Origin of the sequence: Streptomyces sp. NPDC093261, from assembly GCF_044753645.1 — a bacterium.
GTDB lineage: Bacteria > Actinomycetota > Actinomycetes > Streptomycetales > Streptomycetaceae > Streptomyces.
Genome location: NZ_JBIVNO010000004.1, coordinates 1 through 115343, shown reverse-complemented (window position 1 = coordinate 115343; position 115343 = coordinate 1). Strand labels below are relative to the sequence as shown.

95 protein-coding genes and 5 pseudogenes (1 of these 100 running past the window's edge) are annotated in these 115343 nt (G+C 71.3%); 65 read left to right on the top strand and 35 right to left on the bottom strand.

From position 1 onward, the window contains the following. Positions 1 to 1201, top strand: the 3' portion of a protein-coding gene (locus ACIP94_RS12160; protein ID WP_402423324.1) for an 8-oxoguanine deaminase. Its footprint begins 176 nt before the window's first position; 1201 of the gene's 1377 nt are visible here — the last part of the coding sequence; the start codon falls outside the window, past its left edge; it ends in the stop codon at positions 1199 to 1201. A gap of 248 nt (positions 1202 to 1449) precedes the next feature. Beyond that, positions 1450 to 2832: a nucleobase:cation symporter-2 family protein gene (locus tag ACIP94_RS12155; protein WP_402423321.1), complete on the top strand. Its 1383-nt coding sequence runs from the start codon at positions 1450 to 1452 to the stop codon at positions 2830 to 2832. Positions 2833 to 3022: 190 nt separating this feature from the next. Here the strand turns inward: ACIP94_RS12155 and ACIP94_RS12150 are convergent, their stop codons facing one another. From ACIP94_RS12150 to ACIP94_RS12135, 4 genes are all read right to left on the bottom strand, one after another. Beyond that, positions 3023 to 3652 carry a hypothetical protein gene (locus tag ACIP94_RS12150; protein WP_402423318.1) on the bottom strand — a complete coding sequence of 210 codons (630 nt, stop codon included), beginning with the start codon at positions 3650 to 3652 and terminating at the stop codon, positions 3023 to 3025. A 70-nt stretch (positions 3653 to 3722) separates the two neighbouring features. Then, on the bottom strand, positions 3723 to 4376 hold the full coding sequence (locus ACIP94_RS12145; protein ID WP_402423315.1) for a histidine phosphatase family protein: 654 nt from the start codon (positions 4374 to 4376) through the stop codon (positions 3723 to 3725). Between the two features lie 35 nt (positions 4377 to 4411). After that, complete coding sequence (locus ACIP94_RS12140; RefSeq protein ID WP_402423312.1) at positions 4412 to 5566, bottom strand: serine hydrolase domain-containing protein; 1155 nt, start codon at positions 5564 to 5566, stop codon at positions 4412 to 4414. 63 nt (positions 5567 to 5629) lie between these two features. Then, positions 5630 to 6838, bottom strand: coding sequence for a pyridoxal phosphate-dependent aminotransferase (locus ACIP94_RS12135; RefSeq protein WP_402423309.1), 1209 nt, complete (start codon positions 6836 to 6838; stop codon positions 5630 to 5632). An 87-nt stretch (positions 6839 to 6925) separates the two neighbouring features. Between ACIP94_RS12135 and ACIP94_RS12130 the strand changes: the two genes are divergently transcribed. Continuing rightward, positions 6926 to 7552 (top strand): winged helix-turn-helix transcriptional regulator, encoded by a 627-nt coding sequence (locus tag ACIP94_RS12130; protein WP_402423306.1) that lies wholly within the window; start codon positions 6926 to 6928, stop codon positions 7550 to 7552. 144 nt (positions 7553 to 7696) lie between these two features. Here the strand turns inward: ACIP94_RS12130 and ACIP94_RS12125 are convergent, their stop codons facing one another. The 3 genes from ACIP94_RS12125 to ACIP94_RS12115 are packed head-to-tail and all read right to left on the bottom strand — an operon-like array spanning position 7697 to position 11344. Beyond that, positions 7697 to 8488, bottom strand: coding sequence for a hypothetical protein (locus ACIP94_RS12125; protein WP_402423303.1), 792 nt, complete (start codon positions 8486 to 8488; stop codon positions 7697 to 7699). After that, positions 8488 to 9753 (bottom strand): VWA domain-containing protein, encoded by a 1266-nt coding sequence (locus ACIP94_RS12120; RefSeq protein WP_402423300.1) that lies wholly within the window; start codon positions 9751 to 9753, stop codon positions 8488 to 8490. Before ACIP94_RS12120 ends, ACIP94_RS12125 begins: the two co-directional genes overlap by 1 nt. A gap of 43 nt (positions 9754 to 9796) precedes the next feature. Beyond that, entirely contained in the window at positions 9797 to 11344 is a 1548-nt protein-coding gene (locus ACIP94_RS12115) for an IucA/IucC family protein (protein ID WP_402424247.1), read from the bottom strand. Positions 11345 to 11417: 73 nt separating this feature from the next. Here ACIP94_RS12115 and ACIP94_RS12110 point away from each other — a divergent pair, with 73 nt between their 5' ends. The 3 genes from ACIP94_RS12110 (at position 11418) to ACIP94_RS12100 (ending at position 14604) form a co-directional block, all read left to right on the top strand. Beyond that, positions 11418 to 12902 (top strand): IucA/IucC family protein, encoded by a 1485-nt coding sequence (locus tag ACIP94_RS12110; RefSeq protein ID WP_402423297.1) that lies wholly within the window; start codon positions 11418 to 11420, stop codon positions 12900 to 12902. 491 nt (positions 12903 to 13393) lie between these two features. Beyond that, positions 13394 to 14308: a HipA family kinase gene (locus ACIP94_RS12105; protein WP_402424244.1), complete on the top strand. Its 915-nt coding sequence runs from the start codon at positions 13394 to 13396 to the stop codon at positions 14306 to 14308. After that, positions 14305 to 14604 (top strand): SelT/SelW/SelH family protein, encoded by a 300-nt coding sequence (locus tag ACIP94_RS12100; protein WP_402423295.1) that lies wholly within the window; start codon positions 14305 to 14307, stop codon positions 14602 to 14604. The genes ACIP94_RS12105 and ACIP94_RS12100 overlap by 4 nt, the downstream gene beginning before the upstream one ends. A 28-nt stretch (positions 14605 to 14632) precedes the next feature. On the opposite strand, the gene aceB is transcribed toward ACIP94_RS12100, so the two are convergent. Further along, on the bottom strand, positions 14633 to 16252 hold the full coding sequence (gene aceB, locus ACIP94_RS12095; RefSeq protein ID WP_402423292.1) for a malate synthase A: 1620 nt from the start codon (positions 16250 to 16252) through the stop codon (positions 14633 to 14635). Positions 16253 to 16490: 238 nt separating this feature from the next. Next, on the bottom strand, positions 16491 to 17099 hold the full coding sequence (locus tag ACIP94_RS12090) for an NTP transferase domain-containing protein (protein ID WP_402423289.1): 609 nt from the start codon (positions 17097 to 17099) through the stop codon (positions 16491 to 16493). Between the two features lie 184 nt (positions 17100 to 17283). Between ACIP94_RS12090 and ACIP94_RS12085 the strand changes: the two genes are divergently transcribed. From ACIP94_RS12085 to ACIP94_RS12070, 4 genes are all read left to right on the top strand, one after another. Continuing rightward, the gene (locus ACIP94_RS12085; RefSeq protein ID WP_402423286.1) at positions 17284 to 17598 is read left to right on the top strand and encodes a DUF5955 family protein; all 315 of its coding nucleotides are present in this window, start codon (positions 17284 to 17286) and stop codon (positions 17596 to 17598) included. 386 nt (positions 17599 to 17984) lie between these two features. Beyond that, positions 17985 to 18515 carry a (2Fe-2S)-binding protein gene (locus ACIP94_RS12080; RefSeq protein ID WP_402423283.1) on the top strand — a complete coding sequence of 177 codons (531 nt, stop codon included), beginning with the start codon at positions 17985 to 17987 and terminating at the stop codon, positions 18513 to 18515. Continuing rightward, positions 18502 to 19491 (top strand): FAD binding domain-containing protein, encoded by a 990-nt coding sequence (locus tag ACIP94_RS12075; protein WP_402423280.1) that lies wholly within the window; start codon positions 18502 to 18504, stop codon positions 19489 to 19491. The genes ACIP94_RS12080 and ACIP94_RS12075 overlap by 14 nt, the downstream gene beginning before the upstream one ends. Beyond that, positions 19488 to 21692, top strand: a complete 2205-nt coding sequence (locus ACIP94_RS12070) for a xanthine dehydrogenase family protein molybdopterin-binding subunit (protein ID WP_402423277.1) — start codon at positions 19488 to 19490, stop codon at positions 21690 to 21692. Before ACIP94_RS12075 ends, ACIP94_RS12070 begins: the two co-directional genes overlap by 4 nt. A 183-nt stretch (positions 21693 to 21875) precedes the next feature. Here ACIP94_RS12070 and ACIP94_RS12065 read toward each other — a convergent pair whose 3' ends face one another. Next, complete coding sequence (locus ACIP94_RS12065) at positions 21876 to 22670, bottom strand: IclR family transcriptional regulator (protein ID WP_402423274.1); 795 nt, start codon at positions 22668 to 22670, stop codon at positions 21876 to 21878. A gap of 323 nt (positions 22671 to 22993) precedes the next feature. On the opposite strand from ACIP94_RS12065, the gene allB reads away from it, so the two are divergent. The 3 genes from allB (at position 22994) to ACIP94_RS12050 (ending at position 26412) form a co-directional block, all read left to right on the top strand. Beyond that, complete coding sequence (gene allB / locus ACIP94_RS12060) at positions 22994 to 24334, top strand: allantoinase AllB (protein WP_402423271.1); 1341 nt, start codon at positions 22994 to 22996, stop codon at positions 24332 to 24334. A 45-nt stretch (positions 24335 to 24379) separates the two neighbouring features. Beyond that, the gene (gene alc, locus ACIP94_RS12055; protein ID WP_402423269.1) at positions 24380 to 25528 is read left to right on the top strand and encodes an allantoicase; all 1149 of its coding nucleotides are present in this window, start codon (positions 24380 to 24382) and stop codon (positions 25526 to 25528) included. A gap of 71 nt (positions 25529 to 25599) precedes the next feature. After that, complete coding sequence (locus tag ACIP94_RS12050) at positions 25600 to 26412, top strand: AIM24 family protein (protein ID WP_402423266.1); 813 nt, start codon at positions 25600 to 25602, stop codon at positions 26410 to 26412. 233 nt (positions 26413 to 26645) lie between these two features. Here ACIP94_RS12050 and ACIP94_RS12045 read toward each other — a convergent pair whose 3' ends face one another. Continuing rightward, positions 26646 to 27212, bottom strand: a complete 567-nt coding sequence (locus ACIP94_RS12045) for a TetR/AcrR family transcriptional regulator (protein ID WP_402423263.1) — start codon at positions 27210 to 27212, stop codon at positions 26646 to 26648. A gap of 161 nt (positions 27213 to 27373) precedes the next feature. Then, positions 27374 to 28342: a hypothetical protein gene (locus ACIP94_RS12040; RefSeq protein ID WP_402424241.1), complete on the bottom strand. Its 969-nt coding sequence runs from the start codon at positions 28340 to 28342 to the stop codon at positions 27374 to 27376. Positions 28343 to 28777: 435 nt separating this feature from the next. On the opposite strand from ACIP94_RS12040, the gene ACIP94_RS12035 reads away from it, so the two are divergent. The 3 genes from ACIP94_RS12035 (at position 28778) to ACIP94_RS12025 (ending at position 30508) form a co-directional block, all read left to right on the top strand. Further along, positions 28778 to 29668 (top strand): MBL fold metallo-hydrolase, encoded by an 891-nt coding sequence (locus tag ACIP94_RS12035; RefSeq protein WP_402424238.1) that lies wholly within the window; start codon positions 28778 to 28780, stop codon positions 29666 to 29668. 83 nt (positions 29669 to 29751) lie between these two features. Continuing rightward, positions 29752 to 30015: a ribonuclease domain-containing protein gene (locus ACIP94_RS12030; RefSeq protein ID WP_402424235.1), complete on the top strand. Its 264-nt coding sequence runs from the start codon at positions 29752 to 29754 to the stop codon at positions 30013 to 30015. A 268-nt stretch (positions 30016 to 30283) separates the two neighbouring features. Beyond that, complete coding sequence (locus tag ACIP94_RS12025; RefSeq protein WP_402423260.1) at positions 30284 to 30508, top strand: DUF397 domain-containing protein; 225 nt, start codon at positions 30284 to 30286, stop codon at positions 30506 to 30508. Positions 30509 to 30889: 381 nt separating this feature from the next. Here the strand turns inward: ACIP94_RS12025 and ACIP94_RS12020 are convergent, their stop codons facing one another. Then, positions 30890 to 31900: a Gfo/Idh/MocA family oxidoreductase gene (locus ACIP94_RS12020; protein ID WP_402423258.1), complete on the bottom strand. Its 1011-nt coding sequence runs from the start codon at positions 31898 to 31900 to the stop codon at positions 30890 to 30892. Between the two features lie 116 nt (positions 31901 to 32016). Here ACIP94_RS12020 and ACIP94_RS12015 point away from each other — a divergent pair, with 116 nt between their 5' ends. The 8 genes from ACIP94_RS12015 (at position 32017) to ACIP94_RS11980 (ending at position 42919) form a co-directional block, all read left to right on the top strand. After that, a complete protein-coding gene (locus ACIP94_RS12015) occupies positions 32017 to 32766 on the top strand; it encodes a GntR family transcriptional regulator (RefSeq protein ID WP_402424232.1) in 750 nt (249 codons plus the stop codon). 151 nt (positions 32767 to 32917) lie between these two features. Beyond that, positions 32918 to 33919, top strand: a complete 1002-nt coding sequence (locus tag ACIP94_RS12010; RefSeq protein WP_402423255.1) for a sugar ABC transporter substrate-binding protein — start codon at positions 32918 to 32920, stop codon at positions 33917 to 33919. Further along, the gene (locus ACIP94_RS12005) at positions 33916 to 34980 is read left to right on the top strand and encodes an ABC transporter permease (RefSeq protein WP_402423252.1); all 1065 of its coding nucleotides are present in this window, start codon (positions 33916 to 33918) and stop codon (positions 34978 to 34980) included. Before ACIP94_RS12010 ends, ACIP94_RS12005 begins: the two co-directional genes overlap by 4 nt. Positions 34981 to 35102: 122 nt before the next feature. Then, complete coding sequence (locus ACIP94_RS12000) at positions 35103 to 35909, top strand: ATP-binding cassette domain-containing protein (protein WP_402424231.1); 807 nt, start codon at positions 35103 to 35105, stop codon at positions 35907 to 35909. Between the two features lie 156 nt (positions 35910 to 36065). Then, positions 36066 to 37211, top strand: coding sequence for an ROK family glucokinase (locus tag ACIP94_RS11995; RefSeq protein WP_402423249.1), 1146 nt, complete (start codon positions 36066 to 36068; stop codon positions 37209 to 37211). Next, positions 37208 to 37795, top strand: a complete 588-nt coding sequence (locus ACIP94_RS11990) for a sugar kinase (protein WP_402423246.1) — start codon at positions 37208 to 37210, stop codon at positions 37793 to 37795. Before ACIP94_RS11995 ends, ACIP94_RS11990 begins: the two co-directional genes overlap by 4 nt. A 118-nt stretch (positions 37796 to 37913) precedes the next feature. Then, a complete protein-coding gene (locus ACIP94_RS11985; protein ID WP_402423244.1) occupies positions 37914 to 40712 on the top strand; it encodes a DEAD/DEAH box helicase in 2799 nt (932 codons plus the stop codon). Then, positions 40709 to 42919 (top strand): SWIM zinc finger family protein, encoded by a 2211-nt coding sequence (locus tag ACIP94_RS11980; RefSeq protein ID WP_402423242.1) that lies wholly within the window; start codon positions 40709 to 40711, stop codon positions 42917 to 42919. The genes ACIP94_RS11985 and ACIP94_RS11980 overlap by 4 nt, the downstream gene beginning before the upstream one ends. Before the next feature lie 79 nt (positions 42920 to 42998). Here the strand turns inward: ACIP94_RS11980 and ACIP94_RS11975 are convergent, their stop codons facing one another. Together ACIP94_RS11975 and ACIP94_RS11970 are read right to left on the bottom strand one after the other, a co-directional pair. Further along, positions 42999 to 43418 carry a carboxymuconolactone decarboxylase family protein gene (locus ACIP94_RS11975; protein ID WP_402423241.1) on the bottom strand — a complete coding sequence of 140 codons (420 nt, stop codon included), beginning with the start codon at positions 43416 to 43418 and terminating at the stop codon, positions 42999 to 43001. After that, a complete protein-coding gene (locus ACIP94_RS11970) occupies positions 43415 to 43831 on the bottom strand; it encodes a MerR family transcriptional regulator (RefSeq protein WP_402423238.1) in 417 nt (138 codons plus the stop codon). Before ACIP94_RS11970 ends, ACIP94_RS11975 begins: the two co-directional genes overlap by 4 nt. A 246-nt stretch (positions 43832 to 44077) precedes the next feature. On the opposite strand from ACIP94_RS11970, the gene ACIP94_RS11965 reads away from it, so the two are divergent. Continuing rightward, positions 44078 to 44374: a hypothetical protein gene (locus ACIP94_RS11965; RefSeq protein ID WP_402423235.1), complete on the top strand. Its 297-nt coding sequence runs from the start codon at positions 44078 to 44080 to the stop codon at positions 44372 to 44374. A 19-nt stretch (positions 44375 to 44393) separates the two neighbouring features. Here the strand turns inward: ACIP94_RS11965 and ACIP94_RS11960 are convergent, their stop codons facing one another. Then, the gene (locus ACIP94_RS11960; protein WP_402423232.1) at positions 44394 to 44870 is read right to left on the bottom strand and encodes a hypothetical protein; all 477 of its coding nucleotides are present in this window, start codon (positions 44868 to 44870) and stop codon (positions 44394 to 44396) included. Positions 44871 to 45715: 845 nt separating this feature from the next. On the opposite strand from ACIP94_RS11960, the gene ACIP94_RS11955 reads away from it, so the two are divergent. Next, entirely contained in the window at positions 45716 to 46915 is a 1200-nt protein-coding gene (locus tag ACIP94_RS11955) for a hypothetical protein (protein WP_402423230.1), read from the top strand. Positions 46916 to 47058: 143 nt separating this feature from the next. Here the strand turns inward: ACIP94_RS11955 and ACIP94_RS11950 are convergent, their stop codons facing one another. Beyond that, the gene (locus ACIP94_RS11950) at positions 47059 to 48630 is read right to left on the bottom strand and encodes a Na+/H+ antiporter (protein WP_402424228.1); all 1572 of its coding nucleotides are present in this window, start codon (positions 48628 to 48630) and stop codon (positions 47059 to 47061) included. A gap of 231 nt (positions 48631 to 48861) precedes the next feature. Between ACIP94_RS11950 and ACIP94_RS11945 the strand changes: the two genes are divergently transcribed. Continuing rightward, positions 48862 to 51360, top strand: coding sequence for an ATP-binding protein (locus tag ACIP94_RS11945; protein ID WP_402423227.1), 2499 nt, complete (start codon positions 48862 to 48864; stop codon positions 51358 to 51360). A gap of 385 nt (positions 51361 to 51745) precedes the next feature. Here the strand turns inward: ACIP94_RS11945 and ACIP94_RS11940 are convergent, their stop codons facing one another. Further along, positions 51746 to 51952, bottom strand: coding sequence for a hypothetical protein (locus ACIP94_RS11940; RefSeq protein WP_402423224.1), 207 nt, complete (start codon positions 51950 to 51952; stop codon positions 51746 to 51748). A 231-nt stretch (positions 51953 to 52183) separates the two neighbouring features. Between ACIP94_RS11940 and ACIP94_RS11935 the strand changes: the two genes are divergently transcribed. From ACIP94_RS11935 to ACIP94_RS11915, 5 genes are all read left to right on the top strand, one after another. Continuing rightward, entirely contained in the window at positions 52184 to 54025 is a 1842-nt protein-coding gene (locus tag ACIP94_RS11935; RefSeq protein WP_402423222.1) for an APC family permease, read from the top strand. A 256-nt stretch (positions 54026 to 54281) separates the two neighbouring features. Further along, positions 54282 to 54371, top strand: a complete 90-nt coding sequence (gene kdpF, locus ACIP94_RS11930; protein ID WP_037770757.1) for a K(+)-transporting ATPase subunit F — start codon at positions 54282 to 54284, stop codon at positions 54369 to 54371. 8 nt (positions 54372 to 54379) lie between these two features. Continuing rightward, a complete protein-coding gene (gene kdpA, locus ACIP94_RS11925) occupies positions 54380 to 56044 on the top strand; it encodes a potassium-transporting ATPase subunit KdpA (protein ID WP_402423220.1) in 1665 nt (554 codons plus the stop codon). Further along, positions 56041 to 58176 (top strand): potassium-transporting ATPase subunit KdpB, encoded by a 2136-nt coding sequence (kdpB, locus tag ACIP94_RS11920; RefSeq protein WP_402423217.1) that lies wholly within the window; start codon positions 56041 to 56043, stop codon positions 58174 to 58176. Before kdpA ends, kdpB begins: the two co-directional genes overlap by 4 nt. Positions 58177 to 58181: 5 nt before the next feature. Beyond that, positions 58182 to 58889 carry a potassium-transporting ATPase subunit C gene (locus ACIP94_RS11915; protein ID WP_402423214.1) on the top strand — a complete coding sequence of 236 codons (708 nt, stop codon included), beginning with the start codon at positions 58182 to 58184 and terminating at the stop codon, positions 58887 to 58889. A gap of 235 nt (positions 58890 to 59124) precedes the next feature. Here ACIP94_RS11915 and ACIP94_RS11910 read toward each other — a convergent pair whose 3' ends face one another. Both ACIP94_RS11910 and ACIP94_RS11905 read right to left on the bottom strand, forming a co-directional pair. Continuing rightward, entirely contained in the window at positions 59125 to 61095 is a 1971-nt protein-coding gene (locus tag ACIP94_RS11910; RefSeq protein WP_402423211.1) for a potassium transporter Kup, read from the bottom strand. A 372-nt stretch (positions 61096 to 61467) separates the two neighbouring features. Then, on the bottom strand, positions 61468 to 61662 hold the full coding sequence (locus ACIP94_RS11905; RefSeq protein WP_402423208.1) for a hypothetical protein: 195 nt from the start codon (positions 61660 to 61662) through the stop codon (positions 61468 to 61470). Between ACIP94_RS11905 and ACIP94_RS11900 the strand changes: the two are divergent. Both ACIP94_RS11900 and ACIP94_RS11895 read left to right on the top strand, forming a co-directional pair. Further along, positions 61598 to 61765: pseudogene (locus tag ACIP94_RS11900) on the top strand (sensor histidine kinase); the annotation flags it as partial. The gene ACIP94_RS11905 and the pseudogene ACIP94_RS11900 overlap by 65 nt on opposite strands. A gap of 102 nt (positions 61766 to 61867) precedes the next feature. After that, positions 61868 to 62215, top strand: a pseudogene (locus tag ACIP94_RS11895) (GNAT family N-acetyltransferase); the annotation flags it as partial. A 3-nt stretch (positions 62216 to 62218) separates the two neighbouring features. On the opposite strand, the gene ACIP94_RS11890 reads toward ACIP94_RS11895, so the two are convergent. Both ACIP94_RS11890 and ACIP94_RS11885 read right to left on the bottom strand, forming a co-directional pair. Then, entirely contained in the window at positions 62219 to 62386 is a 168-nt protein-coding gene (locus ACIP94_RS11890) for a multicopper oxidase domain-containing protein (protein ID WP_402424226.1), read from the bottom strand. Positions 62387 to 62435: 49 nt separating this feature from the next. Beyond that, positions 62436 to 63215, bottom strand: a pseudogene (locus ACIP94_RS11885) (multicopper oxidase domain-containing protein); the annotation flags it as partial. Between the two features lie 446 nt (positions 63216 to 63661). Between ACIP94_RS11885 and ACIP94_RS11880 the strand changes: the two are divergent. Both ACIP94_RS11880 and ACIP94_RS11875 read left to right on the top strand, forming a co-directional pair. Further along, positions 63662 to 63964: a PadR family transcriptional regulator gene (locus ACIP94_RS11880; protein ID WP_402423206.1), complete on the top strand. Its 303-nt coding sequence runs from the start codon at positions 63662 to 63664 to the stop codon at positions 63962 to 63964. 280 nt (positions 63965 to 64244) lie between these two features. Beyond that, positions 64245 to 64748, top strand: coding sequence for a DoxX family protein (locus ACIP94_RS11875; RefSeq protein ID WP_402423203.1), 504 nt, complete (start codon positions 64245 to 64247; stop codon positions 64746 to 64748). Between the two features lie 115 nt (positions 64749 to 64863). Here the strand turns inward: ACIP94_RS11875 and ACIP94_RS11870 are convergent, their stop codons facing one another. Next, positions 64864 to 65541: a copper resistance protein CopC gene (locus ACIP94_RS11870; RefSeq protein ID WP_402423200.1), complete on the bottom strand. Its 678-nt coding sequence runs from the start codon at positions 65539 to 65541 to the stop codon at positions 64864 to 64866. Positions 65542 to 65924: 383 nt separating this feature from the next. On the opposite strand from ACIP94_RS11870, the gene ACIP94_RS11865 reads away from it, so the two are divergent. Beyond that, the gene (locus ACIP94_RS11865) at positions 65925 to 67199 is read left to right on the top strand and encodes an APC family permease (RefSeq protein ID WP_402423197.1); all 1275 of its coding nucleotides are present in this window, start codon (positions 65925 to 65927) and stop codon (positions 67197 to 67199) included. A gap of 75 nt (positions 67200 to 67274) precedes the next feature. Here ACIP94_RS11865 and ACIP94_RS11860 read toward each other — a convergent pair whose 3' ends face one another. Beyond that, positions 67275 to 68555 carry an FAD-dependent oxidoreductase gene (locus ACIP94_RS11860; RefSeq protein WP_402423195.1) on the bottom strand — a complete coding sequence of 427 codons (1281 nt, stop codon included), beginning with the start codon at positions 68553 to 68555 and terminating at the stop codon, positions 67275 to 67277. A gap of 421 nt (positions 68556 to 68976) precedes the next feature. Here ACIP94_RS11860 and ACIP94_RS11855 point away from each other — a divergent pair, with 421 nt between their 5' ends. The 7 genes from ACIP94_RS11855 (at position 68977) to ACIP94_RS11825 (ending at position 75444) form a co-directional block, all read left to right on the top strand. Continuing rightward, on the top strand, positions 68977 to 70410 hold the full coding sequence (locus tag ACIP94_RS11855; RefSeq protein WP_402423193.1) for an alkaline phosphatase family protein: 1434 nt from the start codon (positions 68977 to 68979) through the stop codon (positions 70408 to 70410). Between the two features lie 37 nt (positions 70411 to 70447). Next, the gene (locus ACIP94_RS11850) at positions 70448 to 71074 is read left to right on the top strand and encodes a hypothetical protein (RefSeq protein ID WP_402423190.1); all 627 of its coding nucleotides are present in this window, start codon (positions 70448 to 70450) and stop codon (positions 71072 to 71074) included. A 170-nt stretch (positions 71075 to 71244) separates the two neighbouring features. After that, positions 71245 to 72027 (top strand): transposase, encoded by a 783-nt coding sequence (locus ACIP94_RS11845; protein WP_402423188.1) that lies wholly within the window; start codon positions 71245 to 71247, stop codon positions 72025 to 72027. A gap of 32 nt (positions 72028 to 72059) precedes the next feature. Next, positions 72060 to 73358: a 4-carboxymuconolactone decarboxylase gene (gene pcaC, locus ACIP94_RS11840; protein WP_402423185.1), complete on the top strand. Its 1299-nt coding sequence runs from the start codon at positions 72060 to 72062 to the stop codon at positions 73356 to 73358. Positions 73359 to 73430: 72 nt separating this feature from the next. Beyond that, entirely contained in the window at positions 73431 to 74066 is a 636-nt protein-coding gene (locus ACIP94_RS11835; protein ID WP_402423182.1) for an MBL fold metallo-hydrolase, read from the top strand. A gap of 77 nt (positions 74067 to 74143) precedes the next feature. Next, complete coding sequence (locus tag ACIP94_RS11830) at positions 74144 to 74923, top strand: exodeoxyribonuclease III (RefSeq protein WP_402423179.1); 780 nt, start codon at positions 74144 to 74146, stop codon at positions 74921 to 74923. A gap of 80 nt (positions 74924 to 75003) precedes the next feature. Further along, the gene (locus tag ACIP94_RS11825; RefSeq protein ID WP_402423177.1) at positions 75004 to 75444 is read left to right on the top strand and encodes a DUF6278 family protein; all 441 of its coding nucleotides are present in this window, start codon (positions 75004 to 75006) and stop codon (positions 75442 to 75444) included. A 151-nt stretch (positions 75445 to 75595) separates the two neighbouring features. Here ACIP94_RS11825 and ACIP94_RS11820 read toward each other — a convergent pair whose 3' ends face one another. Together ACIP94_RS11820 and ACIP94_RS11815 are read right to left on the bottom strand one after the other, a co-directional pair. After that, a complete protein-coding gene (locus ACIP94_RS11820; protein ID WP_402423175.1) occupies positions 75596 to 77164 on the bottom strand; it encodes an alpha/beta fold hydrolase in 1569 nt (522 codons plus the stop codon). Between the two features lie 114 nt (positions 77165 to 77278). Next, positions 77279 to 78034 (bottom strand): hypothetical protein, encoded by a 756-nt coding sequence (locus ACIP94_RS11815; RefSeq protein ID WP_402423172.1) that lies wholly within the window; start codon positions 78032 to 78034, stop codon positions 77279 to 77281. Positions 78035 to 78138: 104 nt separating this feature from the next. On the opposite strand from ACIP94_RS11815, the gene ggt reads away from it, so the two are divergent. Then, positions 78139 to 79935: a gamma-glutamyltransferase gene (gene ggt, locus ACIP94_RS11810; protein WP_402423170.1), complete on the top strand. Its 1797-nt coding sequence runs from the start codon at positions 78139 to 78141 to the stop codon at positions 79933 to 79935. A 15-nt stretch (positions 79936 to 79950) separates the two neighbouring features. On the opposite strand, the gene ACIP94_RS11805 is transcribed toward ggt, so the two are convergent. Continuing rightward, on the bottom strand, positions 79951 to 82620 hold the full coding sequence (locus ACIP94_RS11805) for an ATP-dependent Clp protease ATP-binding subunit (protein WP_402424223.1): 2670 nt from the start codon (positions 82618 to 82620) through the stop codon (positions 79951 to 79953). Between the two features lie 491 nt (positions 82621 to 83111). Between ACIP94_RS11805 and ACIP94_RS11800 the strand changes: the two genes are divergently transcribed. The 8 genes from ACIP94_RS11800 (at position 83112) to ACIP94_RS11765 (ending at position 93726) form a co-directional block, all read left to right on the top strand. Beyond that, a complete protein-coding gene (locus ACIP94_RS11800) occupies positions 83112 to 84548 on the top strand; it encodes a hypothetical protein (RefSeq protein WP_402423167.1) in 1437 nt (478 codons plus the stop codon). 185 nt (positions 84549 to 84733) lie between these two features. Next, positions 84734 to 85576 (top strand): nitrilase-related carbon-nitrogen hydrolase, encoded by an 843-nt coding sequence (locus ACIP94_RS11795; RefSeq protein ID WP_402423164.1) that lies wholly within the window; start codon positions 84734 to 84736, stop codon positions 85574 to 85576. Continuing rightward, positions 85573 to 86856: an aspartate aminotransferase family protein gene (locus tag ACIP94_RS11790; RefSeq protein WP_402423161.1), complete on the top strand. Its 1284-nt coding sequence runs from the start codon at positions 85573 to 85575 to the stop codon at positions 86854 to 86856. The genes ACIP94_RS11795 and ACIP94_RS11790 overlap by 4 nt, the downstream gene beginning before the upstream one ends. A 79-nt stretch (positions 86857 to 86935) precedes the next feature. After that, a complete protein-coding gene (locus ACIP94_RS11785; protein ID WP_402423158.1) occupies positions 86936 to 88495 on the top strand; it encodes a PucR family transcriptional regulator in 1560 nt (519 codons plus the stop codon). Positions 88496 to 88643: 148 nt separating this feature from the next. Beyond that, positions 88644 to 89486: a nitrilase-related carbon-nitrogen hydrolase gene (locus ACIP94_RS11780; protein ID WP_402423155.1), complete on the top strand. Its 843-nt coding sequence runs from the start codon at positions 88644 to 88646 to the stop codon at positions 89484 to 89486. A 115-nt stretch (positions 89487 to 89601) separates the two neighbouring features. Next, the gene (gene hydA / locus ACIP94_RS11775; RefSeq protein ID WP_402423153.1) at positions 89602 to 91005 is read left to right on the top strand and encodes a dihydropyrimidinase; all 1404 of its coding nucleotides are present in this window, start codon (positions 89602 to 89604) and stop codon (positions 91003 to 91005) included. Between the two features lie 11 nt (positions 91006 to 91016). Continuing rightward, the gene (locus tag ACIP94_RS11770; protein WP_402423150.1) at positions 91017 to 92039 is read left to right on the top strand and encodes a TIGR03842 family LLM class F420-dependent oxidoreductase; all 1023 of its coding nucleotides are present in this window, start codon (positions 91017 to 91019) and stop codon (positions 92037 to 92039) included. 157 nt (positions 92040 to 92196) lie between these two features. Next, positions 92197 to 93726 (top strand): NCS1 family nucleobase:cation symporter-1, encoded by a 1530-nt coding sequence (locus tag ACIP94_RS11765; RefSeq protein WP_402423147.1) that lies wholly within the window; start codon positions 92197 to 92199, stop codon positions 93724 to 93726. Positions 93727 to 93751: 25 nt separating this feature from the next. Here ACIP94_RS11765 and ACIP94_RS11760 read toward each other — a convergent pair whose 3' ends face one another. Further along, positions 93752 to 94447: a hypothetical protein gene (locus ACIP94_RS11760; protein WP_402423145.1), complete on the bottom strand. Its 696-nt coding sequence runs from the start codon at positions 94445 to 94447 to the stop codon at positions 93752 to 93754. Between the two features lie 391 nt (positions 94448 to 94838). Continuing rightward, positions 94839 to 95081 (bottom strand): DUF6480 family protein, encoded by a 243-nt coding sequence (locus ACIP94_RS11755; protein WP_402423142.1) that lies wholly within the window; start codon positions 95079 to 95081, stop codon positions 94839 to 94841. A 166-nt stretch (positions 95082 to 95247) separates the two neighbouring features. Here ACIP94_RS11755 and ACIP94_RS11750 point away from each other — a divergent pair, with 166 nt between their 5' ends. From ACIP94_RS11750 to ACIP94_RS11735, 4 genes are all read left to right on the top strand, one after another. After that, the gene (locus ACIP94_RS11750; protein WP_402423139.1) at positions 95248 to 97071 is read left to right on the top strand and encodes a gamma-glutamyltransferase family protein; all 1824 of its coding nucleotides are present in this window, start codon (positions 95248 to 95250) and stop codon (positions 97069 to 97071) included. Positions 97072 to 97243: 172 nt separating this feature from the next. Then, the gene (locus ACIP94_RS11745) at positions 97244 to 98089 is read left to right on the top strand and encodes an inositol monophosphatase family protein (protein ID WP_402424220.1); all 846 of its coding nucleotides are present in this window, start codon (positions 97244 to 97246) and stop codon (positions 98087 to 98089) included. A 301-nt stretch (positions 98090 to 98390) separates the two neighbouring features. Continuing rightward, a complete protein-coding gene (locus ACIP94_RS11740; protein WP_402423137.1) occupies positions 98391 to 99800 on the top strand; it encodes a phytoene desaturase family protein in 1410 nt (469 codons plus the stop codon). Then, on the top strand, positions 99797 to 100306 hold the full coding sequence (locus tag ACIP94_RS11735) for an O-acetyl-ADP-ribose deacetylase (RefSeq protein ID WP_402423134.1): 510 nt from the start codon (positions 99797 to 99799) through the stop codon (positions 100304 to 100306). Before ACIP94_RS11740 ends, ACIP94_RS11735 begins: the two co-directional genes overlap by 4 nt. A gap of 184 nt (positions 100307 to 100490) precedes the next feature. Here ACIP94_RS11735 and ACIP94_RS11730 read toward each other — a convergent pair whose 3' ends face one another. Beyond that, on the bottom strand, positions 100491 to 101423 hold the full coding sequence (locus ACIP94_RS11730; protein ID WP_402423132.1) for a ferritin family protein: 933 nt from the start codon (positions 101421 to 101423) through the stop codon (positions 100491 to 100493). Positions 101424 to 101881: 458 nt separating this feature from the next. On the opposite strand from ACIP94_RS11730, the gene ACIP94_RS11725 reads away from it, so the two are divergent. Together ACIP94_RS11725 and ACIP94_RS11720 are read left to right on the top strand one after the other, a co-directional pair. Next, complete coding sequence (locus ACIP94_RS11725; protein WP_402424218.1) at positions 101882 to 103360, top strand: AlkA N-terminal domain-containing protein; 1479 nt, start codon at positions 101882 to 101884, stop codon at positions 103358 to 103360. Between the two features lie 9 nt (positions 103361 to 103369). Continuing rightward, positions 103370 to 103852 carry a methylated-DNA--[protein]-cysteine S-methyltransferase gene (locus ACIP94_RS11720; RefSeq protein ID WP_402423129.1) on the top strand — a complete coding sequence of 161 codons (483 nt, stop codon included), beginning with the start codon at positions 103370 to 103372 and terminating at the stop codon, positions 103850 to 103852. 153 nt (positions 103853 to 104005) lie between these two features. Here ACIP94_RS11720 and ACIP94_RS11715 read toward each other — a convergent pair whose 3' ends face one another. Both ACIP94_RS11715 and ACIP94_RS11710 read right to left on the bottom strand, forming a co-directional pair. After that, positions 104006 to 104731, bottom strand: a complete 726-nt coding sequence (locus ACIP94_RS11715; protein ID WP_402423126.1) for an SIR2 family NAD-dependent protein deacylase — start codon at positions 104729 to 104731, stop codon at positions 104006 to 104008. A gap of 106 nt (positions 104732 to 104837) precedes the next feature. Next, positions 104838 to 105322: pseudogene (locus ACIP94_RS11710) on the bottom strand (coagulation factor 5/8 type domain-containing protein); the annotation flags it as partial. A gap of 316 nt (positions 105323 to 105638) precedes the next feature. On the opposite strand from ACIP94_RS11710, the gene ACIP94_RS11705 reads away from it, so the two are divergent. From ACIP94_RS11705 to ACIP94_RS11690, 4 genes and pseudogenes are all read left to right on the top strand, one after another. Beyond that, positions 105639 to 106733: a DUF1996 domain-containing protein gene (locus ACIP94_RS11705; RefSeq protein WP_402423123.1), complete on the top strand. Its 1095-nt coding sequence runs from the start codon at positions 105639 to 105641 to the stop codon at positions 106731 to 106733. Between the two features lie 104 nt (positions 106734 to 106837). After that, positions 106838 to 108595, top strand: a complete 1758-nt coding sequence (locus ACIP94_RS11700) for a discoidin domain-containing protein (protein ID WP_402423120.1) — start codon at positions 106838 to 106840, stop codon at positions 108593 to 108595. Positions 108596 to 108642: 47 nt separating this feature from the next. Then, positions 108643 to 109598 (top strand): annotated as a pseudogene (locus tag ACIP94_RS11695) (glycoside hydrolase family 3 protein); the annotation flags it as partial. A 63-nt stretch (positions 109599 to 109661) separates the two neighbouring features. Next, on the top strand, positions 109662 to 110702 hold the full coding sequence (locus tag ACIP94_RS11690; RefSeq protein WP_402423117.1) for a LacI family DNA-binding transcriptional regulator: 1041 nt from the start codon (positions 109662 to 109664) through the stop codon (positions 110700 to 110702). 197 nt (positions 110703 to 110899) lie between these two features. Here the strand turns inward: ACIP94_RS11690 and ACIP94_RS11685 are convergent, their stop codons facing one another. Further along, complete coding sequence (locus ACIP94_RS11685) at positions 110900 to 111091, bottom strand: hypothetical protein (RefSeq protein ID WP_402423114.1); 192 nt, start codon at positions 111089 to 111091, stop codon at positions 110900 to 110902. 373 nt (positions 111092 to 111464) lie between these two features. On the opposite strand from ACIP94_RS11685, the gene ACIP94_RS11680 reads away from it, so the two are divergent. Beyond that, the gene (locus tag ACIP94_RS11680) at positions 111465 to 111803 is read left to right on the top strand and encodes a hypothetical protein (protein ID WP_402423112.1); all 339 of its coding nucleotides are present in this window, start codon (positions 111465 to 111467) and stop codon (positions 111801 to 111803) included. A gap of 104 nt (positions 111804 to 111907) precedes the next feature. Continuing rightward, entirely contained in the window at positions 111908 to 112639 is a 732-nt protein-coding gene (locus ACIP94_RS11675; RefSeq protein ID WP_402424216.1) for an alpha/beta fold hydrolase, read from the top strand. Positions 112640 to 113535: 896 nt separating this feature from the next. On the opposite strand, the gene ACIP94_RS11670 is transcribed toward ACIP94_RS11675, so the two are convergent. Both ACIP94_RS11670 and ACIP94_RS11665 read right to left on the bottom strand, forming a co-directional pair. Next, positions 113536 to 114027 (bottom strand): NUDIX domain-containing protein, encoded by a 492-nt coding sequence (locus ACIP94_RS11670; protein WP_402423109.1) that lies wholly within the window; start codon positions 114025 to 114027, stop codon positions 113536 to 113538. Positions 114028 to 114096: 69 nt separating this feature from the next. Then, on the bottom strand, positions 114097 to 115167 hold the full coding sequence (locus ACIP94_RS11665) for an ADP-ribosylglycohydrolase family protein (RefSeq protein ID WP_402423105.1): 1071 nt from the start codon (positions 115165 to 115167) through the stop codon (positions 114097 to 114099). Positions 115168 to 115343: the final 176 nt, after the last annotated feature.

The following is a 115343-nucleotide window of genomic DNA, read 5'->3' as shown; positions in this document are numbered from 1 at the left end:
CCTCGTCACACCGGGCCTGGTCAACACCCACCACCACTTCTACCAGTGGATCACCCGGGGCCTGGCCACCGACCACAACCTGTTCGACTGGCTGGTCGCGCTGTACCCGACGTGGGCGCGCATCGACGAGCCGATGGTGTACGCGGCGGCCCAGGGGTCGCTCGCGATGATGGCCCGCGGCGGCGTCACCACGGCCATGGACCACCACTACGTCTATCCGAGGGACTGCGGCGACCTGTCCGGCGCCATCATCCGCGCCGCCCGCGAGATGGGCGTCCGATTCACCCTGGCCCGCGGCTCGATGGACCGCAGCGAGAAGGACGGCGGGCTGCCGCCGGACTTCGCCGTCGAGACCCTCGAACGCGCGCTGGCCGCCACCGAGGCGACCATCGACGAGCATCACGACCCCTCCTCCGACGCCATGACCCAGGTGGCGGTGGCGCCCTGCTCCCCCTTCTCCGTCTCGACCGAACTCCTGCGGCAGGGCGGCGAGCTGGCACGGCGCAAGGGCGTACGGCTGCACACCCACGGCTCGGAGACCGTGGAGGAGGAGAAGTTCTGCCACGAGCTGTTCGGCATGGGCCCCACCGACTACTTCGAGTCGACGGGCTGGCTCGGCGAGGACGTGTGGATGGCGCACTGCGTCCATATGAACGACTCCGACATCGCCGCCTTCGCCCGTACGAGGACGGGGGTCGCCCACTGCCCGTCCTCCAACGCCCGCCTGGCAGCCGGTATCGCGCGCGTACCCGACATGCTCGCGGCGGGCGTCCCGGTCGGCCTCGGCGTGGACGGCACCGCGTCCAACGAGTCCGGCGAACTCCACACCGAACTGCGCAACGCGCTGCTCATCAACCGCCTGGGCGCCCACAGGGAGGCCGCCCTGAACGCCCGCCGGGCGCTGCGCCTCGGCACCTACGGGGGCGCCCAGGTGCTGGGGCGCGCACGCGAGATCGGCTCCCTGGAGCCGGGCAAGCTGGCCGACCTGGTGCTGTGGAAGCTCGACACCCTGGCCCACTCCTCCATCGCCGACCCGGTGACGGCGCTGGTCTTCGGGGCGGCGGCACCGGTCACCGCCTCATTCGTGAATGGCCGTCAGATCGTGGCGGACGGCAGGCTGCTGACCGCCGACGAGGACGCCATCGCCCGCTCCACCCGGGACGAGGCCCGGCGCCTCGCGCGCATCGCGGGACAGGGCTGACCGGTCGCGAGGACTCCGGCCGGGGGGGACGGCTCCCGGCCGGTTGCCATGGACCCGAGCGGGGGCCCATGGCAACCGTCTCCGGGGCACGCGCGAGGACGCGCGTGCCCCGGAACGGTCCCCGTGCCCCGGGGCCCTGCCCCGGCGCGGTCCCGCCCGGGCGGAAGGCGCCCCTATGACGTATGACGCAGCACCACCTCCTTGACACCCACGTCAGAGCCGACGTGCCACCGACCGGAGGAGCCGCCGTGGCCGCCCATCCCGTTGACGAGAAACTCCCCGCCCTCAAGATGGTGACCAGCGGTCTGCAACACGTGGCCGCCATGTACGCGGGAGTCGTCGCCCCGCCCCTGATCGTCGGCGCGGCCATCGGCCTGTCCGGTGCCGGCCTCACCTTCCTCACCGGCGCCTGCCTGTTCACCGCGGGCCTCGCCACCTTCCTGCAGACCCTCGGCATCTGGAAGATCGGTGCCCGGCTGCCGTTCGTCAACGGCGTCACCTTCGCCGGCGTGGCGCCCATGACCGCCATCGTGGCCTCGGCCGAGAACCGGTCCGACGCCCTGCCGGTGATCTTCGGCGCAGTGATCGTCGCCGGGTTCCTCGGCTTCCTGGCGGCCCCCGTCTTCTGCAAGGCGATCCGCTTCTTCCCGCCGGTCGTCACCGGCACCGTGATCACCCTCATCGGCGTGTCGCTGCTTCCGGTGGCCTTCGGCTGGGCACAGGGCCCCGACCCCACGGCATCCGACTACGGTTCGGCGACCCACCTCACCGTGGCGGGCATCACCCTCGCCCTCGTCGTCCTCCTGCGCCGGTTCACCCGGGGCTTCGTCAAGCAGATCGCCGTCCTGCTCGGCCTGGTCGCCGGTACGGTCGTCGCGATCCCCTTCGGCGCCACGGACTTCGGTCCGGTCGCGGACGCGGCCGTGATCGGCTTCCCGACGCCGTTCCACTTCGGCGCCCCCCGGTTCCACCTGGCCGCGATCCTGTCCATGTGCGTGGTGATGGTGGTCTCGATGACCGAGTCGACCGCGGACATGCTGGCGCTGGGCGAGATCGTCGAACGCCCCGCGGACGAGAGGACCATCGCGGCGGGCCTGCGCGCCGACACCCTCGGCTCGGCCCTCAGTCCCCTCTTCAGCGGTTTCATGTGCAGCGCCTTCGCCCAGAACATCGGCCTGGTCGCCATGACCCGCGTCCGCAGCCGGTACGTCGTCGCCACGGGCGGTGGCTTCCTCGTCCTGATGGGCCTGTGCCCGATGGCTGCCTCCCTCATCGCCGTCGTACCGCGCCCGGTGCTCGGCGGCGCGGGCGTGGTCCTGTTCGGCTCGGTGGCCGTGAGCGGCATCCAGACCCTGGTCCGGGCCGGCCTGGACCAGGACGGCAACGCCCTGATCGTGGCCGTCTCGCTGGCCGTCGGCATCATTCCGATCGCAGCGCCGCACTTCTACCACGCGTTCCCGCAGACGGCCCGGATCGTCCTGGACTCGGGCATCTCGACGGGCTGTGTGGCGGCGGTCCTGCTGAACCTCGTCTTCAACCACCTGGGCAGGGGCCGGGACACGCGGGACCTGAGCGGTCCGAGGGAGACGGGCGAGGAGATCGCCGGGGCTCGGACGGCGACCGCGCACTGAACGGCTGCGGGGGTACGGCGACCGCGACCGCCATGCCCCACGGCGGCCCTCGACGCGGACGCGGGTGCGATGACCGGTCCCGCGCGAGGCCGGGCCACGCCATCAGGTCCGGGGCCGGCCGGCTGTGTGCGTTCCTTGAGTGGTGGCAGTCAACGCGACCCGGCCACCGAGCGGTTCATGCGCCCGGCGTTCATCCGCGCCGAGGCGACGCCAGCACGTACCGCTGCCGGACTCGAGGCTCCATATGCTCGCTGACCTGCCAGCCCGCCTCCTCCAGCGTGGCCGCGCAGGCGCGCAGTGCCGGGAGGTGCGGCTCGTGCACGGCGACCGCCTCCGGCTGCGGGGTCGCCCGTACCCGGTAGCCCTCCGCCTGTTCCCCGGTCGCCGGCCGGTGCCCGGCCGCCTCCAGCGCGAGCGCGGCGGCCCGCACCAGATGGGTCCGCTCCCAGCCGCAGGGGCGGTCCATGGCACCGCCCGGGTTGGTCATCCGGCGCAGCTCCAGCAGCCCCTGCCAGGCGCCGCGCACCTCCCGCAGCCGGGCCGGCCCGCCGTCCGCGGACTCCTCACCGCCGACGCGTGCGGCGAACACGCCGGAGTCGGCGGGTGCCGGGGCGGCGGCCGGCTTCTGCTCGGCGGGCGTCTCGCGTATGCGGTGACCCGCCGGGGTCAGGAAGTGGTCGTGCGGCGGACGCGGATGCCGGAAGGCCAGCCCCCTCTTCACCAGTGCGGCGAGCTGGGCGTCCGTCCCCTTCAACCGCCCGGTGACGGGGTCGGCGGCTTCGATCAGACGCTGCTGCACGGCGGTCGGCGGTCGGGTCACGGGTGCTCCTTCCCGCGGGGGAGGGCGCGGGCGCTCGCGTCCCCAGGGGGTACGGGCGCTCGCGGTCCCGTCAGTGCTCCTCGGCGGGCCCCGCTTCCCCCGCGGAGAGGGCCCCATGGGAACAGTACGCGTCGGGTCTGACATTCCAGCCGGCCACCACATGCCGGCGGTGCTCCATGCTCAGCCTGCTCAGCGTCCCCGTGGAGAGCTGGAACAGGGCACCCCCCGAGGCCGCCAGGCCGAGCCGCCGCGCGGTCAACACCCGCAGGAAGTGGCCGTGGGAGACCACGACCACGCTGCCCTCCGCCTCGGCGAGCGCCGCGTCGATCTTGGCGATCATCCGGTCCGCGCGCGCCCCGACCTCCTCCGGGCTCTCTCCGGGATGCTCCGGGGGACCGGGCGCGACGCCGTCCGTGAACAGGAACCAGTCCGGCTGCGTCCGGTGGATCTCGACGGTCGTGATCCCCTCGTACCCGCCGTAGTCCCACTCGGACAGGTCCGCGTCGACGCGCGCGCCCCCGATCCCGGCCAGCCGGGCCGTCTCCCGGGCCCGCTGCATCGGGCTGACGAACGCCGACGCGATGTGATGCCGGGCGATCAGCGGCGCCAGCCGGCGCGCCTGCTCCCGGCCGTGCTCGGTCAGCGGGACATCCGTCCACCCGGTGTGCCGCCCGGAGAGCGACCACTCGGTCTCACCGTGCCGGACGAGAATGAGGTCGCCCACGCCCTGCCCTTCCTGTTCCGCCTCCGCGTACCGTGTCACACGCGTGCGGCGGCGCGCAGGACCGATTGGGCCAGACGGCCGTTCTCGGGGGAGGCCCCCTGCCCCGAGGGGAAGGCGAACCGGCGCCGGGTGTACGCGTACGCCACCCCGCTCGCGGGATCGGCGAAGCCGAGTGAGCCGGTCGCGCCGCTGTGCCCGAACGCGTCGGAGCCCAGGAACGGGTAACGCCCGGCGAGGTACTCGAAGCCGAGGCCGAAGTGGTCGGCCTGCCCGGTGACCAGGTCCGTGCCCGGAGTGCGCAGCCCGCTGAACGCGGCGACGGTCCCGGGCGCGAGCAGGGGCGGCCTGCCGTCCACCGTGCTGATCGCGGCGGCGTACATGCCGGCCACGCCCCGGGCGTTGCCCACGCCGCCGGAGGAGGCGGGGCCGAGCGCGCGCACGCGGCCGTCGTTGCCGAAGGCGACGAGGTCGAGGGGCTCGGACCCGTTCTGGCCGAGGGCGATGCCCCGGATGCTGTCGGGTGCCGCCGCGCGCGCGGCGAGCGCCTCGGCCTGCTCGGGGGTGGGCAGCAGCGACTGCACCTCCACCCGGCGGGGCTCCAGCTCCCGGGGGAGACCGAGATGGAAGTCCAGCCCGTACGGGGCGCGGACACGCTCCTCGTACAGCTCCTGGAGGGACCTGCCGGTCACCCGGCGCACCACCTCGCCGGTGAGCGCGCCGATGACGAGGGCGTGGTAGCCGTACGCCGTTCCCGGCTCCCACAGGGGCTTGCTCCCGGCCAGCCGGGCCGCGACGAGCCGGTCGTCGGCCAGCTCCGCGAGGGTGAATCCGCCTTCCGCGCCCACGACTCCCGCCTTGTGCGCGAGCAGCTCACGCAGGGTCAGCCGGCCCTTGCCCTCCGCCCCGAACTCCGGCCAGTACGCGGCGACCTCACGGTCGAGGTCGAGCACGCCGTCCTGCACCAGCAGGGCCACGACCAGGTGCGCCGCGCCCTTGGTGATGGAGTACAGGGTGGTCAGGGAGGATCCGTCGAGCCCCTCTCCTGCCCACAGGTCCACCACCCGCCGCCCATGGTGGTGGGCGACGAGCTGGGCACCGGGTTCGTGCGTCTCCCCGGCGAGAAACGCGGCGAACTCCTCCCGTACGTCCTCGAAGCCCTCGGCCACCGTTCCGTGCACGTCCCGCGCCATCCCGGCCCCCTGTTGGTGATCGTCTTCGAAGACCACCAACAGGGGGCCGGTGCCCCGCATTCCCTACTGGCGGTAGCCGCTCAGGAATCGGCCGATCCGTCCGATCGCCGCCTCCAGATCGTCCGCGTGGGGCAGGGTGAGGATGCGGAAGTGGTCGGGAGCCGGCCAGTTGAAGCCCGTGCCCTGGACCACCTGGATCTTCTCCCGCAGCAACAGGTCCAGGACGAACTTCTCGTCGTCGTGGATCTTGTGCACCTTGGGGTCCAGGCGCGGGAACGCGTACAGCGCGCCCTTCGGCTTCACACAGGTCACGCCGGGGATCTCGTTGAGTTTCCGCCAGACCACCTCGCGCTGTTCGTACAGGCGGCCGCCGGGCGCGGTCAGCTCGTCGATGGACTGCCGGCCGCCGAGCGCGGCCTGGATGGCGTACTGGGCGGGGGCGTTGGCGCACAGCCGCATGGAGGCCAGCATCGTCAGGCCCTCCAGGTAGTTGCGGGCGTGCTGCCTCGGGCCGGTCACGACCAGCCAGCCGGAGCGGAAGCCCGCCACCCGGTAGGTCTTCGACAGTCCGCAGAAGGTGAGGACCACCAGGTCCGGGGCGAGGGCGGCGACCGAGTGGTGCACGGCGTCGTCGTACAGGATCCGGTCGTAGATCTCGTCCGCGAAGACCATCAGTCCATGACGGCGGGCCAGGTCGAGGATGCCCTCGATGACCTCCTTCGGGTAGACCGCGCCCGTCGGGTTGTTGGGGTTGATGATCACGACGGCCTTCGTACGGTCCGTGATCTTCGCGGCCATGTCCTGGAGGTCGGGGTACCAGTCGGCCTGTTCGTCGCACAGGTAGTGCACCGCCTTGCCGCCTGCGAGGGTGGTCACGGCCGTCCAGAGGGGGAAGTCCGGTGCGGGGATGAGGATTTCGTCGCCGTCCTCGACCAGGGCCTGCACGGCCATCGAGACCAGCTCCGAGACGCCGTTGCCGAGGAAGACGTCGTCCACGCCGACCTCCAGGCCCTTCGCCTGGTAGCGCTGCGCCACGGCGCGGCGGGCGGAGAGGACGCCCCGGGAGTCCGTGTAGCCGTGCGCCTGCGGCAGCATCCGGATCATGTCCTGGAGGATCTCCTCCGGCGCCTCGAAGCCGAAGAGCGCGGGGTTGCCGGTGTTCAGGCGCAGCACGCTGTGGCCCGCCTCCTCCAGCGCGTTGGCGTGCTCGATCACCGGGCCCCGGATCTCGTAACAGACCTCGCTGAGCTTGCTCGACTGCCGGAACTCCATGCGCCGTTTCCCCTCCGCCATCCGTCGTTGCTTGGTTTTACCAAGTAGCGGCTTGGAAAGTCCAACGACATGTCTAGACTGCGTCGCATGTCACCTCGCCGAAGCTACGACCAGTACTGCTCCACGGCCCGGGCCCTCGACGCCGTCGGCGACCGCTGGACCCTCCTGATCGTCCGCGAGCTGCTCGCCGGTCCGCGTCGCTACACCGACCTGCACGCCGACCTGCCGGGCGTGAGCACGGACGTCCTGGCGTCCCGGCTCAAGGACATGGAGCGCGACGGGCTGACGACACGCCGCAGGCTGCCACCGCCCGGAGTCGCCTACGTGTACGAACTCACCTCCCGGGGGCGGGAGTTGCTTCCCGTGATCCAGGCGCTCGGGGTCTGGGGTGCGCCCGCGCTGGCGGAGCGCCGGCCTACGGACGCGGTGCGCGCGCACTGGTTCGCGCTGCCGCTGCTGCGCGCGCTGCCGGGCGAGGGTCTGGTCGAAGTCCGGCTCGACGAGGGCGAGTTCCACCTTCGGCTCGGCGCCCAGGACGGTGCGGTGTACGGCGAGGGGGCCGCTACCGAGGAGCCCGACGCCCGGCTGGTGCTCGACGCGCAGACCTGTACGGCCCTGGGGCACGGAACGGTGACACTTCATCAGGCGGTGGCGGACGGGCGCGTCACGGTGTCGGGTGACAGCACGCTCGCCAAGGTGTTGCGCGGGGACTGACGAACCCCCGGCCGAGGCATCGCGCGGGGCCGACCAACCCACCGGCCACGGCACCGTGCGGGGACCGGTGAAGAGCCCCCGCACAGCCGAGGCCCGCCGCGTCCCTCGGACGCGGCGGGCCTCATGCCCTCGGGTGACAGAATGTCAGACGCCCGGCGGCACCCGGGACGGGCGCCCCGAACCGCGCGTCAGCGCATAGCCGCCGATGCCGGCGAGCGCCGCGAGCACACCGCCGATCCCCGTCCACACCCAGCGGTCGGACCACCAGCCGGAGGTGTCGGGCTTCAGGGACGAGAGACTGGGCGCGTCCGTCTGCGAGTCGGAGGACTTCTGCGCGATCCCCGGCACCAGCGGCTCGGCCAGCGAACCGTCCACCGCCGCCGCGCCGCCCATGTCCTTGGAGTCCACCCGGATCTCGGCGTTCACCGGCACCCCGAGGTCGGCCGCGCCGAGCCCCACGGCGGTCAGACGGACGTAGTACGTGCCCGGCAGCGGGTCGTTGGCCCAGGCCTCCGACCAGGCGCGGACCGTGCGCAGCGTGCACGCGAGGTCGACGGAGGCCGCCCCCTGCGCGGCCGTGCGCGTCTGCGCCCCGTACTGGCACGCCTGGCGGCGCCGCAGGCCGTCGTACACATCCAGCTGCCAGGTCTGCGTCCCGCTCCGGGACGACGAGGGCAGTTTCACCGTCGCCTTCACGGTGGGCCGCTGCTCGGCCTCCGCGGGGAACTGCCAGTACAGATAGTCGCCCGTGGAGGCGCTCGCCGTGGCCTGCTGCCCCTGCTGGATCTCCGTCGCCGTACGGAACGACGTGCCGGCCGAGGTGGGCGCGGCACTGTCACCCGACGGGCTCGCCGAGGGCGAGGCGTCGGCGAGGGCCGGGGCGGCGGCGATGCCCAGCAGCAGGGCCGCCGTGCTCAACACTCGTACGGTACGCATCAGTTGGTCCTCCAGATCGCGACCCGCCAGCGCGACAGCCAGCCCCACAGCACACCCGCGAGGAAGCCGGCCAGAACGAGGGCGCCGAGCAGCCACCAGCCGCGCCCCAGACCGAAGGAGGCCACGTCGCCGGCCGGGTCGGGACCGTGGACGACATCGACCGTCAGCTCCAGCGGGAGGCCGGGCGTGGTCTTCACACCGGACGCCGGGGAGAAGGAGTTGGCGACCTGGAGGCACACCGTCTCGGCGGGCGCGTTCTCGTCGTCGCTCTCGGCCTTCGGGTAGCGCAGGCCCGTCGACAGGACGTCCGTACGGCCCGAGCCGGTCGCCTCCCCGCGTACGATCTCCCGCCCGTGCACGGTGATCGCCCGCAGCGTCACCCCGTAGTCGGGGTTCACCTGCCGGTCGGCGGAGACGCTCACCGAGGCGCGCAGCTCCTGGCCCGGCTTCACGTCCACCCGGTAGAAGCGGTGCTGTCCGAACTCCTCGCGGTCGGTGTACAGGCCCGACTTCAGCGTGGGCGCCGTGGCGCACTGCGCGGTGCCGTCCACGGCGACCGGAGTGACCACCTTGTCGGCCGTCCGGTCCACCAACTGGTTGACCTTGCCGGAGAGTTCGGTCTTGTGCTGCACCGAGGTGTACGTGCCACCGGTGGCCTCGGCGATACAGCTCAGCTGCTTGCTCAGCTTGGTGTCCGGGACGAGCCCCAGTGTGTCGATGGTCAGCCCGACGCCCTTGGCCGCGATCTCCCGGGCCACCTCGCACGGGTCGAGTGGGGCGCAGGTGTCCTCGCCGTCGGTGATGAGGACGATCCGGCGGGTGCCGCTGCCCCCGTTGAGGTCGTCCGCCGCCTTCAGCAGGGCCGGCCCGATCGGCGTCCACCCGGTGGGCTGGAGCGTCGCCACGGCCGTCTTGGCATCGGTCCGGTTCAGCGGCCCCACCGGGTACAGCTGTGCGGTGTCCTTGCAGCCCGTCTTGCGGTCGTTGCCCGGGTAGTTGGCGCCCAGGGTCCGTATGCCGAGCTGCACCTCCTCCGGCGTCGCGTCGAGGACCTCGTTGAAGGCCTGCTTCGCCGCGGCCATCCGCGAGCCGCCGTCGATGTCACGGGCCCGCATCGAGCCGCTGACGTCGAGGACGAGATCGACCTTGGGTGCGTTCCGGGCTGTCGTCTCGTCGGCGACGGCGCCGGCCGGGACGGCGATCCCGGCCGCCAGGGCGGCGAGCAGAGCGCAGACGCCCGCCGCCAGCCGTTGTCTTGTGATCATCGGCGGATCTTATTGATCAATGGGTGCGCGCTTCAAAACGATCTCATTGATCCCAGGGGGCTGGCGTGCGAACGAGCGGGTTGGGGAGCTGCGTCCACAGATCCCCGGGGCGCCCGGGGGACAGCCGCATCAGCGTCAACGCCTTGGTGGGCAGCGGCTCCTCGCGGAGCGCCGTCAGATCGGACGTGGCCGGCAGGCCCCCTACGACGGCCTCCAGCGCCGCCCCCAGCGCGGGTGCCGAACCCGCCGTGGAGGCCAGTGAGCCCCCGACGAGCGCGCCGAACAGCTTGCGGCGCAGGGCCGTTTCGTCGTCGGTGACCATCCGGTCGGCCACGTCGGGGGCCTTGATGCCGTGCCGGGCCAGCCGGGCCGGGCTCACCCGGATGTCCGCGAGATCGCGGTAGACGAGCCGCAGTGGCTCGTTCGCGGGCGAGAGCACCACCAGCAGGTTCTGGCCGTGCGCCTCGAGGGCCACACCCAGATCGAGCAGGCGCAGCCCCACGGTGAGCGCGAGACGGGCGAAGGCGGCGAGCCAGGCCGGGGACGCCGCAAGGCCGGTGGCCGGCAGGGCGGCCACCGGGACCACCCGCTCGCCCGGCGCCGGATCCGCGCAGGTCTCGGGCGACTCGCGCACCACCGCGGCGAGATCGGGCGAGTGGGCGCTGAACGCCCCCAGGGTGCGGGTGACGCGCAGCAGGCCGTCGGTGCGCGCGGCGACCGACTCCACGAACGCGGAGACGGCGAGCGAGGTCTCGACGGACGAGACCGAGATGTCCCGTACGGACGACGTCAGCCGGGCGCTGACCGCGGTCTTCACATGCGGGCCGTCGTCGGAAAGGGCCAGGGTGCGCAGGGACATCAGCGGATGCGCGACGGGACCGTCCTGCGCCGGGCCGCCAAGCACGTGCGCCGTCTGCCAGGGGTGCACCGGCACCAGCGGGTGCCCCTCGTCCCACAGCCACTCCGGCCACTCGCCCCGCAGCACGCCGTCCTCCACCGGGACCAGGCCGAGGCGCACCACAGGCCGGTGCTCGGGTCCGTAGGCGAGCTGCTCGGCGACCGAGAAACCAGGCCGGGAACGGCAGTTGGGGTGGTACGGGTGCCCGTCCACCACCCGCTGCTCCCACTCCCAGCCGGTCACGGGTTCGGGCGCCTTGTGCGGCTGGTCGGCGCGCGACAGCGCCAACGAGGCGGTGCTGTGGTCGAGCTCGGCCGCGAACGCGGCCGCGCCCGGGACACCGAGGGCCGTGACGAGCTCCGCCGCACGGTCGTACCCGCGCCCGTCCAGCAGCACCTCGGTGACATACGCGGCGGTCGCATACGGGTCGGCGGGCGGCCCGTGCAGCCGGCGCCCGTCCGCCAGATGAACGACCATGCCCTCGCGCGTCGGCTCCCGGCGGACGGTCCACGGCAGCGGCTCATGGACCAGTGCCCGCCACAGGCGCGACAGCACGGCCGCCCGGGCACCGGGGAGCGCCGCCGCGTACGCCCCCGACAGTTCGGGCCGTACGCCCTGCAGCTCGTGGGCGAGCCGGGTCTCGGCGGAAGGGGAAGGGGACACGTTCGAACTCCTCGGGGACGGGCGGCGCATTTCGTCGTGCCGGACCACGACAGACATACTGATCGTCAGTGCACCGTACGGAACGAATGGACGCGTGGACCGCATGCACCCCAGGGACCGGGTCCCCGAGCGCGCCGACGCCTACGCGGCTGCGCCGCTGCTCAACTGTCTGCTCCGGGAAGCGGCGGAGCCCGCGGGCGAGCAGGGCGTCCACCGGCTGCGGGCGGGCGGGCGGCTGCTGCGCGTGCGCGGCGCCCGGCGCCCGCGCGACCCCGAGGTGCACACCGACGGGAGCTGGCATCCGCTCACCCACGCCGACCTGGTCAAACTCGCTGCCGAGGAACTGCGCCATGCCACCGGTCTGTCCAACCCCGAACTGCCCGGGGAGATGCTCGACAGCCGGGACGCGGTGGCCGCGATCCTGGCCGCACGCGACCGCGCGACCCCGCCTGGCGACCCGTATGTGCGCTCCGAGCAGTCCTTGATCACCGGGCACCCCCACCATCCGGCACCCAAGGCGCGCGGCGGAGGTCCCGTCGCGAGCTGGCTGCCGTACGCGCCCGAGGCGCACGCCCGCTTCCCGCTCACCCTTCTGGGGGTACGCGAGGACACCGTCGTCGAGGAGGGCGACACCGCGGCGCTCGACGCGCTGGGCACCGCCCCGCCCGGCTACCGGCTGCTGCCCGCGCACCCCTGGCAGCTCGACCTGGTCGGCGGGCGCCCGGAGATCCGCGAGGCGTTCGAGGACGGGCGTCTCGTGCGGCTCGACGGCACCCCCACGACCGTGTGGCCCACGGCCGCGATCCGCACGGTGTACGCGCCGGGCGGCGACCACTTCCTGAAGTTCAGCCTGGATGTGCGGATCACCAACGACATCCGCCGGCTGTGGCGCCACGACCTGCTCAAGCTGCGCCGCACCGACGCCGCGGCGACGGCCGCGTTCGCCGCGCACCGGGGCCCGGCGGCCTGGCTGAGCGACCGCGGCTACCGCACGGCCGGCTTCGCCTTCGAGGAACTGGCCGTCCTGGTCCGCGACGGTCTGCGTGCCCATGTGCTGCCCGGCGCCACCCCGCTGCTCGCCGCCGCCCTCGTGGAGGAGGGCTTCGACGACAGCCCGCTCGAACGGCTCACCGACCCGGCGGCCTGGTGGACGGCGTATCTGCGCCAGGTCGTGCCCCCGGCCCTGGAGGCGTTCGAGCGTCATGGGGTCGTCCTGGAGGCGCATCTGCAGAACACGCTGATCGCGGTGGACGCAGCGGGCCTGCCCGTCCAGGCGCTGTTCCGGGACGCGGAGGGCGTGAAGCTCCTCACGGACGTGTCCCGGGAGGCGGGCTGGCAGCGGCTGGTCTACTGCCTGGTCGTCAACAACCTCACCGAGGTGGCCGCGCTGCTGTCGGAGCGCCACCCCGGCTGGAACCCCTGGCCCACCGCCCGCGCGGAACTGGCCCGCCACCCCGTCCCCGAGATCCCCGCCCTGCTGGCCTCACCCACGCTTCCCGGCAAGACGAACCTGCTGCTGCGCTGGACGGGCGCGGACGGCGCGGACGCACGCTATCTGCCCCTGCCGAATCCGCTGGCCTGCCGCTGACCGCTGACCGCTGACCGCTGACCGCTGGCCGCTGACCGCTGAGATGGGAACACCGGACCTGGGTCTCGCACGACTCGGCCGGCACTCGTGGTTGCGCCCGTGCCGGGCATACGGGCCTTGCATCTCGCGGGCTGGGGCAAGCCGCCCGGGCCGCGACCCGTCGGCCGGCGGAGCATGCGGGGGCGGGACCGCTCGCACGCCAGGGCCATGCGAGCCGCCTCGGATGCCGGCCGGCCGGAGCGGAGTGCCGCGGGGCCATGCACCCGAGACGGCTGCGGGCGGCTCCCCTGAGGCTGCGGGCGGCTCCCCTGAGGCTGCGGGCGGCTCCCCTGAGGCCGTCGCCGGAGGCCACGCAACGTCCTGAGCGGCGCGTCGTTTTCACGCTCGGTTACTATGCTCACTTCATGCCGGAAGCCGGAAACAAGGGGCGCCCCGCCACCGTTGTGGGGGGTGGCCGTGACACGTAAGGCAGAAGAGTGGAGCCTGGGACAGTGCTGAGGGAGGTCGTCGCAACCCGCTACCTCACGCCCCTGCGTTCCGGCGGCTCCGTGCCCGGCGTCGTAGAGGCCGACGACCTGGGCACCTACGTCGTCAAGTTCACGGGCTCGGCGCAGGGCGTGAAGGCGCTGATCGCCGAGGTGATCGTGGGGGAGCTGGCGCGCAGGCTCGGGCTGCGCGTCCCCGAGCTGGTGCTCACCTACTTCGACCCAGCGATCGGTGCGCACGAACCCCACCAGGAGGTGCGCGACCTGCTGAACGCGAGCCCCGGTCTCAATCTCGGCATGGACTATCTCCCGGGTGCCCGGGACTTCACCCCCGAGGTCGCGCGGGCCTGCACGGTCGACCCGGTGGAGGCGGGCCGGATCATCTGGCTCGACGCCCTGACCGTGAACGTCGACCGCACGGTCCACAGCTCCAACCTCATGGTCTGGCCCACCTTCGGCACGGCACCCCCGCGGCTGTGGCTGATCGACCATGGAGCCGCCCTGGTCTTCCACCACCGCTGGGACGCCTCCGCGCCGGAGAAGGCGTACGACTTCCGTCACCACGCCCTGGGTCACTTCGCCCCGGACATGGCGACCGCCGAGGCCGATCTCGCGCCCCGGGTGACCGGGGAACTGCTGCGCGAGATCACCGAGGAGGTGCCGGACGCGTGGCTGAGTGGCGAACCGGGCTTCTCCACGCCCGGCGAGGTCCGCAAGGCCTACGTGGACTACCTCTCCGCGCGGGTGAGGGCGTCCGAGTCATGGCTGCCGACCGACTTCCCCACCCGGGAGGAACTCGCCGCCGAGGAGTCCCTGCGCGCGGCACGGACACAGCAAGGCCGACCGGACTGGCTCAAGCGGGTCCCCGATCTGCACGGCGAACCGGCGGCGGAACAGGATTGGTCGGTGCACCTGGGATGACGGACACCCCCGCGGACGGCACACACCGCGTCCAGATCGAGTACTGCACCCAGTGCCGCTGGCTGCCCCGTGCGGCCTGGCTGGCGCAGGAGCTGCTGACGACGTTCGAGACCGAGCTGACGGAACTCTCGCTCAAGCCGGGCAAGGGCGGGGTCTTCGTCGTACGGGTGAACGACGAGGTGGTCTGGGACCGCCGCGAGCAGGGCTTCCCCGAGCCCACGGCGGTCAAGCGCCTCGTACGGGACCGAGTGGCCCCGGGAAAGTTGCTGGGCCACTCGGAGAAGACCGCGGAGTGAGCCGGCCGGCGAGCGGCGGGGCAGTAGGTCAGCCGGCGAGCTGCTCGTATGCGGGCAGGGTGAGGAAGTCCGCGTAGTCCTCGTCCAGCGCCACCTTCAGCAGCAGGTCATGGGCCTGCTGCCAGTGGCCCGCCGCGAAGGCCTCCGCGCCGATCTCGGCCCGGATGTGCCCGAGTTCCTCGGCGGCGACCTTGCGGGCCAGGTCGGCGGTCGCCTTCTCGCCGTTCTCGAACTCGACGCCCGCGTTGATCCACTGCCAGATCTGGGAGCGGGAGATCTCGGCGGTCGCCGCGTCCTCCATCAGGTTGAAGATGGCGACCGCGCCCAGGCCGCGCAGCCAGGCCTCGATATAGCGGATGCCGACCTGGACCGCGTTGACCAGGCCCGCGTACGTCGGCTTGGCGTCCAGGGAGTCGACGGCGATCAGATCGGCCGCCTTGACGTCGACGTCCTCACGCAGCCGGTCCTTCTGGTTCGGCCGGTCGCCGAGGACCCGGTCGAAGGACGCCATGGCGATCGGGACCAGGTCGGGGTGGGCGACCCAGGAGCCGTCGAAGCCGTCGCTCGCCTCACGGTCCTTGTCCGCCTTGACCTTCTCGAAGGCGACCCGGTTGACCTCTTCGTCGCGCCGGGAGGGGATGAACGCCGCCATGCCGCCGATCGCATGGGCGCCGCGCTTGTGGCAGGTGCGGACGAGGAGTTCGGTGTACGCGCGCATGAACGGCGCCGTCATCGTGACCGCGTTGCGGTCCGGCAGGACGAACCTCGCCCCTCCGTCACGGAAGTTCTTGACGATGGAGAAGAGGTAGTCCCAGCGGCCCGCGTTCAACCCGGAGGCGTGGTCGCGGAGTTCGTAGAGGATCTCCTCCATCTCGTACGCGGCCGTGATCGTCTCGATCAGGACGGTGGCGCGGATGGTGCCCTGCGGGATGCCGGCGTAGTCCTGGGCGAAGACGAAGACGTCGTTCCAGAGACGGGCCTCCAGGTGCGACTCCGTCTTCGGCAGATAGAAGTACGGGCCCTTGCCGAGGTCGAGCAGCCGTCGGGCGTTGTGGAAGAAGTACAGGCCGAAGTCGACGAAGGCGCCCGGGACCTGCTCTCCGTCCACCAGGAGGTGACGCTCATTCAGGTGCCAGCCGCGCGGACGCATGACGACCGTCGCCAGTTCAGCGTCGGGGCGCAGGGCGTACGACTTGCCCGTCGCCGGGTCGGTGAAGTCGATGGCCCGGGTGTAGGCGTCGATCAGGTTGAGCTGGCCGAGGACCACGTTCTCCCAGGTGGGCGCGGAGGCGTCCTCGAAGTCCGCGAGCCAGACCTTCGCCCCGGAGTTGAGGGCGTTGATGGTCATCTTGCGGTCGGTGGGGCCGGTGATCTCGACCCGGCGGTCGTTCAGGGCCTCGGGCGCGGGGGCCACCCGCCAGGTGCCGTCCGCGCGGATTGCGGCGGTCTCCGGGAGGAAGTCGAGGGTCGAGGTACGGGCGATCTCGGCGCGGCGTTCGGCCCGGCGGGCGAGCAACTCCTCACGCCGGGGCGTGAATCGGCGGTGCAGCTCGGCCACGAAGGCGAGGGCCGCCTCGGTGAGGACCTCGTCCTGCCGCGGCAGGGGCTCGGCGTCGATGACGACCGGCGAGGACGCTGGTGCGGACATGAGCTGTCACTTCCTATCGGCGAGCTGACGTGAGGACGCCGTGGCACCGGGTACGGCACCGGGTGCCAGGGCGGTCCGGATGCGGCTGACCGCGCCTGTGAGCAGTCAGATGCTTCTGATCAGTGGATACTAGTTTTCTCATGGTGGAAGTTCAATGGATTGTTGACGTCAAGACTCTCTGCTTCGAGGCAAGGCGGCGCTCCGTGCCACCGTGCTCACCCGAAGCGGACCGACCCATTCACTTCAGGTGGCCCAAGTCGTCCTCGGTGTCGATGTCGTAGGGCCGCGCCACGTCCCCGCACTCGACGAGCCGGATCGCGTCCTCGTGTTCCTTCAGATAGGCGCGGGCTCCCCGGTCCCCGGTGGCGGACGCGGCGATCCCGGCCCAGTGGGCGCTCCCGAAGAGGACCGGATGGCCCCGGACGCCCCCGTACGCGGCCGAGACGAGTGAGGTCTCGTCCTCGTACGCGGCCAGGACCCGTGCCGCCGCCTCCGGGCCGATGCCGGGCTGGTCGACGAGCGAGACCAGGGCGGCCCGCGCATCCGTCCCGGCGAGCGAGCCGAGTCCGGCGCGCAGCGAGGAGCCCATGCCCTTTTCCCAGTCCGGGTTGTCCACCAGGGCACAGCCGGAAAGATCCGCGCGCTTTCGCACGTCCCCGGCCGCCGCCCCCAGGACCACATGGACGCGGCCGCACCCGGCCGCCCGCAGCACCCCCACCGCGTACTCCACCAGCGGCCGTCCCCGGTACACGAGCAGCGCCTTCGGACGTCCGCCCAGCCGCCGTCCCCCGCCGGCGGCGAGGAGCAGCCCGGCGATCTCGTCCCGGCCGTCTTCCCTTCGCGTCATACGTCCTGCATACCTGACCCCGCGGCGGTCGTGCGGCGCCCCAGGGCTGAATTTCGGTCCGCGTGGTGGCGCCCGGCGCGCCCGGTGGCGTTTACTGACCCGCGTCCCCGGCCCCCGGCCTGTGCCCTGGGGCGCCGGGTGGCGGTGCGAAGCCGTGCGCACGAACAGGTGCGAGGGGGGAGCTGTGTTGCGGAGCTTGGGGCAGAGGCCGGTGACCGGCAGCGACGAGGATCCCAGAGTGGCGGAACTGCGGACCGCCGTGTCCCGGCTGCGCCGTGAACTCGCCCTGCTACCCGCCGAGTTCCCCGACCGGGGCATCGCCGAGGACGAACTCGCCGTGCTGGCCGCGATGGCCGCCGGCGGCCTCCCGGAGATTCCCCGCCTGCGCCGCTCCCTGCTGCTGATCGCCGGCGCGATCGGCTCGGTGAGCGCCCTTGCCAGGGGGCTCGCGGAGGTCCGTGACGCGGTGGAACTGTTCGGTGGGCCGGCGCGCGGCTGAGCCGGTGGTCCTTTCCCGGTGTGACGCCCTTTCTCGACAGAGCGTCACGGCCCGTCGCCGTGTGCCGGCAGGCAGTGATGCCGAGCTCGAGATCAAGATGATCGGCGCAGGCCGGCGGATGACCGCCCATACCGCCTGGCCCGACGTCTTCCGTGCTTCGCCCCCGTGTCAACTCCCCACGGGCGCTGCCGGGTTGGCGGCCGTCTGACAACCCGCAGGAAAATGTCCGCTACGCGTATATCATTAGGAAATACGCCATATAGGGGACTGGGTGGACATGCTGACAACAGTCGAATCCCGCCTTTCGTGGTGCCTGAGCAATCAACTCACCGGACCCGCCCCAGGAGGGGCTCGAGTCGTATCCGACCCGTCCGGAGGAGGACGCGATGAGGGACCTGGCGAACAAACGGGACGTGGACGAGCGTCCCTCGAGCATCGAGCGGGTCGTGACACTCGACGTGAACGGCCGGTCGTACACCCTGCGCCTTGACACCCGGATCACCCTGCTGGACGCCCTGCGGGACCGGCTGGGCCTGGTGGGCACGAAAAAGGGCTGCGACCAGGGCGCCTGCGGCGCGTGCACGGTTCACCTGGACGGCAGGCGAGTACTCTCCTGCCTGACCCTGGCAGCCCAGGCCGAGGGCCAGGCGATCACCACCATCGAGGGCGTCTCCGGCGCCGACGGGCCGCACCCCGTGCAGCGGGCGTTCATGCAGCACGACGGCTTCCAGTGCGGCTTCTGCACACCGGGACAGATCATGTCCGCCCTGGCGCTGATGGCCGAGGGCCGGGCCGGCTCCGACGAGGAGATCCGGGAGTTCATGAGCGGGAACCTGTGCCGCTGCGGTGCCTATCCCAACATCGTGGCCGCGGTACGCGAGGCGGCATCCGGGGGAGGCCGCGATGCGCACCTTTGACTACGTCCGGGCCACCGACACCCAGGAGGCGGTGCGGCTGCTGGCGGACGACCCGGCCGCCTCCTGCCTGGCGGGCGGCACGACACAGCTCGACCTGATGAAGGACGGCGTCCTGGAACCGCCGCGGCTGATCGACATCACCCGCCTCCCACTGCACGGCATCGAGCGCCGTGGCGAGTCCCTCCACGTGGGGGCGCTGGCCACCATGGAGGAGCTGGCCACCGATCCCACGGTGACCGAGCGGCTGCCCATGGTGCGCGAGTCCCTGCTGCTGGGCGCGTCGGTGCAGCTGAGGAACATGGCCACCATCGGCGGCAACCTGCTGCAGCGCACGCGCTGCCGCTACTTCCGCGATCCCACGGTCGTCGCATGCAACAAGCGCGCGCCGGGCTCCGGGTGCGCGGCGGTCGAGGGCGTCGCGCGCATGCACGCCGTGCTCGGCGCGAGCGAGCGGTGCATCGCACTGCACGCCTCCGACCTCGCCGTCGCCCTGGTCGCGCTCGACGCCCTCGTGCACATCCAGGGGGTCTCGGAACGTCGCACCGTGCCGCTGACGGCGTTCTACGTGACCGCCGACGAGAGCCCCGAGCGCGAGAACGTCCTGGAGCACGCCGAGCTGATCACCGAGGTCGAGATCCCGCTGCCGCCACCTGCCGCCCGCTCGGGGTACCTCAAGGTCCGCGACCGCACGTCGTACGAGTTCGCCCTCACCTCGGCCGCGGTCCTGCTCGTCGTGGAGGCCGACACCATCCATCAGGCCCGGGTGGGCCTGGGCGGGGTGGGGACCAAGCCCTGGCGGGCCTACGAGGCCGAGCACGTGCTCACCGGCGCGCCGGCCACCACGGCCACGTTCGTGGACGCGGCCGAGGCGACGATGCGCGACGCGTGGACCGTCCCGGGGACGGCGTTCAAGGTGCCGCTCGCCCGGCGCACCCTGGTGCGCGAGCTGCAGACAGTTTCAGGAGTGACCGCATGAGCACCGTCGAGAGCAGGCCGCTGGTCGGCGCGGGCGTCAGCCGGGTCGACGGCCCGCGCAAGGTCACCGGCACCGCCCCGTACCCCATGGACTTCAGTGTCCCGGGCCAGGCCTACGGTGCCCTGGTGCAGAGCACCGTCGCCGCGGGCCGGATCCTGCGCATGCACACCGAGGACGCCGAGAACTCCCCTGGTGTGATCCACGTACTCACCCACGAGAACGCCCCGGAGGTCAAGGCGGGACCGACGACGGTGCTCGGAGAGTCGCTCGCACCCCTGCGGAGCGACCGGATCATCCACCACGGGCAGCACATCGCCTTCGTGGTGGCCGAGACCCCGGAGCAGGCCACCGCCGCGGCGCGCCTGGTGGGGGCCGACTACGAGGTCTCGGAGCCGCTGCTGGACCTTCAGGATCCGCGGGCCGAGCAACTCGTCGACCCCTGGGAGATGGACCACTCGCGGGGCGACGCCGCGGCGGCGCTGGAGGCCGCCGACGTGACCCTCCGGACCGCCTACACCACTTCGGACAACACCAACAACCCGCTCGGGCTGTTCGCCACCCTGGCCGTGTGGGAGGGCGACACCCTCACCCTCCACGACACCAGCCAGTGGCCGTCGATGGTGCGCACCACCCTCGCCATGATCTTCGGCATCCCCGAGAGTTCGGTGCGGGTCCTGGTGCCCTACGTCGGCGGGGGTTTCGGCGCCGGGCTGCGCGTGTGGCCGCACGTGGTCCTCACCGCCATGGCCGCCCGGATCATCAAGCGCCCGGTCAAGCTGGTCCTGACCCGGCCGCAGATGTTCACCTCCATCGGGCACCGGCCCAGCAGCGTGCAGCAGCTCAGCGTCGGTGCGACGCGCGACGGCGAACTGGTCGCCCTCGACCACCGCAGCCTCACCTCCCTGGGCATGGAGGACACCGACTTCGAGCCGGTCACCGCGGCGACCGCCTTCGCCTACGGCTGTCCCAACGTGATCACCCGGGACCGGCAGGCCCGGATCAACATCGCTCTTCCGACGTCCATGCGCGCCCCGGCCGAGGCGCAGGGCAACTTCGCGCTGGAGTCGGCGCTCGACGAACTGTCCTACACCCTGGGCATGGACCCCGTTGAGCTGCGGATGCACAACCACACCGACGTCGATCCGCGCAACGGGCTCCCCTGGTCCGGCAAGGCGCTCCTGGAGTGCTACGAGGTCGGCGCACGGCACTTCGGCTGGTCCGACCGGAACCCCGAGCCACGCTCCATGCGCGACGGGAACTGGCTCGTCGGCTACGGCATGGCGGGCGCGCTGTTTCCGTATTTCGCGCAGCCCTGCGCGGCGCAGGCCACCGTCAACAGCGACGGCAGCGCGCTCATGCGCAGTGCGGCGACGGACATCGGCACCGGCACGTACACCGTGATGACCCAGTTGGCCGCCGAGGAGCTGGGCCTGCCCCTGGACCGGGTCCGCTTCGACCTGGGCGACTCCGACATGCCCCACTCGATGATGGAGGGCGGCTCCGGCCTGACCGGTGCCCTGGGCAACGCGGTGCACGACGCCTGCCGGCGGCTGGTGCGCTCGTTCGCGGAGCTCGCCCGCGGTGACGCCGACTCTCCGCTGCGGGGCGTCTTGCCCGACGACGTGGAGTGCACCGGCGGGCGGGTCCACCTCGCGGGGCGCCCCGACCGCGGGGAGTCGTACGTCGACATCCTCGCCCGGCACGGGCTTCCCGAGCTCACGGCGAACGGGAACAGCACCCCCCCGGTTCCCACCGAGCTGGGCATGTCTCCCGCCGGTGCGTACGGCGCGAAGTTCGTCGAGGTCCGGGTCGACGCCGACCTCGGTCTCATCCGGGTGGCCCGGGTGGTCTCCGCGATCGACGGCGGCCGCATCCTCAACGAGAAGACGGCCCGGAGCCAGATCATCGGAGGGACGGTCGGCGGGATCGGACTGGCCCTGTTCGAGGACACGGCCACGGACCCGCACACCGGGCGCATCGCGAACGGCACCTTCGCCGACTACCTCGTTGCCGTGAACGCCGACGTACCGGATCTGGACGTGATCTTCGTCGGCGAGCCGGACCGCGGCACCGCGACCGGCACCAAGGGCGTGGGAGAGGTCGGCCTGGTCGGCATCGCCCCCGCGATCTCCAACGCCGTCTACCACGCGACCGGGAAGCGTCTCCGCGACCTGCCGATCACCCTCGACGCCCTCCTGTGAGCGGCCGTCGCCGGCCGTCGTACGCCCTGGTGGTGAGGCCGCGGGTCCTCGCCCTGGGACGTGCCCCCGGTCCCGTCGCCGTCGGGCCCCGGCCCCGCCGCCGGACGATCCCCGCTCGCCGCGGTACGGGAGATGAGGGACGGACGGCTGACGGCGCCGGCCGGACGATGGCCGGCCCGGCGGTCAGTTGCCCGTGCCGTCCAGGGCCTCGGACAGTTCCGTGGCCACCTGCTGGAGCACGGGGACGATCCGCTCCGTCGCCTCGTCGGTGACCCGGCCCGCCGGCCCGGAGATGGAGATCGCCGCGGCCGTGGGGGAGTCGGGCACGGACACCGCGAGGCACCTGACCCCTATCTCCTGCTCGTTGTCGTCGACCGCGTACCCGAGCCGGCGTACCTCCTCCAGGGCCGCGAGGAAGGCCTCCGGCGTGGTGATGGTCTTCTCGGTCGCGGCGGGCATGCCGGTGCGGGCCAGCAGGGCACGCACCTCGTCGTCCGGCGTGGTGGCGAGCAGCGCCTTGCCCACACCGGTGGAGTGCGGCAGCACCCGGCGGCCCACCTCGGTGAACATCCGCATCGAGTGCTTGGACGGCACCTGCGCCACGTACACGATCTCGTCGCCGTCGAGCAGCGCCATGTTCGCGGTCTCGCCGGTCTCGTCCACCAGCCGCGCGAGATAGGGACGCGCCCAGGAGCCGAGCAGCCGGGACGCCGACTCGCCGAGCCGGATCAGCCGGGGGCCCAGCGCATAGCGGCGGTTGGGCTGCTGGCGTACGTACCCGCAGGCCACAAGGGTGCGCATCAGACGGTGAATCGTGGGCAGCGGCAGCCCGCTGCTCGCGGACAGCTCGCTGAGGCCGACCTCGCCGCCCGCGTCCGCCATCCGCTCCAGCAGGTCGAAGGCCCGCTCGAGGGACTGCACCCCGCCCGTGGCGGACTTGGCGGGGGCGTCGCTGGCGCTGGACGTCGACGTCGGCACGGCGCGTTCCTTTCGGGACTGGCGGGAAGGGCAGCAGCCTACCGGGCAGCCGGGTGACTCCCCGCTGGTAGGGAGCTACGGGGCTACGTTCTGCACTCTGGAATCCTAATTCCGCGTTGCGGACATATCCAGAGGGTGTGCGCCGGGCGGCGGATGAGACCCGCCCTTGACGGCGCGGGGAAGCGGGGGAAGACTCCTTCAACAGAACGTTGAATTCCGTTGGATGGGTAGTGTCCGGATGGGCGTGTATCCCGTTTCATATGTCCCGATGGGCATGTATCCCGTTTCCCGGAAGTGGTGACGGCGCGGAGAGAGGGGTCCGGGTGTCCGACGCTGAACTGGTGCTGCGGTCGAGGCGCGTCATCACCCCAGAGGGGACGCGGGCCGCATCCGTCGCGGTCGCCGGGGGGACGATCACGGCCGTTCTGCCCTACGACGCGGGCGTGCCGGACGGAGCGCGGCTGGAGGACTTCGGCGACGATGTCCTGCTGCCCGGCCTGGTCGACACCCACGTCCACGTCAACGACCCGGGCCGCACGGAGTGGGAGGGCTTCCGGACGGCCACCCGGGCCGCGGCGGCCGGCGGCATCACGACCCTCGTCGACATGCCGCTCAACTCCCTGCCGCCGACCACGACGGTCGACCACCTCCGCACCAAGAGGGAGACCGCGGCGGACAAGGCCCATATCGACGTGGGCTTCTGGGGCGGAGCGCTGCCCGACAACGTCAAGGATCTGCGGCCGCTGCACGACGCGGGCGTCTTCGGCTTCAAGGCGTTCCTGTCCCCCTCGGGCGTGGACGAGTTCCCGCACCTGGACCAGGAGCAACTGGCCCGGTCCCTGGCGGAGATCGCCGGCTTCGGCGGCCTCCTCGTCGTACACGCCGAGGATCCGCACCACCTCGCCGCCGCCCCGCAGCAGGGCGGCCCGAAGTACGCCGACTTCCTCGCCTCCCGGCCACGGGACGCCGAGGACACCGCCATCGCCCATCTGATCGCACAGGCCAGGCGGCTCGACGCGCGTGTGCATGTGCTGCACCTGTCCTCCGGCGACGCGCTGCCCCTGATCGCCGCCGCACGGGCGGAGGGTGTACGGCTCACGGTGGAGACCTGCCCGCACTACCTGACCCTGACGGCCGAGGAAGTACCGGACGGGGCCAGCGAGTTCAAGTGCTGCCCGCCCATTCGCGAGGCCGCCAACCGGGACCTGCTGTGGCAGGCGCTCGCCGACGGCACGATCGACTGCGTGGTCACCGACCACTCCCCGTCGACCCCCGATCTGAAGACGGGCGATTTCGCCACGGCCTGGGGCGGCATAGCGGGCCTGCAACTGAGCCTTTCCGCCGTGTGGACCGAGGCACGCCGGCGCGGCCACGACCTGGAGGACGTGGTCCGCTGGATGTCCGCGAGCACGGCGCGGCTCGTGGGCCTCGAGTCCCGCAAGGGCGCCATCGCGGCGGGCCATGACGCGGACTTCGCGGTCCTCGCTCCCGACGCGACGTTCACCGTCGACCCCGCCGCCCTCCACCACCGCAACCCCGTCACCGCGTACGCCGGCCGGACCCTGTCCGGGGTGGTGCGGTCGACCTGGCTGCGGGGCGAACGCATCGTGGCGGACGGCGAGTTCACCGAGCCGAAGGGCAGGCTGCTCATCCGGGACCACTGACGTGACCTCGCACCGGCCGACTCCCGAAAGGACGATCTGATCACCGTGACGGCGCAGCAGCACACCGGCCCGGCCCGCTTCACCGGCGACGCGAACCCCTACGCGGGCGGTGACCCGTACGCGGACTACCGCACCGCCGACTTCCCTTTCACCCGCCACGCCAACCTCGCCGACCGCCGCCTCGGCGCGGCGGTCCTCGCCGCCAACGACGAGTTCTTCGCCCCGCGCGAGAACCTGCTGATGCCGGAGCGCGCCGAGTTCGACCCCGAGCACTTCGGGCACAAGGGCAAGGTCATGGACGGCTGGGAGACCCGGCGCCGCCGCGGCGCCCGTGCCACTCACCCGTGGCCCACCGCGGACGACCACGACTGGGCCCTCATCCGTCTGGGCGCGCCGGGGGTCGTCCACGGCATCGTCGTCGACACCGCGCACTTCCGGGGCAACTACCCGCAGGCGGTGTCCGTCGAGGGCACGTCCGTGCCGGGTTCCCCCTCGCCGGAGGACCTCCTCGCCGACGACGTGAAGTGGACGACGCTCGTCCCCCGCACACCGGTCGGCGGCCACGCGGCCAACGGCTTCGTCGTGGCGGCGGAGCAGCGCGTCACGCATCTGCGCGTCAACCAGCACCCCGACGGCGGCATCGCGCGGCTGCGGGTGTACGGCGATGTGGTGCCCGACCCGGAGTGGCTCCAGGCGCTGGGCACCTTCGACGTCGTCGCCCTGGAGAACGGCGGCCGGGTCGAGGACGCCTCCGACCTCTTCTACTCGCCCGCCACCCACACCATCCAGCCGGGCCGCTCCCGCAAGATGGACGACGGCTGGGAGACACGGCGCCGTCGTGACCGGGGCCATGACTGGATCCGCTACCGGCTGGCGGCCGAGGCGCGGATCCGGGCGATCGAGATCGACACCGCGTATCTCAAGGGGAACGCGGCGGGCTGGGCGTCGGTGTCGGTCGGGAGCGCCGGGGACGCCGGGGACGCCGCGGACACCGAGTGGCGCGAGATCCTCCCGCGCACCCGCCTCCAGCCCGACACCAACCACCGCTTCGTCCTTCCGGCAGCGGCCGTCGGCACACACGCGCGCGTGGACATCTATCCGGACGGCGGCATCTCCCGTCTGCGCCTGTACGGCGCCCTGACCGAGGAGGGTGCGGCGGCCCTCAGGGCGCGACGGCGGGAACTGGGCGGCTGACGCCGGACACCGCCGGCGACCGGGTTCGAGGGACCCGGAACCAATCGGGCCGGCTCCCGCGTTCTCCCCTCGTGACTCTTCAGCAAGAAATCGTCGGCAACGCCATGCAGATGGCGGTCGTCAGTCTCGGCCCCGGCCAGACCGTGTACTGCGAGGCGGGCAAGTTCCTCTTCAAGACCACGAACGTGACGATGGAGACGCGCCTTTCCGGCCCGTCCAACGGCGGCGGCCAGGCCCAGGGCGCGGGCGGCGGCATGGGCGGCTTCCTGCGCCAGGCCATGGGCACCGCCATGCAGGTCGGCCAGCGCGCACTGGCGGGCGAGTCGCTGGCCTTCCAGTACTTCACGGCGCAGAGCGGCGAGGGCACGGTCGGCTTCGCGGGCGTGCTCCCCGGCGAGATGCGCGCGCTGGAGCTCGACGGCAGGCGCGCGTGGTTCGCCGAGAAGGACGCCTTCGTGGCCGCCGAATCGACCGTCGACTTCGGCATCGCGTTCCAGGGCGGCCGCACCGGCATGAGCGGCGGCGAGGGCTTCATCCTGGAGAAGTTCACCGGGTACGGCACGGTGATCATCGCCGGCGCCGGCAACTTCATCGACCTCAACCCCGCGGACTTCGGTGGCCGCATCGAGGTCGACACCGGCTGTGTCGTCGCCTTCGAGGAGGGCATCCAGTACGGCGTCCAGCGCGTCGGAGGCCTCAACCGCCAGGGGATCATGAACATGGTCTTCGGCGGCGAGGGCCTGTCCCTGGCCACCCTGGAGGGCAACGGCCGCGTCATCCTCCAGTCCCTCACGATCGAGAGCCTCGCCAACGCCCTGAAGAAGGCCCAGGGCGGTGACAAGCAGGGGCCGACGGGCGGACTGTTCTCCACGAACGTGGGCTGACCCGATGCGTCCCTGGTTGCCGTAGGGTCCGAGCCGATCGGCCTGCCCTGCGGCCGGCGCTCCGCTGTGTTCTTCGGGCGTGCTGCCCTGCTCGCCTCGGGCGTCCCGCCCTGCCCTGCGGCCCGCGCTCCGCTGTGCCCTTCGGGTGTACTGCCCTGCTCGCCTCGGGCATCCTGTCCTGCCCTGCGGCCGGCGCTCCGCTGTGCTCCTCGGGCTTTCTGCCCCTGCCCCCCTCAGGCGTCCTGCGACCGAAGCAGGGCGGAGACCAGGTCACGGGCGTACGCGCTGTCCAGGTTCTCGGGGCGGAACAGGATCCGGTACATCATCGGGGCGACGACGTGGTCGACGACCGTCTCGACATCGGGCGCCCGCTGTCCTCGTGCGGCTGCCCGCTCGAGGATGACGTCGACCTGTTCGGCGGCGTAGGCCGAGCACCGGCCGGCGTTGGTGCCCTCGGGGTTCCCGAGCAGGGCGTCGCGGACAGAGGCGCGGCCCGGGGACGAGGACATCTCCTCCAGGAACTCCTCGGCCCATGCCATCAGGTCAGCGGTGAGATCGCCCCGGTCCTCCGGGACCGTTTCCGGACGCAGCCGTTCCACCGCCACGTCCGAGAGGAGCTCCTGAAGGTCGCCCCAGCGCCGGTAGATGGTCGACGGGGTGACCCCGGCGCGTGCGGCGACGAGCGGCACGGTCAGGGCATCGCGCCCCACCTCGCCGGTGAGTTCGCGCACGGCGCTGTGCACCGACTGCTGGACCCGGGCACTGCGCCCGCCCGGGCGCACCATCGGCTTGCGACTCATAGGCCCACCTTAAAGCAAAGACATTGCGTCAAGCGGTGCGCGGGCCGCCCCGAGAAAACGGGGGCGCACGCCTGAAGGCCGAGCCGAGCGCTGCGCCGTCTGTGCGCCGCGAGCGCCCGGGACCGCCGGGCCGGGTGCGCTCAGGCCACCGGTGCCATTCCTCAGGAAACGCGGCGGAGCGTGCCGGCCGGGCCGATCACGCCGGGCCCGAACTTGTCGCGGATGCGGTCGCTCACCTCTTCGGCGGCCAGTCGGGCCTCACGGGCCCCGTCCAGGCTGATCTGCTCGGCGACCCGGTCGGCGTCCACAAGGTCCTCACCCTTCAGCACGAGCCCGGTCAGCCGGCCGCGCTGCAGGCCCGCGGCATCCATCACCTGATACGCCACGGTGCGCAGATCGTCGTCGTGCGCGGAAGGCGCCGGCAGGCGGCGTGTCTTGTCCCAGCGGGTGCCGCCGGCGAACCGCAGCGTCAAGGTCAGGCCGCGCGCCGCCTGGCCCCGGCGGCGCAACAGATGTCCGAGCTGCACCACCAGGTCGAGCAGGGCCGCACGCACTTCGGCGCCGTCCAGAGTGTGCCGGGGGAAGGCGCAGCTCACCGTGGCGGAGACCGGAAGAGCGCGGGGGACCACCGGGCGGGGATCGATACCGCGGGCTCGTTCGGCGGCCACGCGGCCTGCCGTGCCGCCCAGCAGACGTTGCAGGGTGGCAGGGGGGACGGCGGCGAGCAGGCCGACGCTGTGGATGCCGTAGTCGCGCAGCGCCGTGGCCTGGCGGGGGCCGATGCCGTGCAAGGCTTCCACGGGCAGGGGCCCGAGCCATTCGTCGACATGGTCCGGCTCGATGGCCAGGACCCCGCCCGGTGCCGGGACCTGCGCGGAGGCCGTGGCGGCGACCGTGATGGAGGGCCCGATACCGACGCGTACATCCACGCCCAGGCGGGAGACCGTACGAATCCGCAGCACCTCGCCCAGTCGGCGGGCATCGGCTCCGTGATACCGAAGAACTCCCCTGAGCTCCACCAGGGCAGCGGACGGCGGCAGAGCCTGCACTACCGGGGACAGGTCGGCCAACTGCTCCAGGACCTGCCGGTAGACCTCTTCCGGCAGATGACCAGGGCAGCGCACATGCATCACCGTCGACTCCGCGCGTGCCGTCGCGTCGGCGTTCACCACGTCCACCTCCCGTGCCCACGTTATCGAACGTAAAATCGAACACGCGAGTGGGGGTCTACGCCGGCAGCTCCCGGAAGGGCACAAGAGGTTTCGGGTGTCTGCCGGGTCGAGTGGTCCGTCGCGCCTGGTCCGAGGGGCTCGGATGCCGTGTCGACGCGGGGACCGTCACGGCGACCTACCCTTAAGGCTAATTATTTGCGTTAGTTGCCGCGTGGAGCCTACTGTTCCTCAAGGCGAGCGGATCGCCATAGCCTCCGGAGGGGTGAACCGACCGTGACGACGCACAACTCGGACTCACACGCGTACCCGAGCTCGAACCCGGCCATTTCCCACGCGAACCCGGCCCCGACCCCCGCCGCGCCGGCAGCCCCCGCGGCCCCTCTCTCCCCGGCCATCCCCACCTGGACGGTCGGCGACATCACGGTTCACCGGATCGACGAGATCCCGCTGCCGCCTCCCACCGGCTCCTGGCTGCTGCCCGAAGCGACCCCGGACGTCGTCACCCGGGTGGACTGGCTCCGCCCCGACTTCGCGGACCCCGAGGGCGTCCTGCGCCTGGACAGCCAGAGCTTCGCCCTCGAAACCGGCGGCCTGAGGGTCCTGGTCGACACCGGCATCGGCAACGGCAAGCCCCGCGCCGGCTCCGCCTGGAACGACCTGCGCACCGACTACCTGGACCGTCTCACCGCCGCAGGCTTCGCCCCCGACACCGTCGACCTGGTGGTCCTCACCCATCTGCACACCGACCACGTCGGCTGGAACACCCGTGGACAGGACGGCGCTTGGGTGCCCACCTTCCCTCACGCCCGTTACCTCGTCTCCCGCGCCGAACGCGAGTACTGGGCCGGGTGCGCCATGGACGAGCCGCGACGGCAGATGTTCCGCGACTCCGTGGATCCCGTCGAGGACGCCGGGCTGCTCACCCAAGTCGATGTCCCCGCCGAGGGCGTTGACATCGCGCCAGGCCTGCGACTGCTGCCCACTCCCGGACACACCCCCGGACATGTCGCCGTCCAACTGGCCGACGCCGGCGAGAGTGCCCTGATCACCGGCGACTGCGTGCACCACCCCGTGCAACTCGCGCACCCGGCCATCGGTAGCTGCGTCGATGTCGACCCGGCCCTGGCCGAGTCCACCCGTCGCCGGCTGCTCGACTCGCTCGCGGACACCGGCACCCTCGTCCTCGGCACCCACTTCGCGCCTCCCACCGCCGGCCGGGTGACCAGGCAGGGCGAGGCCTTCCGGCTGGAGCCGGTCTCGCCGGTGACTGCGTTCCGGAACTGACGCGCGCGCCCCGTGCGCGAAGCGAACTACCGGACGCCGGCCGCCGGGAGCCGCGACGCCAACGGCCTCCCTGAGCCGTCGTCATCCCTCAGACCAGGCCGCGTCGGGCGACCAAGAGGATCGACAACGGGGGGCCGTTCCCCTACGCGCAGGACGGCGTCGTCTTCCAGAACCGCGAGGGCGTTCTGCCCAAGCAGCGGAGCGGTTACTACCACGAGTACACCGTCAAGACCCCCGGCTCCTCGACGCTTGGCGCGCGACGCATCGTCACCGGCCAGGAGTACGAGGAGGACTACTACACCTCCGACCACTACGCGACGTTCGACCTGATCGACTTCGACTGCTGAGGCCATGGTGCGCCCGTGCCCGAGGGGCTGCGTCCCACCGGGCGCGGGCGCACCCGTTCTCCCGCCATCAGCCCTCACCGACTCCCCAACGCCTCGGTGAGGTACCCGACTTGAGGGCCGGGATGCCATGGCTCCACGTCTCGGTGCTCGTGGCCCGCAGCCCCACGTCGACGGGGTCGGCGGCGCCCGTCTCGCCCGTTTGCGAGGCTGGTCCGAACGGGTGAGGGTGGATAGGGAACGCACAACCGAGCGTCGAACGGAGCTTCTGATGCGTGCGAAGAAGGCTGCACTGTACGCGCTCGACCTGACGGAAGCACGCTGGGTCAAGAGCACCAAGAGCACCTCGGGGCCGTACTGCGTCGAGGTGGCGGACCTTGGTGGCGGAGCCGTCGCGGTCCGTGACTCGAACAACGCTGAACTGCCGCCTCTGCGGTTCACCGCGGAAGAGTGGGCAGCGTTCCGACAGGGCGTGCGCGAGGGCGAGTTCGGTTAGGACACCCCGCGTCGCGCACATGCTCAGCCGGGCCCGGCTGCACGGGTGCGGAGTCCACCGTAGAGCCACGGATCAGACGATGATGTCCTTGGCGCGGGCAACGTGCCGAGGACATCACCTGTGTATGGGCGTCGACCCCGCCGAAGGTGTCGCCCCCGCGGGCGGCGCGCGTCGAAGGTGCCGATCTGGCGGGCGGGGTACCTCGCCGGCGGAACCCTCGACCCCGGCACCGCGGCACCCCGGCACCCCGGCACCACGGAGGACGGCGGCTTCCGGGTGCACGCCCTGCTGCCGTGGCCGGCGTGCTGATCCGGGGCCGCGGACCCTTCCGGTGCGCTGGTAGCGGACGTACGGCGGATCGCGACGGGGGGAGCGGGGCGGTCAGCCGCGGATGCCCGCGATCTCACCGAGGTTCACCGTGCGGCGCTCCCGGCGGGACAGCTCGCAGGCCTCCGCGATCCGCAGCGCCTGCAAGGCCTCGTGGCCGTCGCACGGGTTGGCGCGCTCACCCCGCACCACCTCGACGAAGGCGGCGACCTCGGCCTCGTAGGCGGGTGCGAAGCGCTCCAGGAAGCCGGTCCACGGCTTGTCGGCCGGGGGCGGCCCCGCCGGTTCGGTCGAGGTGATGGGAGTGCGGTCGTCCAGGCCCACCGCGACCGTGTCCAGCTCGCCGGCCAGCTCCAGACGGACGTCGTAGCCGGCGCCGTTGGTGCGGGTCGCGGTCGCCGTGGCCAGCGTGCCGTCCTCCAGGGTGAGCACCACCGCCGCCGTGTCGACGTCGTGCGCCTCGCGGTACATCGCCCCGCCGGCGTCCGACCCGGTCGCGTACACCTCCACCACCTCCCGGCCGGTGACCCAGCGCAGGATGTCGAAGTCGTGGACGAGGCAGTCGCGGTAGATCCCGCCGGACAGGGGCAGATACGCGGCCGGCGGTGGCGCCTGGTCGGCCGTGACCGCGCGGATCGTGTGCAGCCGTCCGAGCCGGCCCGAGCGCACGGTCTCCCGCGCGGTCACGTAGCCCGCGTCGAAGCGACGCTGGAAACCCATCTGCAGCACGGTCCCCGCGGCTTCGACCTCGGCGAGCGCGGCCAGCGTGCCCGCCAGGTCCACCGCGATGGGCTTCTCGCAGAAAACGGGGAGCCCGGAGCGTGCCGCCCGGCCGATCAGCTCGGCGTGGGCCGCGGTCGCCGCGGTGATGACCACGGCGTCCACGCCCCAGGTGAAGATCTCGTCCACCCCGGGCGCGGCCGTCTCGCCCAGCCGGTCCGCGAGCGCACGGGCCCGGGCCGTGTCGACGTCGGTGATGATGAGCGAGCCGACCTCACGGTGGCGGCTGAGCGTGGCCGCGTGGAAGGTGCCGATCCGACCCGCTCCGATGAGTCCGATGCGCATGGGAACAACCTGGAGGCGCACCCCCCACCCTGTCAATGGTTTGTCCGGACAACCGGACTACACAACTTCCCGTCAACAGGTACCGGAGCTACGCTCGCCCCGTGCCGAAACCAGATGTGGATCCGACTGTCTCCCTCCAGCTCGGCGTCGACCGGAAGAGCCCGGTACCGCTGTACTTCCAGCTGTCCCAGCAGCTCGAGGCCGCGATCGAGCACGGGGAGCTGACGCCGGGCAGTCTGCTGGGCAACGAGATCGAGCTGGCCGGGCGCCTCGGCCTGTCCCGGCCCACCGTCCGCCAGGCCATCCAGTCCCTGGTCGACAAGGGCCTGCTGGTGCGCCGCCGCGGCGTCGGCACCCAGGTCGTCCACAGCCAGGTCAAGCGCCCGCTGGAGCTCAGCAGCCTGTACGACGACCTGGAGGCGGCCGGGCAGCGCCCCGCGACCCGGGTCCTGGTCAACACCCTCGCGCCCGCCTCGGCCGAGGTCGCCGCCGCGCTCGGGGTGCCCGAGGGCGCGGAGGTGCACCGCATCGAGCGGCTGCGACTCGCGCACGGCGAGCCGATGGCGTACCTGTGCAACCATCTGCCGACCGGCCTGCTGGACCTGGAGACCGAGCAGCTTGAGTCGACCGGCCTGTACCGGTTGATGCGTGCCGCGGGCATCACCCTGCACAGCGCCCGGCAGACCGTCGGAGCCCGCGCCGCCACCCCGGTCGAGGGCGAGCGGCTCCGCGAGCCCGAGGGCGCCCCGCTGCTCACCATGCAGCGCACGACGTTCGACGACACCGGCCGCGCCGTGGAGTTCGGCACTCATACGTACCGCGCCTCGCGCTACTCGTTCGAGTTCCAACTGCTCGTACGCCCCTGAGTCTTCGGGCGCCCGCTTCCGTCCCCCGCCCCGGCCTCCCCGGCGCCGTAGCGCCTGCCCGCGCCCGCACCAGCCCCCTGACCTGCGGCGTCGATCCGCGGTCGGTGATACTTGGTGGTTCCAAGGAACTACGCAGGAAGGGCACGGGCTCGTGGCACGGTTTCGGACCTGGGCAACCATCGCGCTGGCAGGGGCGCTCGGCCTATCCCTGGCGGGGTGCAGCAGCCACGGCGGGAAGCGTGCCGAGGACGCCCGCAAGGCCGCCGCACAGGGCCGTGCCGCGGTGAGCACGCCCCGCTGGACGTTCGCGATGATCACTCACTCCGGGGATGGCGACACCTTCTGGGACATCGTGCAGAGCGGCGCCAAGCAGGCCGCCGCCAAGGACAACATCAACTTCCTGTACTCCCACGACGCCAATGCCCAGCAGCAGGCCCAGCTCGTGGACGCGGCCGTGGACCAGAGGGTCGACGGCATCATCGTCACCCTGGCCAAGCCCGACGCGATGAAGGCCGCGGTCGCCCGCGCCGAGAAGGCCGGCATACCGGTGGTCACGGTGAACTCCGGCTCGGCGGAGTCCAAGGCGTTCGGTGCGCTCACCCACATCGGCCAGGACGAGACGATCGCGGGTGAGGCCGTCGGCGACGAACTGAACAAGCGCGGCCGCAAGAAGGTCCTGTGTGTACTGCACGAGCAGGGCAACGTGGGCCACGAGCAGCGCTGCGCGGGCGTGAAGAAGACGTTCCACGGCACGGTGGAGAACCTCTACGTCAACGGCACCGACATGCCGGACGTGCAGTCCGCCCTCGAGGCGAGACTGCAGTCGGACAGGTCCGTCGACACCGTCGTCACCCTCGGCGCCCCGTACGCCGACACCGCGGTCAAGGCCAGGTCGGACGCCGGCAGCCGGGCGGAGGTCGACACCTTCGACCTGAACGCCAAGGTGGCGTCCGAGCTGAAGGACGGCACCCTCGGCTTCGCCGTCGACCAGCAGCCCTACCTCCAGGGCTACGAGGCGGTCGACCAGCTCTGGCTCTACAAGTACAACGCCAACGCCCTCGGCGGCGGCCTGCCGGTCCTCACCGGACCGCAGATCATCACCAAGGACCAGGCCGCCGCGCTCGAGCAGTACACGAAGCGGGGGACGCGATGACCGTGTCGGCACCGGCATCCGCGCCCGAGAGCCCGAAGACGGGCACGGACGAACGCCTGCTCGGGACCTCTGCGCTGAAGCGGCTCCTCGGCCGCCCCGAGCTGGGCTCGGTGGTCGGCGCGCTCGCCGTCTTCCTGTTCTTCTCGCTCGTCGCCGACAGCTTCCTGCGGGCCTCCAGCCTCAGCACGGTGCTGTACGCGGCGTCCACCATCGGCATCATGGCCGTCCCGGTCGCGCTGCTGATGATCGGCGGAGAGTTCGATCTGTCGGCGGGCGTCATGGTGACGTCGTCGGCGCTGGTGTCGTCGATGTTCAGCTACCAGATGACCGCCGACGTCTGGGTCGGCGTCGGGGTGTCGCTCCTGGTCACGCTCGCGATCGGCGCCTTCAACGGCTTGGTGCTGACCCGCACGAGACTGCCCAGCTTCATCGTCACGCTCGGCACGTTCCTGATGCTGACCGGCATGAACCTCGGCCTCACCAAGCTGATCAGCGGCACGGTGTCCACCAAGTCGATCTCCGACATGGACGGCTTCTCCTCGGCGCAGGCCCTCTTCGCCTCCACGTTCACCGTCGGCGGCGTCCAGTTCAAGATCACCATCCTGTGGTGGTTCGCCCTGGTCGCCCTCGCCTCCTGGATCCTGCTGCGCACCCGCACCGGCAACTGGATCTTCGCGGTCGGCGGCAACAAGGAGGCGGCCCGCGCCGTCGGCGTACCGGTCGAGCGCACGAGGATCGGCCTCTACATGGGTGTCGCCCTCGGCGCCTGGATCTCCGGCCAGCACCTGCTGTTCTCGTACGACGTCGTCCAGTCCGGCGAGGGCGTCGGCAACGAGCTGATCTACATCATCGCGGCCGTGATCGGCGGCTGTCTGATCACCGGCGGCTACGGGTCCGCGATCGGCTCGGCGGCCGGCGCGTTCCTCTTCGGCATGACCAGCAAGGGCATCGTCTTCGCCGAGTGGAACCCTGACTGGTTCAAGTTCTTCCTCGGAGCGATGCTGCTCCTCGCGGCCCTGCTCAACGCCTGGGTCCGCAAGCGCGCGGAGGCCACGACATGACCAAGGACCTCGGCAAGGACCTGAGCAAGGACCTGAGCAAGGACGTGAGCAAGGACGTGAGCAAGGACCTGAGCAAGGACCTGAGCAAGGACCTGAGCAAGGACCTGAGCAAGGACGTGACCATGGACGCGGCCAAGGACGCCGGGGAGCGCACCGCGCTCGTCGCCCTCGAGGACGTCGGCAAGCGCTACGGCAATGTCCGCGCCCTCGAGGGGGTCTCCCTGGAGGTCCACGCGGGCGAGATCACCTGCGTCCTCGGCGACAACGGCGCGGGCAAGTCCACCCTCATCAAGATCGTGGCGGGGCTGCACCAGCACGACGGCGGCGCCCTCCGCATCGAGGGCGAGGAGACCCGTCTGGCGTCCCCGCGCGAGGCCCTGGACCGCGGGATCGCCACCGTCTACCAGGACCTGGCGGTGGTCTCGCTGATGCCGGTGTGGCGCAACTTCTTCCTCGGCTCCGAGCCCCGCAAGGGCGTCGGCCCCTTCAAGCGCCTGGACGTCGGCTTCATGCGCCGGACGACGCGCGAGCAGCTGCTGCGCATGGGCATCGATCTGCGCGATGTCGACCAGCCCGTCGGCACCCTGTCCGGCGGGGAGCGCCAGTGCGTGGCGATCGCGCGGGCGGTGTACTTCGGGGCCAAGGTGCTGGTCCTCGACGAGCCGACCGCGGCACTCGGTGTGAAGCAGTCGGGTGTGGTCCTCAAATATGTGGCTGCCGCCCGGGACGAGGGACTGGGTGTTGTTTTCATCACCCACAACCCGCATCACGCGTATCTGGTGGGCGACCGTTTCGTGCTGCTCAAGCGCGGCACGATGGTGGGCAGCCACACCCGCGAGGAGATCACCCTGGACGAGCTGACCCGTCAGATGGCGGGCGGTGACGAACTGGACGATCTGCGCCATGAACTGGAACGTGCGCCCCTCTAGGGGTGCGGGGCAGCGACCCCTGCGGCTCCTCCGTGTGAGCGGGATTCGCCACGGCGAAGCCGCGGGAGCCGCGCGGCCCGCGACCGTCCCGCCCCGCGCGGAGCGCCGGGGCTCCGCGATGCAAGCCCGCCGCGGCGTAGGGCAGAATCGGGCGCGATGAGCACCTACCGCGACCTCACCCACCGCGGCTCCGCCCGGGCCACCGTTCTGCGGACCGTGGGCACACGCGAGCGCCGTTCCCATCTGACGGCCCCCCGTGTCCCGACGGTCGGCATCGACATCGGCGGCACCAAGGTGATGGCGGGCGTCGTCGACGCCGACGGCAACATCCTGGAGAGGCTCCGCACCGAGACGCCCGACAAGTCCAAGAGCCCCAAGGTCGTCGAGGACACCATCGTCGAGCTGGTCCTCGATCTCTCCGACCGGCACGATGTGCACGCCGTCGGCATCGGCGCGGCCGGCTGGGTGGACGCGGACCGCAACCGCGTCCTGTTCGCCCCCCACCTGTCCTGGCGCAACGAGCCCCTGCGCGACCGTCTCGCCGGGCGGCTCGCCGTCCCCGTCCTGGTCGACAACGACGCCAACGCCGCCGCGTGGGCCGAGTGGCGCTTCGGCGCCGGCCGGGGTGAGGACCACCTCGTCATGATCACCCTCGGCACCGGCATCGGTGGCGCCATCCTGGAGGACGGCCAGGTCAAGCGCGGCAAGTTCGGCGTCGCCGGCGAGTTCGGCCATATGCAGGTCGTGCCCGGCGGCCACCGCTGCCCGTGCGGCAACCGCGGCTGCTGGGAGCAGTACAGCTCCGGCAACGCCCTGGTCCGCGAGGCCAGGGAGCTGGCCGCGGCCGACTCCCCGGTGGCGTACGGGATCATCGAGCACGTCAAGGGCAACATCTCCGACATCACCGGCCCGATGATCACCGAACTGGCCCGTGAGGGCGACGCGATGTGCATCGAGCTGCTCCAGGACATCGGCCAGTGGCTCGGGGTGGGCATCGCCAATCTCGCGGCGGCCCTCGACCCCTCCTGCTTCGTGATCGGCGGCGGGGTCAGCGCGGCCGACGACCTGCTCATCGGCCCCGCCCGGGACGCCTTCCGGCGCCATCTGACCGGTCGAGGCTACCGGCCCGAGGCCCGTATCGCGCGCGCCCAGCTCGGCCCCGAGGCCGGCATGGTCGGCGCCGCGGACCTCGCCCGGCTGGTCGCCCGCCGCTTCCGCCGCGCCAACCGGCGCCGCGTGGAGCGCTACGAACGCTACGAGCGGTTCGCGCAGAGCCGCCGCACCGCCAAGGGGGCGCTGTGACGGCCACCGTGTCCATACCGCGCCAGTCGACACCGCCGGACGAGCCCTCGCGGCCCCCGGAGGGCCGGTGGCACAAGTTCCGGCGCCGGGCGCTCACCCTGCTGATCATCGTCCTGCTCATCGGTGTGCCCGCCGGCTACCTGGTGATCTCCGCCAACCAGAGCCGCAACAGCGGCAAGGACAAGGAGGCCAAGTACTCGGCGACCGGGCTGACCGAGGGCTGGCCCTCGCGGGTGCAGCGCCGCCTGTACAGGGTCTGGATCCCGAGGGACGCCACGGACGTGGCGTCCTACGAGACGAACAACTGGAAGACCAGCCGCCTCTATGTGCAGTTCAGCACGAGCGACGACGGCCTGAACCGCTTCCTCAGCACGCTGAAGGCCACGCGCGCCTCGCTGGAGAAGGACGACATCGCCATCGGCGAGCGCGACCGGCATGTCGTCGGCTGGTCCTTCACGGGACCGGGCCCCTGGTCCGGTCTCACCCACGCGCAGAAGAACCCCGCACCCACCCTGGACATCGTCGTGAACACGTCCGAACCGCAGCATCCGACGGTGTACGTGGTGTCGCGCACCATCCCCTGACGGTCGCGGCTGGCCCCGGACGGTCCGGGCCCCGCCGCTCGCCGGAGCCGATTGTCAGACCCCGCCCGTAGAGTCGAAGACGTTCGATGCGACGCGACGGCGGGAGGTGACCGGACGTATGGCCGACCAGGCGGCCGAGGTGCCCGTGCGGCTGGCCGCCGTCTTCCTGCCCGAGCCGCTGCCCCGCCGCGGCCGGGTCGCCTTCTGGGACCCGCGGGACGGACGGCCGCCGTCGGGAGCCACCGAGGAGCTGACGGTCGTACGGCCGCACGGATCGGGAGTACGCACAAGCATCGTGCGCGCCGTGGCGCTGCCGGTCGCCGAGGCCCTGCCGCTGCTCACCCGGGCCCGGCGCGACCCCGCCGCACACCCCGCCACCGCCTGCTGGGGTGCCGCCGCCCTGCACGCCCTCCGGCTCGTCGCGCGGGGGCGGCTCCTGCCCGGACTCACCCCCGACGGATACGACGCCTGGCGCGCCGGCCCCCTGGAGCCGGACGACATCACCCACCTCCGGTCCATCGCCGCCGCGCTGCCGTACGAGGGCCACGCCGTGCCGCTCCCGGGCAAGGGCCCCCTGCTGCTGCCCGAGCCCGAGGCTCTCGTGCGGTCCTTCCTCGACGCCGTCGCGGACACCCTGCCGCGCACCCCGGCCGCCGCCCACACCGCGGGCCGGCCCTTCGCGGCGCCCGGACCGCAGCGACTGCCGGAAGCTCACGCCTGGGCCGCCGAGGTGGCGGCCGGCATGGACACGGGGGTACGGATCTCGCTGCGCCTTGACCTGTCGGCGTACGACCTGTTCGACGACGCGGAGGGCGCCCGCCGCTCCGGAGCCGCGGTCGTGCAGGTGCACAGCCTGGCCGACCCCACCCTTGTCGTGGACGCGGCGGAGCTGTGGGCGGGCGAGGCGGCCACCGCCTTCGGCCCCCGCGCCCGGGTGGACGCGGCCCTCGCCGTCCGCCGGGCGGCCCGGGTCTGGCCGCCACTGGACCGGCTCGCCGAGCAGGAGGTGCCGGACGTCCTCGCGCTGTCCGAGGAGGAACTGGGCGAGCTGCTGGGCGTCGCGGCCACCAGGCTGGGCGCGGCCGGGGTCGCGGTGCACTGGCCCCGGGATCTGGCGCAGGACCTCACCGCCACCGCGGTCGTCCGGCCCGCGCCCGGCTCGGCGACGGACGGCACGGGCTTCTTCGAGAGCGAGGACCTGCTGCGGTTCCGCTGGCAGCTTGCGCTCGGCGGCGATCCGCTCACCGAGGCCGAGATGGACGCGCTCGCGGAGGCCCACCGGCCGGTCGTCCGGCTGCGCGACCGGTGGGTGCTGGTCGATCCGGCCCTCGTCCGCAAGGCCCGAAAGCGCGAGCTGGGCCTGCTCGACCCGGTGGACGCGCTGTCCGTCGCGCTCACCGGCAGCACGGAGGTCGACGGCGAGACGGTGGAGGCGGTGCCGGCCGGCGCGCTCGCCGCGCTGCGGGACCGGCTGACGGCAGGCGTCGGCCCGGTGGAACCACCCCCGGGCCTCGCCGCCCGCCTGCGGGACTACCAGCTACGGGGCCTCGGCTGGCTCGACCTCATGACCTCCCTCGGCCTCGGCGGCTGCCTCGCCGACGACATGGGGCTCGGCAAGACGGTCACCGTCATCGCCCTGCATCTGCGCCGGGCTCACCGCGAGCCGACCCTCGTGGTCTGCCCGGCCTCCCTGCTGGGCAACTGGCAGCGGGAGATCACCCGGTTCGCCCCCGGCGTCCCCGTCCGCCGCTTCCACGGCCCCGAGCGCACCCTGGACGGCCTGGACGGCGGATTTGTGCTCACCACGTACGGGACGATGCGGACGGCCGCCGCCCGGCTGGCCGAACAGCCCTGGGGCCTGGTCGTCGCGGACGAGGCGCAACACGTCAAGAATCCCTTCTCTGCGACGGCGAAGGCCCTGCGCACGATCCCGTCGCCCGCCCGTGTGGCCCTCACCGGCACCCCCGTGGAGAACAACCTCTCCGAACTGTGGGCCCTGCTCGACTGGACGACCCCCGGACTGCTCGGTCCGCTTAAGTCCTTCCGCGCCCGGCACGCGCGGGCCGTGGAGAACGGCGAGGACCCGGAGGCCGCGGAGCGGCTGGCCCGTCTGGTCCGTCCCTTCCTCCTGCGCCGCAGGAAGTCCGACCCGGGGATCGTCCCGGAGCTTCCGCCGAAGACGGAGACCGACCGTCCGGTGCCGCTCACCCATGAGCAGGCCGCGCTCTACGAGGCGGTGGTACGGGAGTCCATGCTGGCGATCGAGACGGCGGAGGGCATCGCCCGCCGGGGCCTCGTCCTCAAGCTTCTCGGCTCCCTCAAGCAGATCTGCGACCACCCCGCGCTCTATCTGAAGGAGGACACGGGCACGGCGGGCGGCCTCCTCGCGCGGTCGGGGAAACTCGCCCTGCTCGACGAACTGGTGGACACGCTGCTGACGGAGGACGGCTCGGCACTGGTCTTCACGCAGTACGTCCGCATGGCCCGCCTGATCACCACGCACCTGGCCTCCCGCGCGGTGCCCGTCGAGCTGCTGCACGGCGGCACCGCGGTGCCCGACCGCGAGCGGATGGTGGACCGCTTCCAGAGCGGGGCGACCCCGGTCCTGGTCCTCTCCCTGAAGGCGGCGGGCACGGGCCTGAACCTCACCCGCGCGGGCCATGTCATCCACTTCGACCGGTGGTGGAACCCGGCAGTGGAGGAACAGGCCACGGACCGGGCCTACCGCATCGGCCAGACCCAGCCGGTCCAGGTCCACCGACTGATCACCGAGGGGACGGTCGAGGACCGCATCGCCGAGATGCTGGAGTCCAAGCGCGCGCTGGCCGACGCGATCCTGGGCGGCGGCGAGTCGTCCCTGACCGAACTGACCGACCGTGAGCTGAGAGACCTGGTGTCGCTGAGGAGGACGGAGTGAACGGGGCGGGGGAGGGGACGCGGCCCGAGGAGACACCCGGCGCGGACGGGCGTCCCGCCGACGCGGCGCGCCGTGCGCTGCGCGCCGCGCGGGAACGGGAGCGGACGGCGGGCGAGGGCTGGGCCGGCGAGCCTCCCGCCGAGGACGCCGACGTGACCGTGCCTGAGGAGAAGACGACCAAGCCGTCCCGCCCCGGCGACGCGGCACGCGCCGCCCTGCGGCGGGCGAACGCGGACCGCCGCAGCAGTGCGGCGGCCGGGGCGGGGGAGCCGGGGAAGGAGCCTTTGGCCCGTCCCGGTGAGGGGACACAGACGGGCGCGACGGTCGGCGCGCCGTCGGAACCCGTCGGCGCCACACGTCCCGGCGATGCCGCCCGTGAGGCGCTGCGCGCCGCCCGGGCGGAAGCGGCCCGGGCAGAGGAAGCAGAAGAAGCGGTACGGGCGCGGAACGAGACGGCAGCCGAGGGCCGCGAGCCGCGCGTTCGCTCCGGCTCCTCCAGGGCGCCCGGTGCGCAGGGTCCTTCCGCCCCACACGGGTCCTCCGTCGTCCCAGGGGCGCCCGGCAGCACGGAGTCCTCCCCTGTCGTTCGGTTGTCCGGCGCCCGGCGGCGCCGCGATGCCCGGATGCGGCCGGCCGGTGAGCGGAGCCGGGAGGTCCGGGATCTGATCGCCGGGGCCTTCGGACCGCCGCCCTCGGCGGCGCCCCCAGGCGGGACCGACTCCGCCCCGCGGACCGACTCCGCCCCGCGGACCGTTGGCGGCGCGCGGACCGTTGGCGGCGCGCGGGAGGAGGAGGCGCCCGCTCCCGCCCGGCACGAGGTCGTGGACCTGTTCTCGAAACGCCGGCAGGCGAAGCCGGGACCATCCGGGGAGCCCCTGGACACGCCGCCCGCCGCGCCCCCGGTGGCGCGTTACCCGCGTTCCATGGCGGCCCCCGGCCGTGACGGCGAGTTGCGGCGCACCTTCGCCTCCCTGCCGACGCGCACGCCGCAGCAGAAGCCGGCGGAGGACGCCGACGACCGGTTCGCCGGGACGTGGTGGGGCAACGCCTGGGTCGCGGCGCTGGAGGAGGGCGCCCTCGACGCCGCACGGCTGACCCGGGGACGGACGTATGCGGACCGGGGGCACGTGGACGCCATCACCGTCACCCCGGGGCTTGTCCTGGCGTATGTCCAGGGGAGCCGTCCGCGTCCGTACCGGGTGCAGGTGCGGCTGCGGACGTTCTCCGACGAGGAGTGGGACCGCTTTCTGGACGCCGCCGCGGAGCGGCCGGGACACATCGCCGCGCTTCTGGACAAGCAGGTGCCGCACACCCTCGCCGAGTGCGGGGTCCGGCTGCTCCCCGGGCCCGGCGACCTGGAACCGCGCTGCAACTGCCCCGATGACGGCCACCCGTGCAAGCATGCCGCCGCGGTCTGCTACCAGGCCGCCCGCCTCCTGGACCGGGATCCCTTTGTGCTGCTCCTGCTCCGCGGCCGGGGCGAGCGTGAGCTGATCGACGCGCTGTCCCGGCGCAACGCGGCGCGCGCGGCCCGTGCCGCCCGGGAACAGCGACCCGCGCCCATGCCGGGAGTGCGGGCCCGTGAGGCCGTGGCTCGGCGCTCACTGCCACCGCTTCCCGCCCCGCTGCCACCGCCCGCCCACCCCGAGCAGCCCCCGGCCTACCCGGCGGCGCCCGGCGGGCCGGACCCGCTCGCGCTGGACCAGCTGGCCACGGACGCGGCGGCCCGGGCGCACGCGCTGCTCACCACCGGGCAGGATCCGGTCGCGGACCTGACCCTGTGGCAGGACGCGGTGCGGCTGGCCGCCGCCCGCCCGGGTTCGGGCCTCACGGCGGCGACCCGGCCGCTGTACTCCTCGCTGGCCGCCGCGACCGGGCGGACCCCGGCCGACCTGGGCCGGGCGGTCGCCGCGTGGCGGCAGGGCGGACCGGAGGCCCTCGCCGTCCTGGAGGAACCGTGGGACCCGCCGGCCGGCCGCTTCGACCGCGCCCGCCCCCAGCTCCTTGCCGCGGACCTGCCCGCGTTCCGGCCCTGGTGCAACCGCCTCACCCACCCGGACGGGCACGCCCAGCTCCGGCTCGGCAGGGACGGGTTGTGGTACGCCTACGAGTCGGAACCGGGCCAGGAGGACTGGTGGCCCCGCGGCACCCCCGACCCGGACCCGGTCGGCGCGCTGACGGGACTGGGGGCTCCGGCCGAGCACTGACCGGACCCGAACGACACCGAGACCGGCGACGAGCACTCACTGGGCCGGTACCGGCCCGGTCCACGGCGTCCCGCCGTGCTCACCTGCTCTCGACCGCAAGAAGCCCGCGTTCACCGAACACCTTCTTGGCGACGAAGGTGGCGTTCAGGGCCCGGGGCATGCCGCAGTAGACGGCGGAGTGCAGCAGGGCCTCGATGATCTCCTCGGAGCCGAGGCCCACGTTGAGGGCGGCGTTGATGTGCACCTCGAGCTGCGGCTCGCAGCCGCCGAGGGCGGTGAGTATGCCGAGGGTGACCAGTTGCCGGTCGCGCGGGGCCAGGCCGGGCCGGTCGTAGATGTCACCGAAGGCCCAGGCGACGACCTGGTGGCCGAGTTCGGGACTGATGTCGGCCAGGGAGTCGACGACACGCCGTCCGCCCTCGCCGTCGACGCGGGTGAGCACGTCCATGCCGTGCTCGAAACGCTCCTGGCGGGTCCGGGCGGCGGGGGCGTTGCTCATGAGTGCTCCGTTTCCTGCTGCTCGGCGAGCAGCTCCTCATAGTGGCGGATCTTGTGGTCCAGGGCGGCGGCGTTGCGCCGCAGGCTGCGGATGCGCTCGGCCAGCTCGGCCCGGTGCCCGCGGAGCATGGCCAGCCGGTCGGCGACGGTGGCGTCCCCGGTGGCGCGCAGCCGGGCGAAGCGCTGCATGTCGGCGATGGACATGCCGGTCTCGCGCAGTTTCAGCAAGAACTCCAGCCAGGCGAGATCGGCCGCCGCGTAGCGGCGCTGATTGCCGGTGGTGCGCCCGACCCGTTCGATCAGCCCGGCGCGCTCGTAGTAGCGCAAGGTGTCGGGTGAGAGTCCTGTCCGCTCCGCGACCTGGGTGATCGTGAAGGTGGGTTCCCGCTGGTTAAGGGCATGTCCGTCGGCCATGGAACGACCGTAAAACCTGGAGCGCGCTCCAGGTCAAGCGGGCGCGGCGAAGGGCGAGGGCATGAGCGGTCACCGAACCCTTGTCGCCCTGTCAGGACTCAGCCGAGTGCGGTCGTCCGGGACGTGGCCGTTCAAGGCCTGACGGTCCGCTAGCGTGGCGGCGCGGCGCCTGGTGTCTCTCCTCGCGCCGCCGTACTCCAGGCCGCCCGCCGTGCGGGCCGCCACCGTGTCCCCCCGGGAGAACCCTTGTCCCGTACCACCGTTGTCGTACTCGCCGCCGTCGTCCTCTCCTTGACGGCCTGCTCCGGGCCGGGCCGCGGCACGCCCGCGCGGCCGTCCCCCACGGCCACCCATGCGAGCACACGTCAGGTCGCCGCCTGCACCGACAGGATGGTCACCGGGCGGCACGGCGGGATAGGAGCACCCGAGTGTGCCCGCCTGCCGCAGGCCGACTATCTGAAGGCGTTGCGGTCCGCGAACCAGCGGGGGCAGGAAGCCCTGCAACGAAGGGAAGGCGGCGTCTCGAGGTCCGCACAGCCGTAACGGATACGCGCCGGCGCGTTCACCGAGGGGGCTGCCGGAGGTCCCCCTCGGGGCGTCCCTCGTGTACCGGCCCTATAAGCACCTGGATGTCGCGGAGAGCCTCGCGATAGCCGTCGCCGAAGCCGGTGTCCGCGGTGACGGGTTCGCTCGCGATCCAGGCGCGGATCCGGGTGACGGCCCCTGCGGTCTTGAGGCGTTCGGTGGGGGAGAGGGTGTTGAGGGTGGCTTCGGGATCCTCGCTTCTGTCAGGGTTCCGTCGCGTGAGCGCGCCGAGGAACGCGGGCAGGCGCTCGTCGAACGCGGCATGAACGGCGTCGTCGCGGGTGAGCAGTTCGCGCCGCATATAGGAGGCGACGCGCCGCCACTGCTTGCGGTCGTCCGTACTGAGGGTCTCGTCGGCGGCGGCGCGTTCGGCTCGGTCCACGGACCTGCGGACCTTGGCGCGGGCCCAGGCGAGGGCATCCGGGTCGTAGTCGTAGTGGTCGAGGCTGCTCATGCGAACTCCTGTGGATCGTCGATGAGTTTCGTGGTGCCCGCGATGGTCCGGCCGGTAACACCCCGAGCGCTCTGTGCGGCTCACGCGGTGGCTCGGCGATCGCGTCAAGCGGCGATCCGCCGGAAGCCGGCGTCCCCCGGGCGGGAACCCGCCGTGCGGACCCCGTCCGAGTGAAGGGGAATTCCCGTCGCCGCCGGCCGACAGCGGCGTGCCGGACCACATCGTCGCGGTGGGCCGGACACACGGCCGTGAGCACTCGAGCACTCTCGCCTCGTCGAAACGGCGCAGCGCGACGGAAAGCCGCTTCACGTTACCGAATTCGCGGCCCTCATGCGGCGCGACGAAGGCCGCCGTCAAAGTGCCGTCAAACGAAGCTGATGCACCATCAGGAAGCCGTCAAGACGAGCCAGGGTGGCCGATTCCGGTCGCAGACTGATCAGCAACGGGGGGCGGGCGACCGTCCGTGGTGATGACGTTGGAGGGACCGTGACTCTCACGGCCGGATCAGCGCAGGGTCCTCGGACCGAGCAAGGAGCACCGCCACGGAGAGAAGTGGTCGCCCAACCCGGGGGCAGCTCCGGACTGCGAAGACGAGGGTATTCGCGGGCGGCCGGACCGGGTCCGGGGCTGCGCCCGGGGCGGCGGGCTGTGGCCGTGCGGGCCGCTCTGCGCCGCCGCTTCTGGGCCACCGTGCCCGCGCGGCTGCGCCTCCTGCGCGCGGCCACGCTCCTGCTCGCCACCGCCGTGGTGGTGCTGCTGCTCGTCGCGGCACCTGGGACGGCGTCGCCGCACGGGACGCGCCGCGCACCACCAGCGCCGCCGACCTCAACCTCGCCCTCAACGACATGGACGCGCAGGCCGCCAATATCCTGCTGTCGAGCGGCGATGCGGGCCAAGGGCGCCTGCAGACCCCGTACGACAAGGCGGTCGGCTTCTACGGCAGTGCCCGTCGCGAGATCGGTCACGACCTGCGGACCCTCGCCGTCGCGGCCCAGGGTGAACGGGCCGACGAGAAGACCGTCGAGAACCTGACCGACGACTTCGCCGAGTACCAGGAGCTGATCGGCCGGGCCCTGGAGAACGACGGCCACGTCGGCGGCCGGCCGGCAGCCCTGGCCGACTACCGTAAGGCGACCGACCTGCTGCAGGGCCGGCTGCTGCCCGAGTCACGCACGCTGGTGGCCTCCAACGACCGTGCCTTCGACGCGGAGTACACCGGCGCCCGGTCGACCCTCTCCGCCCAGCTGGCGGCCACCGCCGTGCTGAGCCTGCTCCTGCTGGGCGTCCTCGGTCTCCTCCAGTGGTACCTGGTCCGGCGCTTCCACCGGATCGTGAACCCGCCTCTCCTCGCCGGCACACTGTGCACGCTGCTCGCGGTGATCCTCGGCGCGCAGATGCTGACCTCCTCGTCCGGCGATCTGCGCGGCGCCCGCCAAGACGCCTTCGACTCCGTCGTCGCCCTCTCCCGCGCGCGGGCCGTCGCCTACGACGCCAACGCCGACGAGAGCCGCTACCTGCTCGACCCGCAGCGCCGGGGGAGGTACGCCGCCTCGTTCCTCGCCAAGTCCCAGGAGCTGTACGGCATCCGCGACGCGACCCTCGACACGTACGAGGACGGGCTGTCCACCGGCTGGCGGGCGTACGAGGCCGACCACCATGACCTGCGCTTCACCGGCGAGTTCAGGCGTGAGCTGGACAACATCACCTTCCCGGGGGAGCGGGCCGCGGCGGAAAGGACCGTGGAGACGTACGCCGTCTACCAACGTGATGACCGCAAGATCCGCGCCTTGCTGGCGGCTGGGAAGGAACGCGCGGCGGTGGAGTTCTGCATGGACTGGGAGCCGGGCACCTCCAACGCCCACTTCGGCGCGTGGATGGCCGCCCTGGACAAGGTGACGGACATCAACCGCGAGCACTTCACCTCGTCGGTGCGGGACGGCCGCTCGGCGGTGAGCGACCTGCTGCCCTGGACGGGTGGCCTGCTCCTCGCAGCGATGCTGCTCACTGCGCTGGGGTTGCGACCGCGGCTGGCCGAGTTCCGATGAGCGGTCATCCGGCAGTCGGCCGGGCCAGGCGGGTCAGGGCCGCCACGAGCGCCGGAATCCCGGTGAGTATCCGGAGGCCCATGGGGCGGGCCAGGAGGCCCGTGTGGCGGCGGGGTGGGGGCGTCGCCCGCGTCCGACTCCCCTCAGCCGTCCGCCAGTCGTGTCTCTTCCAGGTCCAGGGACCGCTGGAGGCGGCGGCGGGTGGTGTCGCTGATGCGGTGGGTGTCGTACAGGTTTTGCAGCTCCGACGTCTCCACGGCGATCAGGTCGCGGCGCAGCTGGCGGTAGACGAGGTCGGCCGATTCGGTGGCCGCAGCGGTGCCGTTGCTCTCGGCGAGGCGGTCGCGGGCGTCCTCCAGCCGGGCGTTCAGGCCGCGTCGCAGCCGGTCCAGGACGATGTCCGGTACGGCCTCCAGTTCGGCCAGTTCCTCCAGGCGGGCGAGGCTGGCGTGAGCCAGGTGGGAGCGGGCCTCGGTCTCCTCACGTTCGGTGTGGGCGGGCTCGAGGGCGATGCCGGAGGCGCGCACGACCGGGGCGAGGGTGAAGCCCTGTCCGACCAGGGTGACGACCACGACCGAGGTGGTCAGGACCAGGACCAGCGGTCGGTCGGTGAGCGGGGTGCCGTTCTTGGCGATCTCGGGGATGGACAGGGCGGCGGCCAGCGGCATCACCCCGCGCGTCCCGGCCCAGGTCAGCACCATCGGCACCCGCCAGTCAAGGCGGCCGATGCCGCCCTTGCGCTGGACGACCGCCGACAGTGGCGCGATCCAGAGCAGGCGAACGGCGACGAGCGTGGCGGCGAGGGCGAGGGCGTACAGCGGCCAGGCCCGGTCGCCGGCCAGGGCCCGCACCTCGCCGGGCAGCGCCAGCCCGATCAGCGAGAAGACCACGCTCTCCAGCAGGAACACCACCGTGCCGTAGACGGCGTGCAGCTGGAGTCTGATGCGGGCGTTGGTGAGCCGGTCCCCCCGGCCGCCGAGGATCACCCCCGCCACCACGCAGGACGTCACCCCGGAGGTGTGCGCGGCCTCCGCCAGCAGGTAGGAGGCGTACGGAGTGACCAGCGCGATCACCGTCTCCAGAACCGGGTCCTCGGTGCGGCGCCGGATCAGCATGATCACTCCGGCGACCGCCGCCCCGATCACCGTGCCGCCGCCGGCCAGCAGCAGAAACTGGCCGCCCGCCGCACCCCAGTTCGCCGCCGTCGAGGCGATCGCGATGCCTGCCGCCACCCGGACCAGCACCAGCGAGGTGGCGTCGTTGAACAGGCTCTCCGCCTGTACGAGGACCTGCACCCTCGGCGGCAGGGCGAGCCGACGGCCGAGCGCGGTCACGGCCACCGGGTCGGTGCTGGCCAGTACCGCGCCCAGCACGAACGCCATCTGCCAGGACAGCGGGGTGACCATGGCGGCCACCGCGGCGACGGCCGCGGCCGAGGCGAGGACCAGCCCTATCGCGAGGATCCCCACCGGTTTCCACACCGCGCGCAGCTCCCGCCAGGGCATGTCCTCGGCGCTCGCGTACAGCAGCGGCGGGAGCACGACGAGGCCGATGATCTGGGGGCTGATCTCGATCTGGGGGGTGCCCGGCAGCAGCGCCACCGCGAGGCCGGCGACGACCAGCAGTGAGGGCGCGGGGATGCGCCAGCGGCGGGCGAAGGTCGCCACCACGGTGGCCAGAATGACCAACGCGAGTACCGTGCCGACGCTCCGCATGCCGTCCTCCTGGGCTGAAAAGGGAGCCACCCTGGCTCCCCTGCCGACCAGACTTCCCGGCACACCTGCCTTCACCCTATCGGCCCAGGTCACGCCAAGGCAGTGTCAAGGTCACCGGGATCGGCGCCAAGGAAGCGCTAAGGCGCATCCCGGACGGCCCTCGGAAGAGCTTCCGTGGGAGCGGCCCCTTCAGGGGGAGGCTGATCCACTGATCGGAGCGCGTCGGCAGCGATGGATGACGTACGGCCCGGACGACTGAAGGTGTACCTCGGCGCGGCCCCGGGGGTCGGCAAGACCTACCGGATGCTCGACGAGGGGCGGCGCCGTGCCGCCCGGGGGGCGGACGTGGTGGTGGGCTTCGTGGAGTGCCACGGCCGCCCGCACACGGAGGCGATGCTCGACGGCCTCGAGGTCGTCCCCCGCGCGTCCTGCACCTATCGCGGCGGCGGTTTCGAGGAGATGGACCTGGCAGCGGTGCTGGCCCGTCGCCCGCAGGTCGCGATCGTGGACGAGATCGCGCACAGCAACGTTCCCGGGGACGGCCGCAACGCCAAGCGCCGGCAGGACATCGATGCCCTGCTCGCCGTCGGCATCGATGTGATCACCGCGCTGAACATCCAGCACCTGGAGTCCCTCAACGACGTCGTAGAGAAGATCACCCGCGTCCCGCAGCACGAGACCGTGCCCGACGAGGTCGTACGACGGGCCTGGCAGATCGAGCTGGTGGACATGCCGCCCGAGGGACTGCGCCGGCGCATGGCGCACGGCAACATCTACGCCCCCGAGAAGATCGACGCGGCCCTCGCCAACTACTTCCGGCCCGGCAACCTCACCGCCCTGCGTCAGCTCGCGCTGCTGTGGGTGGCCGACCGGGTGGACGAGGCGCTGCAGGAATACCGCTCGCAGCACGGCATCGGCGGGGTGTGGGAGACCCGGGAGCGGGTGGTCGTCGCCCTGACCGGAGGGCCGGAAGGGGACACGCTGGTGCGGCGGGCCGCCCGGATCGCCGCGCGGTCGGCCGGCGGCGATCTGCTCGCCGTGCACGTGGCCCGCAGCGATGGCCTGGCCGGCGGTGTCTCGGCCGCCTCGCTGGCCCGGCAGCGCAGGCTGGTGGAGGACCTCGGCGGCAGCTATCACTCGGTGGTCGGCGACGACGTGGCCACGGCTCTGGTGGAGTTCGCCCGCGCCGAGAACGCCACCCAGCTGGTGCTGGGCACCAGCCGGCGTGGCCGGTTGCAGCGGTTCCTGACCGGGCCCGGCACGGGGGAGACCGTGACCGAGCTGTCCGGTGACATCGACGTCCACCGGGTCACCCACGAACGGGCCGGACGCGGCACCCTGCTGCCTTCGCGCCGCCGTACGCTCTCCACGGCCCGGCTGATCGCCGGACCGGTGGCCGGGCTGGTCCTGCCGGTGCTGCTCACCGCCGGGCTCGCCCGGCTGCGCGGGACGCTGGACCTGACCAGCGAGGCACTGCTGTTCCTGCTGACCGTGGTGGGCGTGGCCTGCATAGGCGGGGTCGCCTCGGCCGTGATCGCGTCGGTGACGGCATCGCTGCTGCTCAACTACTGGTTCGTCCCACCCATAGGGTCCTTCACTTTGCACGACGCCAACGCCCTGCTGGCGCTGGCCGTGTTCGCGGTCGTCGCGGCCACCGTGGCCGCCGTCGTCGACCGCTCCCTACGGCTGTCCCGGCGCTCGGCGCGGGCCACCGCCGAGGCCGAGACCATGTCCTCGCTGGCCGGCACCATCGTGCGCGGCGAGGCGACGATCCCGGCCCTGCTGGAGCGGACCCGCGAGACCTTCGGCATGGAATCGGCCGAGCTGGCGGACGAGCCCCCGGATACGGACGGAGCCACCGTGGTGCCGGCCGGTCCGGGGACATACCTGGTGCTGCGCGGCCGTACCCTGTCGTCGTCCGAGCGGCGGGTGCTGGCCGCGTTCGCCGCGCACGTCAACTCCGCCGTGGAGCGGGCTCGCCTGGCCGAAGCGGCGGCCGAGGTCGAGCCCGTGAAGGCCGCCGACCGGCTGCGCACCGCCCTGCTGCGCGCTGTCGGCCACGACCTGCGCACCCCGCTCGCCGCCGGCTGGGCCGCCGTCACCTCGCTGCGCAGCCGCGATGTCGCCTTCACCGAAGAGGACCGGGCCGAGCTCCTCGCCACCGCCGACGAGTCCATGGCCAAGCTCAACCGCCTGGTGGAAAATCTCCTCGACCTCAGCCGGCTGGAGGCCGGCGCCCTCACCCTCAACCTGCGGGCTACCTCCCTGGAAGAGGTTCTGTCCATGGCACTGGTCGATGTGCCGGAGATCCGGGTCGCCGACGTCGAGGACATCCCGGCCGTGCTCGCCGACCCGCCGCTGCTCGAACGCGTGATCGCCAACCTGGTCGGCAACGCCGCCCGCCACACCCCGCCGGGGCAGAAGGTGATGATCACCGCCAGCGCCTTGGCCGGCCGGGTGGAGCTGCGCGTCGTGGACCGGGGGCCGGGGCTGCCGCAGACCGGCCGGGAGCGGCTCTTCGAGCCCTTCCAGCGGCTCGGCGACAACGACAACACAACCGGTCTCGGTCTCGGCCTGGCCCTCGCCCGCGGCCTGACCGAGGCGATGAACGGCACCCTCAGCCCCGAGGACACGCCCGGCGGCGGCCTGACGATGGTCGTGTCGCTGCCGATCTCCGAGCAGACCGTAGGGGCCGGACCCACCGAGCAGAGCGCAGGCGGTGCGCGATGAGCACGGAGACAGGCGCCCGGAGGCCGCACCGCACACACACCCCGGCTCACACCGGGCCACTCAGGGATCGGCTCGCCCCGGCGGCCGGCCTGGCCGCCCCGTTCCTTACGGATGGCCCGAGGGTGAGATCGAACTTCCGGCGTACGGCAAGGGCCGCTACCCCGGCCGCTTCATGCTCACCCCTGGCCCCGCCCCCGTACCCGCGCTCCAGGCGCGGCTGGTCGCCGTCACCCTGGCCGACCAGACCGGCGCCGCGCCGGACACGGCAGGGCCGGTGCGCGGGTGATGAGCCAGGCGCGGCGGATTCCCCGACGGGATCCTGACGCCGGACGGGCCGCCCGGTGGAACGGTGTCGTGCTCCCCGTCGTTTCCTTCTGATGTGACGTCAACTCTCCATCCGGCGTCGGACCTTGGACAGTGCTCGCAGCACATGGTGATCTGCGGTGACGACGGGCTCGCGCACCGGCTCGTGCTCGAACCGGAAGCGGTGTGCGGCGAGGTCGTCACCGTGGTGCTGCCGTCGGACCCGGCCGCCCCGGGCGTCACGCGGTACGAGTCGCGTGGAGATGCCGTCCAGGCAGCGGACCGACACCGGCAAGTCCGTCCGCACCCGCCGCTCGCGCACCAGTCGGCGTGAGGAAAGCCAACTCCGGCCCCCGGACACACGGGTGGGGATGGCCGCCAAGATCGCGTCAAGGTCGGCCGGATGGGCGCGAAGATGCCGCAAGGAAGGGTCGGATGCGGCTGGAAACGGTCAGAACCTGGGTGCACTCGCGCACCTCTCAACCATCGTGCGCGGTGGAGAAGTAAGGAGCACGCGCCCATGTCCGTCCTGACCACCGAGCAGCCGGATGCCGTTCCCGCCGGCGAGGAGCCGCCTGATACGGGCGAGCGCCACCGGCTGACCGCTGTTACGGGGCTCGCGGCGCTGTCGCTGGACGCGATGGCGTCCGTGGCGTACGGCCCGGAGGCGATCGTCCTGGTGCTGGCCGGCGCGGGTGCGCACGGCCTCGGTTTCACGCTGCCGGTGACGCTGGCCATCGCGGTCCTGCTGGCGGTGCTGGTGGCCTCCTACCGGCAGGTGATCGCGGCCTTCCCGGACGGCGGCGGTTCCTATGCGGTGGCGAAGAGGCATCTGGGGGCGCACACGAGCCTCGTGGCCGCCGCCTCGCTGGTGCTGGACTACGTGCTCAATGTCGCCGTCGCGGTCACGGCGGGTGTGGCCGCGCTGACCTCCGCTTTCCCCGCACTGTACGGCGACCGGCTGTGGCTGTGCCTGGCGGTGCTCGCGCTGATCACTGCGGTGAACCTGCGCGGGATCGTGGAGTCGGCGAAGGCGTTCATCGTGCCGACGGTCGTCTTCGTCGGTTCGATCTTCGTCCTCATCGCCGTCGGCCTGTCCCGCTCCCACCCGGTGAGCACGGTGACCGCGGCCGGGCATGCCTCGGTTGTCGCGGACAACGCCTCCACGGTGGGGGCGCTGCTTCTGCTGAAAGCATTCGCCTCCGGCTGTGCCGCGCTGACGGGCGTGGAGGCCATCGCCAACGCCGTCCCGACCTTCCGGAGGCCGCGGGCCCGCCGGGCCCAGCGCGCCGAGGTGGCCCTGGGCGCCGTACTCGGCCTGATGCTGATCGGTCTGTCGGTGCTGATCGGCCGCTTCCACCTCCAGCCGGTGCGGGGCGTCACGGTCCTGGCACAGCTCGCGGACGCCTCGCTCGGCCACAACTGGGCTTTCTACGTCATCCAGTTCGCGACGGTGATCCTGTTGGCGCTCTCCGCCAACACCTCCTTCGGCGGGCTGCCGGTGCTGCTGAAGCTGCTCGCCCGTGACAACTACGCGCCGCACGTCTTCGCCCTGAAGGCCGACCGTCAGGTGCACCGGCACGGTGTGCTGGCGCTCGCCGTGGTCTCGGCCGCGCTGCTGGTCTTCTCCGGCGGTGACACCGACACCCTGGTGCCGATGTTCGCGATCGGGGTGTTCGTCGGCTTCACCATCGCCCAGGTGGGCATGGTCCGGCACTGGCGGCTGGAGCGGGGGACGGGCTGGCGCGAAAAGGCGCTGCTCAACGGTTTCGGTGCGGTCCTCACCGGTGTCGCGACCGTCGTGGTCACGGCGAGCAAGTTCACCGAGGGCGCCTGGCTGATCGTCGTCGCGCTCCCGCTGCTGGTGGCCGGCTTCGGGATCGTGCATCGCGCCTACGGCCGGATCGGCGAGCGCCTCGGGCTCGGCTGCATCCCGAAGAGCCCCCATCGCGAGCGCTCGCTCGTGGTCGTCCCGGTGTCCACCCTGTCCCGGCTGACGTCGGAGGCACTGACGGCGGCGGCGTCGCTCGGTGACGAGGTCCGTGCGGTGACCGTGTGTTATCCGGACCCCGAGGACCGGGCCCAGCTGCACGCCCTGGAGCGCGCCTGGGCGAAGTGGGACCCGGGGGTGAAGCTGGTGCAGCTGGCGTGCGAGCGGCGCAGCCTCGGCCGCCCCATCGCCGCGTACGTCCGTGAGGTGGCCGCCGCCGAGCCCGGCACCCGAGTCACCGTGCTGATCCCGGAGGCCGAGCCGGAGCGGCTGTGGCAGCGGCTGCTGCAGAACCAGCGGGGCGCGGTCGTCGCGCACTCGGTGCGGCGGGAGACGGACGCGGTGATCTGCCGGCTTCGCTTCCGGCTGTGAGCCAGGTCACCGACTGTCACACCTGCTTACCGACCGGGATGGGTCAGGAGCCGTAAGAGCCCCGTCAAAGGGGCCCCGGCCGCCGTAAGAGGGTCGTCAACGGGCGACCGGATCCGGCCAGAGAGGCGCTTTCCTCTAATCGTCCGTTCAACCGAACCTCACTCCAGGAGTTCGCGATGGCCGATCTGGCCTTCGTCGTCACCGTGCTCGCGGGTTTCGCGCTGGTGGCCCTTGTCGCCAAGGGGGTGACAAAGCTGTGACCGTCGAAAACGTCGTCGGCCTGGTCGTGGCCGTCGCCCTGCTGGGCTATCTCGTCCTCGCCCTGATCTTCCCGGAGAGGTTCTGAGAACAGATATGGGTCCTGAACTCGCCGGCGTGCTCCAGTTGCTCGCCCTCATCGGCGCACTGGCGCTCGCCTACGTTCCCGTCGGCGACTACATGGCCAAGGTCTACTCCTCGCGCAAGCACCTGCGCGTCGAGGGGTGGATCTACAAGGCCATCGGTGCCAACCCCGACACCGAGATGACCTGGCCCGCGTATCTGCGCGGTGTCCTGGCGTTCTCGGCGGTCAGCGTCCTGTTCCTCTATGTGCTGCAGCGGCTGCAGGGCGTGCTGCCCGGCTCGATGCACTTCTCCTCGGTCAACCCGGCGCAGTCGTTCAACACGGCCGTCTCGTTCGTGACCAACACCAACTGGCAGTCGTACTACGGCGAGCAGACCATGGGGCACGTCGTGCAGACTGCCGGTCTGGCCGTGCAGAACTTCGTCTCCGCGGCCGTCGGCATCGCGGTGGCGGTGGCGCTGGTGCGCGGTTTCGCGCGGTCGCGCACCGGTGAGCTGGGCAACTTCTGGGCCGACCTGGTGCGCGGCACGCTGCGCATCCTGCTGCCGGGCGCCGCGATCGCCGCGATCGTCCTGGTGGCATGCGGAGCGATCCAGAACTTCTCCGGCATCCACGAGGTCGGCCAGTTCATGGGCGGCTCGCAGCAGTGGAACGGCGGCGCCGTCGCCTCCCAGGAGGCCATCAAGGAGCTGGGCACCAATGGGGGCGGTTACTTCAACGCCAACAGCGCCCACCCCTTCGAGAACCCCACCCCCTTCGCCAACCTCTTCGAGATCTTCCTGATCCTCGTCATCCCCTTCTCCCTGACTCGCACCTTCGGTGTGATGGTCGGCTCGGTGAAGCAGGGTTACGCGATCCTCGCCACGATGTTCACCATCTGGCTGGGTTTCGTGGCGCTGATGATGTGGACGGAGTTCGCCCACCACGGCCCGGCGCTGCAGGCGGCGGGCGGGGCGATGGAGGGCAAGGAGACGCGGTTCGGTGTCGGCGCGTCGTCGATCTTCGCGGTGTCTACCACGCTCACCTCGACCGGTGCGGTGGACTCCTTCCACTCCTCCTTCACCGGTCTCGGCGGCGGCATCACCATGCTCAGCATGATGCTGGGCGAGATCGCGCCCGGTGGTACCGGCTCCGGCCTCTACGGCATGCTGATCATGGCCGTCATCGCGGTGTTCATCGCCGGCCTGATGGTGGGCCGCACACCCGAGTACCTCGGCAAGAAGATCGGCGGCCGCGAGATGAAGCTCGCCGCCTGCTACATCCTGATCACCCCGGCGCTGGTGCTGGTCTTCACCGCGGCCTCCATGGCCCTGCCGACCCCGCCGCACTCGATGCTCAACTCCGGCGCACACGGGTTCTCCGAGGTCCTGTACGCGTTCACGTCGGCGTCGAACAACAACGGTTCGGCCTTCGCCGGTCTGAACGCGAACACCGACTGGTTCAACACCATGACCGGACTCGCGATGCTGCTCGGCCGCTTCCTGCCGATGGTGTTCGTCCTGGCGCTGGCCGGCTCGCTCGCCGAGCAGACGCCGGTCCCGGTGACCGCGGGCACCCTGCGCACCGAGAAGCCGCTGTTCACCGGCCTGCTGGTGGGCGCGATCCTCATCATCACCGGTCTGACCTATTTCCCGGCCCTGGCGCTGGGTCCGCTGGCCGAGGGGCTGGCGTCATGACCACCCGCATAGACAAGCAAGAGGACTCGATGTCCACAGCCACTCCCACCCGGGCGCCGCACAGCGACGTCCCCACCGGGCACAAGCCCGCCGAGGGCCGTGTCGGAGCGGGCCTCTTCGACCCCAAGGCACTGGTCAAGTCCCTGCCGGACGCGTTCCGCAAGCTCGACCCGCGGGTGATGGTCAAGTCCCCCGTCATGTTCGTCGTGTGGGTCGGCTCCGTCCTGACCACCGTCTTCTCCTTCCAGCACCCGGGACAGTGGTTCGGCTGGACCATCAGCGCCTGGCTGTGGCTGACCGTGATCTTCGCCAACCTGGCGGAGGCGGTCGCCGAGGGCCGCGGCAAGGCCCAGGCCGACACCCTGCGCAAGGCCAAGACCGACACCGTCGCCCGCCGGCTGCTGAAGGACGGCTCCGAGGAGCAGGTCCCCGGCACCGCGCTGACCATCGGTGATCTGGTCGTCTGCGAGGCCGGTGACATCATCCCCGGTGACGGTGACGTCGTCGAGGGCGTCGCCTCGGTGGACGAGTCGGCGATCACGGGTGAGTCCGCCCCGGTCATCCGCGAGTCCGGCGGTGACCGCAGCGCCGTGACCGGCGGTACGAAGGTTCTCTCCGACCGGATCGTCATCAAGATCACGACGAAGCCCGGCGAGACCTTCATCGACCGGATGATCAACCTGGTCGAGGGCGCGGCCCGGCAGAAGACGCCCAACGAGATCGCGCTGAACATCCTGCTCGCCTCGCTGACCATCGTGTTCCTGCTGGCGGTGGCGACCCTGCCGCCGTTCGCGAACTTCGCCCACACGCACCTGACAATGGTCGTGCTGGTGGCCCTGCTGGTCTGTCTGATCCCGACCACGATCGGCGCCCTGCTCTCCGCGATCGGCATCGCGGGCATGGACCGGCTGGTGCAGCGCAACGTGCTGGCCATGTCGGGCCGTGCGGTCGAGGCCGCCGGTGACGTCTCCACGCTGCTGCTGGACAAGACCGGCACCATCACCCTCGGCAACCGCCAGGCCGCCGAGTTCGTGCCGGTCAAGGGCTCCACCGAGGCGGAGGTGGCGGACGCGGCCCAGCTGTCGTCGCTGGCCGACGAGACGCCCGAGGGCCGCTCCATCGTCGTCCTGGCGAAGGAGAAGTACGGGCTGCGCGAACGCCACCAGGGCGAACTGACCGGCGCGGAGTGGATCGAGTTCACCGCCCAGACCCGGATGTCGGGTGTGGACGTCGAGGGCCGCAGGATCCGCAAGGGCGCCACAGCCTCGGTCATCGCCTGGGTCGAGGAGCAGGGCGGCACGGTGGCCAAGGACGCCGACGCGATAGCCAACCGGATCTCCGAGGCGGGCGGCACGCCCCTGCTCGTTGCCGTCAAGGACGACAAGGGCGCCCGGGTGCTGGGTGTCATCCATCTCAAGGACGTGGTCAAGGAGGGCATGCGGGAGCGGTTCGAGGAACTGCGCCGCATGGGCATCAAGACGGTCATGATCACGGGTGACAACCCGCTGACCGCGAAGGCGATCGCCGAGGAGGCGGGCGTCGACGACTTCCTCGCGGAGGCCACCCCCGAGGACAAGATGGCCCTCATCAAGCGGGAGCAGGCGGGCGGCAAGCTGGTCGCGATGACCGGTGACGGCACCAACGACGCACCGGCCCTGGCACAAGCCGACGTCGGCGTGGCGATGAACACCGGTACGTCGGCCGCCAAGGAGGCCGGCAACATGGTCGACCTCGACTCCAACCCGACGAAGCTGATCGAGATCGTGGAGATCGGCAAGCAGTTGCTGATCACCCGCGGAGCGTTGACGACGTTCTCCATTGCCAACGACGTCGCGAAGTACTTCGCGATCATCCCGGCACTCTTCGCGGCGGTCTATCCGGGCCTGGACAAGCTGAACATCATGCACCTGTCCTCGCCGAACTCCGCGATCCTGTCGGCCGTCGTCTTCAACGCGCTGATCATCATCGCGCTGGTGCCGCTGTCCCTGAAGGGCGTGCGCTACCGGCCGATGAGCGCGGACAGGATGCTGCGGCGCAACCTCGGGATCTACGGCATCGGCGGCCTGATCGCGCCCTTCATCGGCATCAAGATCATCGACATGCTCATCTCCCTCATTCCCGGAATCGGCTGATCGCCATGAACAACTCCGTAACGAACACCGTCCGGTTGCTCGGGGCGGGCCTGCGGGCCCTCCTCGTGCTGACCCTGGTGACGGGCGTCATCTACCCGCTGGTGGTGACCGGCATCGCCCAGGGGCTGTTCGGCAACAAGGCGAACGGCTCCGAGATCAAGGCGGACGGCAAGGTGGTCGGCTCGTCCCTGATCGGGCAGTCGTACAACCTGCCGCTGAAGAAGGGCCAGGAGACGCCGGACCCGGACCTGAGGTGGTTTCAGGGGCGCCCGGCGAACGGGCTCGGCGCGAACAGCGTCAACATGCAGTACAAGCTGATCCTGTCCGGCGCCACCAACCTGTCCGCCGACAGCGGCGCGGTGAACGGCAAGTGCCCGGACAAGCCCGCGGACAAGACGCTCTGCGCCCAGGTGCTCGCCGCCGAGGACGCCGTCGTCAAGGACAACTCGATCCCCGGCTACAAGGTCAAGGGGTCCGACGTCCCCGCCGACGCCGTCACCTCCTCCGGCTCCGGACTGGACCCGGCCATCTCCCCGGAGTACGCCGAACTCCAGGTCCACCGGGTTGCCGAGAAGAACGGCCTGCCCGTCGCCCAGGTGGAGAAGCTGGTCAAGGAGCACACCGAAGGCCGCACTCTGGGCTTCATGGGCGAGCCCCGGGTGAACGTCCTGGAGCTCAACATCGCGCTCAAGGACCTCGCGGCGAAGAAGTGACGGCCTTACGCCACCACATGGGAGTCGGCGAACCCGGGACGGAACCCGGGTTCGCCGGCTCCCGTAGCCATGACGTCTCTGAGCGCGGCACCCGTCTGCACGCTCTTCCCTCACCACACTGACCGGCCCGGCCGGGGCCGTACCAGGAGCAGATGACCGCGCTACGACGCTGGTCCGGCCCTCGAGTACCGGAGCCCGACACGCGTCACAACGGCTGGTGTGTGACCGGCGCGCCCTATACCTCGATGTGCGAGCCCATGATGACCGTGCGGTCGCGGGGGAGGCCGAAGTACTCGGCGGCGTCGGCCGTGATGTAGGAGGTGGCGATGAACAGCCGTTTGCGCCAGGGCGCCATCGTCGGTGACTTGCCGCGCCGAAGGTCGATCTTCGACAGGAAGTAGGAGGCCTGGTCGAGGTGCAGCGGTCCCTCGGTCCGGGCCGGGTCGAGCAACGCCAGGGTGCCGGGCACGTCCGGTGTCTCCATGTAGCCGAACAGAGCGGTCACGTGGATGATCCCGTCGTCGGCGTAGCCGAGGTCGTCGACGACGACCCGCTGGTCGGCCGGGACACGGGGCACGGGTTGGGTCTCGAGGCAGAGGATCACGACCTGGTCGTGCCGGACGTGGTTGTGCTCGACGTTGGCCCGCATGGCCAAGGGCGCGGTCTGCTTGCCCCGGTTGAGGAAGACCGCCGTGCCGGGGATCCGGAGCGTCGGCACCCTCCCCGAGCGGAGGTCGTCGATGAACTCGGGCAACGGGCCTTCGAGGCGCGCCCGTTCGGCGGTCACCAGCTCGCGGCCGCGTTGCCAGGTCGTCATGACGGTGAACGCGGTGACGCCGATCAGCAGCGGCAGCCACGCGCCGTGGACAAGTTTGGTCATGTTGGCCGCCACGAACAGCAGGTCCACGAAGAGGAGTACGGCTGCACCGATGCCGACCAGCCACACCGGCGTGCCCCATTGCGCGCGGGCGACGTAGAAGAACAGCAGGGTGGTGATGGTGATGGTGCCGGTGACCGCCATGCCGAAGGCGAAGGCCAGCGCGGTGGAGCTGCGGAAGGCGAAGACCAGGGTGAGGACCGAGACCATCAGCAGCCAGTTGATCCAGGGGACGTAGATCTGGCCGATGGTGGATTCGGAGGTGTGCGCGATCCGCAGCCTCGGCAGGTAACCGAGCTGGGCGGCCTGGGAGGCGACCGAGTACGCGCCGGTGATCACGGCCTGGGAGGCGATCACCGTGGCCGCCGTGGCCAGCAGGACCATCGGCAGGCGCCCCCAGACGGGTGTGAGCAGGAAGAACGGGCTGCTGATGTTGTGCGGGTCGGCGAGGATCTTGGCGCCCTGACCGAGGTAGCTCAGGATGCACGCGGGGAAGACGAGGATCAGCCAGGCGCGGGTGATCGACCGGCGACCGAAGTGCCCCATGTCGGCATACAGCGCCTCGGCCCCGGTGACCGCGAGCACGACCCCGGCCAGGGCGAAGAAGGCGGTGCCGAAATGGCCGAACAGGAAGCCGAGGGCGTAAGCCGGCGACAGTGCCCGGAGGATGGACGCGTGACCCGCGATGCCGGCGACACCGCAGGCGCCGATGGACACGAACCAGGCGATCATGACCGGCCCGAACACCCGGCCCACCGCCGCGGTTCCCCGGCGCTGCACCACGAACAGCACCACGATGATCACCGCGGTGATCGGCACGATCACGCTGTGCAGCGACGGCTGGACGACTTTCAGTCCCTCGACCGCGGACAGCACCGAGATCGCCGGGGTGATCATGCTGTCACCGAAGAACAGCGACGCGCCGAAGATGCCCAGCGCGGCCAGGACGGCCGCCGCTCGCCGGCTCCGCCGTGAGCTCGATCGTCGCACCAGGGTGATCAGCGCCATGATGCCGCCCTCACCGTCGTGGTCGGCGCGCATCGCCAGCAGCACATAGGTGACCAGGACGATGACCACAACCGACCAGAACACCAGCGACACCACCCCGTACACGTTCTGCGTGGTGACGGGGACGGGATGCGGGTCGCTCGGGTTGAAGACGGTCTGGAGGGTGTAGATCGGGCTGGTCCCGATATCACCGAAGACCACACCGAGAGCACCGATCACCAGCGCGAGACGCACCGTGTCGTGCACGCTCGGACCATGAGCCTCCGGCGGCCGCTGTGCGGATCCGCCGCCCGACGCGGCCTCGTGGCCGGGATCGGCCATGGCATCCTCCTCCGCTCGGCCGCTGTGCTGCAGGCTAGGTGCCCTACGCCGCGACGATACCGATCACGCGCACAACCGTTCCTAGCGCACGCCGCTTCGTGCGAACCGGGTCACCTCGTCTGGCCTCCGGCGAAGGTCTTCAACGAGGGCGAGCAGCTCCGGTGGCGCGGCCGGGCTCGCAGGGCGCGGCTCTCGGGTCACAGACCGGTTCCCGGCGGATTGGCCCACAGGGCGGCCCGGCAGCAATGCGGGCCGGCGGCCCGGCCACCAGGGGGGCGCGGTGACCGTCCGGCGGCAGCATGCTGGGCGGCAACCTGTTTACGATTCATTGCTCGCGAGCGAGTGCGCCGTCGGCGTGGTGGGCCCGCCGGGTCAGACGAGGGCGGCGACGAGCAGGGTGAAGGCGGCGATGATGACGGCGACGCGGACGTAGTGCTTTGCGATCGCAGTCGCCCTGAGGTGCGGTGCCGCAGGCTGCCCCACCCAGGCGGCGCTCTGAGAGGTCGACGACGACGGCAACGCCACGCCGGACACCGCGCCGACACCCGGCCTCGGGCTGCTCGGCATGCGCGAACGCGTCACCGCCCTCGGCGGCCGGCTGCGCGCCGGACCGCGCAGCGAGCGCGGCTTCACCGTCCAGGCCGAACTCCCCGTGGAGCAGATGTCATGATCCGCGTCCTGCTGGTCGACGACCAGCCGCTCATTCGCAGCGGATTCCGCGCGCTCCTCGGGGAGCGCCCAGTCCAGGCACCGCGTGCAGGGGAAGACGGGCCGGCACGTCGCGGTCGACGAGGCGGGCAGGGTGCTGGGCTGGGTCGCGGCGGTGCCCGTGTCCGACCGGTGCGCCTATGCCGGCGTCGTCGAGCACTCGGTGTACGTCCACGCCGACGCCCGCGGCCGAGGCATCGGTACGGCCCTGCTGCCTGCCCTGATCGGCTCGACCGAGGCGGCGGGCGTCTGGACGATCCAGTCCGGCGTCTTCCCGGAGAACACCAGCAGCCTCTCCCTGCACCGCGCTGCAGGTTTCCGTGTCATCGGCACCCGCGAACGCTTCGGCCGGCACCACGGCGTATTGCGGGACGTCGTCCTGATCGAACGCCGCAGCCCCGCCATCGCATGACCGTCAGGAGCAGCGAAGCAGAATCATGAAGCCGTAGTCCATGTGGAGCTGCTGGTGGCAGTGGAACAGGGACAGCCCTGGCTGGTCGGCGGTGAAGTCGAAGTCGAGGCTCTGGTAGCCGCCGAGCATGACGACGTCCTTGCGCAGGCCGCGGGTGGGGGTGCCGGCGATGTGGGTGACCTCGAAGGTGTGGCGGTGCAGGTGGACGGGGTTCCACGAGGGCTGAGACGCGTTCGGCGGTGCCGATCCACAGCACCGGCACTCGGGCCTGGCAGGGCACAGGGTTGCCGTCGAGCGCGACCACGGTGAAGGTGTGGCCGGGCAGGGCGAGGCTGCGGATCTCGGTGGCGCTGGCGTTGAGGACGTGGAAGAGCACGCGCTGTCCGGTCTTGACCTTGATGGGCTCGCCGTGGCCGAGTTTGCGGCCGTTGACACTGAAGACGCGGTAGCCGACCTCGTAGCCGCGCGGCATGCCCCGGGCCAGCGAGTCGGCCATCGCCTGCTCGCCTTTGCGTTTCAGTTCCGGCACCGGGGAGCCGGCCAGGAAGGTCTCGGGGATGTCCCCGCCGTGGCTGAGGGAGGGCTGGAACTCCTTCAGGGTCAGGAACACTTCCTGGTCGTAGGCCCCGGGGTTGTTCTTCGGCTCGATGTAGACCGGGCCGGCCTGACCGGTGTAGGTGCCGCGGGCCAGATCGTCCATTGCTGCCACATGGGTGTGGTAGAAGCGGAAACCGGCCGGTCCGGGGGTGAACGACAGGCGCCGCATCCCGTACGCGGGGATGTACGGGGTGCCTTCCTCCGCGGCTCCGTCCACGTCGGCGGGGACCCGCTGGCCGTGCCAGTGCAGCAGTTCCGGGGTACCGGTGTCGTTGTGCACGTCGACCACGACCGGGCGGCCTTCGGTGAACCGCAGCAGCGGTCCGGGGAACTGCCCGTTGTACGTCGTGGTGGAGACGACCGTGTCCGGCGCGAGTTCGACGCGTCCGGTCGCGATCCGCACCGTGTAGTCCGCCTTGCGCGAAGGAGCGGCCCCGCTCAGCGCCGCGCGGGAGTCGCATCCGGTCACGGCACCGGCGCCCGCTCCGGCCAGCACGGACGCGCTACCCAGCTTGAGGGCGTCGCGGCGAGAGATGGGCACGGCTCTGCTCCTTTACGACGTGCCCGAACCGACCGGTTCAGCACGTGACTACTGTGTGTATCCAATCGAGTTCCTGAAGTGAATATCGCAGCCCGATACCGGATCTGTGTGCCGTGGTGGCGTCGTGGCGCACATCGCCGGTCCGTCCGGCGTAGCGAGTGCGGTGCCCGCCGGATCGGCGCCGTTGGGAAGGGGGCTGTCCAGCCAGGGCACAGGCGGGAGCATTCCGGCCTGAGCGTGCCCGAGCGTAGACTCGTAGGCCGATATCGGTTTCGTCACTGCCTGGGCGGGCGGGGTGGGGGTGGACAGTGCGTGAGTTCCAGCGGGGCGCGGTGCGGCTGCACATCCTGCACCACGCCGCCGAAGGGGAGATCCACGGGGCGTGGATGACGGAGGAACTGGCTCATCACGGCTACCAGATCAGCCCCGGCACGCTGTATCCGACGCTGCACCGGCTGGAAGCCGACGGACTACTGGTCTCCGAGCAGCGCGTCGTCGACGGCCGTGCCCGGCGCGTCTACACAGCCACGGAGGCTGGGAAGAAGGCACTGGCCGAGGACCGCAGAGCGTTGGCGGAGCTGGCTCGCGAAGTCCTGGGTGACGGGTCGTAGGGCTGCAAGCGGACGGGGCGGCGGTATGCGGCGCTGGTGTCAGCGGTGATGAGGCCGGGCGGATTCCGCCAGAGATGCTGTTCATAGCAGTCAACCGCACTTCGGCGAGTGGTCACCCCGGGGCACAGCTCATCCCCTCTCAGCACGGGTCTTTGGCGCCCGGACGGGGGACAGGGCATCACCCGTAGGCGGGATCGGTGCCGTCCGGTTACGCGTGGCAAGGCGACAGTGAAGGACGATGCCGAGGTCACCGTCGTCTGACCTGAGGCAAGGTCTCCGAATGACGCAGGCACGCACCTGGCTGTCCCGGCTCACGTACACCAGCGCACCGGGGGCGGTGCTGTGGATTCGCTTCTACGTGGGAGCGATCTTCCTTTCCGAGGGCATCTTGAAGTTCGTGCGTCCCGCCGCGCTGGGCATTGGCCGGTTCGACAAGGTCGGCATCCCCGCGCCTGCCTTCTTCGCCGCGTTCGACGGAGTCTTCGAGATCGGCTGCGGCCTCCTGATCCTGGCAGGGCTGCTCACCCGGGTGGCCGCGGTGCCCATGGTGATCGACATGATCTGCGCCCTGGCGATCACGAAGCTGCCGCTCCTGTGGGGACATGTAGCCCTGTTCAAGGGGGAGAGCGGCTGGTGGGACTTCGCTCACGAGTCCCGCGTGGAGGTCGCTCAACTGTGTGGCAGCGTCTTCCTGCTCCTTGTGGGCGCCGGCCGTTACTCCCTCGACGCTCGCCTGCACCACAACCTGACCGCCGAGGCCACGCCTCAGCCGCGCCGCAACTGACCATGCTGGAACTGTGGTTCTGGTCACGCCGGAGTGGCTGGATCGGTGAGCGTCCCGCATTGTGCGCGTACGGCACGCGCCCAACGGCTCTCCTCGCTGACAGGCGGGATGGAGCCTAAGCGATCTTGATGGTCTTGGTGACGGTGACCTCGTCGATGTCGGTGAGGACGGTAGTGATCGCCATGACGGCGACGGCGAGGGCCACCTCTGCCAGCACGGTGCGGCGAAGTCCCCGACGGCAGGATGCTTGACCGGGAGCGGGCCAGTCCACCGCACTCGATTCCCGCCCGCTGAAAGACTCCAACGGAGCCGGTCCCACGCCGCCGGAGCCGGCCTCGCCCGCATCGCCCCGGTGCGCGCCTACCGGCTGCGGCTCCCGAGTGACGGCGGAGACGGGATGGCTGTCAGCGGAGACCACCCGCCAGGACACCGTGTACGTGCCTTGGGCGAGCTTCGCGGGCAAGGCTACTTGAGCCGAGTCGGAGTGGCCCGCCGCGTGCGTCGGCTTGCCCGTGTGCACTTCGTGGTTGTCCGGGTCGAGGATGCCGAAGGAGTTGTCGAGCAGACCGACGCTCTCGGTGAAGGCCAGTGTCACCTGCTTCGGCGCCGACTTCACGACGCTGCCGTCGGCCGGGGCGCTCCCCGTCAACACCGCGTGCGCCGAGGCGGTACCAGCACCGCCGAACAGGAGCATGACCAACAGGGTGCCCGTCAGGGCCAGGCCCCTGACGGGCGCGCGGCCCCACAGCCGCATGCTCCAGACCGTGTGCCGTCCGTCTGCCTGTCCGTCCACGCCACGTCTCCGCATCCGCAACTCCCGGTCTCGGATACGTACGGACACGGCGAACGCCCTGCTCATCGCAACGGGATTTCGGCGGTCGCGCCCGTCAACCGCGATCGGCGTAAGAGGCTGTGGCGTCCGGGACCTGACCAGGACCGGGCACCAGCGGGTGATCACGTAGCCGTCGCGGTACCACAGCACCCCACCGGCCGGCCCGTCACCAGCCTCGTACGCGACCCGGCCGCCCTCGTCCGCATCGCCGCCTCCAGCATGGTCGGCGACGGCGAGTACGGGCACTGGCCACGCCCGGTCAGGGTCGCGACGGGGGTCATCCGATGTTCATCTCTGGTAGGTATCGTCTTGCGATATCGGGTGTCGATAGATGGGTGTACGGAGTGAGCCAGGCGTCGCAGGGCGGTGGAGCCGCTGTGCTGGAGCGGAGGCTGGGCGTATTCGATGCCGTGGTCATCGGGCTGGGCTCGATGATCGGTGCGGGGGTCTTCGCCGCTCTGGCGCCGGCCGCGCGGGCGGCGGGCTCGGGACTGCCGGTGGGGCTGGCCGTCGCTGCTGTGGTGGCGTACTGCAACGCCACGTCCTCGGCCCGGCTGGCGGCACGCTACCCGCAGTCCGGTGGGACGTATGTGTACGGCCGTGAGCGGCTGGGCGACTTCTGGGGCTACCTCGCCGGATGGGGCTTCGTGGTGGGCAAGACCGCCTCGTGCGCGGCGATGGCGCTCACCGTGGGCTCGTATGTGTGGCCGGACCAGGCGCACGCCGTCGCGGTTGCTGCCGTGGTGGCGCTGACCGCGGTGAACTACGTGGGCGTGCAGAAGGCCGCGTGGCTGACCCGGGCGATCGTCGCCGTGGTCCTGGCCGTGCTGGCAGCCGTGGTGGTGGCCTGCCTCACCTCCAGTACTGCACGGACCGGGCGGCTGGACATCGGCTCGGACGCCTCCGTCACCGGGGTGTTGCAGGCGGCCGGGCTGCTGTTCTTCGCCTTCGCCGGGTACGCGCGGATCGCGACCCTGGGCGAAGAGGTGCGGGACCCGGCCCGCACCATTCCCCGCGCCATTCCCCTCGCCCTGGGGATCACGCTGATCGTGTACGCGGCGGTCGCCGTGTCCGTGCTGGCCGTCCTCGGCCCGAACGGGCTGGCAAGGGAGAGCGCGCCGCTGGCCGAGGCGGTACGGCAGGCCGGTGTGCCGGGGTTGGTCCCGGTGGTTCGGGTCGGAGCGGCGGTGGCGGCACTCGGGTCGTTGCTCGCGCTGATCCTGGGCGTCTCGCGGACCACGCTGGCCATGTCCCGGGATCAACACCTGCCTCATGCGCTGTCCGCTGTGCATCCGCGGTTCAAGGTGCCGTATCGCGCGGAGCTCCTGGTGGGCACTGTGGTGGCGATTCTGGCCGCCACCACGGACGTGCGCGGCGCGATCGGCTTCTCGTCCTTCGGCGTTCTCGCCTACTACGCCGTGGCGAACGCCTCCGCCTGGACCCTGACCGAGGAGGAGGACCGGCCACCGCGCCTCATCCCCGTCCTCGGGCTGGCCGGCTGCCTGGTCCTGGCCTTCACCCTGCCCGCGACGTCGGTGGCATGGGGAGCGGCGGTGCTCGCGCTCGGGGCTGCGGCCTACGGCGTACGCCGGCGCCTCACGGCACGACCGGCGTCGTAGGAACCGGCTCATGAACGCTGTGTGAGGCCCCTTGCCTGCCCAGCGGTACGACGTCTCACCCTCGTCGGGGTTGACTCAGCGGGGTGCAGAGAGCCGGGAAGCGTGCCGGGTGATGCGCGTGGCGGCGAACTCCGTTCCTGCCACGAACCGCATCATCGGGCCGAACATCGGGGCCGCGAGTGAACCTGTGAAGTACAGGCCGGGCACCGAGGACTCGAACGACGCTGACAGGTGGGGTGCCTTCGATCCCGGGACGCAGGTCAGGGCGCCGCGCACCGTGGGCGACAGGAACGGGACCGCGTCCAGATCGAGCCGGTAGCCGGTGGCCGCGAGCACGTGATCGACCGCGAACGTCTCGGATCCACCGGGCCCCGCGACTTCCAGGCGCACCCCGGACCCATCCGCTTCAGCCCGGGTGACGCGGCTGGACGTGCGGACCGGCACGACGTCCTCCACCCGGTCCCGCAGCCACCAGCCGCCCGACGGCCCCAACGCGCGGCGGAACAGCAGCATGCGGGCGGCCGCGGGAAACCTCCGCAGTCCTCCCGGGGCCCTGCAGACCGCGGCCAGGACCCAGCCCGTGCCCAGCGGCGAGGCAGGCTTGGCCACGCGCTGCGCCCAGGGCCGGACCGGATCCGGCTTCGTCCCCCACAGCACGCGCGCTTCCCGGACCAGTACCTGAACCTCGGTGCCGGCCTCATGCAGCAACGCGGCGCTCTCCAGGGCGGACTGACCACCGCCGATCACCGCGACACGCTGACCGGCGTACGGCGACAGGTCGGTGTGGTGGCTGGTGTGCGACACCAGAGAACCCACACCGGGCCCTTCGGGAGCGAGCCGCCGCAGTTCCTCGGGGACATGGGCAAGACCGTTCAGTCCCGTGGCCACCACGACAGCGGCGGCCGGCAGCTCCCGCCCGTCGTCCAGCCGGACGAGGAAACCCCGCCCTGACGGGGCCTGCTCGACGGCCACGACCCGGGCCGGGTCCACCTCGCCGACATGGCGCTTCTGGAACCACATCCCGTAGCGCACGAACACATCGCAGGGGATCGGCGTCAGCTCCGTCAGCTCCGGCTCACCGTGCACGCGGCGGAAATCCGCAAGGCGCGCGCCCGGCTCCGGCGCGGACAGGTCGGTCGCGTCCGGGGTCGATTTCAGGAACATGCCGGTGGCCATGGAATGCCGCCAACTGCCCAGCACGTCACCGAAGATGCGGACCGGTACCCCTGCCCCTCGAAGATGTGCGGCCACTGACAGGCCGTACGGACCCGCCCCCACCACGACGACCGGAAGCCCCGCGCGCCCGGCGAACGCCAGCTCGTGGGCAGGGTGTTGCCCAGGCAGCGACTGTGTCATGCATCCCCCTGCTGATCCCGACGCCGCCTTCCCCAAGGCAGCGCGTACTTCGGGATGGCACGTCGGCGCACCGCCGCCGCACCCGTCCCCCCTCCGTCGCCCAGTGTGGCCTGTCAGCCGGTATCGGTCGACGATATCGGCACACGTTGGCCAAAACGTGGTCGAACGGTAGGGCGCGGATTGCCTCGCCGAACCTGTGCCCAGCCACTACCGTTGCGGCGCACCCTCGCTGCGACTCGCGCCCTCTTTCGCTTGCCACGAGCGCTTCTTGACGATCGGATAGCACTCCGTACCGCCATTGTTCACCGGTGCACTACAGGGAGTTGGGTGCGGAGTCGGTATGTGTGTGGGCTGTGGGTAGACAGTGCCTCGGGCGGCGGGGGAGGTCTTCGCCGCGCGTTGCCTTCAATGAGGGAGCGACATGGCAGGGTTCATACGCGGGCGCAGACAGTGGCGTCTTGCGGCGGGGGCGGCCGTCGTGGGCGCGATCGCCGCGGTCACGCTGGCGCCGGCCTCGGCATCGGCCCATGAGGAGCACCACCCCAAGGCGCACAAGATCGGCCACGTGTGGACGATCATCCTGGAGAACAAGTCGTACGAGGCCACCTTCACCGGCCTCAACCAGAACAGCTACCTGTGGAAGACGCTCCCGTCCTACGGCGAGCTGCTCACCCAGTACTACGGCACCGGCCACTACAGCCTGGACAACTACATCAGCCTGGTGTCCGGGCAGGCCCCCGCGCCGGACAACCAGAGCGACTGCCCGCAGTACAAGGACGTCTCCCCAGGCACCCCGGCAGCCGACGGCCAGGTCAACGCCACCACGGGCTGTGTCTACCCGTCCTCGGTGAAGACGCTCTTCAACCAGCTCGATGCGAAGAAGGTCCCGTGGAAGGTGTACGCCCAGGACATGGGCAACACCCCCACCCGCGAGAACGCCTACCAGTGCGGCATCCCCGGCGACCCCTCGGGCAACGGCGTGCCGGACCCGGGCGGCGCGACCGCGGAGGACCAGTACGTGCCCAAGCACAACCCGGTGCCCTGGTTCCGCTCGCTGATCGACAACCCGAACGACTGCGCCAAGGTCGCCCCCCTCGACGGGCTCGCCGCCACCGCGGGGCACCCGGCCGTGTCCGGCCTGGCGCAGGACCTCAAGAGCGAGAAGACCACGCCGCGCTTCAACTGGATCAGCCCGAACAACTGCTCCGACGCGCACGACGCCACCTGCAAGGGCGACAACCTCTCCGGTGACCCGAACAATCACCAGGGCGGCCTGTACGCCTCGGACAGGTTCCTGGAGAAGGTCGTCCCCCAGATCATGGCCTCCCCGGCGTACCAGCACGACGGCATGATCCAGATCATCTTCGACGAGGCGTTCCCGCCCTACAAGATGTACGGCAACTCCATCGCCGACTACACCGGCAACACGGACAAGACGCTGAACACCCCCACCGACACCGCGCAGTCGGTCGTCGCGTGCTGCAACGAGCTGCCCGGCCCGAACACCACCCAGCCCGGCTTCCAGGCGTTCGGCCAGGACACCACCCCGGGCGGCGGCATCACCGGCGCCGTGTTCCTCTCCCGCTACATCAAGCCGGGCTCCGTCAGCGAGCAGCCCTACAACCACTACTCGTGGCTGCGCAGCATGGAGGACCTGTTCGGCGTCCGCCACGGCGGCACCGACGGCCACGGCCACCTCGGCTACGCGGCCGCCGACGGCCTGCGCCCGTTCGGCGCGGACGTCTACAACAACCCCTCGGGCAAGGCCCTGGCCCCGGCGCCCTCGGGCAGCATCGTCTACCCGGCCGTGGCCCGCATCGACGACCCCGAGCACCCCGTCATCAAGACGCCCTGACCCGGGCAGCTGACCGGAAGGGAAAGACCTGCCACTGATGACCGCTGCGCGCACCGCGGCACCACGCCGGGCCGGCATCCGTCGGCCCGGCGCGTGGCGCACCCACACAAAGACCGCCCTGGCCACGCTCGCCTGCACGGCCCTCGCTCTGGCCCTGACCGGATGCGGCGGGCACCCCACGCCCAAGGCGACCGACGATGCGGCCAACACCGTCAAGAGACTGGGCGCCGTCCCCATCCCCAGCCCACCGACCGCACAGGCCACCCCCACCGCCAGTGAAAAGCACCTGCAACTGCTGGCCATGGGCTACTCCGTACACGCCCAACTTCCCGGTGCGAACGCGGTGGTGACCGCCGGCGGCCCGACAGAGAACCCGATCGCCAAGCCCAACGGCGTTCCCGACCACGCAACCGGCACGATCACCATGACCGTCCGCGATGCCACCGGCCCGCTCACCCTCCACGCCGCCGACTTCACCTCTCGCGACGAGAACGGCAAGGCAATCCCACTGACCGCCCACGGACCCGCCACTGTCACGGCCAGCCCCGGACGGACAGTGATGCTGACCCTGGCTGGGACCTACAAGGCCGGTGCCGCCGAACTCACCTGGCGACACGACGGCAAGACCATCGCCGTCTGGGACTTCAACATCGAACTCGACTGATGCGCGATCGGGGCGCCGGAATCGTAGTCGCGAACAGACGGGGAAGGAAGGGGCACGTTCGAGAGGTGCAAGCGGACCGACGGCTGCAAAGTGACCCGCCGAGGATGGCTTGATCGCGGCGCCGGTTGCTTTGGGGACCTGACCAGCTTGGTTTCGGCATCCGCAACCACTTGGCCAGGACGTTACTCGGCAAGTCGGACCCGCTCGATGCGCAGGCCGTCGCGCGGGCCGTGCTCAGTGGCCGAGCCCGGGCCCGGGCCAAGTCCGGCGACGGTCCGGTGCACAGCGCCCGGATGTTCGAACTCGCCAAGGACTCCGCGGTCAAGGCCCGTACCCAGGCGATCAACCAGCTCAAAGCCGTCCTGGTCATCGCCGATCCCGCACTGCGGGAACGACTGTCCAGCCTGGGCAACCGCGAACTGTTCCGCACCTGCGCACGCCTCGGCCCAGGCGACGGCGAGGGCGCGGTGGCCCAGGCCACCCACATGACCCTGAGAATGCTCGCCGAGCGCATCGAACAGCTCACCGGGCAGATCGATGAGCTGAACCAACGCCTGACCCAGCTCGTCGAACACCGGGCCCCACGGCTGCTCGTACCGGTGGGCATCGGCCCGGACAGCGCTGTCACGCTGCTGATCACCATGGGAGACAACCCCGAGCGGCTGAACACCGAGGCATCCTTTGCCGCCCTTTGCGGAGTCAGCCCCGTCGAGTATTCGTCGGGCCGGCGGAGCACGCGCCGGCTCAACTGCGGCGGCGACCGCCCGGCGAACGCGGCCCTGCACCGCATCGTGTTCACCCGGCTGCGCCACGACCCGCGCACCCAGGCGTACTACGAACGCCGCACTCAGGAGGGCAAGACCCGGCGTGAGATCATCCGATGCCTCAAGCGATATGCCGCCCGCGAGGTCTTCAACCTGGTCGGAACGGTACCCGGCGTTCCCCCGTTATAGGCGCGTCCGTGAGACGTGAGAGGGTCTGAGGCGTGAGTGAGACACCGTCGAACACCCTGCAATACCGCTTTGACGGGCCGGAAGAGGCTCCCGTCCTGATCCTGGGTCCCTCACTGGGTACCACATGGCACATGTGGGACCGGCAGATTCCGGAGCTAGCCAAGCAGTGGCGGGTCTTCCGGTACGACCTGCCGGGCCACGGCGGCGCCCCCGCACACCCGGTGGGTTCCGTCGCCGACCTCACCAGCCGGCTGCTGGCCACGCTGGACGGGCTCGGAGTGCAGCGCTTCGGCTACGCGGGCTGTGCCCTGGGCGGCGCCGTCGGCATCGAGCTGGCCCTGCGCCACCCCGAGCGCCTGTCCTCGCTCGCCCTGATCGCCGCGTCGCCCCGCTTCGGCACGGCCGACGAGTTCCGTCAGCGCGGTGTGATCGTCCGGACCAACGGACTCGACCCCATCGCCCGGACCTCCCCCGAGCGCTGGTTCACCTCGGGCTTCGCGGCCGCCCAGCCCGCGATCACCGGGTGGGCCGTGCAGATGGTGCGCACCACCGACCCCGGCTGCTACATCGCGGCCTGCGAGGCCCTCGCCGCCTTCGACGTACGGGCCGAACTGGGCCGCATCGGCGTGCCGACCCTGGTCCTCGTCGGCTCGGAGGACCAGGTCACCGGCCCCGCCGAGGCCCGCACCCTGGTCGCCGGGATCCCGGACGCCCGGCTCGCGGTCGTCCCCGGCGCCTCCCATCTGGTCCCCGTGGAGCAGCCCGCGGCGGTCACCGATCTCCTCGGTCACCACTTCTCGACGGCCTGGCAGCCCGCGTTCGACGCCACGACCGGCCAGCTCGCGGCGATCACGGCACCCCCGGTCAAGCCGGTGCTCGCGGCGCCCGCGCCGGTGGCGCCCGTGGCCGAGATCGCCCCGGCCGTCGTGGCGGCCGAGCCCGCGGGCCGTGCCGACCGGTACGAGGTGGGCCTCAAGATCCGCCGTGAGGTGCTCGGTGACGCCCACGTCGACCAGGCCCTGGCCACGGCGGACGACTTCTCCGGGGACTTCCAGGAGTTCGTCACCCGCTATGCGTGGGGCGAGATCTGGGACCGGCCGGGCCTGGACCGCCGCGTCCGAAGCTGTGTCACGCTCACCGCGCTGGTCGCGGGCGGCCATCTGGAGGAACTCGCCTTCCACACCCGGGCGGCCCTGCGCAACGGACTGACCCCGGCCGAGATCAAGGAGGTCCTGCTCCAGGCGGCGGTCTACTGCGGCGTACCCGCCGCGAACAGCGCGTTCAAGGTGGCGCAGCAGGTCATCCGCGAGGAGACGACCCCGCAGGAGTGATCGTCAGCCGGGTAGCGGAAGCACCACGTCGAGGGGCCCCCGGACCCCCGGGCGGGGGGCAGGATGGTGCTCATGAAGCTCACGAAGAAGTCGCACGCCTGCGTCCGGCTCGAGAAGGACGGACGCACGCTCGTCATCGACCCCGGCACTTTCAGCGAGGAGGACGCCGCCGTCGGCGCGGACGCCATCCTGGTCACGCACGAGCATCTCGACCACTTCAACGAGGACCGGCTGCGCGCCGGTCTGGAGGCCAACCCGGGCGCGGAGATCTGGACCCTCGCCTCCGTGGCGGAGCAGATCTCGGCGGCCTTCCCGGGCCGGGTGCACACCGTCGGCCACGGCGACGCCTTCACCGCGGCGGGCTTCGACATCCAGGTGCACGGCGAGCTGCACGCGGTGATCCACCCGGACATTCCGCGCATCACGAATGTCGGCTTTCTGATCGACGGCGGCAAGGTCTTCCACCCGGGCGACGCGCTCACGGTCCCCGACCAGCCGGTGGAGACGCTGATGCTTCCGGTGATGGCCCCCTGGAACAAGATCTCCGAGGTGATCGACTACGTCCGCGAGGTCAAGCCGCGGCGGGCCTACGACATCCACGACGCCCTGCTGACGGATCTCGCGCGCCCGATCTACGACAACCAGATCGGCGCGCTGGGCGGCGCCGAGCACCTGCGGCTGGCGCCGGGCGGGTCCGCGGACGTCTGACGGCCGCCGCGCCCCGGTGGGGGGCCCGGCCGCCCACCCCCACCCGGTTGTCGTACCCGCCCGGTAGGTTGTGAGGCATGCGCATCGCCACCTGGAACGTGAACTCGATCACCGCCCGTCTCCCGCGGCTGCTGGCCTGGCTGGAGAGCAGCGGCACGGATGTGCTGTGCCTTCAGGAGGCCAAGGTCGCCGAGACCCAGTTCCCCTACGGGCAACTGCGTGAACTGGGATACGAGGCGGCGGTCCACGCCACCGGCCGGTGGAACGGCGTGGCGGTGCTCTCCCGTCTCGGCCTGGAGGACGTGGTCAAGGGCCTGCCGGGCGATCCGGGCTACGACGGCGTCCAGGAGCCCCGCGCCGTCTCCGCCACCTGCGGCCCGGTCCGTGTCTGGTCCGTGTACGTGCCGAACGGCCGTGAGGTGGACCACCCGCACTACGCGTACAAGCTCCAGTGGTTCGAGGCCCTGAAGGCGGCCGTGGCGGGCGACGCCGGGGGCGGCCGCCCGTTCGCGGTGCTGGGCGACTACAACGTCGCGCCGACGGACGACGACGTCTTCGACATCGCCGCCTTCGAGGGTGCGACCCATGTCACCCCCGCCGAGCGTGCCGCCCTGGCCTCGCTGCGCGAGGCCGGCCTCACGGATGTGGTCCCGCGTCCGCTGAAGTACGACCACCCCTTCACCTACTGGGACTACCGTCAGCTCTGCTTCCCCAAGAACCGCGGCATGCGCATCGACCTGGTGTACGGCAACAAGCCGTTCGCGGAGGCCGTCAAGGACGCGTACGTGGACCGAGAGGAGCGCAAGGGCAAGGGCGCGTCGGATCACGCGCCGGTGGTGGTCGACCTGATGCTGTAGCGGCCTTGCGCGAGGGGCGCGACGGCCGGAGTCCGCGCGCCCTGTAGTGCGAGCCGTGGCGCCGGTGTCACGCTGGGCTTATGAACATCCCTTTCTTGGGCAACCGGCGCAAGAAACGCGGCCTCTCCCGGGGGGTCTCGGTGTTCTCCACCGGTGACCCCGACCCGGGCAACGTCGCTCAACTCCTCTCCGAGTGCGAGCTGCTGCGTTCCCAGGCCGAGCAGGCAGGCGTCGAACTGGACGACTCGGCGGAGTCGTTGGAGGCACTCGACCAGATCGTGCCGCGCTGGCGCGACGACGAGGAGATCGTGCCCTGGCTCGGAAACGACGCGGGCCTGTATCTGGGCACGGTGATCGTGCGTACGGTGCGGGGCGCTATCTGGGTGGTCCGGCCGAACGGCCACCCCGTGGTACGGCTGGCCTCGGGGCGCGAGATGGATGTGGTCGATGCCGGTCACACGTGGGCGGACACCGGCGCTCCCGAACTGACGCAGATCTATGCCGAGGTGGCGGAGTTCTAGCCCGGCGGCCCGCCGGCCGGAACCTCGACTAGGATGGGCCGTTCGTCCTCGCGGTCCCGGTTGCCGTGGGGCATCCCCCCACGGCCACCGAGACCGCAGGGGGAGGCAGCACCAGCTCATCGGGGTGTGCCCGGCCGGTGGCAGTCGAAGATCACTGCTCGCGCAGCGGGACGGACACGTAGGACGGGTCCTCCGCGGGTGAGGAGAAGGTCAGCTGCGCGCCGGACGGGTTGTGCTCGATGTAGAGCGGGTCGACCGTGTCGACGACCAGCGCGAGCCGGTGTCCGGCCGGGACGTCGTAGGCCGTGGAGAACAGCTCCAGGTCGAGGCCGAACGGCTTGCCGGGTGTCAGCCCGTGCCAGGTGTACGGCGCGTTGCTGATCAGTTTGCCGAGGCCGAGCGGGCCCACGTCGTAGAGGTACGCGATGAGGGTGCCGCTCTCCTTGGTGCCGGTCACGGTGGTGTGCAGCTTGGCCGTGCCCCGTATGTGCTGGGCGGTGGCGTACTTCGGCGACTGCCACACGGCCGCGTACCGGCGCGGCAGCAGCGGGATGGAGGCGATCGGCGGCAGGTGGACCAACTGGTCGAGGATGCTGGAGAGGAAGATGACCCCGCCGTCCGCGCCCGAGTCGACATTGGCGTGGATCGTGGTCGTTCCCGCGAGGTCGATCTTCCGCTTCGTCTCGCCCACCGACTTCCAGTCGGGGTAGCTCTCGTAGCCGCCCGAGGAGCGGGGCTTGAGCTGCACCGGCTGCTCGCGGTCGATGCCGTTGTCCTCGCCCTTCAGATAGTGGTCGAACCAGCGCTCGGTGTCGGTCCACACATCGTTGGGAAGCCCGAACAGCCCGGTCAGCTCGGCCGTGACGTGGTCGCCCGGACGCAGCTCCAGTCTCTTCGGGCCCTTCAGCTTCTCGTAGAAGTCGACATACTGGTTGGGCGGGAAGATGGTGTCGCCCCAGGCGCCGGCGAGCAGGAGCGCCGTGCCGTTCTTGTTGAACTCGTCGATATAGGTATCGGCGGAACGTTTCCTTCCCCAGGCGATCAGATCAGGCTCCTTCGCCAGGTTGGAGGCGAAGAAGTCCTGGAACACCTGCCGGAGTTCGGGGCTCGGCCGGCCGGTGACGGTGCCGGCGCCGTCCAGCAGGGCGCCCGCCTGGACGTGCTGGGTGCGGCCGGAGTAGATCGAGTCGATCAGGTCCGCCCAGCCGCTCAGCGAGGCGACTGCCTTGATGCGCTTGTCGTGCGCGGCCGCGAGCAGGCTGATGCCGGCGCCGTAGGAGACCCCCGCCATCCCGATGTGCCGGGCGTCGGAGGGGGTGTTGGCGAGCGCCCAGTCGATGACCCGGGAGGCGTCGGCTATGTCCGGGGGCCCCGCCACTTCTATCTCGCCGCCGGACTGCCAGAACCCCCGCACGTTGTAAGTGACCACGACATAGCCGGAGTCCGCGAGTTTTCGGGCCTGGGCGAGATACTCGACCTGCGGCAGGCCCCAGCTCGTCGGGAGCACGATCAGCGGATAGCGGCGTGTGCCGTCGGCGTCCGAGGGCGTCACCACGTTCCCCTTGAGGACGGTCCCGCCGTCCCCCGTGATGTCGACGAAGCGGATGTCGTTCGATGCCGCCTGGGCGGTCGGGGCGAACCCGAGGGCGCTGCCGGCGATCAGCGTCGCCGAGACGGCACCCACGGTGGTCGTGCGCAGGGCCTTGCGGTGGTTTCCCACGGGTCACTCCTCATGTGTCAGTGCAAAGTGACCAGACGGTAACCTCTTGTCCATACCAGAGGTAACCCGTCGGTAAGTTACGTGGGAGTAAAGGTTGTTGACGCCTCAGCAAACCTAAGGGACCCGCGGCTGGTTGCCGGGCGCCTCCTCCGGTACGGGAGCCTGCGCGGCCCGGGTGACGTCGGCGACCAGTTCCACCACATCCGGCCCGTACGCCTGGGAGTTGACCACCTTCAGCAGCAGGACGAAGGAGCCGGACCCGTACTTGCGGGCCAGCCGCTCGTGGTGACGGGCGAGATAGCGGGTCGCGGCCTGGTTGGTGATCGCGCGCTGACCGCAGAAGAGGAAGACGGGACGTGCGCCGCGCCCAAGTTCCGCCGTGAGCCGGGCCAGGATCACGTACTCCGCCCGGCCGGACTCCAGCAGATGGCGCTCACCCCCGATCTCGAACGCGCCGCGCTCCGGACCCGGTTCCGCCTCGGTGTTGATCCGTATGCCCGGCAGGAGCGACTGGAGGTGGGCGGCCATCCGGCGATTCGACGCCGGGCCGCCCACGCAGAACTCCGTGCGCTCGCCGAAACCCTGCTGGGCGGCGTCGTGCGCGACGACCTGGGCATGGGCGCCGCAGTCCTTGATGAGCGCGGACAGCTCCAGCAGCGCGAACACATCATGGCGCGTCACCGTCAACTCCGGTCCGCCCGCCTCCCGGTTGACCACCAGCAACGACTCGGAGTTGTCGGGCAACCCGAAGAACGCCTGCTTGCGGCGGAGTTTCCGCTTCCAGAGGTATGTCCGGGCGAGCCAGCCGATCGCGGCGCTGATGCCGGCGGCGATCACCCCGAGGACGATGTTGCGCACGTCGTCGTTCATGGCCGGGCATGGTAGCGGGCCGCTGCGGACCGGTGTTCGATGGGACTGACGGGACCATGGCAATGCGGTTACGCTGCGTGGACGGACGTCGACTGGAGGTACGAATGGGTCGCCCTGTCGGACGGAAAATGGCGGTGTGGGCGGTCTCGGCCGCCGTGGTGTCGGTGGGAGCGGCGGCACCGCCGTCGCCCGCCTCCGCACCGGACAAGGTCCCGGTGGCCGTCGGCTACGGCGGGGCCGTGGCGAGCGTCGACGCGGACGCCTCCGCCGCCGGGATCGAGGTTCTGAGAAAGGGCGGCAACGCGGTGGACGCTGCCGTCGCCACGGCCGCCGCGCTCGGCGTCACCGAGCCCTACTCCGCGGGCATCGGCGGAGGCGGCTACTTCGTCTACTACGACGCCAAGTCCCGCACGGTGCACACGATCGACGGCCGTGAGACGGCCCCGTTCACCGCGGACTCCGGCCTCTTCACGGAGAACGGCAAGCCGCTCTCCTTCACCGACGCGGTCAGCAGCGGCCTGAGCGTCGGCACCCCGGGCACCGCGGCCACCTGGCAGAAGGCGCTCGACGAGTGGGGCACCCGGCGGCTCGGCACGGTCCTGAAGCCGGCCGAACGCATAGCGCGCGACGGGTTCACCGTCGATGACACCTTCCGCTCCCAGACCGCGGCCAACGAGACCCGCTTCCGCTACTTCCCGGACACCGCCAGGCTGTTCCTGCCGGGCGGCGCGCTCCCCGCCGTCGGCTCCCGGTTCAAGAACCCGGACCTCGCCCGCACCTACGCGGAGCTGGGCAGGAAGGGCATCGGCGCCATCTACCACGGTGATCTGGGCGACGACATCGTCGCCACCGTGGAAAAGCCCCCGGTGGACCCGTCCTCGGGCTGGAACGCCCGCCCCGGCAAGCTGTCCGACAAGGATCTCGCGGCCTACCGGGCCAAGCTCCAGGCGCCCACCAAGACCTCGTACCGCGGCCTCGACGTCTACTCCATCGCACCGTCCTCCTCCGGCGGCACCACGGTCGGCGAGGCGCTCAACATCCTGGAGAAGACCGACCTCTCCAAGGCGAGCGAGGTGCAGTACCTGCACCACTTCATCGAGGCGAGCCGCATCGCCTTCGCCGACCGCGGCCGCTGGGTCGGCGACCCCGCCTTCGAGGACGTGCCCACCGAGGGACTGCTCTCCCAGAGGTACGCCGACTCCCGCGCCTGCCTGATCAAGGACGACGCGGTGCTCACCAGTCCGCTCGCGCCCGGCGACCCGCGCCACCCCGCGGCCTGCGGCGCCGGCGGAACGGCGGCCCCGACGACGTACGAGGGCGAGAACACCACCCATCTCACCGTCGCCGACAAGTGGGGCAACGTCGTCTCCTACACGCTCACCATCGAGCAGACCGGCGGCAGCGGCATGACGGTCCCGCACCGCGGCTTCCTCCTCAACAACGAGCTGACGGACTTCTCCTTCACCCCCGCCAACCCGGCCGTCCACGACCCCAACCTGCCCGGTCCGGGCAAGCGCCCCCGCTCCTCGATCTCGCCGACGATCGTGCTCGACAAGCAGAGCCGGCCGGTCGTCGCCCTCGGCTCGCCCGGCGGCGCGACCATCATCACCACCGTGCTGCAGACCCTGACCGAGTTCCTCGACCGGCATCTGCCGCTCGTCGACGCCATCGCCGCACCGCGTGCCAGCCAGCGCAACGCGGCGAGGACGGAACTCGAACCCGCCCTCTACAACAGCGACCTGCGGACCCGACTCGAGGCGATCGGGCACTCGTTCACGCTGAACCCGGAGATCGGCGCCGCCACCGGAGTGCAGCGGCTGCCCGGCGGCAAGTGGCTGGCCGCCGCCGAGAAGGTACGGCGCGGTGGCGGATCCGCGATGGTGGTGAACCCGGCGCCGTAACGGCCGGCGGGCGGCTCACTCGGGGCGGGCGGCCCCGTTCCCCTCGGGACGGGCCGTCTCGCCGCCCTGCACCGCGGGAGGCGGGCCGCCCTCACCCGAGGACCGGCCGGAGCCGCCCGCACCCGGCTGCGCGGCCCCGGCCTGCTCCCCGCGGACGGGCGGCTCCGGCCGGAAGAGCAGTTGTCCGTCCTCCGCGTCCACCTCGACCCGGCCGCCCCGTTCGATCCGGCCTTCCAGCAGCAGCCGGGACAGCTGGTTGTCGACCTCCCGTTGGATGGTCCGGCGCAGCGGGCGCGCCCCGTACTCCGGCTGGAAGCCGTGCCGTGCCAGCCAGTCGACGGCCCGCTCGGTGAAGGCGACCTCGATGTCCTGGGCCTGGAGCCGGCGCCGCGTCTTGTCGAGCATCAGGTCGGTGATCTGCCTCAGTTGCTCGGACGTCAGCTGGCGGAAGATCACGATCTCGTCGATGCGGTTCAGGAACTCGGGCCGGAAGTGCTGGCGCAGCGGACGCAGGATCTGCTCGCGGCGCGCCTCCTCGTCCGCCTCGGCGCCGCCCGCCCCGAACCCGATGCCGGCGCCGCGCCGGGTGATCAACTCGGAGCCGAGATTGCTCGTCATCACGATGACGGTGTTGGTGAAGTCCACCGTGCGGCCCTGGGCATCGGTGAGCCGGCCGTCGTCGAGGACCTGAAGCAGGATGTTGAAGACGTCCGGATGCGCCTTCTCGATCTCGTCGAGCAGCAGCAGCGAGTACGGATGCCGCCGCACCACCTCGGTGAGCTGGCCGGCCTCCTCGTGGCCCACGTACCCGGGCGGTGCGCCCACCAGGCGGCTGACGGTGTGGCGCTCCTGGTACTCGCTCATGTCCAGGCGGACCATGCGCTCCTCGCTGCCGAACAGCACCTCCGCGAGGGCGCGGGCCAGTTCCGTTTTGCCGACGCCCGTCGGGCCGAGGAAGAGGAAGCTGCCGATCGGCCGGTCGGGACTGGCCAGCCCGGCGCGCGAGCGCATCACCGCGTCGGCGACCACGCTGACCGCCTCGTTCTGCCCGATGACCCGCTCGTGCAGATGCTCCTCCAGACCGAGCAGTCGTTGCTTCTCCTCCTCGGTCAGCCGGCTCACCGGGATGCCGGTCAGCCGGGAGACCACCTCCGCGACGGCCTCGGTGGTGACCTCCAGGTGCTGGCCCTCGTCCGCCTCGGTCTCGCCGGAGGCCTCCCCGATCCGGTCCTTCAGCTTGGCGATGCGGTCGCGCAGCTGGGTGGCCTGCTCGTACTGCTCGTCGGCCACCGCCTGGTCCTTGTCCCGGGTGAGCTGCTCGACCTCGCGCTCCATGGCCCGTACGTCCGTGCCCTTGGTCCGGGCGCGCAGCCGCACCCGGGCGCCGGCCTGGTCGATGAGGTCGATGGCCTTGTCCGGCAGATGGCGGTCGGTGAGATAGCGGTCGGACAGCTCCACGGCGGCCACCAGCGCCTCGTCGGTGTAGCGGACCTGGTGGTGGGCCTCGTAGCGGTCGCGCAGCCCGCGCAGGATCTCGATGGCGTCCGGGACGGACGGCTCGGGGACCAGGATCGGCTGGAAGCGGCGGGCCAGCGCCGCGTCCTTCTCGATCCGGCGGTACTCCTCCAGCGTGGTGGCGCCCACGATGTGCAGTTCGCCGCGGGCCAGGGCGGGCTTGAGGATGTTGCCCGCGTCCATCGACCCGCCCTCCGTGCCGCCGCCGCCCGCGCCGACGACCGTGTGCAGCTCGTCGATGAAGATGATCAGCTCGTCGGAGTGCGCGCGGATCTCGCCCACGATGGTGGTGAGCCGCTCCTCGAAGTCGCCGCGGTAGCGGGTGCCGGCGACCACACCGGGCAGGTCCAGGGCGACCACCCGGCGGCCGAGCAGGACGTCCGGCACGTCCCCGTCGGCGATGCGCTGGGCGAGCCCCTCGACGATGGCGGTCTTGCCGACCCCCGCGTCACCGATGAGCACCGGGTTGTTCTTGCCGCGCCGGGAGAGCACCTCGATGGTCTGCTCGATCTCCTCGTCCCGCCCGATCACCGGGTCGATACGGCCCTGGCGCGCGAGGTCGGTCAGATCGCGGCCGTACTTGTCCAGGGTCGGCGTCGAGGCGGGGCGCGGCCGCTCCGGGCGCGCCTGGGTGGTGTCGGCCGTCTCGGGCGGCAGGGAGGGCGGCGCGAAGTGCGCCGAGTGCAGGATGTGCCCGGCGGCGGAGTCGGGGTTCGCGGCCAGGGCGGTGAGCACATGCTCGGGCCCGATGTAACCGGCGCCGCTCGACCGGGCCAGGTCGTGTGCGTCCAGCAGTGCCCGCTTGACGGCGGGGGTCAGCGAGAGCGACGTGGGGGGCGGGGCGTCCTCGGGGTGCTGGACCGGTCCGGAGCGCTGGTCGATCTCCGACGCCAGCGAGTCCGGGTCCGCGCCGGCCCGGCTCAGCAGGCTCCGGGTCGGTTCCGTGGCGAGCGCGGCGCGCAGCAGATGCTGGGTGTCGAGGTCGCGGGCACCGTGCTCGACGGCGTACCGCGCGGCGCCGGCGACCAGTTGGCGGGCGGGCTCGCTCAGCAGCCGGCCCAGGTCGATCTGGCGCGGACCCGGGCGCGGCCCACCGCCGAAGATGCGTCGGAAGAACTCTTGGAAGGGGTCCGAGCCGTAGCCCTGCGGACCGTTGTAGCCGCTGGTCATGGCCATCCGTTCCGGCGTCCCGGCGGGGCCCGGGACACGCTCGTTGATCGACGTGCCGGTGCCGGGTGCCCGGACGGGGCCCGGTTACACCTGTGGGGCGCGCGCGGCGCTCGTAGACCACGATGGCACGAACGCACTCCCGCGGCATGTCCAGGAACGGCGCGAGGCGTGGTGTGCGGCGCGCGTGTGCGCGCCTTGTCGCGGGCCTCGGCTTTCCGGGCCTCGGCCCTTGCTACGGGATCCACGGGACCGCTCTACGGGATCCACGGGACCGCTCTACGGGATCCAAGGGACCGTCCTAGGGGATCTACGGGGGCCCGTGAAGGGGGCGCGCATTTGGTGGTGCGCGCCCGGTGAGGGGAGCGCGCACGCGTCGTATGCGCTACGGCGGCGCGCTCTGCGGCCCGTCTGAAAACTCCTCGTAGCCGTCGCGTAACACAACTGGTGTTGTCTACCGGACCGGAGTACTCCAGTCGGGCGGGAGCTGGGCGATGGCTGTGGAACAACTCCCGGTGCAGGTCAGGGAGTTCGCGGACTACCTGAACGGGCTGCTGGCGCGGCTCGACCGGAACGACGGCTGGTGCGGGATATTCTGGCAGCGCGATCCCGATGGCATGCGGGCCTGCCTCGACGGCCTGGAGGTGCCTCCCTGGGACGTCGTGGAGGCGCTGCTTCAGGACGTCGCCGCGACCTACGGGTCCGTGAGCGCCGCCGGGGAGTCCGAGCGGGCGCGGGCGCTGCACCGCGCCTCGGTGGCCGCGTACGACGCCCGGCCGGGCGGCTGGGACGCCCTCGGCGACCGACTCGATGTGATGCTCCGGGAACAGCGCTACGCGGCCGAGCGGCAGGCGGAACTCGGCCGCCGCCTGGAGTCGGCGGCGACCCCGCAGGAGGCCGAGTCGCTCCGCGTCGACCTGGCCTGGGCCCGGGACGACCACGCCCGTGCCACGGCCCGCTCCGCGGAACTCCGCCGCCGTATGGCGGCCCTGGACCACCGGTCCCGGCGCCCGCCCGCGCGAGGCGCCCGGGCCTCGGGGACGCCCGGTGCGGCCCTCCGGGACGAGGCGCGCCCCGGCGACACGGCCGACCCGGGCACGGCGGCACCGTCCGGCCCCCACCCGTCCGCCGAGCACGCCGGGCCCCACCCCCCAGCCGCCCCTCAGGAGCCCGCCGCCGCGGACCCCGCCCCCTCCGCCAGGCAGCGCCCGAGGCGCCGCCCCCGGGGCAGTGCCCGGTTCGCCGGGGTGATGGACGTCCAGGAGGCGCCCACGGGCGCCGCCCCCGCCGCCGCGCTCGCGCCCGGACGCGGAGGCCCGCGCGGCGCCCGGTTCGCCGGAGCCGCGGACACCGGGACCGTGACGCCGCCGGCCGAGGAGCGCGCGGCGGAGCCCCTCGACCGGGCGGACCGGCGGATCACCGCGGACACCGTCGCCGCGCTCACCCGGCTGCGCGCCCAGGGCCGTAGCGGCGAGGCCCACGCCCTGCTCGTCGAGGCCGCCCACTGGCCCGCCGGCCGCTACCCCCTGCTCGCCGCCGAACTGCACCGCGCGGGACTCGGCGCCGACTGGACCACCCTGCTGTGGGAGGCCGCCTCCCTGCCCGCCGACCGCCTCGTGGCCGCCGCCGACGCGCTCACCGCCGCGGGCCGCACCGCGGACGGGGAGCAGATGCTGCGCCAGGGCGTCCTCCGCCCGGCGAGCGAGATCGGCGAGGCCGTGCTCGGACTGAGCGCGGACGGCCGGCACCGCGAGGTCCGCGCCCTCCTCGACGCCTATGTCCGCATGCGGACACCCGAGGAGGCGGCCCGCAGTGTCGCGGCGGATCCCGGACAGCTTCTGCCGCTGCTCCTCCAGGCGGCCCGGGGCGTCTCCGACGAGCGGCACTGGGACCTCGTCCACGCCTTGAGAGTCGCCGGATTCAGTGCCTGAGCGGCCCGCCGACAATCCGACCGTTTCACCCGCAGGGGTGCGAAACGTGATCGACTTCGCGGGTTGACGACGATGGTCTTGGCAAGGCCGTCCCGGAGGCTTACGTTCGAGCCTCTACCTCCTGTTCTACGGGCGTAGAGGCCCGCTGACGTCCTCACCGGGACTTGAGGCAAAGGAGCGGCATCATGGCCCACGTCGTACGCGCCGCACTGGTCCAGGCGACCTGGACCGGCGACACCGAATCCATGATCGACAAGCATGTGGCGCACGCCCGGGAGGCGGCCCGGCAGGGCGCGCAGGTCATCGGCTTCCAGGAAGTCTTCAACGCCCCCTACTTCTGCCAGGTCCAGGAGCCCGAGCACTATCGCTGGGCCGAGCCGGTGCCCGACGGGCCCACCATCACCCGGATGCGGGAACTGGCCCGCGAGACCGGCATGGTGATCGTCGTCCCCGTCTTCGAGATCGAGCAGTCCGGCCTCTACTTCAACACCGCCGCCGTGATCGATGCCGACGGCGGCTACCTGGGCAAGTACCGCAAGCACCACATCCCCCAGGTCAACGGCTTCTGGGAGAAGTACTACTTCAAGCCGGGCAACCTCGGCTGGCCCGTCTTCGACACCGCGGTCGGCAAGGTCGGCGTGTACATCTGCTACGACCGCCACTTTCCGGAGGGCTGGCGCCAACTGGGCCTCAATGGAGCGCAGTTGGTCTACAACCCCTCCGCCACCTCGCGGGGTCTGTCGGCCTACCTCTGGCAGTTGGAACAGCCCGCGGCCGCCGTCGCCAACGAGTACTTCATCGCCGCGATCAACCGCGTGGGCCGCGAGGAGTACGGCGACAACGACTTCTACGGCACGAGCTACTTCGTCGACCCCCGAGGGCAGTTCGTGGGGGACGTCGCCGACGACAAGGAGGAGGAACTGGTCGTCCGGGACCTCGACTTCGACCTCATCGAGGAAGTGCGGCAGCAGTGGGCGTTCTACCGGGACCGCCGCCCCGACGCGTACGAAGGACTGGTGAAGCCGTGAGCGACCTGTACGCCCGCCACCGGGCCGTCCTGCCCGAGTGGCTCGCGCTCTACTACGAGGACCCCCTGGAGATCACCCACGGCGAGGGCCGCCATGTCTGGGACGCCGACGGCAGGAAGTACCTGGACTTCTTCGGCGGGATCCTCACCACCATGACCGCGCACGCGCTGCCCGAGGTCACCAAGGCGGTGAGCGAGCAGACCGGGCGGATCATCCACACCTCCACCCTCTACCTCAACCGCCCCATGGTCGAACTGGCCGAGCGGATCGCCCAGCTGAGCGGCATCCCGGACGCCCGAGTCTTCTTCACCACGTCCGGCACCGAGGCCAACGACACCGCGCTGCTGCTCGCGACCACCTACCGGCGCAGCAACCAGATCATCGCGATGCGCAACAGCTACCACGGCCGCTCGTTCAGCTCGGTCGGCATCACCGGCAACCGTGGCTGGTCCCCCACCTCGCTGTCACCGCTCGGGACCCTGTACGTCCACGGGGGCGTCCGCACCCGCGGACCCTTCGCCCACCTGAGCGATGCGGACTTCATCGCGGCCTGCGTCGAGGACCTGAAGGACCTGCTCGGGCAGGGCCGGCCGCCCGCCGCGCTGATCGCCGAGCCCATCCAGGGCGTCGGCGGCTTCACCTCCCCGCCCGACGGCTTGTACGCGGCCTTCCGGGACGTGCTCCGGGAGCACGGCATCCTGTGGATCGCCGACGAGGTGCAGACCGGCTGGGGCCGCACCGGCGACCACTTCTGGGGCTGGCAGGCGCACGGGCAGAGCGGGCCTCCGGACCTCCTCACCTTCGCCAAGGGGATCGGCAACGGCATGTCCATCGGCGGGGTCGTCGCCCGGGCCGAGATCATGAACTGCCTGGACGCCAACTCCATCTCGACGTTCGGCGGCACCCAGATCACCATGGCCGCGGGGCTCGCGAACCTCACCTATCTGCTGGAGCACGATCTCCAGGGCAACGCCCGGCGGGTCGGGGGGCTGCTCATCGAGCGGCTGCGGGCCGTCGCCGCACAGCTCCCGGTCGTCCGGGAGGTGCGCGGGCGCGGCCTGATGATCGGTGTCGAGTTGGTCAGGCCCGGCACCGACGAGGCCGACCCGGACGCGGCGGCCGCCGTGCTCGAGGCCGCCCGCGCGGGCGGCCTCCTGATCGGCAAGGGCGGCGGGCACAACACCAGCGCCCTGCGCATCGCCCCGCCGCTCACCCTCACCGTCGTGGAGGCCGAGGAGGGCGCGGCGATCCTCGAACGGGCCCTGAGAAGCGTCCGGTGACCACCCGGCGACCCCCCGCCACCACGACAGCGTCGTCATGAGGTGTCTTCGTCGATAACCCGAGCAAGGGAACCTCGCCATGACCAGCGCCCTGGAACCCGCCCTGTCGGTCCGCCAGGTCCTCACCCTGGACCGGGTGCTCGCCGGAGAGCCCGAGGTGGTCGCCGCCGCCGGGCACCTCGACCGGCCGGTGCGCTGGGTGCACGTCGCCGAGGCACCCGATGTCGGAGTGATGCTCAGCGGCGGCGAGATGGTGCTCACCACCGGAGTGCTGCTCGCCGGTGACACCGAGAAGCAGGCCGAGTACATCCGGTCCCTGCACCGCGCGGAGGCCGCGGCCGTCGTCCTCGGACTCGGCCGCGCCTTCCCCACGCCCCCGGACGTGATGCGCCGGGCCGCCGAGCGCTGCGGACTGCCCCTGGTGGTCCTGCACCGGCCCTTCCCCTTCGCCGAACTCACCGAGGAGGTCCAGTCCCGGCTGGTGCGGCGCAAGTTCGCGGCCGTGAGCCTGTCGGAGGCCGTCCGTACGGCCCTGACGGGACTCATCACCGCGGGCGTTCCGCTCCAGCGGCTGCTCGACGAGATCGCCGTGCACGCCGGCTGTCCCGTGATCCTCACCAACCTGGCCCACCGGGTGCTCGCCACCGCGGGGGAGCGGCCCGCCGTCGACGATGTGCTGCGCGACTGGGAGCGCATCGCCCGGCAGGCGGGCGGCAGCGAGGGCGACGGCTGGGTCCGCGCCGAGCTGGGCGGGCGCGGCGAGCGCTGGGGCAGGATCGTGCTGTGCGGCTACCGCGGCGACAGCCCCATCGGGCGCCTGCTCGCCGAGCGCGCGGCCGAGGCCCTGGTGCTGCACCGCATGCTCGGCGGCGCGGCGCACTCCTGGGAGGAGCAGTCCGCGCAGAGCCTGCTGACCGATCTCGTCTCCGGGGTCGTCCCGGCCCGCCAGCTGCTGCCGCGGGCCAGGGCGGCCGGACTCCCCGTCAACCGCCGTGCCTTCGTCCCCCTCGTCGTGCGCGGTGGTGAACCGGCCGGACTCGTCCGCGTCCTGCGGCTGCTGGGGCTGTCCGGACTCGTCGCGGAACTCGCCGACGGGGCCACCGCCGTCCTGCTCAGCCTCGCCCGGGACCAGGACGCCGAGGCGCTGACCGCGCACCTCGCCGCCCGGCTGCGGACCGAGTCCGACGCCCTCGGGACGGTCGTCGCGGCGGCCGACGCGCGTACCGCCTGGGAGGACGTGCCCGCGGGCCTGCGCGAGGCCCGGCACGTGGCCGACGCCGTCACCGGTCACTCCGCCGCCCAGGACCTGCCGGCCGTCGTACGGCTGAAGGATGTCCATCTGCGCGGCCTGATCCGGCTGTTGCGGGACGACCCGCAGGTGCAGTCCTTCGCCGAACGGGAGCTGGACGGGCTGCTCGGCGGATGCGACGCCGAGCAGGAGCTGCTGCCCGTGCTGCGAACCTATCTGGCCACCGGCCGCAACAAGTCCCGCACCGCCCAGCTGCACCACGTCAGCAGGCCCGCCCTCTACCGCCGTCTGGAGGCCATACAGGCCCGTCTCGGGGTCGACCTCGACGACTTCGAACAGGCCGCCTCCGTGCACATCGCGTTGCTCGCGCACGACGCCCAACACGGGTGAGACACCATGGGAACACACCGGAAACCAACGCGCACGGGCCGGGGTGACACCGTGGAACGCGGTGCGCCGCCAGACGTGACACGGTGCAACTCAACCCGGACCTCCCGCCTTCCTAGGCTCGCCGCACACCGAGCGACCGGAGGTCCCGATGAGCAGAGTGATCCGTGCCGCCGTCTTCCAGACCGCCTGGACGGGCGACAAGGAATCGATGATCCAGGTCCACGAGCAGGCGGCCCGCGACGCGGCCGCGCAGGGTGCTCAGGTCCTGTGCTTCCAGGAGCTGTTCTACGGGCCCTACTTCTGCCAGGTCCAGGACCCGGCGTTCTACGAGTACGCCGAGCGGATCCCGGACGGCCCCGTCGTCAAGCGCTTCCAGGCGCTGGCGAAGGAACTGGGCATCGTCCTCGTGCTTCCCATGTACGAGGAGGAGCAGCCCGGCGTGCTCTACAACACCGCCGCGGTGATCGACGCGGACGGCTCCTACCTCGGCAAGTACCGCAAGACCCACATCCCGCAGGTGAAGGGCTTCTGGGAGAAGTTCTACTTCCGCCCGGGCAACTCCGGCTGGCCCGTCTTCGACACCAGGGCCGGCCGCATCGGCGTCTACATCTGCTACGACCGCCACTTCCCGGAGGGCTGGCGGGCCCTCGGGCTCGCGGGCGCGGAGATCGTGTTCAACCCGTCGGCCACCTCCCGCGGCCTGTCCGGCTATCTGTGGCAGCTGGAGCAGCCGGCCGCGGCCGTCGCCAACGAGTACTTCGTGGGCGCCATCAACCGGGTGGGTGTCGAGGAGCTGGGCGACAACGACTTCTACGGGACCTCGTACTTCGTGGACCCGGAGGCGCAGTTCGTCGGCGAGGTGGCGAGCGACAAGGAGACCGAGCTGGTCGTGCGCGACCTGGACCTGGCGAAGCTGCGGGAGGTGCGCGACCGCTGGCAGTTCTACCGGGACCGGGCACCGGGCGCCTACGGGCCGCTGACCGCTCCCTGACCGGCATCGGGTCCGCCGGTCCGGCCGGGCGCCGGGCGGGCCGGCGGCCACGGCCGTCCCGCACGGCAGCCACGACAGCAGTGTTGACCACGCCAGGTAAGGGAGCAGAGGCAGCATGAGCAGCCGTACCGTCATCCGCGGTGGCCTCGTCGTCACCGCGTCCGACGAGATCCATGCCGACGTCCTGATCGAGGACGGCCGTATCGCCGCCCTCGCCGCGTCCGGCACCCCGGCCGCCGCGGCCTTCACGGCCGAGCGGACCATCGACGCCACCGGCAGGTATGTGATCCCGGGCGGCGTCGACGCCCACACTCATATGGAGCTGCCGTTCGGCGGCACCTTCGCCTCCGACACCTTCGAGACCGGCACCCGGGCCGCCGCCTGGGGCGGCACGACCACCATCGTCGACTTCGCGGTGCAGAGCGTCGGCCGTACCCTGCGCGAGGGCCTGGACGCCTGGCACGCCAAGGCCGAGGGCAACTGCGCCATCGACTACGGCTTTCACATGATCGTCTCCGACGTCAACCCGGAGACGTTGAAGGAGATGGATCTGCTGGTCGAGGAGGGCGTCACCTCCTTCAAGCAGTTCATGGCGTATCCGGGCGTCTTCTACAGCGACGACGGGCAGATCCTTCGGGCGATGCAGCGCTCCGCCGAGAACGGCGGACTGATCATGATGCACGCCGAGAACGGCATCGCGATCGACGTGCTGGTCGAGCAGGCGCTGGCCCGCGGCGAGACCGACCCGCGCTACCACGGTGAGGTCCGCAAGGCCCTGCTTGAGGCCGAGGCCACCCACCGCGCCATCAAGCTCGCCCAGGTCGCCGGGGCGCCCCTCTACGTGGTGCACGTCTCGGCGCAGGAGGCAGTCGCCGAACTGACCCGGGCGCGCGACGAGGGGCTCAACGTCTTCGGCGAGACCTGCCCCCAGTATCTGTTCCTGTCCACCGACAACCTCGCCGAGCCCGACTTCGAGGGCGCCAAGTATGTGTGCTCGACACCCCTGCGGCCCAAGGAGCACCAGGCGGCCCTGTGGCGTGGCCTGCGCACCAACGACCTCCAGGTGGTCTCCACCGACCACTGCCCCTTCTGCTTCGTGGGACAGAAGGAGCTGGGCCGGGGCGACTTCTCCAGGATCCCCAACGGTCTGCCGGGCGTCGAGAACCGTATGGACCTGCTGCACCAGGCCGTCGTCGACGGGCATATCTCCCGCCGACGCTGGATCGAGATCGCCTGCGCCACCCCGGCCCGGATGTTCGGCCTGTACCCGAAGAAGGGCACCATCGCCCCGGGCGCGGACGCGGACATCGTCATCTACGACCCGCACGCCGAGCAGGTGATGTCGGCGAAGACGCACCACATGAACGTCGACTACTCGGCGTACGAGGGCAGGCACACCACCGGCCGGGTCGAGACCGTTCTCTCGCGTGGCGAACCCGTCATCACGGAGCGGGAGTTCACCGGACACGCCGGGCACGGCGTCTACACCCCCCGCTCCACCTGTCAGTACCTCAACTAGGAGTGGCGCTCATGGACTTCGGACTCGTCCTCCAGACCGACCCGCCCGCCTCGCGGGTCGTCAGCCTGATGAAGAGAGCCGAACGCAACGGCTTCGGCTACGGCTGGACCTTCGACTCGGCCGTGCTGTGGCAGGAACCGTTCGTGATCTACAGCCAGATTCTGGCGAACACCCGGAAGCTGACGGTCGGCCCCATGGTGACCAACCCGGGCACCCGCACCTGGGAGGTCACGGCCTCCACCTTCGCCACCCTCAACGACATGTTCGGCAACCGCACGGTCTGCGGCATCGGCCGCGGCGACTCCGCCATGCGCGTGGCCGGCCGCAAACCCAACACCCTGGCCCGGATCAGCGAGGCCATGAAGGTCATCCGGGCGCTGGGCCGCGGCGAGGAGGCCGACCTCGGCGGCGGCACGGTCGTCAAGTTCCCGTGGATCAAGCCCGGCGCCCGACTGCCGGTGTGGATGGCCGCGTACGGCCCGAAGGCGCTGAAGATGACCGGCGAGGAGGCCGACGGCTTCATTCTCCAGCTCGCGGACCTCTATCTGACCGAGTACATGGTCAAGGCAGTGAAGGACGCGGCGGTGGCGGCCGGCCGTGACCCCTCCGACGTCACGATCTGCGTGGCCGCCCCCGCGTATGTCACCGAGGACGACTCGCCCGAGGCGCTTGCCCACGCGCGGGAGCAGTGCCGCTGGTTCGGCGGCATGGTCGGCAACCACGTCGCCGACCTCGTCTCGAAGTACGGGGCGCACTCCGCCGCCGTACCCGACGCGCTCACCGACTACATCAAGGCCCGGGAGGGCTACGACTACGCGCACCACGGGCGCAGCGGCAACCCCGACACCCGGTTCGTGCCCGACGAGATCGTGGACCGGTTCTGTGTGATCGGCCCGGTCGAGAAGCACATCGAGAAACTCCTCGCGCTGCGTGAGCTCGGCGTCGACCAGTTCGCCCTCTACGACATGCACGACGCGCAGGAGGCCGTCATCGACGCCTACGGGTCTCAGGTCATCCCGGCGGTCAACGGCTAGTCCACGGAGGATCCTCGGGATCCCCCCTCCCCGCTCGTCCCCTTCCCGCTCCCCCGGGAAGGGGACCAAGGGCGCTCCCTGCCGTACCTCCGGGGCGCACCCCCCATCGGCGCCACCCGCACGGCGTTTCCCACCTCACCTCACGATGGGCCTGCTCATGACCGACACCGTTCCCTCGGCCATACCGATGGCCGCCCAAGTCACCCGTCCCGACGGCCGCGTGGAGTTCGCCCCGGGCTCCCCGCCGCCGAGCGGCCCGTACGCCAACAAGGACCTGCTCCCGGTCCCCGTCGACAGGCGCACCTGGACCACGTACAACTTCTCCGCGCTGTGGGTGGGCATGGCCCACAACACGGCCTCCTGGACGCTTGCCTCCGGTCTGATCGCCGTGGGCATGGACTGGAAGCAGGCGGTGTTCACCATCGCCCTGGCCAATGTGATCGTGCTGGTCCCGATGCTGCTCACCGGACACGCGGGACCCAAGTACGGGATTCCCTTCCCGGTCTTCGCCCGGTCCTCCTTCGGTGTGCGCGGCGCCAATCTGCCCGCCGTCGTCAGGGCGTTGGTGGCCTGCGGCTGGTTCGGCATCCAGACCTGGATCGGCGGCGAGGCGATCTACTTCCTCGCCGGGAAGCTCATCGGCGACAGCTGGGCGAACGCGTCCACGGTCGGCGGCTACGCCTGGACGATGTGGCTGTCCTTCGCGATCTTCTGGGCGATCCAGGTCGCCATCATCCACCGGGGTATGGAGACCATCCGCCGTTTCGAGAACTGGGCGGCGCCCTTCGTCCTCGTCGGCGCGTTCGTGATGCTGTGGTGGATGAGCAGCAAGGCCGGTGGCCTCGGACCGCTCTTCGGCCAGCCCTCCAGGCTCGGTTGGGGCGGCTCCTTCTGGAAGCTGTTCTGGCCCTCCCTCATGGGCATGATCGGCTTCTGGTCCACGCTGTCGCTGAACATTCCGGACTTCACCCGGTACGGCAGGAGCCAGAGGGCCCAGACCTGGGGCCAGGCGCTGGGGCTGCCGACCACGATGACCCTGTTCGCGTTCCTGTCGGTGCTGGTCACCTCGGGCTCGCAGGCGGTCTACGGCAAACCGGTCTGGGACCCGGTCCAACTGGCCGCCAAGACGGACAGCGTGGTCGGACTGCTCTACGCGCTGGTGACGGTGCTGGTGGCGACCCTGTCCGTGAACATCGCGGCCAACCTGGTCTCGCCGGCGTTCGACTTTTCCAACATCGCGCCCCGGAAGATCGGTTTCCGCACCGGCGCCCTCATCACCTGTGTGCTCGGTGTGGTGATCTTCCCGTGGAAGCTCTACTCCGACCCGCAGGGCTATATCTTCACCTGGCTCGGTCTCGTCGGCGGTCTGCTCGGCACGGCGGCCGGCATCCTCATCGCCGACTACTGGATCCTGCGCCGCGCCCGCCTCGACCTCGCCGACCTCTACCGCTCGGGCGCGGGCCGGTACTGGTACGGGGGCGGCTGGAATTGGCGGGCCGTCCTCGCCTTCGTCATCGGCGGTGTGCTGGCGATCGGGGGCGCCGACTTCCACCCGCTGATCGACGGCCGTCCCATCCCGGCCCTCAAGTCCCTTGCGGACTACGGCTGGGCGGTGGGCCTCGGCACCTCCCTGGTGGTGTACCTGGCGCTGATGCTGCTGCGGCGCCGCGAGGAGACCGCGGCCTGAGGGCCCTGCCGCGCGCGGAGAACGGTCAGCTCTGCTTCCGGCCGTTCTCCAGCGCGGTCACCGCGTCCCGGGCGGCCTTGATGGCACCCTTGTTGATCTCGTCGGTGCCGGGCGCCTTCTTCGTCTCGAAGTCGCTGCCGTTGTAGGTGACGGACACCAGCGCGTTGGACGAGCGGATGAGCACCACACCCTCGCGGGTCTGCTGCTTGTCCTCCGTGGTCAGGTTCACCACCGAGTAGCCGGCGTCACCGAGACCGGGGACCGCGCCTCCGCCGCTCTTCTCCGTGGTGCGCTGCGTGTAGGTCTTCTGCGCCGTGGCCTCCGAGTCCATGATCTCGAAGGTCACGTCCAGCCAGCGGTAGTCGAAGCCCTTGAGCGCGTTCCAGGAGCAGGTGCGGCGGATGGAGGCGTCCGTGGACGGGATCTCCTTGCCGGCCGTCTTGGCGCCCGGCACGAGCGACGTGATCGTGTTCTCGGCCAGGGCGGCGCACGGCGCGGGCGCGCTGGCGTAGGCCTTGGCCGTCGCCTGCGGCGCCGCGGACGACGCGGACCCGGGAGAGTCGCTCGCCGTGTCCTGGGTGTTCTGGCCCGTCCCCTGCCCCTGCTTCTGGCCGGTGGCCGGGGCCGCGGCGAGCGGCCCGGACGACATGGCCCAGCCGGCCGAGGCGAGCACGGCGACCGGCAGCAGACGCGCGGTCAGAGCGAGCGGCAGAGGAAGCACGGCGCACTTCTCGTGGGGGACGGTGCGGAGGGAGCCCGCACTGCGAACGGGACGCCAGTCTCACATGACTCCCTGTGAGGCGAAAGTGCGAACTCGCTCCGTGGCCGGGCGGTCACAGGCCCGGCGCTGACGGTCCGTGAGTTTCGCTGCGCTCGCCACGGTGTGCCCGTTATGTCCGCGCAAGGCAAGGCGCTGTCCGGGCGAGGCGTGGCGCTGTCCGGGCGAGGCGTGGCGCTCTCCGTGTGAGGCGTGGCGCTCTCCGTGTGAGGCGAGGTGCTCTCCGGGCGGGGCTCTTTCCTTGCCGCGCTCGTGCCGTGCCAACGAGGGGCGGCGGGTCCCGGCCGCGGACGGGCCGGACCCGCCGCCCCGCGCACCGGATGTGCGTGGCGGCCTACCGGAGTATCAGTGCGAGCGCGTACGCCAGGAAGAAGCCGGCCACCAGCAGGGTCAGCAACATGATCGCGATCAGCGGCCCCTTGGCCCAGCCGCGTGTCCGGTCGTAGACCACGTTCGGGGCGGCACCCGAGGTGCTGCCCTCGCCCGGCGGAGTCTCACCCGGTGGAACCCCGCCCGGCTCGACGCGAGGGTTCCGCGCCGACTCGGGGTCCGGGCCGCCGTACTCCCTGTCCCGCATGTCGTCTCCCTCACTCGCGGTCGATGTGGTTCCTGCGGAGGTGAGTACCCCCGCACGCACCCCTTATGTGAACATTATCGAGCAAAAGGGACGGTTTCGCTGGGGGCATCCCGGGCGGTGGCCGAGTGCGTACGATCACGGCAGGCCCCGTGGTGAGGAGTCCGCCGTGTTCACGACCCGCCCCACCCTCCAGGGCACCTTCGGCATGGTGTCCTCCACTCACTGGCTGGCCTCGCAGTCGGCGATGGCCGTGCTGGAGGACGGCGGCACGGCGTTCGACGCGGCGGTCGCCGGCGCGTTCGTCCTGCATGTCGTGGAGCCGCATCTGAACGGGCCCGCCGGGGAGGTCCCGATTCTCCTCGCTCCGGCGGGCGGCGAGGTGCGGGTGCTGTGCGGGCAGGGCGTGGCACCGGCCGCAGCCACCATCGCCCACTACCGTGCCCTGGGCCTCCCCCTCGTCCCCGGCACGGGCCCGCTCGCCGCGGCAGTCCCGGGTGCGTTCGACGCCTGGATGCTGCTGTTGCGCGACCATGGCACGAAGTCCCTCGCCGACGTCCTCGCGTACGCCATCGGCTACGCCGAACACGGGCACGCGCCCGTGGAGCGCGTCGGCGAGACCGTCGAGAGCGTGCGGGAACTGTTCCGGAACGAGTGGACGTCGTCGGCGGAGGTCTATCTGCCCGGCGGGAGGGCGCCGCGGCCCGGGGCGCTGCTGCGCAATCCCGCGCTGGCCGCCACCTGGAAACGGCTGCTTGCCGAGGTGTCCGGGGCCGGGGACCGGGTGGCGCAGATCGAGGCCGCCCGTGAGGTGTGGCGGTCCGGATTCATCGCCGAGGCCCTGGTGCGGCAGGCGCTGCGGCCCACCATGGACGTGACCGGCGAGCGCCACACCGGCACCCTCACGGCCGACGACCTCGCCGCCTGGTCTGCGACCTACGAGGCGCCGGCGACCTACGACTGGAACGGCTGGACGGTGTGCAAGGCCGGCCCCTGGAGCCAGGGACCGGCCTTCCTCCAGCAGCTCGCCCTGCTCCCGCCCGAGCCGCCCCGCTACGGGAGCGCCGAGTACGTCCATCTGCTGATCGAGGGCTGCAAACTCGCCATGGCGGACCGCGAGGCCTGGTACGGCGACGCCGCCGAGGTGCCCCTGGACGAGCTGCTGTCCGATGCCTACAACGCCGGGCGGCGCGCCCTGATCGGCCAGAAGGCGTCGTACGAGCTGCGCCCCGGGGCCCCCGCCGGCCGCGTCCCAAGGCTGAGCCGGTACGCGCGCGTGGTGGCCGACGAGCCCGGCTTCGACCCGACGGGGGTCGGCGAGCCGACGGTCGCCAAGCGTCCCACCTCCCCGGTGCCCGGCGAGCCGGATGTCAGCGCCGACGGGGCGACCGGCGGCGACACCTGTCATCTCGATGTCGTCGACCGCTGGGGCAACATGGTCGCGGCCACCCCCAGCGGCGGCTGGCTCCAGTCGAACCCGGTGGTGCCCGAACTGGGCTTCCCGCTCGGCACCCGGCTCCAGATGACCTGGCTGGACGAGGGTCTGCCCAACTCCCTGACGCCCGGGCGTCGCCCCCGCACCACCCTCACCCCCTCGATCGCGCTGCGCGACGGCGTGCCCGTGCTGGCGTTCGGCACGCCCGGCGGCGACCAGCAGGACCAGTGGCAGCTGCACTTCTTCCTGGCGGCCGCCCTGCGCCCGCCGGTGCGCGGGGGCCTCGACCTCCAGGGCGCCATCGACGCCCCGAACTGGCACAACGACAGCTTTCCCGGCTCCTTCTATCCGCGCGGCATGCGGCCCGGCAGCGTCACCGTCGAGTCCCGTATGGACCCCGCGGTGGTCGAGGAGCTGCGCCTGCGCGGCCATGACGTCACGGTCGGCGACGCCTGGTCCGAAGGGCGGCTGTGCGCGGTCGCCCGCGATCCGGGGACCGGGGTGCTGTCGGCGGCGGCCAACCCGCGCGGGATGCAGGGATATGCGGTCGGGCGCTGACCCCCGGGTGACGGTGGGACGCTGGCCCCCGGGTGACGGTCGGGCGCTGAGCCCCGGGTGACGGTCGGCGCCCGGTCCGGCGGGGTCCGGTACCTGGTGTTCACGCTGATTCCACCGTATGTGCACTAAACCGGTGGGGATTGTCAGTGCCGCGTGCTCTCATGGACGCATGCTGATCGGAGACATCGAAACCATCGACGAGTTTCTCGCCCACCGCACGTCCGACGTGGAGGAGGCCGTCCGTACGGCGGCCGCCACCGAGGTCATGCCGCGTTTCCGCCGCCTCGCCGCGCACGAGATCGACGAGAAGAGCGGCCCCCACGACCTGGTCACGGACGCCGACCGCAAGGCCGAGGCGTATCTGACCGAGGTGCTGCCCAAGCTGCTGCCCGGCTCGGTCGTGGTCGGCGAGGAGGCGGTCCACGCCGACCCCGCGGTCTATGACGCGCTGCGCGGCGAGGCGCCCGTGTGGATCGTCGACCCCGTCGACGGCACCCGCCAGTTCGTGCACGGCGACCCCGGGTTCTGCACCCTGGTCGCGCTCGCCCAGTGCGGTGTCGTGCGCGCCTCCTGGACCTACGCCCCGGCCCAGGGCCGGCTCGCCACGGCGATACGGGGCGGGGGCGCGTTCCTCGACGGCAGGCCCCTGCACTCCGGCTCACCCGCGCCGGGCCGCGACCTGGAGGTGGCCACGTCCCACCCGCTCTACACGACGGACGAGCAGAAGCGCGCGCTTGTCGGACTCCAGACGCAGGGTGTCCGCCCGCGCTCATGCGGCTCGGCCGGCCTGGAGTACCTGGACATCGCCCAGGGCCTGCTGGACGCCACGGCGTTCTGCTGGGAAGCGGCCTGGGACCACGCCGCGGGCCTGCTGCTGGTCGAGGAGGCGGGCGGCGCCCACCGCACGGTGGCGGGCGAACCGTTCCGCATCACCGGGGGCAACACCCTGCCGTTCACCGCGGCCCGGGACGAGGCCACGGCCCGCAGGGTGGTGGAGCTGCTGACCGGCGGGGCCTGAGACCACCAGCGCCGGCGGCACCTGAGACCAACCGCGCCGATGGCGCGGGCGTCCTGCCCGAGAGCGATTCCCTTGCCGGACCGCCGGACCGCCGGACCGCCGGACCGCCGCACCGCCGGACCGCCGGACCGCCGGACCGCCGGAACTGCAGGACCGCCGGACGCGAGCACCGTCCCGGGCGCCCGAAACGGAACTTTGGCCTCCTTCGATGACCGGCCCCGCGCCGCCGCGGTGTCGGCCCCCCGGCATATCCTGAGGGCCAGTGGCCGTCGGCTGACAAAGGAGTCCGAAGGTGCCGTCGATGCTCGATGCGGTCGTGGTGGGGGCCGGGCCCAACGGACTGACGGCTGCCGTGGAGCTGGCCCGCCGTGGCTTCTCCGTGGCCGTCTTCGAGGCCCGCGACACCATCGGCGGCGGCGCCCGCACCGAGGAGCTGACGCTGCCCGGCTTCCGGCACGACCCGTGCTCCGCCGCACACCCCCTCGGCATCAACTCACCCGCCTTCAGAGCCCTGCCCCTGGAGCGGTACGGCCTCGAGTGGCTGCACGCGGACCTGCCGATGGCGCACCCCTTCCCCGACGGCACCGCCGCAGTGCTGTCCCGGTCCGTGGCCGAGACGGCCGCCTCGTTCGGGCCGCGTGACGCGGGGACGTACCGCAGGCTGGTCGTGCCCTTCCTCCGTCACTGGGACACGCTGGCCCGGGACTTCATGTCCCTGCCGCTCACCGCCCTCCCACGGGACCCCATCACGCTGGCCCGCTTCGGCCTCGTCGGCCTGCCCCCGTCCACCTGGCTGATGCGCCGCTTCCACGACGAGCGGGCCAAGAGCCTGTTCGCCGGGCTCGTCGCCCATGTGATCGCCCCGCTCGACGGCTTCGCCACCGGCGCGATCGGCCTGGTCTTCGCGCTGGCCGCGCACGCCCGCGGCTGGCCGGTGGCCCGCGGCGGCTCCCAGTCCATCTCTGACGCGCTCGCCGCATACCTCAAGGACCTAGGCGGCACCGTCCACACCGACTACGAGGTCAAGCGTCTCGACGACCTGCCCCCGGCGCGCGCCTACGTCTTCGACACGTCGCCCACGGCCCTGGCCCGGATCGCGGGCCTCGGGCGGTACTGCGACACATTCCGGTACGGCCCGGGCGTCTTCAAGATCGACTACGCGCTGGACGGCCCCGTGCCGTGGACCGCGAAGGAACCGCGCGTCGCCGGCACCGTACAGATCGGGGCCGACAGCCGGGAGATCGGCACCGCCCTGCGCGCGGCGTCCCGGGAGGGCCGGGCACCCGACCCCCCGTTCCTCATCACCGTGCAGCCCAGCGTCGCGGACCCCACCCGGGCACCGGAGGGCAAGCAGGTCTTCTGGGCGTACGGCCATGTACCCAACGGCTGGCGGGGAGACCTCACCGACGCGATGGAACGTCAACTGGAGCGTTATGCGCCGGGCTTCCGCGACCGCGTCCTCGCCCGCGCCACCGCGGGCCCGCCCGAACTGGCCGCCCGCAACGCCAACTACGTCGGCGGCGACATCGCCTGCGGCGCGACGTCCGGACTCCAGCTCCTGCTGCGCCCCAAGCTGTCCCTGTTCCCGTACAGCACCCCGCACCCGGCCGTCTTCATCTGCTCGTCGGCCACTCCGCCCGGACCCGGTGTACACGGCATGTCCGGCCACAACGCGGCGAAGGCCGTCTGGCGAAGGCTGAGACAGAGATGACCACCATCACGCTGGTCCAGGGGGACATCACCCGGCAGAGCGCCGACGCGATCGTCAACGCGGCCAACTCCTCCCTGCTCGGCGGCGGAGGCGTGGACGGCGCGATCCACCGCCGCGGCGGCCCCGCGATCCTCGCGGAGTGCCGCGACCTCCGCGCCTCCCACTACGGCAAGGGCCTGCCCACCGGCCAGGCGGTCGCCACCACGGCGGGGGAGCTGGAGGCGAGCTGGGTGATCCATACGGTCGGCCCGGTCTGGTCCGCCACCGAGGACCGCGCACACCTGCTGGCGTCCTGCTACCGGGAGGCGCTGCGGGTCGCCGACGAACTCGGCGCCCGCACCGTCGCGTTCCCCGCCGTCTCCACCGGCGTCTACCGCTGGCCGATGGAGGACGCCGCCCGTATCGCGGTGGAGACGGTACGGGCGGCGGAGACGGCGGTCGAGGAGGTCAGGTTCGTGCTGTTCGACGAGGCGGCCTACGAGGTGTTCGCCCGGCGGATCCGGTGACGACGGTCGTGGCCGGCACCCGTCTCGTCCGAGTCCCCTGTCCAGTCGCGCCGAATGTGCCGGGTCCGAGCGGGAGACGCCGGCACATTCGGCCCTTCCGCCGGGGCTGATCCTGCGCGACCCGGACCGCGGCTGTCGGTCTTGCCGGTCCGGCCACGTGGATCCTCCGCCTGCTCTGAGTGAGTCAGCTCGAGCCGGTGAGCTGCCGGAAGGACCGCTGGTGGCCCACCTCGTCGCCACCGGCCTCGCGGAAGAAGTCCGCTGCGGTCGTGTCGCCTGCTTTCTGGGCCTCGTCTGCGTACCGCGTGTACATGTTGATCGCTTCCTGTTCCGAGGCGATCGACGTCTTCAGGTTGGTGGCTTCGGAATTGACGTAACCGGCGGCGTTGGACAGTCCGGCCCAGTTCTGGTAGCGCTCTTGCGCCGCCAGGGCGGAGAACAGCGCGGCCAGCCTCGCCTGCCCGGTGTTCACCGCGGTCTGGGCATGGGACTGGTACTCCGCCCAGTTCCGTGCGGCTGTGGACAGCGCGGAGTTCGAGTCACCGGTCAGAACGTTGTAGAAACTCCCGGTGTGCAGGGGGGCGTTGCTGACCTGGACGGGGACCGTGCGGACGGAGGGAGGATCAGGGATCTTGCCCCCGCTCCGCAGGGCTGTGAGCGCCTGGGTGAGCAGGTGGGCAGCGGCGGTCTCCCGCGCGGCGGCGGCGCGCAGTTCGGCGGCCGCAGCGGAGTTCTCGGGGGCCTGCGTCGCCCAGCGGGCGTACGCTTTCGCGGCGTGCCCGGCCTGCTCAATCGCGGTCCGAACGTTGGCGGCGTTGTCGGTAGCGCTGTACAGCCCCGCCTGCGTCACTTCATGCATCCAGTGGTCCTGGTGCTCGACTTGACCCACCGTCTGCCAGACATCGGCCAGGTCCCGGCGGCCGCTCCGCAGCGCACCGTCGGCGTAGCCGGCGTACTGGAGGAAGGCCGCCGACTCGGTCTCGGCGGCGTGGATCATGAATTGCCGGCTGTCTGAGGGCGCGGCCGGTGTGGGGGAGGAGGCGGCCGGCGTCGCCGGGGCGGCGGCCCCGATCACAGCGAGGACCGCTATGGCGGGAACAACGTGACGGATGTGCATTGCAAGATCCTCTCGATCCGAGTCCTGACGATCCGAGTCCTGACGAGCCGAGTCCTGAGACGCCCCTGCCCGATCCGTCCGCAGGGTGTGAGAGACGAATGACGCAGGGCCACGGGGTCGACACGCCGGCCTGCACAAAAGGGACTCTATGGCAGATAGTGACAATCCGCCTATTGGCGCATTACTCTGCGTTATCGCTACTTCGGTCTCCGCCGGGCTGCTGGCATGGCGCCGAAGCGGCCGCGGCGTGGCGCCGAAGCGGCCGCGGCGGAGGGTGAGGACTTCGTCCCGACCGGCGAAGCGGGGGTCGCGCATATCCGCCCCGCCCGTGGCGGTCCTTGACGGACTTTTCCTGGGGGCGGTTCCCCTGGCCGGCAATCGCGGGAATGGCAGGTCGGCCCATCTTCATGTCGGATTTCCGCCAGCCCGGCCCCCGCGGATGGACGATGCTGGAGAACATGCGGAACGGGATGCACACCGACAGAGAGCGCTGCGTGCGCGCCGTCCGGTCCAAGGACGCGCGCTTCGACGGCTGGTTCTTCACCGCTGTCCTGACCACACGGATCTACTGCCGTCCGAGCTGCCCGGTCGTGCCGCCCAAGCCGGAGAACATGACGTTCTACCCGAGCGCGGCCGCCTGCCAGCAGGCCGGATTCCGGGCGTGCAAGCGCTGCCGCCCCGACACGAGCCCGGGCTCGCCCGCCTGGAACGAGCGCGCCGACCTGGTCGCCCGCGCCATGCGGCTGATCGCCGACGGCGTCGTCGACCGGGAGGGGGTCCCCGGACTTGCCCGCCGCCTCGGCTACAGCACCCGCCAGATCGAGCGCCAGCTCCTCGCCGAACTGGGCGCGGGCCCCCTCGCGCTCGCCCGGGCCCAGCGCGCCCAGACCGCCCGGCTGCTCATCGAGACGACCGCCCTGCCGATGGCGGAGATCGCGTTCGCGGCCGGCTTCTCCTCCATTCGCACCTTCAACGACACCGTCCGCGAGGTCTTCGCTCTCTCCCCGAGCGAGCTGCGCGGCCGTCTCCCCAGGAACGCGGTGATCGCCCCCGGTGTCCTGAGCCTGCGCCTGCCCTTCCGGGCACCACTCAACCCCGACAACCTCTTCGGCCACCTCGCCGCGACCGCCGTCCCCGGCGTGGAGGAGTGGCGCGACGGCGCCTACCGCCGCACGCTCCGGCTGCCGTACGGGCACGGAATCGTGGCGCTGACCCCCCGGCCCGACCACATCGCATGCCGCCTCACCCTCAGCGATCTGCGTGACCTGCCCGTCGCCATCAGCCGCTGCCGCCGGATGCTCGACCTGGACGCCGACCCGGTCGCGATCGACGCCCTGCTGCGCACGGATCCCCTGCTCGCGCCGCTGGTCGACAAGGCGCCCGGCCGCCGGGTGCCGCGCACCGTCGACGAGGCCGAATTCGCCGTACGGGCCGTGCTGGGCCAGCAGGTCTCGACGGCCGCGGCCCGCACCCACGCCGCCCGCCTGGTCACCGCGCACGGCGAACCGGTCGAGGACCCCGAGGGCGGCCTCACCCATCTCTTCCCGGCGCCCGAGGCGCTGGCCGCGCTCGATCCCGGGTCGCTCGCGATGCCGCGCACCCGCCGCACCACGTTCACCACGCTCGTGCGCCAACTGGCCGAAGGGGTGCTCCACTTGGGCGTCGAGAGCGACTGGGAGGAGAGCCGATCCCGGCTGCTCTCACTGCCCGGCTTCGGCCCCTGGACGGTCGATGTGATCGCCATGCGAGCCCTCGGCGACCCCGATGCCTTCCTGCCGACCGATCTCGGCATCCGGCGTGCCGCACAGGAGCTGGGCCTGCCGTCCACCCCGGCGGCGCTCACGGCCCGCGCGGCGGCCTGGCGGCCGTGGCGGGCGTACGCGGTCCAGTATCTGTGGGCGACCGACAGCCACCCGATCAACTTCCTCCCGGTGTAAGGACGTTCCATGAAGCAGCACACCCTTGTCGACAGTCCCTACGGCCTGCTCACCCTCGTCGCCGACGACGGCGTTCTGTGCGGCCTGTACATGGTCGACCAACGCCACCGCCCACCGGAGGAGACCTTCGGCGACCGGGACGAGGCGCCCTTCGCCGCGGCGGCCGACCAGCTGGCGGCCTACTTCGCCGGGGAGCTGAAGGAGTTCACCCTCGAACTGCGCCTGGACGGAACTCCGTTCCAGCGCAGCGTCTGGGAGCAACTGCGCCGCATCCCCTACGGCGAGACCCGCTCCTACGGTGAACTGGCCGATGCCCTCGGCAAGTCGGGCGCCTCACGCGCGGTGGGACTCGCCAACGGCAGGAACCCCATCGGCATCATCGTGCCCTGTCATCGCGTCGTCGGCGCGAATGGCAGCCTGACGGGCTACGGCGGCGGCCTCGACCGCAAGAAGCGCCTGCTGGACTTCGAAAGCGGCACGGCCCTCTTCTAGCCCCAAGGCCGTGAAGCCGCATCGACAGGACCAGCTACAAAGCCACTACCAGCATTGAAATCCTCGCGGTCGCCAGCCCTTGACGACACAACCAAGCCGCAAACTTCACGGCCTTGCTTCTAACCCTGGCGCTTGCGCCACCACCGCCGGTGTCTACGCGGCCAGCGTGCCGAGCAGCCTCGGCAGTGCCGTGCCGATGGGTTCGCGGATGATCTCGTCGGCGCGGTGGTCGTACGGGGTCGGGTCGGCGTTGACGATGACGAGTCGGGCCCCGTGATCGGCGGCCAGGCCCGCGAGGGCGGCGGCGGGCTGCACCTGGAGGCTGGTGCCGACGGCGATGAAGACCTGGCAGGCCTTGGAGATGGCGACCGCCTCGCCCAGGACGGCCGGGTCCAGGCGCTCACCGAACATCACGGTCGCCGACTTCAGGATGCCGCCGCACTCCAGGCACGGTGGATCCTCCTCGCCGGCCTCGACCCGGGCGAGGGCCTTCTCCATCGGGCCGCGGGCGTGGCACTTGGTGCAGACGACGCTGCGGGCGGTGCCGTGCAGTTCCAGCACCTTGCGGGCGGGCATGCCGGCGAGCTGGTGCAGCCCGTCCACGTTCTGTGTGATCACCCGCACGGGCACCCCGGACCGCTCCAGCTCGGCCACGGCCCGGTGCGCGGCGTTCGGCTCGGCCTTCAGCGTCCGGTTGCCGCGCCGCATCTGCCAGGAGCGCCGCCGGATCTCCGGATCGCCCATGTAGTACTCGTACGTGACGAGCTTCTCGGCCTCGGGATCCCGCCGCCACAGCCCGTTCGGACCGCGATAATCAGGGATGCCCGAGTCGGTGGAGATCCCCGCGCCACTGAGGATGGCGACAAGTGGCCTGTTCATGGGCTGAGAGTAGAACGCTCGCCTACTCGGGGCGAGCGTATATCGGGGCGTGCCCCTCGCGCGTCGGCTGCGCTGAATGGCTGCGGTCCATGTCCCGCGCACAGTGGCTGGCGGGTACGAGGGCCAGGTTTTCCGCGGAGCGCCAGAAGTTCTGGGTGGCGTTGCCGTTGGCCCAGCCTGCGTCGGCCGTGATGTCGCCGTTGATGGTGGTGTCGTCGGGGGAGAGACCGAGGCCGGCGATGGAGGTGCAGAAACCGATCTGGGCGTTGAGGCCGCTGTAGGTGCCCGGTTTGAACAGCAGGGCGTATCGGCCGGTGCCGAACTGGACCGATTCCTGCTGCTGGATGATTTGATCCGGTTTCGCCTGGATGTTGGGCGTGGAAGGGTCGAAGACGAGGACGTTGGGGCCGAGGTCGCCCCGCCAGGCAGGGCGGGCCGCCGGACGGTGGATGGGGAGGCGGAAGCCGGCGTCGCCAGGCTCGTCAGGCAAGGAGCCGACACCGCGGCTGCGGCGGCTGCACCGAGCAGGGTGCGGCGCGTGACTCTGGGCCCGGAGGATGCAGGGGCATGGGGGCGACTCTCCTGGTTCAAGAGGTGAACGTATACGGGTGGGGGAGCGCTCTCTCACCGGGGGATGCTTCATCCCAGTGAACCCAGAGTCAAGGCCTGCGGCAGTAATCCGAGGAATTTCAGGTGTCGCCGGTGTGTCCGCGTTTTAGAGTTGATCGCTCAACTCCCCTTGTGATCCGAGCCGTTGCCGTGAGGGCGGTAGGCGTAAGGGATTCCCCTCCGGTGCGCACGTCGCTTGACGCTCAGGCGTAACCGCGTTGACACTCCAGGATGGGAGAGCGCTCTCCCTGCTCCATGACCGCACGACCTCCCCTTCCCCTCTCTTCAGGAGGTCTCCATGCCGCGGAGATCGAAGATTCTGTCAGGCGCGCTGATCGCAGGTGCGCTGCTGCTGACCTCTGTCGACCTGGGTGGCGCCGCCGCAAGCGCCGGAGCGTCCACGTCCGAGAACGAAGCCGTCGTCTCGTCCGCGGCCGTCCACGAAGGTCACACCATGGCGGTGTCGACTGTGTCATCGCCAGAGGACCCGCACGGTGACGGTTACATTCCGGCGAACCCGCCGGTCACCGGGGTGACCCCGTCCACGCAGGATCCGCCGCACCGCTACTTCCACGAGTTCCAGGCCAACTGCTCGGTGTCGCACACCGCCACGGACGACCCGATCGTCTACCCGCGGCAGCCAGGCAAGTCCCACGACCACACGTTCATGGGCAACACGTCGACGAACGCAGACAGCACCACAGCCTCCTTGGACGCGGGAGCCACCACGTGTAAGGCGCCCGGGGACAAATCGGGTTACTGGATGCCCACCCTGTTCAACGGCGACCAGAAGGTGCTTCCCGTCGGCCCCCAGACGATCTACTACAAGGCCGGCGTGACCGACTACACCAGCGTGCGGTCCTTCCCCAAGGGGCTGAGGTTCGTCGTGGGCAGCCCGATGCAGAGTGCCGACGAGTTCCGCCACCACCCCGGCTTCGTAGAGGGCTGGGAGTGCGGCGACAGCTACTTCAACGTCAACTTCCCCACCGACTGCCCAAACCGGGCCGACGTCCAGCTCAACATCCGCTTCCAGGCCCCCAGCTGCTGGGACGGCAAGTACCTCGACACCCCCGACCACAGGAGTCACATGGCCTACCCCGTGGTCAAACCCGGCACCAACGACAACGTCTGCCCCGCCGACCACCCAGTGGCCGTGCCCATGATCGAGTTCAAGATGGCCTTCCCTGTCAACGGGGACCTCTCCCGATTGAGACTGGCCAGCGGGCCTAGCTACTCCTTCCACTACGACTTCTTCAACGCCTGGGACGACGCCACGCTCAAGGCACTGGTGGACCACTGCATCGTCGGCGGCCTGCAGTGCGACGCACGCGGCTACGACCAGACACACCCCGAGGCGGGCGCGGCGCTCGACGCCAACTACCAGCTGCCCTGAACGGGCCGCACCCCTCTCTCCCCGTATCCGGGCGGTTCGGTCTCTCGCCTGCCCCGCTGCGGCCGGACCGCCCACCTCCCTACCCCACACCAGAAGAGGACACCATGTCCCGATCCCGCACCCGCATCCGCACGCGCCGGCTCCTGGCTCCCCTGACCTCCGGCGTCCTGACCGTCGGCGCTCTTGCCGCCCTCCCCGCGCCCGCGGCCCACGCCGCCGGAAGCGTCGTGAAGGTGACCGGCACCCAGGGCAACTGGCAGCTGACCGTGGACGGACAGCCCTACCAGATCAAGGGCCTGACGTGGGGCCCGGCCGTCTCCGACGCGGACAAGTACATGCCCGACCTGCGGTCCATGGGCGTCAACACCATCCGCACCTGGGGCACTGACGCCTCCAGCAAGCCGCTGTTCGACTCCGCCACGGCCCACGGCATCAAGGTCATCGCCGGATTCTGGCTCCAGCCCGGCGGCGGCCCCGGCGCCGGCGGATGCGTCAACTACATTGCCGACACGACGTACAAGAACCAGGTGCTCGACGAGTTCCCCAAGTGGGTACAGGCCTACAAGGACAACCCGGGCGTTCTCATGTGGGACGTTGGCAACGAGTCCGTACTCGGCCTGCAGAATTGCTACAGCGGCGACGAGCTGGAAAGACAACGCAACGCCTACACCACCCTCGTCGACGACATCACCAAGAGGATCCACAGCATCGACCCGAACCACCCGGTGACCTCCACCGACGCATGGGTCGGCGCCTGGCCGTACTTCAAGAAGAACGCGCCCGACCTCGACCTGTACGCCGTCAACTCCTACAACGCCGTCTGCGACGTCAGGTCCGCCTGGCAGCAGGGCGGGTACACCAAGCCGTACATCGTCACCGAGACCGGCCCTGCGGGAGAGTGGGAGGTGCCCCACGACGCCAACGGCGTACCCCAGGAGCCCACGGACCAGGCCAAGGCCGACGCCTACACCCGCGCGTGGGGCTGCATCACCGGGCACAAGGGCGTGGCACTGGGTGCGACGATGTTCCACTACGGCACCGAGTACGACTTCGGCGGCATCTGGTTCAACCTGCTGCCGGCCGGTCAGAAGCGGCTCTCCTACTACGCGGTCAAGCGCGCCTACGGAGGGGACACCTCGCACGACAACACCTCGCCCGTCATCTCCGACCTGAGCGTCGAGGGCGGCGCCGGCAACGTGCAGGCCGGCCGCGACCTGATCCTGGACGTGCAGGCCACCGACCCCGACGGCGACCCCATCAGCTACGAGGTCCTCGACAACAGCAACTACATCGACGGAAGCAAGCAACTCGCATCCCTGCCCTCCACCAACCTGGGCGGCGGCCGGCTGAAGATCACAGCGCCCGACCGGCCCGGCGTGTGGAAGGTCTACGTCAAGGCGACCGAGGGCCACGGCAACGTCGGCGTGGAGACCCGCTCGATCAAGGTGGTGCCGCCCGCGGTCAACGGCACGAACATTGCGCTCGGCAAGCCCGCCACGGCCTCGTCCTTCCAAGGCGGCTACGGCGACTGCCCGTGCACCGCGGCGAACGCGGTGGACGGCAACCTCAGCACCCGCTGGGCCAGCGACTGGAGCGACCCGCAGTGGCTCCAGGTCGACCTGGGCGCGCGCACCTCATTCAAGCACGTACAACTGGTGTGGGAATCTTCCTACGCCAAGGCCTACACCATCCAGACCTCCGACGACGGCCAGAACTGGAAGACCGTGCAGACGGTGACCGACGGCAACGGCGGCGTCGACGACTTCGACGTCAGCGCAACGGGCCGCTACGTCCGCGTCAACGGCACAGCGCGCGGCACCGGTTACGGCTACTCGCTGTACGAGTTCGGCGTCTACAACTGAAGACACGGCGCGATCCTGGGGTGGGAATGCACTACGAGGGGGCGGGGATGCACGGCGCAGAGCAGTTCGATCGGCTGATCGGCAAGCTCACGCTTCAGGCGACGGCCAGACTGCTCACCGGGGCCGACACCTGGCGCACGGCGGGGGAGCGGGCCATCGACCTGCGGCCGTGGGTATGTCGGACGGACCGGCCGGCGTGCGCGGGCCGTCGTGGGACGAGCGGAGCACCGCTGTTCTGCTGCCCTCGGCCACCGCGCTCGCCGCCACCTGGGACGACCCGCTGGTCGAGCGACTCGGCTCCCTTCTCGCCCTGGAGGCACGGCGCAAGGGCGTGCACGTGGTCCTCGCGGCCAACCTCAACCTGCACCGCAGCCCGCTCGGCGGCCGGCACTTCGAGTGCTTCCCGGAGGATCCCGAGCTGACCGGCAGGATCGGAGCGGTGCTGGTGCGGGGCATCCAGGCGCACGGTGTGGAGGCCACGGCCAAGCACTACGTGGCCAACGACTCCAAGACCGACCGGCTGACCGTGAACGTGCGGGTGGGCGCGCGGGCGCTGCGCGAGGTGTACCTCGCGCCGTTCGAAGCGGCCGTGGCGGCCGACGTCCGGTTCGTCATGGCCGGCTACAACGCGGTCGACGGCGCGACCATGACCGCCAACCCCCTGCTGTCCGATCCGCTGCGGAGCGAGTTTGGGTTCGACGGCGTCGTCGCCTCTGACTGGGGAGCGGCACGGACCACCCTGGACACCGCGCGCGCCGGGCTGGACCCGGTGATGCCCGGACCGGACGGGCCGTGGGAGCAGGCGCTGGTGCGCGCCGTGGAGGAGGGACACCTCGCGCAGCACGTCGTAGACGACAAGGTGCGGCGTCTGCCGAGGCAGGCCGACTGGCTCGGCGTGCTGGGCCGGCCCCTCCCCGAGCAGCCCCCTGCCCTGCCCTCGGGCGCGGTACGGGCACTGGTATGCCGGGCGGCCGCCGCCGGCACGGTCCTGCTCGCCAACCGCGCGCGGCCCGGGAGACGGAGAGCGCTCTATGCGGTGTCGCTGGCCCGCCACTAGGGTGCCGTCATGAGCAAACAGGCCCCGACCCTGGAAGACGTCGCCCGGGAGGCAGGCGTGTCCCGGGCGACCGTCTCCCGCGTCGTCAACGGCATTCGCAACGTGGACCCGGCGATCCAGCAACTGGTGCGCCAGGCCATCGAACGGACCCGCTACGCACCCAACCGGGCCGCCCGCGCTCTGGTGACCCGGCGCGCCGAGACCATCGCGCTCGTGGTCTGCGGAGCAGGCGACCCCCCACAGGACACCCACGAAGCCTTCGCCGCCAGGGCCTTCGCCGATCCCTTCTTCGGACGGGTGGTCTCGGGAGTCATCGGATTCCTGCGCCCGCGCTCCATGCATCCGGTGCTGATGTTCGCCGAGTCGGCCGAGGACCGGCACGAGGTGCTGACCTACCTGCGGCAGGGCCGGGCCGACGGCGCGCTCGTCGTCTCCACCCACGCCGACGACCCGCTGCCCGCGCTGCTGGCCGAAGCGAACCTGCCGGCCGTGCTGTTTGCCAGGCCGGCACGCCCCACGCCTCTGAGCTATGTGGACCTGGACCATCGCGACGGCGGACGGCTCGCTGCGGAGCATCTCCTGGCGCGCGGCTGCCGCAGACCGGCCAGCGTGGCCGGCCCGCTGGCCGTGACCGCGAGCCAGGAGCGACTTGCCGGGTTCCGCGACACCATGGCCCGCAACGGCCATCCGTACCTGCCCGTCGCCGAAGGCGGCTTCACCCTCGACAGCGGCGTCGCGGCCATGGGGCAGCTGCTCGACGAACACCCGGACGTAGACGGCGTGTTCGCGGCCAACGACCTCATGGCCCAAGGTGCCTGCCAGATACTCCGCGAGCGGGGCAGGCGAGTGCCCGACGACGTCGCGGTTATCGGTTTCGACGACTCCGCCATCGCCCTGTCCTGCCGCCCCCCACTGACCACGATCCGCCAGCCGGTCGAACAGATGGCCGCCGAGATGGTCCGCATCCTCGACGAACACATCACAGGGGAGCGCCTCGAACCAACCTGCGTCGTCTTCGATCCCGAATTGATCGTGCGCGAGACCGCATAACGGACCTCTACATCGCCGGCCGTCCGCTGTGGCCGGCTGGCAGGTGCTGCCTTTGCCGCAGGGGAGCTTCCCGGGCCAGCCGTCCGTCCAGGCCCGGACGCCACGGCGGCTGCGGGGCCGGTTCCGCCGGCGCGGGCGGTCGGCGGCCGCCAACCGCGAAGAAGTCGGCGAGCGGCAGGGTGGCGGCGCCGAAGGGCTTATTGTCGCGCCTGGTGAGTCTGGTGGGACTCGCCGAGCAGGCCGACAAGCTCATCGAGTGGGGCAATACGGCGGCTGAAGGCGCCTTCGGCCTGCTCAAGGGACACCAGGAAGGCAAACAGGCCCGGCAGCAGCAAGACCATGAGGTGCGGATGGGCTCGCTCAACGGATACCTTCGTGAGCGGCAGCACTCACGCACCGTGGAACTGGTCAGGCTGGCGTCCTCGAAGGCCGTCAAGACCGCCGCCATCAGAACTGGGCTAGATGTGGCGAGGACGAGTGTCAATGCTCTTGCCGCCGATATCGTCAACCAGCGCGAGTACGAGACGAATCGTAAGCTCGCCTCGGCTTCGCGGCAGGCGGCCGTGGACCTGGAATGGCACCGGGCGCTGGTGCAGGTGGCACTTCACGACGCGCTGCGGACGCGAGAACTGGAACTGGTCAACAGCCCGTTCTCTCACACCCCCGAGGCCGTCCGGGAACACGTGGTCGAGGCTACCTGTGCTGGTCGCCCACCAAGGTGGCGCCGGCGGAGCTGGTCCGCGTGGCCGTGTCCGCTGGAGCGTGGAGGAATGCTCCCAGGCCGCCAAGGGCCAGGCCGGCCTCGACCACTACCAGCTCTGGATCTCATGGCACCGGCACATCACGCTCGCCCTGGCCTTCCTGACCGCTGTCGCCGCCAGCGCAGCCCCCGACCGACCTACCGATCCGCACCACCCCACCCGCAGCAGCGACCCGATCACACTGACCGTCCCAGAGATCCGCCACCAAGTCCCGGTCGCCGTCAACTCACCGGTCGCGTCCACGACCAGGCTGCTGCACTGGTCGATCTGGCGCAGACACCACCAGGCAACAGCCCGGCGCAGCCACTACCGACGACGATCTGCCGATGAACTCACCTGACTGAGCACCCCTGTTGGCCGCTAGAGCACCTTCCGGCATCTCCCTTGATCGTGGTCGAGACCGCGCCGGTAGAGTCGGCTGGACGGCAGAACCTGGGGGAACTGATGACGTCAGCGGATGCAGTGGGCATCGTCTTCGTTCACGGGACGCGCTTCAGCGCGGGACAGTGGAGCGTGCAGCTTGCTGCACTCCGGGACGAATTCCCGGTAGCCGCCGTCGACCTGCCCGGCCATGGGAAGCGCTCGGCTCAACCCTGGAGTCTGAACAGCGCGACCGAGATCATCGCTTCCGCGGTGGACTCGCTCGACCGTGGGCCGGCTCTGGTCGTCGGGCACTCGCTCGGCGGATACGCCTCGCTGGAGTTCGCGCGACGTCATCCAGAAAGACTGCGCGGGCTGATCCTCGCGGGAGCCAGCGCATCCACCCGCGGCCTCTGGGCAGCGCCATACCGATGGGTCGCCAAGCTGGTCCCTCGTATTCCGGCAGATCGGCTGGCCCAGTGGAACGACTGGCTGCTGCGGCGGCTCTATCTGCCGGAAGTGGTGGAGGCGACCATCCATTCCGGCTACGCCTTCCATACCCTGCCCGCAGCCTGGGACGAGGTACTGGGACGCTTCGACGCGGGCGCGATGCGTTTTGTGGAGGCTCCGGTACTGATCCTCAACGGTGAAAAGGACACCGTCTTCCGGGCCGGCGAGGCGGACTTCGCCCGCGCACATCCCCACGCTCGGGTCGAGCTGATCCCGAGAGCAAGACATCTCGCGAACTTCGACGACCCAGACGCCTTCACTGATGCCGTCCGCCGCTTCGCCCGCCAGCTCCCTGCCGCCAGCTGATCGCGCCAGCTCCGAGACCGCCTGTCTTCCCCGGATACTCCGCTAATTGCTGTGCTCGGCCACAACGCGCTGGGGGATTAGGAAACCGCACTGGAGTACTAGATCGGACAGTGCCAGGCGTCATGCGCCGGTGCCATGGGGCCTTAGCGAGGATGGCGCAAGGCCGAGCTGTGGCAGGACTCGGGCGTGCACTGCGAGGTTTGCGCTCGCGCGATGGTCCGATGGCCTGATGGTCCGGACGGAGCCCCGGAATACCAGTCATGTCCGTGGTGCTACGCCGTCACCAGCTTCGACGATGCGGCGTTCAAGGTGTGTCGACCGGGCTACATGCCGCCTGACCTTCGATGGGAGACCGCCTCAACCGAGATGATGCCGGACCCGGCCCGCCACGCTTACGGCTACCAGCGGCGGACGCTATGCGGCATCGAGAAGCCGGACATGTCCGGCTCCCCGTTCGGCATGTGGGGTGGGCTCCCTGAGGATTGCCCTGACTGTGTGACCACCGCACAGATCATCGACGCCCGGTGGCTCATAGATCGGCCCGATCACACATATCGCAACAGCATCCGAGTGGACGGTAGTGAGACCTTCTGACGAACGGGGGATTCCTCGGCGGTGATCACTTGCCTCGGGTGATCTCGATCGGTGGCAGGGCAAGTGAGGCCAACGCCGACGGGCCGGTTGCCTGGACGGAGCGGGACCGCAGGCGCTCGACTGATGGCGGCCTAGTGATTCTCAGTCCTCGTCCCGATAGATAGGCGTGAGCCGGTTCCAGACCGGACCACCAGGGGCTTGGTCATGTCATCGAGGGTAGGGCGGGTGGTCGCGCCGCGGCCAACGGGTATTCGAACGCGTTCGGGGCCGGAAAGGGCGGCCGAAGAGGGCCCCGAGCCCGGTCAGCCGACGCGGTGGCCGTTCTCCAGTTCCGCCGTGCCCGAGCCCTCGGCGAGGACGTCGAGGCCGGTCAGGACGCGGCGGCCCAGGGCTCCGGGCAGATGGCCGGTGATCTCCTCGCGCGGGACGAGGCGCCAGGAGAGCAGCTCCTCCTCCTGGAGGCGGATCGCCTTCAGGTCGTCCTCGCCGAGGACCCCGCCGTCGTAGAGGTACGCCACCAGCGGCGGCCGTCCCGTCCCGTGTACCCAGTCCACGGCGAGCAGCCGGCCCGGCTCCACGTCGAGGCCGATCTCCTCCAGCGTCTCGCGGCGAGCGCCCTGGCGCGGGGTCTCGCCGTCGTCCGACTCGATCGTGCCGCCCGGAAGCGCCCAGCCCTCGCGGTAGTTGGGCTCGACGAGCAGGACCCGCCCCGCGGCGTCGCGGAACAGAACGGCGGCCCCGGCGAGAACGCGGGGCAGGCCCGCGATGTACGTGGCGAAGTCTGGAGTGGTCATTCAGGAAGAGTAACCAGCCGCAGGTGCTTTTCCCGCGGCCGCCGGAGAGCGGGCAGCGCTACGGCTCACTCAGTGGGACCCGCCCTGCGCGAGCCGTAGCGTCCGGTCCGCGAGTTCGCTGATACGCACGCCGTCGAAGCCGAAGACGGCGCTGCGGACGGTGTCCTCCAAGGGGTTCTTCCACTGCTCCGGGATCGCCCGCGCTCCGGTGAGGACGCCCGCGAACGACCCCGCCGTGGCGCCGTTGGAGTCGGTGTCCAGGCCGCCGCGGACGGTCAGCGCGATGGTCCGGGTGAAGTCTCCGTCTCCGTAGAGGATTCCGGCGGTGAGGACCGCCGCGTTGGGGACGGTGTGGATCCAGCCGAGCCCGGCCGTCTCCGCGACCGCCGTGTCGAGCGTCTCCTCCCAACTCAGCCGGGTCTCGTGCAGGGAGATCACCCGGCGCACGGAGCGGGCGAGGCGGCTGCTCGCGGGGATCAGCGCCAGCGCCGTGTCCAGGGCGTGCCGGACCGTGGGCGCGGTGAACGCCGCCGAGATGAGTCCGGCCGCGAACATCGCGCCGTAGACCCCGTTGCCGCTGTGTGACAGGACCGCGTCCCGGCGAGCCAGCTCGGCGGCCCGGCGTGGGGCGCCCGGGCTGGTCCAGCCGTGGATGTCGGCGCGGATCAGCGCGCCGATCCACTCCTGGTAGGGGTTGTCGTACGTGGCCGTGAGCGGGGGCTTGAGACCGTTCGCGAGATTGCGGTACGCGGCCCGCTCGGCGGTGAACGTCTGGAGATACGGCAACCGCAGCAGCCACAGGTCGCCCACCTGCTCGGTGCTGAAGCCGAAGCCGTGCGTCTCCAGCAGGTCGAGGCCGAGGATCGCGTAGTCGACGTCGTCGTCACGGCAACTGCCGTGGACACGGCCGCGTACGCACTGGCGCCACTCGGGGCGCAGCTCCAGACGGTCGGTCTCGGTGGCGGGCTCGGGGAGGTAGTCGGTGAGCGGCAGGGCGGAGGCCTGCCGCAGATACTGGTCGATGCGCTCGCGTGTCCACAGGTCGCCCCGCTCGACCGGCTTGCCGAGCATGTTGCCCGAGATCCGGCCCAGCCAGCCCCCGAGGATCCGGTCGGCGAGTTCGCTGCCCGCGTGGGTCATGGCTTCGGTGTACCCGTTTGTGCGGGTGGCTGTGCCGTGTACCGGGAGTCGGACGGGCGTGGCGGTGGTGGTGTGCTCCGGCTAGTGATCTGGTCTTGAGTTCACGTTTCGCCACGTGAGGCGTCGTTCGTTTCAGATTGCAGTCTGGGCGGTGACAGCGGCCAGTCGGCTGCGGT

Coding starts and splice junctions, on each gene's coding strand:
- ACIP94_RS12140 (WP_402423312.1), bottom strand. CDS start 5,566: ATGGCGCGGGACGTGCACGGAACGGTGGCCGAGGGCTTCGAGGACGTA.
- ACIP94_RS12135 (WP_402423309.1), bottom strand. CDS start 6,838: ATGGAGTTCCGGCAGTCGAGCAAGCTCAGCGAGGTCTGTTACGAGATC.
- ACIP94_RS12130 (WP_402423306.1), top strand. CDS start 6,926: ATGTCACCTCGCCGAAGCTACGACCAGTACTGCTCCACGGCCCGGGCC.
- ACIP94_RS12125 (WP_402423303.1), bottom strand. CDS start 8,488: ATGCGTACCGTACGAGTGTTGAGCACGGCGGCCCTGCTGCTGGGCATC.
- ACIP94_RS12120 (WP_402423300.1), bottom strand. CDS start 9,753: ATGATCACAAGACAACGGCTGGCGGCGGGCGTCTGCGCTCTGCTCGCC.
- ACIP94_RS12115 (WP_402424247.1), bottom strand. CDS start 11,344: ATGCGCCGCCCGTCCCCGAGGAGTTCGAACGTGTCCCCTTCCCCTTCC.
- ACIP94_RS12110 (WP_402423297.1), top strand. CDS start 11,418: ATGCACCCCAGGGACCGGGTCCCCGAGCGCGCCGACGCCTACGCGGCT.
- ACIP94_RS12100 (WP_402423295.1), top strand. CDS start 14,305: ATGACGGACACCCCCGCGGACGGCACACACCGCGTCCAGATCGAGTAC.
- aceB (WP_402423292.1), bottom strand. CDS start 16,252: ATGTCCGCACCAGCGTCCTCGCCGGTCGTCATCGACGCCGAGCCCCTG.
- ACIP94_RS12090 (WP_402423289.1), bottom strand. CDS start 17,099: ATGACGCGAAGGGAAGACGGCCGGGACGAGATCGCCGGGCTGCTCCTC.
- ACIP94_RS12080 (WP_402423283.1), top strand. CDS start 17,985: ATGAGGGACCTGGCGAACAAACGGGACGTGGACGAGCGTCCCTCGAGC.
- ACIP94_RS12075 (WP_402423280.1), top strand. CDS start 18,502: ATGCGCACCTTTGACTACGTCCGGGCCACCGACACCCAGGAGGCGGTG.
- ACIP94_RS12070 (WP_402423277.1), top strand. CDS start 19,488: ATGAGCACCGTCGAGAGCAGGCCGCTGGTCGGCGCGGGCGTCAGCCGG.
- ACIP94_RS12045 (WP_402423263.1), bottom strand. CDS start 27,212: ATGAGTCGCAAGCCGATGGTGCGCCCGGGCGGGCGCAGTGCCCGGGTC.
- ACIP94_RS12040 (WP_402424241.1), bottom strand. CDS start 28,342: ATGCATGTGCGCTGCCCTGGTCATCTGCCGGAAGAGGTCTACCGGCAG.
- ACIP94_RS12025 (WP_402423260.1), top strand. CDS start 30,284: ATGCGTGCGAAGAAGGCTGCACTGTACGCGCTCGACCTGACGGAAGCA.
- ACIP94_RS12020 (WP_402423258.1), bottom strand. CDS start 31,900: ATGCGCATCGGACTCATCGGAGCGGGTCGGATCGGCACCTTCCACGCG.
- ACIP94_RS12005 (WP_402423252.1), top strand. CDS start 33,916: ATGACCGTGTCGGCACCGGCATCCGCGCCCGAGAGCCCGAAGACGGGC.
- ACIP94_RS12000 (WP_402424231.1), top strand. CDS start 35,103: ATGGACGCGGCCAAGGACGCCGGGGAGCGCACCGCGCTCGTCGCCCTC.
- ACIP94_RS11995 (WP_402423249.1), top strand. CDS start 36,066: ATGAGCACCTACCGCGACCTCACCCACCGCGGCTCCGCCCGGGCCACC.
- ACIP94_RS11985 (WP_402423244.1), top strand. CDS start 37,914: ATGGCCGACCAGGCGGCCGAGGTGCCCGTGCGGCTGGCCGCCGTCTTC.
- ACIP94_RS11975 (WP_402423241.1), bottom strand. CDS start 43,418: ATGAGCAACGCCCCCGCCGCCCGGACCCGCCAGGAGCGTTTCGAGCAC.
- ACIP94_RS11970 (WP_402423238.1), bottom strand. CDS start 43,831: ATGGCCGACGGACATGCCCTTAACCAGCGGGAACCCACCTTCACGATC.
- ACIP94_RS11960 (WP_402423232.1), bottom strand. CDS start 44,870: ATGAGCAGCCTCGACCACTACGACTACGACCCGGATGCCCTCGCCTGG.
- ACIP94_RS11955 (WP_402423230.1), top strand. CDS start 45,716: ATGGACGCGCAGGCCGCCAATATCCTGCTGTCGAGCGGCGATGCGGGC.
- ACIP94_RS11950 (WP_402424228.1), bottom strand. CDS start 48,630: ATGCGGAGCGTCGGCACGGTACTCGCGTTGGTCATTCTGGCCACCGTG.
- ACIP94_RS11945 (WP_402423227.1), top strand. CDS start 48,862: ATGGATGACGTACGGCCCGGACGACTGAAGGTGTACCTCGGCGCGGCC.
- ACIP94_RS11935 (WP_402423222.1), top strand. CDS start 52,184: ATGTCCGTCCTGACCACCGAGCAGCCGGATGCCGTTCCCGCCGGCGAG.
- kdpA (WP_402423220.1), top strand. CDS start 54,380: ATGGGTCCTGAACTCGCCGGCGTGCTCCAGTTGCTCGCCCTCATCGGC.
- kdpB (WP_402423217.1), top strand. CDS start 56,041: ATGACCACCCGCATAGACAAGCAAGAGGACTCGATGTCCACAGCCACT.
- ACIP94_RS11915 (WP_402423214.1), top strand. CDS start 58,182: ATGAACAACTCCGTAACGAACACCGTCCGGTTGCTCGGGGCGGGCCTG.
- ACIP94_RS11910 (WP_402423211.1), bottom strand. CDS start 61,095: ATGGCCGATCCCGGCCACGAGGCCGCGTCGGGCGGCGGATCCGCACAG.
- ACIP94_RS11905 (WP_402423208.1), bottom strand. CDS start 61,662: ATGCCGAGCAGCCCGAGGCCGGGTGTCGGCGCGGTGTCCGGCGTGGCG.
- ACIP94_RS11875 (WP_402423203.1), top strand. CDS start 64,245: ATGACGCAGGCACGCACCTGGCTGTCCCGGCTCACGTACACCAGCGCA.
- ACIP94_RS11860 (WP_402423195.1), bottom strand. CDS start 68,555: ATGACACAGTCGCTGCCTGGGCAACACCCTGCCCACGAGCTGGCGTTC.
- ACIP94_RS11855 (WP_402423193.1), top strand. CDS start 68,977: ATGGCAGGGTTCATACGCGGGCGCAGACAGTGGCGTCTTGCGGCGGGG.
- ACIP94_RS11850 (WP_402423190.1), top strand. CDS start 70,448: ATGACCGCTGCGCGCACCGCGGCACCACGCCGGGCCGGCATCCGTCGG.
- ACIP94_RS11835 (WP_402423182.1), top strand. CDS start 73,431: ATGAAGCTCACGAAGAAGTCGCACGCCTGCGTCCGGCTCGAGAAGGAC.
- ACIP94_RS11830 (WP_402423179.1), top strand. CDS start 74,144: ATGCGCATCGCCACCTGGAACGTGAACTCGATCACCGCCCGTCTCCCG.
- ACIP94_RS11825 (WP_402423177.1), top strand. CDS start 75,004: ATGAACATCCCTTTCTTGGGCAACCGGCGCAAGAAACGCGGCCTCTCC.
- ACIP94_RS11815 (WP_402423172.1), bottom strand. CDS start 78,034: ATGAACGACGACGTGCGCAACATCGTCCTCGGGGTGATCGCCGCCGGC.
- ggt (WP_402423170.1), top strand. CDS start 78,139: ATGGGTCGCCCTGTCGGACGGAAAATGGCGGTGTGGGCGGTCTCGGCC.
- ACIP94_RS11805 (WP_402424223.1), bottom strand. CDS start 82,620: ATGACCAGCGGCTACAACGGTCCGCAGGGCTACGGCTCGGACCCCTTC.
- ACIP94_RS11800 (WP_402423167.1), top strand. CDS start 83,112: ATGGCTGTGGAACAACTCCCGGTGCAGGTCAGGGAGTTCGCGGACTAC.
- ACIP94_RS11795 (WP_402423164.1), top strand. CDS start 84,734: ATGGCCCACGTCGTACGCGCCGCACTGGTCCAGGCGACCTGGACCGGC.
- ACIP94_RS11785 (WP_402423158.1), top strand. CDS start 86,936: ATGACCAGCGCCCTGGAACCCGCCCTGTCGGTCCGCCAGGTCCTCACC.
- ACIP94_RS11780 (WP_402423155.1), top strand. CDS start 88,644: ATGAGCAGAGTGATCCGTGCCGCCGTCTTCCAGACCGCCTGGACGGGC.
- hydA (WP_402423153.1), top strand. CDS start 89,602: ATGAGCAGCCGTACCGTCATCCGCGGTGGCCTCGTCGTCACCGCGTCC.
- ACIP94_RS11770 (WP_402423150.1), top strand. CDS start 91,017: ATGGACTTCGGACTCGTCCTCCAGACCGACCCGCCCGCCTCGCGGGTC.
- ACIP94_RS11765 (WP_402423147.1), top strand. CDS start 92,197: ATGACCGACACCGTTCCCTCGGCCATACCGATGGCCGCCCAAGTCACC.
- ACIP94_RS11755 (WP_402423142.1), bottom strand. CDS start 95,081: ATGCGGGACAGGGAGTACGGCGGCCCGGACCCCGAGTCGGCGCGGAAC.
- ACIP94_RS11740 (WP_402423137.1), top strand. CDS start 98,391: ATGCTCGATGCGGTCGTGGTGGGGGCCGGGCCCAACGGACTGACGGCT.
- ACIP94_RS11735 (WP_402423134.1), top strand. CDS start 99,797: ATGACCACCATCACGCTGGTCCAGGGGGACATCACCCGGCAGAGCGCC.
- ACIP94_RS11730 (WP_402423132.1), bottom strand. CDS start 101,423: ATGCACATCCGTCACGTTGTTCCCGCCATAGCGGTCCTCGCTGTGATC.
- ACIP94_RS11725 (WP_402424218.1), top strand. CDS start 101,882: ATGCGGAACGGGATGCACACCGACAGAGAGCGCTGCGTGCGCGCCGTC.
- ACIP94_RS11720 (WP_402423129.1), top strand. CDS start 103,370: ATGAAGCAGCACACCCTTGTCGACAGTCCCTACGGCCTGCTCACCCTC.
- ACIP94_RS11715 (WP_402423126.1), bottom strand. CDS start 104,731: ATGAACAGGCCACTTGTCGCCATCCTCAGTGGCGCGGGGATCTCCACC.
- ACIP94_RS11705 (WP_402423123.1), top strand. CDS start 105,639: ATGCCGCGGAGATCGAAGATTCTGTCAGGCGCGCTGATCGCAGGTGCG.
- ACIP94_RS11700 (WP_402423120.1), top strand. CDS start 106,838: ATGTCCCGATCCCGCACCCGCATCCGCACGCGCCGGCTCCTGGCTCCC.
- ACIP94_RS11690 (WP_402423117.1), top strand. CDS start 109,662: ATGAGCAAACAGGCCCCGACCCTGGAAGACGTCGCCCGGGAGGCAGGC.
- ACIP94_RS11675 (WP_402424216.1), top strand. CDS start 111,908: ATGACGTCAGCGGATGCAGTGGGCATCGTCTTCGTTCACGGGACGCGC.
- ACIP94_RS11670 (WP_402423109.1), bottom strand. CDS start 114,027: ATGACCACTCCAGACTTCGCCACGTACATCGCGGGCCTGCCCCGCGTT.
- ACIP94_RS11665 (WP_402423105.1), bottom strand. CDS start 115,167: ATGACCCACGCGGGCAGCGAACTCGCCGACCGGATCCTCGGGGGCTGG.